At 62.6% G+C, this 110,707-nt stretch carries 116 protein-coding genes and 3 tRNA genes (1 of these 119 cut by a window edge); 52 read left to right on the forward strand and 67 right to left on the reverse strand.

The features are described from left to right. Positions 1-142 precede the first annotated feature (142 nt). From sufA to NKH43_RS06560, 7 genes are all read right to left on the reverse strand, one after another. Positions 143-523 (reverse strand): Fe-S cluster assembly scaffold SufA, encoded by a 381-nt coding sequence (gene sufA, locus NKH43_RS06530; RefSeq protein WP_006206001.1) that lies wholly within the window; start codon positions 521-523, stop codon positions 143-145. A gap of 110 nt (positions 524-633) precedes the next feature. Further along, a complete protein-coding gene (locus NKH43_RS06535; protein ID WP_023717362.1) occupies positions 634-1,026 on the reverse strand; it encodes an SUF system Fe-S cluster assembly protein in 393 nt (130 codons plus the stop codon). A gap of 5 nt (positions 1,027-1,031) precedes the next feature. Next, on the reverse strand, positions 1,032-2,273 hold the full coding sequence (locus tag NKH43_RS06540) for a cysteine desulfurase (protein ID WP_352495793.1): 1,242 nt from the start codon (positions 2,271-2,273) through the stop codon (positions 1,032-1,034). Between the two features lie 53 nt (positions 2,274-2,326). Continuing rightward, complete coding sequence (sufD, locus tag NKH43_RS06545; RefSeq protein ID WP_352857114.1) at positions 2,327-3,595, reverse strand: Fe-S cluster assembly protein SufD; 1,269 nt, start codon at positions 3,593-3,595, stop codon at positions 2,327-2,329. A gap of 43 nt (positions 3,596-3,638) precedes the next feature. Next, positions 3,639-4,394, reverse strand: coding sequence for a Fe-S cluster assembly ATPase SufC (gene sufC / locus NKH43_RS06550; protein ID WP_352481179.1), 756 nt, complete (start codon positions 4,392-4,394; stop codon positions 3,639-3,641). A gap of 30 nt (positions 4,395-4,424) precedes the next feature. After that, entirely contained in the window at positions 4,425-5,942 is a 1,518-nt protein-coding gene (sufB, locus tag NKH43_RS06555; RefSeq protein ID WP_352857116.1) for a Fe-S cluster assembly protein SufB, read from the reverse strand. A 186-nt stretch (positions 5,943-6,128) separates the two neighbouring features. Next, the gene (locus NKH43_RS06560; RefSeq protein ID WP_352857118.1) at positions 6,129-7,292 is read right to left on the reverse strand and encodes a cysteine desulfurase family protein; all 1,164 of its coding nucleotides are present in this window, start codon (positions 7,290-7,292) and stop codon (positions 6,129-6,131) included. Positions 7,293-7,581: 289 nt separating this feature from the next. Between NKH43_RS06560 and NKH43_RS06565 the strand changes: the two genes are divergently transcribed. Beyond that, positions 7,582-8,256, forward strand: a complete 675-nt coding sequence (locus NKH43_RS06565) for an alpha/beta hydrolase (RefSeq protein WP_023717356.1) — start codon at positions 7,582-7,584, stop codon at positions 8,254-8,256. Between the two features lie 13 nt (positions 8,257-8,269). Next, positions 8,270-8,938 (forward strand): FMN-binding negative transcriptional regulator, encoded by a 669-nt coding sequence (locus NKH43_RS06570; protein ID WP_352857120.1) that lies wholly within the window; start codon positions 8,270-8,272, stop codon positions 8,936-8,938. Between the two features lie 29 nt (positions 8,939-8,967). On the opposite strand, the gene NKH43_RS06575 is transcribed toward NKH43_RS06570, so the two are convergent. Together NKH43_RS06575 and NKH43_RS06580 are read right to left on the reverse strand one after the other, a co-directional pair. Further along, positions 8,968-9,300, reverse strand: coding sequence for a lipid-A-disaccharide synthase N-terminal domain-containing protein (locus NKH43_RS06575; RefSeq protein ID WP_023674681.1), 333 nt, complete (start codon positions 9,298-9,300; stop codon positions 8,968-8,970). Continuing rightward, positions 9,293-10,021 (reverse strand): glycosyltransferase family 2 protein, encoded by a 729-nt coding sequence (locus NKH43_RS06580; protein ID WP_352717322.1) that lies wholly within the window; start codon positions 10,019-10,021, stop codon positions 9,293-9,295. The genes NKH43_RS06575 and NKH43_RS06580 overlap by 8 nt, the downstream gene beginning before the upstream one ends. Positions 10,022-10,461: 440 nt before the next feature. On the opposite strand from NKH43_RS06580, the gene tyrS reads away from it, so the two are divergent. Beyond that, the gene (tyrS, locus tag NKH43_RS06585) at positions 10,462-11,715 is read left to right on the forward strand and encodes a tyrosine--tRNA ligase (RefSeq protein ID WP_352495789.1); all 1,254 of its coding nucleotides are present in this window, start codon (positions 10,462-10,464) and stop codon (positions 11,713-11,715) included. Positions 11,716-11,962: 247 nt separating this feature from the next. Here the strand turns inward: tyrS and NKH43_RS06590 are convergent, their stop codons facing one another. Further along, positions 11,963-15,340 (reverse strand): hypothetical protein, encoded by a 3,378-nt coding sequence (locus tag NKH43_RS06590; protein ID WP_352857122.1) that lies wholly within the window; start codon positions 15,338-15,340, stop codon positions 11,963-11,965. A 96-nt stretch (positions 15,341-15,436) separates the two neighbouring features. Here NKH43_RS06590 and NKH43_RS06595 point away from each other — a divergent pair, with 96 nt between their 5' ends. The 14 genes from NKH43_RS06595 (at position 15,437) to NKH43_RS06660 (ending at position 28,518) form a co-directional block, all read left to right on the forward strand. Beyond that, positions 15,437-15,904, forward strand: coding sequence for a peroxiredoxin (locus tag NKH43_RS06595; protein ID WP_023717351.1), 468 nt, complete (start codon positions 15,437-15,439; stop codon positions 15,902-15,904). Between the two features lie 138 nt (positions 15,905-16,042). After that, a complete protein-coding gene (locus NKH43_RS06600; RefSeq protein WP_352857125.1) occupies positions 16,043-17,323 on the forward strand; it encodes a M23 family metallopeptidase in 1,281 nt (426 codons plus the stop codon). A gap of 224 nt (positions 17,324-17,547) precedes the next feature. Continuing rightward, entirely contained in the window at positions 17,548-18,984 is a 1,437-nt protein-coding gene (locus NKH43_RS06605; protein WP_352640086.1) for an FAD-binding oxidoreductase, read from the forward strand. After that, a complete protein-coding gene (locus NKH43_RS06610) occupies positions 18,981-19,721 on the forward strand; it encodes a FadR/GntR family transcriptional regulator (protein WP_352481187.1) in 741 nt (246 codons plus the stop codon). The genes NKH43_RS06605 and NKH43_RS06610 overlap by 4 nt, the downstream gene beginning before the upstream one ends. Positions 19,722-19,723: 2 nt before the next feature. After that, on the forward strand, positions 19,724-20,161 hold the full coding sequence (locus NKH43_RS06615; protein ID WP_023717347.1) for a VOC family protein: 438 nt from the start codon (positions 19,724-19,726) through the stop codon (positions 20,159-20,161). Positions 20,162-20,251: 90 nt separating this feature from the next. Then, on the forward strand, positions 20,252-21,280 hold the full coding sequence (locus NKH43_RS06620; protein ID WP_352481311.1) for an ABC transporter substrate-binding protein: 1,029 nt from the start codon (positions 20,252-20,254) through the stop codon (positions 21,278-21,280). Continuing rightward, positions 21,280-22,053, forward strand: coding sequence for an ABC transporter ATP-binding protein (locus NKH43_RS06625; protein ID WP_352857127.1), 774 nt, complete (start codon positions 21,280-21,282; stop codon positions 22,051-22,053). Before NKH43_RS06620 ends, NKH43_RS06625 begins: the two co-directional genes overlap by 1 nt. After that, positions 22,050-22,805 (forward strand): ABC transporter permease, encoded by a 756-nt coding sequence (locus NKH43_RS06630; RefSeq protein ID WP_352857129.1) that lies wholly within the window; start codon positions 22,050-22,052, stop codon positions 22,803-22,805. The genes NKH43_RS06625 and NKH43_RS06630 overlap by 4 nt, the downstream gene beginning before the upstream one ends. A gap of 120 nt (positions 22,806-22,925) precedes the next feature. Beyond that, positions 22,926-24,092 carry an ROK family transcriptional regulator gene (locus NKH43_RS06635; protein WP_352857130.1) on the forward strand — a complete coding sequence of 389 codons (1,167 nt, stop codon included), beginning with the start codon at positions 22,926-22,928 and terminating at the stop codon, positions 24,090-24,092. Next, on the forward strand, positions 24,089-24,853 hold the full coding sequence (locus tag NKH43_RS06640) for an ATP-binding cassette domain-containing protein (protein ID WP_352857132.1): 765 nt from the start codon (positions 24,089-24,091) through the stop codon (positions 24,851-24,853). The genes NKH43_RS06635 and NKH43_RS06640 overlap by 4 nt, the downstream gene beginning before the upstream one ends. 39 nt (positions 24,854-24,892) lie before the next feature. Continuing rightward, positions 24,893-25,933 carry a sugar ABC transporter substrate-binding protein gene (locus NKH43_RS06645; protein ID WP_352857134.1) on the forward strand — a complete coding sequence of 347 codons (1,041 nt, stop codon included), beginning with the start codon at positions 24,893-24,895 and terminating at the stop codon, positions 25,931-25,933. A 163-nt stretch (positions 25,934-26,096) separates the two neighbouring features. Beyond that, positions 26,097-27,092 (forward strand): ABC transporter permease, encoded by a 996-nt coding sequence (locus NKH43_RS06650; protein WP_031193507.1) that lies wholly within the window; start codon positions 26,097-26,099, stop codon positions 27,090-27,092. Further along, positions 27,089-27,874: an SDR family oxidoreductase gene (locus NKH43_RS06655; protein WP_352857136.1), complete on the forward strand. Its 786-nt coding sequence runs from the start codon at positions 27,089-27,091 to the stop codon at positions 27,872-27,874. The genes NKH43_RS06650 and NKH43_RS06655 overlap by 4 nt, the downstream gene beginning before the upstream one ends. Next, the gene (locus NKH43_RS06660) at positions 27,871-28,518 is read left to right on the forward strand and encodes a GNAT family N-acetyltransferase (RefSeq protein ID WP_352857138.1); all 648 of its coding nucleotides are present in this window, start codon (positions 27,871-27,873) and stop codon (positions 28,516-28,518) included. Before NKH43_RS06655 ends, NKH43_RS06660 begins: the two co-directional genes overlap by 4 nt. Before the next feature lie 85 nt (positions 28,519-28,603). Here the strand turns inward: NKH43_RS06660 and NKH43_RS06665 are convergent, their stop codons facing one another. Together NKH43_RS06665 and NKH43_RS06670 are read right to left on the reverse strand one after the other, a co-directional pair. Next, on the reverse strand, positions 28,604-28,930 hold the full coding sequence (locus NKH43_RS06665; RefSeq protein WP_352481194.1) for a hypothetical protein: 327 nt from the start codon (positions 28,928-28,930) through the stop codon (positions 28,604-28,606). 300 nt (positions 28,931-29,230) lie between these two features. Beyond that, positions 29,231-29,306 (reverse strand) — tRNA-Val (locus tag NKH43_RS06670). Positions 29,307-29,523: 217 nt separating this feature from the next. Here NKH43_RS06670 and NKH43_RS06675 point away from each other — a divergent pair. Next, positions 29,524-29,600 (forward strand) — tRNA-Asp (locus NKH43_RS06675). 92 nt (positions 29,601-29,692) lie between these two features. On the opposite strand, the gene rbsK is transcribed toward NKH43_RS06675, so the two are convergent. The 3 genes from rbsK to NKH43_RS06690 are packed head-to-tail and all read right to left on the reverse strand — an operon-like array spanning position 29,693 to position 32,166. Further along, positions 29,693-30,619, reverse strand: coding sequence for a ribokinase (rbsK, locus tag NKH43_RS06680; RefSeq protein WP_352857140.1), 927 nt, complete (start codon positions 30,617-30,619; stop codon positions 29,693-29,695). Between the two features lie 4 nt (positions 30,620-30,623). Further along, positions 30,624-31,076 (reverse strand): RbsD/FucU family protein, encoded by a 453-nt coding sequence (locus NKH43_RS06685; protein ID WP_352640080.1) that lies wholly within the window; start codon positions 31,074-31,076, stop codon positions 30,624-30,626. A gap of 31 nt (positions 31,077-31,107) precedes the next feature. Continuing rightward, a complete protein-coding gene (locus tag NKH43_RS06690; RefSeq protein ID WP_352857303.1) occupies positions 31,108-32,166 on the reverse strand; it encodes an ABC transporter ATP-binding protein in 1,059 nt (352 codons plus the stop codon). 293 nt (positions 32,167-32,459) lie between these two features. On the opposite strand from NKH43_RS06690, the gene NKH43_RS06695 reads away from it, so the two are divergent. From NKH43_RS06695 to NKH43_RS06710, 4 genes are all read left to right on the forward strand, one after another. Beyond that, positions 32,460-34,124, forward strand: coding sequence for an ABC transporter substrate-binding protein (locus NKH43_RS06695; protein ID WP_023717335.1), 1,665 nt, complete (start codon positions 32,460-32,462; stop codon positions 34,122-34,124). 128 nt (positions 34,125-34,252) lie between these two features. Next, entirely contained in the window at positions 34,253-35,374 is a 1,122-nt protein-coding gene (locus tag NKH43_RS06700) for a carbohydrate ABC transporter permease (protein ID WP_031193505.1), read from the forward strand. A gap of 13 nt (positions 35,375-35,387) precedes the next feature. Next, a complete protein-coding gene (locus tag NKH43_RS06705) occupies positions 35,388-36,305 on the forward strand; it encodes a carbohydrate ABC transporter permease (protein ID WP_352456619.1) in 918 nt (305 codons plus the stop codon). Positions 36,306-36,308: 3 nt separating this feature from the next. Further along, a complete protein-coding gene (locus NKH43_RS06710) occupies positions 36,309-36,617 on the forward strand; it encodes a hypothetical protein (RefSeq protein ID WP_023717332.1) in 309 nt (102 codons plus the stop codon). Positions 36,618-36,624: 7 nt separating this feature from the next. Here the strand turns inward: NKH43_RS06710 and NKH43_RS06715 are convergent, their stop codons facing one another. After that, positions 36,625-37,368 carry a creatininase family protein gene (locus NKH43_RS06715; protein ID WP_352857142.1) on the reverse strand — a complete coding sequence of 248 codons (744 nt, stop codon included), beginning with the start codon at positions 37,366-37,368 and terminating at the stop codon, positions 36,625-36,627. 5 nt (positions 37,369-37,373) lie between these two features. Then, positions 37,374-37,940, reverse strand: coding sequence for an SIS domain-containing protein (locus NKH43_RS06720; protein WP_023717330.1), 567 nt, complete (start codon positions 37,938-37,940; stop codon positions 37,374-37,376). 184 nt (positions 37,941-38,124) lie between these two features. Here NKH43_RS06720 and NKH43_RS06725 point away from each other — a divergent pair, with 184 nt between their 5' ends. Then, the gene (locus tag NKH43_RS06725; RefSeq protein ID WP_352789589.1) at positions 38,125-39,147 is read left to right on the forward strand and encodes an aldo/keto reductase; all 1,023 of its coding nucleotides are present in this window, start codon (positions 38,125-38,127) and stop codon (positions 39,145-39,147) included. Positions 39,148-39,235: 88 nt separating this feature from the next. Here NKH43_RS06725 and NKH43_RS06730 read toward each other — a convergent pair whose 3' ends face one another. The 4 genes from NKH43_RS06730 to NKH43_RS06745 all read right to left on the reverse strand — a co-directional run bounded on the left by NKH43_RS06730 (position 39,236) and on the right by NKH43_RS06745 (position 44,595). Further along, a complete protein-coding gene (locus NKH43_RS06730; protein ID WP_006201846.1) occupies positions 39,236-39,508 on the reverse strand; it encodes an HU family DNA-binding protein in 273 nt (90 codons plus the stop codon). 196 nt (positions 39,509-39,704) lie between these two features. Beyond that, positions 39,705-42,116: an endopeptidase La gene (gene lon, locus NKH43_RS06735; RefSeq protein WP_023674656.1), complete on the reverse strand. Its 2,412-nt coding sequence runs from the start codon at positions 42,114-42,116 to the stop codon at positions 39,705-39,707. Positions 42,117-42,396: 280 nt separating this feature from the next. Next, entirely contained in the window at positions 42,397-43,671 is a 1,275-nt protein-coding gene (gene clpX / locus NKH43_RS06740) for an ATP-dependent Clp protease ATP-binding subunit ClpX (protein ID WP_006332719.1), read from the reverse strand. Positions 43,672-43,965: 294 nt separating this feature from the next. Then, entirely contained in the window at positions 43,966-44,595 is a 630-nt protein-coding gene (locus tag NKH43_RS06745) for an ATP-dependent Clp protease proteolytic subunit (RefSeq protein ID WP_023674655.1), read from the reverse strand. 347 nt (positions 44,596-44,942) lie between these two features. Here NKH43_RS06745 and NKH43_RS06750 point away from each other — a divergent pair, with 347 nt between their 5' ends. Continuing rightward, on the forward strand, positions 44,943-45,533 hold the full coding sequence (locus NKH43_RS06750) for a hypothetical protein (protein ID WP_352481202.1): 591 nt from the start codon (positions 44,943-44,945) through the stop codon (positions 45,531-45,533). Positions 45,534-45,537: 4 nt separating this feature from the next. On the opposite strand, the gene NKH43_RS06755 is transcribed toward NKH43_RS06750, so the two are convergent. Then, positions 45,538-46,641: an NAD(P)/FAD-dependent oxidoreductase gene (locus tag NKH43_RS06755; protein WP_352857145.1), complete on the reverse strand. Its 1,104-nt coding sequence runs from the start codon at positions 46,639-46,641 to the stop codon at positions 45,538-45,540. 195 nt (positions 46,642-46,836) lie between these two features. Between NKH43_RS06755 and NKH43_RS06760 the strand changes: the two genes are divergently transcribed. Then, positions 46,837-48,084 (forward strand): cytochrome P450, encoded by a 1,248-nt coding sequence (locus tag NKH43_RS06760; protein ID WP_352857147.1) that lies wholly within the window; start codon positions 46,837-46,839, stop codon positions 48,082-48,084. 33 nt (positions 48,085-48,117) lie between these two features. Here NKH43_RS06760 and NKH43_RS06765 read toward each other — a convergent pair whose 3' ends face one another. The 6 genes from NKH43_RS06765 to NKH43_RS06790 form a co-directional block, all read right to left on the reverse strand. Further along, positions 48,118-48,468 (reverse strand): cupin domain-containing protein, encoded by a 351-nt coding sequence (locus tag NKH43_RS06765; RefSeq protein ID WP_352857149.1) that lies wholly within the window; start codon positions 48,466-48,468, stop codon positions 48,118-48,120. A gap of 5 nt (positions 48,469-48,473) precedes the next feature. Then, positions 48,474-49,754, reverse strand: coding sequence for an O-acetylhomoserine aminocarboxypropyltransferase (locus NKH43_RS06770; protein WP_352857151.1), 1,281 nt, complete (start codon positions 49,752-49,754; stop codon positions 48,474-48,476). A gap of 129 nt (positions 49,755-49,883) precedes the next feature. After that, positions 49,884-50,405: a CoA-binding protein gene (locus NKH43_RS06775; RefSeq protein ID WP_352857153.1), complete on the reverse strand. Its 522-nt coding sequence runs from the start codon at positions 50,403-50,405 to the stop codon at positions 49,884-49,886. After that, positions 50,402-51,178, reverse strand: coding sequence for an AAA family ATPase (locus tag NKH43_RS06780; RefSeq protein ID WP_352857305.1), 777 nt, complete (start codon positions 51,176-51,178; stop codon positions 50,402-50,404). The genes NKH43_RS06775 and NKH43_RS06780 overlap by 4 nt, the downstream gene beginning before the upstream one ends. Before the next feature lie 12 nt (positions 51,179-51,190). Next, positions 51,191-51,613 (reverse strand): VOC family protein, encoded by a 423-nt coding sequence (locus NKH43_RS06785; protein WP_352857155.1) that lies wholly within the window; start codon positions 51,611-51,613, stop codon positions 51,191-51,193. Between the two features lie 9 nt (positions 51,614-51,622). After that, positions 51,623-52,444 (reverse strand): enoyl-CoA hydratase, encoded by an 822-nt coding sequence (locus tag NKH43_RS06790; protein WP_023717319.1) that lies wholly within the window; start codon positions 52,442-52,444, stop codon positions 51,623-51,625. A 149-nt stretch (positions 52,445-52,593) separates the two neighbouring features. Here NKH43_RS06790 and NKH43_RS06795 point away from each other — a divergent pair, with 149 nt between their 5' ends. From NKH43_RS06795 to rpsI, 3 genes are all read left to right on the forward strand, one after another. Then, positions 52,594-53,058, forward strand: coding sequence for a PaaI family thioesterase (locus tag NKH43_RS06795; protein WP_352857157.1), 465 nt, complete (start codon positions 52,594-52,596; stop codon positions 53,056-53,058). Positions 53,059-53,272: 214 nt separating this feature from the next. Beyond that, positions 53,273-53,737 (forward strand): 50S ribosomal protein L13, encoded by a 465-nt coding sequence (gene rplM, locus NKH43_RS06800; protein ID WP_023717317.1) that lies wholly within the window; start codon positions 53,273-53,275, stop codon positions 53,735-53,737. A 1-nt stretch (position 53,738) separates the two neighbouring features. Then, on the forward strand, positions 53,739-54,221 hold the full coding sequence (gene rpsI, locus NKH43_RS06805; RefSeq protein WP_023717316.1) for a 30S ribosomal protein S9: 483 nt from the start codon (positions 53,739-53,741) through the stop codon (positions 54,219-54,221). Positions 54,222-54,328: 107 nt separating this feature from the next. On the opposite strand, the gene NKH43_RS06810 is transcribed toward rpsI, so the two are convergent. Then, on the reverse strand, positions 54,329-55,222 hold the full coding sequence (locus tag NKH43_RS06810; RefSeq protein WP_352857159.1) for a LysR family transcriptional regulator: 894 nt from the start codon (positions 55,220-55,222) through the stop codon (positions 54,329-54,331). Between the two features lie 94 nt (positions 55,223-55,316). Between NKH43_RS06810 and NKH43_RS06815 the strand changes: the two genes are divergently transcribed. Next, positions 55,317-56,195 (forward strand): aldo/keto reductase family oxidoreductase, encoded by an 879-nt coding sequence (locus tag NKH43_RS06815; protein ID WP_352857161.1) that lies wholly within the window; start codon positions 55,317-55,319, stop codon positions 56,193-56,195. Between the two features lie 356 nt (positions 56,196-56,551). Here NKH43_RS06815 and NKH43_RS06820 read toward each other — a convergent pair whose 3' ends face one another. Beyond that, on the reverse strand, positions 56,552-57,610 hold the full coding sequence (locus NKH43_RS06820; protein ID WP_352857163.1) for a glycerophosphodiester phosphodiesterase family protein: 1,059 nt from the start codon (positions 57,608-57,610) through the stop codon (positions 56,552-56,554). Between the two features lie 305 nt (positions 57,611-57,915). On the opposite strand from NKH43_RS06820, the gene speB reads away from it, so the two are divergent. The 3 genes from speB to NKH43_RS06835 are packed head-to-tail and all read left to right on the forward strand — an operon-like array spanning position 57,916 to position 60,719. After that, positions 57,916-58,923, forward strand: a complete 1,008-nt coding sequence (gene speB, locus NKH43_RS06825; RefSeq protein ID WP_352449331.1) for an agmatinase — start codon at positions 57,916-57,918, stop codon at positions 58,921-58,923. Between the two features lie 29 nt (positions 58,924-58,952). Next, positions 58,953-59,879, forward strand: a complete 927-nt coding sequence (gene argC / locus NKH43_RS06830) for an N-acetyl-gamma-glutamyl-phosphate reductase (protein ID WP_352575931.1) — start codon at positions 58,953-58,955, stop codon at positions 59,877-59,879. Continuing rightward, entirely contained in the window at positions 59,880-60,719 is an 840-nt protein-coding gene (locus NKH43_RS06835) for an aminoglycoside phosphotransferase family protein (protein WP_352857165.1), read from the forward strand. It begins immediately after the preceding gene. On the opposite strand, the gene NKH43_RS06840 is transcribed toward NKH43_RS06835, so the two are convergent. Beyond that, the gene (locus NKH43_RS06840) at positions 60,709-61,803 is read right to left on the reverse strand and encodes a COX15/CtaA family protein (RefSeq protein ID WP_352857167.1); all 1,095 of its coding nucleotides are present in this window, start codon (positions 61,801-61,803) and stop codon (positions 60,709-60,711) included. The genes NKH43_RS06835 and NKH43_RS06840 overlap by 11 nt on opposite strands. 151 nt (positions 61,804-61,954) lie before the next feature. Between NKH43_RS06840 and NKH43_RS06845 the strand changes: the two genes are divergently transcribed. After that, complete coding sequence (locus NKH43_RS06845) at positions 61,955-62,182, forward strand: DUF2842 domain-containing protein (protein ID WP_023717309.1); 228 nt, start codon at positions 61,955-61,957, stop codon at positions 62,180-62,182. Here the strand turns inward: NKH43_RS06845 and NKH43_RS06850 are convergent. After that, entirely contained in the window at positions 62,179-63,237 is a 1,059-nt protein-coding gene (locus NKH43_RS06850; protein ID WP_352857169.1) for a polysaccharide deacetylase family protein, read from the reverse strand. The genes NKH43_RS06845 and NKH43_RS06850 overlap by 4 nt on opposite strands. A gap of 89 nt (positions 63,238-63,326) precedes the next feature. Between NKH43_RS06850 and NKH43_RS06855 the strand changes: the two genes are divergently transcribed. After that, entirely contained in the window at positions 63,327-64,556 is a 1,230-nt protein-coding gene (locus NKH43_RS06855) for a GNAT family N-acetyltransferase (protein WP_352857171.1), read from the forward strand. Positions 64,557-64,577: 21 nt separating this feature from the next. Here the strand turns inward: NKH43_RS06855 and NKH43_RS06860 are convergent, their stop codons facing one another. After that, the gene (locus NKH43_RS06860; RefSeq protein WP_352857173.1) at positions 64,578-66,833 is read right to left on the reverse strand and encodes a GumC family protein; all 2,256 of its coding nucleotides are present in this window, start codon (positions 66,831-66,833) and stop codon (positions 64,578-64,580) included. Between the two features lie 255 nt (positions 66,834-67,088). Here NKH43_RS06860 and NKH43_RS06865 point away from each other — a divergent pair, with 255 nt between their 5' ends. The 5 genes from NKH43_RS06865 to NKH43_RS06885 all read left to right on the forward strand — a co-directional run bounded on the left by NKH43_RS06865 (position 67,089) and on the right by NKH43_RS06885 (position 71,846). Continuing rightward, a complete protein-coding gene (locus tag NKH43_RS06865) occupies positions 67,089-67,652 on the forward strand; it encodes a polysaccharide biosynthesis/export family protein (RefSeq protein ID WP_352857175.1) in 564 nt (187 codons plus the stop codon). Between the two features lie 12 nt (positions 67,653-67,664). Beyond that, entirely contained in the window at positions 67,665-68,789 is a 1,125-nt protein-coding gene (locus NKH43_RS06870) for a glycosyltransferase family 4 protein (RefSeq protein ID WP_352857177.1), read from the forward strand. A 123-nt stretch (positions 68,790-68,912) separates the two neighbouring features. Next, entirely contained in the window at positions 68,913-70,448 is a 1,536-nt protein-coding gene (locus tag NKH43_RS06875) for an undecaprenyl-phosphate glucose phosphotransferase (RefSeq protein WP_352857179.1), read from the forward strand. Then, the gene (locus NKH43_RS06880) at positions 70,445-71,779 is read left to right on the forward strand and encodes an O-antigen ligase family protein (protein WP_352857181.1); all 1,335 of its coding nucleotides are present in this window, start codon (positions 70,445-70,447) and stop codon (positions 71,777-71,779) included. The genes NKH43_RS06875 and NKH43_RS06880 overlap by 4 nt, the downstream gene beginning before the upstream one ends. Continuing rightward, positions 71,770-71,846 (forward strand) — tRNA-Pro (locus NKH43_RS06885). Before NKH43_RS06880 ends, NKH43_RS06885 begins: the two co-directional genes overlap by 10 nt. Before the next feature lie 713 nt (positions 71,847-72,559). Here NKH43_RS06885 and NKH43_RS06890 read toward each other — a convergent pair. Then, positions 72,560-72,859 carry a DUF1236 domain-containing protein gene (locus NKH43_RS06890; RefSeq protein WP_023717301.1) on the reverse strand — a complete coding sequence of 100 codons (300 nt, stop codon included), beginning with the start codon at positions 72,857-72,859 and terminating at the stop codon, positions 72,560-72,562. Between the two features lie 499 nt (positions 72,860-73,358). Between NKH43_RS06890 and NKH43_RS06895 the strand changes: the two genes are divergently transcribed. Next, a complete protein-coding gene (locus tag NKH43_RS06895) occupies positions 73,359-73,592 on the forward strand; it encodes a hypothetical protein (RefSeq protein WP_031193496.1) in 234 nt (77 codons plus the stop codon). 153 nt (positions 73,593-73,745) lie between these two features. Next, complete coding sequence (locus NKH43_RS06900) at positions 73,746-73,940, forward strand: hypothetical protein (protein WP_023717300.1); 195 nt, start codon at positions 73,746-73,748, stop codon at positions 73,938-73,940. A gap of 38 nt (positions 73,941-73,978) precedes the next feature. Here the strand turns inward: NKH43_RS06900 and NKH43_RS06905 are convergent, their stop codons facing one another. Both NKH43_RS06905 and NKH43_RS06910 read right to left on the reverse strand, forming a co-directional pair. Continuing rightward, positions 73,979-74,437, reverse strand: coding sequence for a YbaK/EbsC family protein (locus tag NKH43_RS06905; protein ID WP_023717299.1), 459 nt, complete (start codon positions 74,435-74,437; stop codon positions 73,979-73,981). A 118-nt stretch (positions 74,438-74,555) separates the two neighbouring features. Then, the gene (locus tag NKH43_RS06910) at positions 74,556-74,834 is read right to left on the reverse strand and encodes a helix-turn-helix domain-containing protein (RefSeq protein ID WP_023674515.1); all 279 of its coding nucleotides are present in this window, start codon (positions 74,832-74,834) and stop codon (positions 74,556-74,558) included. A gap of 317 nt (positions 74,835-75,151) precedes the next feature. Between NKH43_RS06910 and NKH43_RS06915 the strand changes: the two genes are divergently transcribed. Next, a complete protein-coding gene (locus tag NKH43_RS06915; protein WP_023717295.1) occupies positions 75,152-75,343 on the forward strand; it encodes a hypothetical protein in 192 nt (63 codons plus the stop codon). Positions 75,344-75,464: 121 nt separating this feature from the next. Here NKH43_RS06915 and NKH43_RS06920 read toward each other — a convergent pair whose 3' ends face one another. The 7 genes from NKH43_RS06920 to NKH43_RS06950 form a co-directional block, all read right to left on the reverse strand. Further along, the gene (locus NKH43_RS06920; RefSeq protein WP_352857183.1) at positions 75,465-75,797 is read right to left on the reverse strand and encodes a hypothetical protein; all 333 of its coding nucleotides are present in this window, start codon (positions 75,795-75,797) and stop codon (positions 75,465-75,467) included. A gap of 75 nt (positions 75,798-75,872) precedes the next feature. Further along, entirely contained in the window at positions 75,873-76,415 is a 543-nt protein-coding gene (locus tag NKH43_RS06925; protein WP_023717293.1) for a MerR family transcriptional regulator, read from the reverse strand. 247 nt (positions 76,416-76,662) lie between these two features. Beyond that, positions 76,663-76,986: an integration host factor subunit alpha gene (locus NKH43_RS06930; RefSeq protein WP_023717292.1), complete on the reverse strand. Its 324-nt coding sequence runs from the start codon at positions 76,984-76,986 to the stop codon at positions 76,663-76,665. Between the two features lie 104 nt (positions 76,987-77,090). Then, positions 77,091-78,062: a beta-ketoacyl-ACP synthase III gene (locus tag NKH43_RS06935; RefSeq protein ID WP_023717291.1), complete on the reverse strand. Its 972-nt coding sequence runs from the start codon at positions 78,060-78,062 to the stop codon at positions 77,091-77,093. Between the two features lie 9 nt (positions 78,063-78,071). Continuing rightward, on the reverse strand, positions 78,072-79,142 hold the full coding sequence (plsX, locus tag NKH43_RS06940; RefSeq protein ID WP_352857185.1) for a phosphate acyltransferase PlsX: 1,071 nt from the start codon (positions 79,140-79,142) through the stop codon (positions 78,072-78,074). A 123-nt stretch (positions 79,143-79,265) separates the two neighbouring features. Beyond that, on the reverse strand, positions 79,266-79,814 hold the full coding sequence (locus tag NKH43_RS06945; protein WP_023717289.1) for a YceD family protein: 549 nt from the start codon (positions 79,812-79,814) through the stop codon (positions 79,266-79,268). A 22-nt stretch (positions 79,815-79,836) separates the two neighbouring features. Further along, on the reverse strand, positions 79,837-80,394 hold the full coding sequence (locus NKH43_RS06950) for a ubiquinol-cytochrome C chaperone family protein (RefSeq protein ID WP_023717288.1): 558 nt from the start codon (positions 80,392-80,394) through the stop codon (positions 79,837-79,839). A 114-nt stretch (positions 80,395-80,508) separates the two neighbouring features. Here NKH43_RS06950 and NKH43_RS06955 point away from each other — a divergent pair, with 114 nt between their 5' ends. Continuing rightward, entirely contained in the window at positions 80,509-81,042 is a 534-nt protein-coding gene (locus NKH43_RS06955) for an outer membrane protein assembly factor BamE (RefSeq protein WP_023717287.1), read from the forward strand. A 121-nt stretch (positions 81,043-81,163) separates the two neighbouring features. Here the strand turns inward: NKH43_RS06955 and NKH43_RS06960 are convergent, their stop codons facing one another. Then, positions 81,164-83,305 (reverse strand): sodium-translocating pyrophosphatase, encoded by a 2,142-nt coding sequence (locus NKH43_RS06960; RefSeq protein ID WP_023717286.1) that lies wholly within the window; start codon positions 83,303-83,305, stop codon positions 81,164-81,166. A gap of 255 nt (positions 83,306-83,560) precedes the next feature. Next, complete coding sequence (locus tag NKH43_RS06965) at positions 83,561-84,061, reverse strand: DUF2165 family protein (RefSeq protein ID WP_352587782.1); 501 nt, start codon at positions 84,059-84,061, stop codon at positions 83,561-83,563. 79 nt (positions 84,062-84,140) lie between these two features. Between NKH43_RS06965 and NKH43_RS06970 the strand changes: the two genes are divergently transcribed. Further along, positions 84,141-84,374 (forward strand): hypothetical protein, encoded by a 234-nt coding sequence (locus NKH43_RS06970; protein WP_352857187.1) that lies wholly within the window; start codon positions 84,141-84,143, stop codon positions 84,372-84,374. Positions 84,375-84,399: 25 nt separating this feature from the next. Here the strand turns inward: NKH43_RS06970 and NKH43_RS06975 are convergent, their stop codons facing one another. The 16 genes from NKH43_RS06975 to NKH43_RS07050 form a co-directional block, all read right to left on the reverse strand. After that, positions 84,400-85,149, reverse strand: a complete 750-nt coding sequence (locus tag NKH43_RS06975; RefSeq protein ID WP_352857188.1) for an ABC transporter permease — start codon at positions 85,147-85,149, stop codon at positions 84,400-84,402. Next, positions 85,146-86,084, reverse strand: coding sequence for an ABC transporter ATP-binding protein (locus tag NKH43_RS06980; RefSeq protein ID WP_352857190.1), 939 nt, complete (start codon positions 86,082-86,084; stop codon positions 85,146-85,148). The genes NKH43_RS06975 and NKH43_RS06980 overlap by 4 nt, the downstream gene beginning before the upstream one ends. A 5-nt stretch (positions 86,085-86,089) precedes the next feature. Then, positions 86,090-87,256 carry an ABC transporter permease gene (locus NKH43_RS06985; protein WP_352857192.1) on the reverse strand — a complete coding sequence of 389 codons (1,167 nt, stop codon included), beginning with the start codon at positions 87,254-87,256 and terminating at the stop codon, positions 86,090-86,092. Between the two features lie 42 nt (positions 87,257-87,298). Further along, on the reverse strand, positions 87,299-88,210 hold the full coding sequence (gene osmF / locus NKH43_RS06990; protein WP_352857194.1) for a glycine betaine ABC transporter substrate-binding protein OsmF: 912 nt from the start codon (positions 88,208-88,210) through the stop codon (positions 87,299-87,301). 159 nt (positions 88,211-88,369) lie between these two features. Further along, the gene (locus NKH43_RS06995; protein ID WP_352857196.1) at positions 88,370-89,587 is read right to left on the reverse strand and encodes an MFS transporter; all 1,218 of its coding nucleotides are present in this window, start codon (positions 89,585-89,587) and stop codon (positions 88,370-88,372) included. Further along, a complete protein-coding gene (gene nusB, locus NKH43_RS07000) occupies positions 89,584-90,084 on the reverse strand; it encodes a transcription antitermination factor NusB (RefSeq protein WP_023717279.1) in 501 nt (166 codons plus the stop codon). The genes NKH43_RS06995 and nusB overlap by 4 nt, the downstream gene beginning before the upstream one ends. Continuing rightward, complete coding sequence (gene ribH / locus NKH43_RS07005) at positions 90,081-90,575, reverse strand: 6,7-dimethyl-8-ribityllumazine synthase (protein ID WP_023717278.1); 495 nt, start codon at positions 90,573-90,575, stop codon at positions 90,081-90,083. The genes nusB and ribH overlap by 4 nt, the downstream gene beginning before the upstream one ends. A 130-nt stretch (positions 90,576-90,705) precedes the next feature. Next, positions 90,706-91,323, reverse strand: coding sequence for a riboflavin synthase (locus tag NKH43_RS07010; RefSeq protein ID WP_352857197.1), 618 nt, complete (start codon positions 91,321-91,323; stop codon positions 90,706-90,708). 30 nt (positions 91,324-91,353) lie between these two features. Continuing rightward, a complete protein-coding gene (ribD, locus tag NKH43_RS07015) occupies positions 91,354-92,484 on the reverse strand; it encodes a bifunctional diaminohydroxyphosphoribosylaminopyrimidine deaminase/5-amino-6-(5-phosphoribosylamino)uracil reductase RibD (protein ID WP_352857199.1) in 1,131 nt (376 codons plus the stop codon). Between the two features lie 2 nt (positions 92,485-92,486). Continuing rightward, positions 92,487-92,996 (reverse strand): transcriptional regulator NrdR, encoded by a 510-nt coding sequence (nrdR, locus tag NKH43_RS07020; RefSeq protein ID WP_352481231.1) that lies wholly within the window; start codon positions 92,994-92,996, stop codon positions 92,487-92,489. 153 nt (positions 92,997-93,149) lie between these two features. Beyond that, positions 93,150-93,731: an invasion associated locus B family protein gene (locus NKH43_RS07025; protein WP_502897822.1), complete on the reverse strand. Its 582-nt coding sequence runs from the start codon at positions 93,729-93,731 to the stop codon at positions 93,150-93,152. A 69-nt stretch (positions 93,732-93,800) separates the two neighbouring features. Continuing rightward, a complete protein-coding gene (gene glyA / locus NKH43_RS07030; protein ID WP_352857201.1) occupies positions 93,801-95,114 on the reverse strand; it encodes a serine hydroxymethyltransferase in 1,314 nt (437 codons plus the stop codon). Positions 95,115-95,416: 302 nt separating this feature from the next. Beyond that, complete coding sequence (locus tag NKH43_RS07035; protein ID WP_023717271.1) at positions 95,417-96,670, reverse strand: L,D-transpeptidase family protein; 1,254 nt, start codon at positions 96,668-96,670, stop codon at positions 95,417-95,419. Positions 96,671-97,008: 338 nt separating this feature from the next. After that, positions 97,009-97,524, reverse strand: a complete 516-nt coding sequence (gene ldtR / locus NKH43_RS07040; protein WP_023674486.1) for a transcriptional regulator LdtR — start codon at positions 97,522-97,524, stop codon at positions 97,009-97,011. A 203-nt stretch (positions 97,525-97,727) separates the two neighbouring features. Next, positions 97,728-98,150: a DUF6163 family protein gene (locus NKH43_RS07045; protein WP_352495304.1), complete on the reverse strand. Its 423-nt coding sequence runs from the start codon at positions 98,148-98,150 to the stop codon at positions 97,728-97,730. Next, the gene (locus NKH43_RS07050; RefSeq protein WP_352495303.1) at positions 98,147-99,190 is read right to left on the reverse strand and encodes an enoyl-CoA hydratase/isomerase family protein; all 1,044 of its coding nucleotides are present in this window, start codon (positions 99,188-99,190) and stop codon (positions 98,147-98,149) included. Before NKH43_RS07050 ends, NKH43_RS07045 begins: the two co-directional genes overlap by 4 nt. 194 nt (positions 99,191-99,384) lie before the next feature. On the opposite strand from NKH43_RS07050, the gene NKH43_RS07055 reads away from it, so the two are divergent. The 3 genes from NKH43_RS07055 (at position 99,385) to NKH43_RS07065 (ending at position 102,373) form a co-directional block, all read left to right on the forward strand. Then, positions 99,385-100,206: a DUF2066 domain-containing protein gene (locus NKH43_RS07055; RefSeq protein ID WP_352495302.1), complete on the forward strand. Its 822-nt coding sequence runs from the start codon at positions 99,385-99,387 to the stop codon at positions 100,204-100,206. An 87-nt stretch (positions 100,207-100,293) separates the two neighbouring features. Then, on the forward strand, positions 100,294-101,325 hold the full coding sequence (hemB, locus tag NKH43_RS07060; protein ID WP_023717267.1) for a porphobilinogen synthase: 1,032 nt from the start codon (positions 100,294-100,296) through the stop codon (positions 101,323-101,325). 400 nt (positions 101,326-101,725) lie between these two features. Beyond that, positions 101,726-102,373, forward strand: coding sequence for a dihydrofolate reductase family protein (locus NKH43_RS07065; RefSeq protein WP_352857204.1), 648 nt, complete (start codon positions 101,726-101,728; stop codon positions 102,371-102,373). A 51-nt stretch (positions 102,374-102,424) separates the two neighbouring features. Here NKH43_RS07065 and ppk2 read toward each other — a convergent pair whose 3' ends face one another. Beyond that, positions 102,425-103,345: a polyphosphate kinase 2 gene (gene ppk2, locus NKH43_RS07070; RefSeq protein WP_352491852.1), complete on the reverse strand. Its 921-nt coding sequence runs from the start codon at positions 103,343-103,345 to the stop codon at positions 102,425-102,427. Positions 103,346-103,625: 280 nt separating this feature from the next. On the opposite strand from ppk2, the gene NKH43_RS07075 reads away from it, so the two are divergent. Both NKH43_RS07075 and NKH43_RS07080 read left to right on the forward strand, forming a co-directional pair. After that, on the forward strand, positions 103,626-104,669 hold the full coding sequence (locus NKH43_RS07075) for an aldo/keto reductase (protein WP_352857207.1): 1,044 nt from the start codon (positions 103,626-103,628) through the stop codon (positions 104,667-104,669). A 123-nt stretch (positions 104,670-104,792) separates the two neighbouring features. Continuing rightward, positions 104,793-104,951: a hypothetical protein gene (locus NKH43_RS07080; RefSeq protein ID WP_292656176.1), complete on the forward strand. Its 159-nt coding sequence runs from the start codon at positions 104,793-104,795 to the stop codon at positions 104,949-104,951. A gap of 52 nt (positions 104,952-105,003) precedes the next feature. Here NKH43_RS07080 and NKH43_RS07085 read toward each other — a convergent pair whose 3' ends face one another. Together NKH43_RS07085 and NKH43_RS07090 are read right to left on the reverse strand one after the other, a co-directional pair. Next, a complete protein-coding gene (locus tag NKH43_RS07085; protein ID WP_023674477.1) occupies positions 105,004-105,261 on the reverse strand; it encodes a DUF982 domain-containing protein in 258 nt (85 codons plus the stop codon). Between the two features lie 96 nt (positions 105,262-105,357). Beyond that, entirely contained in the window at positions 105,358-106,020 is a 663-nt protein-coding gene (locus tag NKH43_RS07090) for a GntR family transcriptional regulator (protein ID WP_352856124.1), read from the reverse strand. Positions 106,021-106,189: 169 nt separating this feature from the next. Here NKH43_RS07090 and NKH43_RS07095 point away from each other — a divergent pair, with 169 nt between their 5' ends. Together NKH43_RS07095 and NKH43_RS07100 are read left to right on the forward strand one after the other, a co-directional pair. After that, a complete protein-coding gene (locus NKH43_RS07095; protein WP_023717261.1) occupies positions 106,190-107,449 on the forward strand; it encodes a multidrug efflux MFS transporter in 1,260 nt (419 codons plus the stop codon). Between the two features lie 53 nt (positions 107,450-107,502). After that, positions 107,503-107,874, forward strand: a complete 372-nt coding sequence (locus NKH43_RS07100; protein WP_352845125.1) for a DUF423 domain-containing protein — start codon at positions 107,503-107,505, stop codon at positions 107,872-107,874. Positions 107,875-107,924: 50 nt separating this feature from the next. Here NKH43_RS07100 and NKH43_RS07105 read toward each other — a convergent pair whose 3' ends face one another. Further along, positions 107,925-108,068 carry a hypothetical protein gene (locus NKH43_RS07105; protein WP_352481237.1) on the reverse strand — a complete coding sequence of 48 codons (144 nt, stop codon included), beginning with the start codon at positions 108,066-108,068 and terminating at the stop codon, positions 107,925-107,927. A 63-nt stretch (positions 108,069-108,131) separates the two neighbouring features. Continuing rightward, positions 108,132-108,275 carry a hypothetical protein gene (locus NKH43_RS07110; protein ID WP_023717258.1) on the reverse strand — a complete coding sequence of 48 codons (144 nt, stop codon included), beginning with the start codon at positions 108,273-108,275 and terminating at the stop codon, positions 108,132-108,134. Between the two features lie 164 nt (positions 108,276-108,439). On the opposite strand from NKH43_RS07110, the gene NKH43_RS07115 reads away from it, so the two are divergent. Further along, a complete protein-coding gene (locus NKH43_RS07115; protein ID WP_023717257.1) occupies positions 108,440-109,522 on the forward strand; it encodes a LacI family DNA-binding transcriptional regulator in 1,083 nt (360 codons plus the stop codon). Positions 109,523-109,544: 22 nt separating this feature from the next. On the opposite strand, the gene NKH43_RS07120 is transcribed toward NKH43_RS07115, so the two are convergent. Next, positions 109,545-110,707, reverse strand: partial view of an OpgC family protein gene (locus NKH43_RS07120; protein ID WP_352857210.1) — the 3' portion only. It continues 13 nt past the right edge of the window; the window shows 1,163 of its 1,176 coding nt (coding positions 14-1,176); its start codon lies beyond the right edge, outside the window; it ends in the stop codon at positions 109,545-109,547.

Genomic DNA, 110,707 nt, shown 5'->3' on the forward strand with positions numbered 1-110,707 from the left:
CACCACCGTGCCATGGCCGCTCGCCCTTCAGAGCAAGCGCCGTTCTCTCTCCAAAACTTTTTGCAGAACCTTCAGGACACTATCCCCCATCGGGGAGAAGGTGGCCCGAAGGGCCGGATGAGGGGGCGGCGAAGGAAAAGCCTTAGGCCGAAGCGCGCGCCTCGGCCAGTGCCTTCAGATCGGCAGGCTTCAATTCGACCGATTCGCCGCAGCCGCAGGCCGAGCTCTGGTTCGGGTTGCGGAAGGTGAAGCCGGTGCGCAGCGTCGTCTGCTCGAAATCCATCTCGGTGCCGAACAGGAAAAGCGCTGCCTCAGGCGCGACATAGACATGGGCGCCGTCACGCTCGATGTGGTCGTCTTTGGTGTTGGGCTCGGTCACCAGGTCGACCGTATATTCCATGCCGGCGCAGCCGCCCTTCTTGATGCCGAGGCGAATGCCATGCGCATTCTCACGGGTCGCGACGATCTCGCGCACCCGGTCGGCAGCCTTTTCGGTCATCGTGATGACGGCAAAGCGTCCCATTCTTTCCTTCTCCATTGCGCGCAGGTTCAAGGTCTGCCGAATGATTCCTCACCTAAAATGGTGAAGTTTTGTACCCGGCGCAAGTGCGCCAGCCTTTGGCTGGTCGGATGCTAGTACCACCCCACCGCTACCTGTGCCTCTTCCGACATGCGGTCGGGCGACCAAGGCGGGTCGAAGGTCATGTTGACCTCGACGCCGGAAACGCCTTCGACGGCGCCGACGGCGTTTTCGACCCAGCCCGGCATTTCACCGGCCACCGGGCAGCCCGGCGCGGTCAGCGTCATGTCGATCTTGACCGAGCGGTCGTCCTCGATGTCGATCTTGTAGACGAGGCCGAGCTCGTAGATGTCGGCCGGGATTTCGGGGTCATAGACCGTCTTCAGCGCCGAGACGATGTCGTCTGTCAGCCGCGCCAATTCGTCGGCGGGGATTGTCGATCCGGAAACCGCCGCATTGGTCGTCGTTTCCGAATTGGTCTCGGCGGTGTGGCTGGCATCATCCATGGTCGTCACCCGAAGAACTTTCGCGCCTTTTCCAGCGCATCGGCCAAAGCATCGACTTCGGCCCTGGTATTATACATGCCGAACGACGCCCTGCATGTGGATGTTACGCCGAAGCGTTTCAACAGCGGCTGGGCGCAATGCGTGCCGGCGCGCACCGCCACGCCCTGCCGGTCGATGACCATCGACACATCATGCGCGTGGATGCCCTGCAGCTCGAACGAGATGATGGCGCCCTTGCCAGGCGCATCGCCGAAGATGCGCAGCGAGTTGATGGCGCGCAGTTTTTCATGCGCATAGTCCTTCAGATCGGCCTCATGGGCGGCGATGCGCTCGCGTCCGATCTTTTCCATGTATTCCAGCGCCGCACCCAGCCCGATCGCCTGGACGATCGGCGGCGTGCCGGCCTCGAAACGGTGCGGCGGGTCGTTGTAGGTGACGATGTCTTGCGTCACCTCCTCGATCATTTCGCCGCCGCCCATGAACGGGCGCATCCGCTCCAGAATATCCTTCTTGCCGTAGAGCACGCCGATGCCCGACGGGCCATAGACCTTGTGGCCGGTGAAGACGAAGAAATCGCAGTCGAGATCCTGCACGTCGATCGGCATATGCACGGCGCTCTGGCTGCCGTCGACCAGCACCGGAATGCCGCGGGCGTGCGCAATGCGCACGATCTCCTTGATCGGCGTGACCGTGCCCAGCGCATTCGACATATGGGTGATAGCGACCAGCTTTGTGCGGTCGGTCAGCCGTTTTTCGAATTCCTCGATGTGGAAGACGCCGAGATCGTCGACCGGCACCCAGACCAGTTTTGCGCCCTGCCGCTCGCGGATGAAATGCCACGGCACGATGTTGGAGTGGTGCTCCATGATCGACAGCACGATCTCGTCGCCTTCGCCGATATTGGGCATGCCGAAGCCATAGGCGACGGTGTTGATCGCCGCCGTGGTGTTCGAGGTGAAGACGATGTTGTCGGTGCTCGGCGCGTTGAGAAATCTCTGTACTATCTTGCGCGCGTTCTCATAGGCGTCGGTCGCGGCGTTCGACAGGAAATGCAGGCCGCGATGGACGTTGGCGTATTCCTGGGAATAGGCGTGCTGGATGGCGTCGAGCACAGCCTGCGGCTTCTGCGCCGAGGCGCCATTGTCGAGATAGACCAGCGGTTTGCCGTAGACTTGCCGCGACAGGATCGGGAAGTCGCGGCGGATCGCCTCGACGTCGTAGGGAATGTTTTCGACTTTCTGGTCCATCACAAGCTCTCTCGAGGCATCGCCTCATTCCGTCCAGCACCCCTCGGCCAATTCTACCCGTGCGTCAAAAACCAATCGTCGAGCCGTCGTTCCAGCGCCTCGACGATGGCCTCATCGTCCAGTTCCTCGATCACTTCGGCGACGAAGGCCTTGACCAGCAGGCCGCGCGCGGTCTTCTCGTCGATGCCGCGCGCCATCAGGTAGAACAGATGGCTGTGGTCGATCTCGGTGACGGTCGCGCCATGGCCGCAAACGACGTCGTCGGCGAAGATTTCAAGCTCCGGCTTGGTCGAAAACTCACCGTCGTCCGACAACAGCAGCGTGTTGCAGGCCATCTTGGCGTTGGTCTTCTGCGCATATTGGTGGACGTTGATACGACCCTGGAAGACGCCGCGCGCCTTGCCGGTCACCACGTTGCGGATGACTTCGGTCGAGGCGGTGTGCGGCACGGCATGGTCGAGCACCATGGTGACGTCGGTATGGGTGTCGCCGGCCAAAAGATTGATGCCGCGCAGCGTGAAGTCGGCGCCCTCGCCGGTCGTCCTCACGACGACCTCCTGGCGCACCAGCTTGCCGCCGGCATTCATGACGAACAGCGTCAGTTTCGAATTCTTGCCGAGATGCGCCTTGAACTGGGCGAGATGTGTTGCCGTATCCGGCTGCTCCTGCACGATGAGCCATGTCACTTCGGCGCCCTCGCCAAGCACAAGCTGGCTGACCGAGCTGACCAGCGCCGCCCCCTCGCCCGCCTGGCGCTCGACGATGACAGCCTTGGCGCCGGCACCGACGCGGACGGCCAGGCGTACATGCGTCTGTCCACCGGCCTGCAAATTCTGCAGCTCAAGCGGCTTTTCCAGTTCGGCACCGTCGGCGATGTCGACGAAATAGCCGTCGGCGACAAAGGCGGTGTTCAGCGCGCCGATCGCGTCATCGGTGCCATAGGGATCCAACCCCGGCGCGATGCTGCCGTCGGTCAGCTTCTCCGACAGGCGCTGTACGGCGACGCCATCGATATCGGGCAGTTTCGCGCTCGAAACCCCGTTCAGGACCGGCAAAACCGAGGAGTCTTCGACGATCGGCGCAATGGCTTTCGCGACCGCTGCCGGATCGAAGTCCGGCACCGAGGTCAGCAGCCGGCGCAGGTCCGTATAATGCCAGGATTCGATGCGCCGCGTCGGCAGGCCGCCCTTGATCGCCTCGATGGCGTCGTCGCGCTTCAGCATCACCGCGCCGTCGCCGGGCAGCAGCGACAGCCGCTCGCCAAAGGCGTCGATCAGCGCCGTTTCGGCCAATGTTCGCTGGGGTGTCGTGTGCATGTTCATCAGTATCGCCTTGTTTGGCTTGCCTTCCGGGCCTGCTGGCATCTCACGCGGCTTGCCCGATCACGCCGGCATAGCCATTGGCCTCGAGGTCGAGCGCCAGCGACTTGTCGCCCGACTTGATCACCTGGCCTCTGTAGAGCACGTGCACCGTATCCGGCACGATGTATTGGAGCAGGCGCTGGTAGTGGGTGATGACAACGATGGCCCGGTCCGGCGAGCGCAGCGTGTTGACGCCGTCCGCGACGATCTTCAGCGCATCGATGTCGAGGCCGGAATCGGTCTCGTCGAGGACGCACAGTTTCGGCTCGAGCAGCTTCATCTGCAGGATCTCGGCGCGCTTCTTCTCGCCGCCGGAAAAACCGACATTGAGCGGCCGCTTCAGCATCGCCATATCCATGTTGAGCGAGGCGGCCGCTTCCTTCACGCGCTTGAGGAATTCCGGGATCTTCAGCGGTTCCTCGCCGCGCGCCTTGCGCTGCTCGTTCATCGCCACTTTCAGGAATTCCATGGTCGCCACGCCCGGTATCTCCATTGGATACTGGAAGGCGAGGAAGATGCCGGCGGTTGCGCGCTCGGCCGGATCCATTTCGAGGATCGACTGGCCGTTGTAGAGGATGTCGCCTTCGGTGACCTCATAGTCCTCGCGGCCGGCGAGGATGTAGGACAGCGTCGACTTTCCCGAGCCGTTGGGGCCCATGATGGCGGCAACCTCGCCGGCCCTGACCGTCAGGTTCAGGCCGCGGATGATCTCGGTGCCGTCATCGACGATGCGGGCGTGCAGGTTTTTTATCTCAAGCATTTTTTCTTTTTCCTGAAAATTCTTATCCGGTCAGCCGACCGAGCCCTCGAGGCTGATGCCGATCAGCTTCTGCGCCTCGACCGCGAACTCCATCGGCAGTTGCTGGATGACGTCCTTGACGAAGCCGTTAACGATCAGCGCGATCGCCTCTTCTTCCGGGATGCCGCGCTGCATGACGTAGAACTTCTGGTCCTCGGAAATCTTCGAGGTGGTGGCCTCGTGCTCGAACTGCGCCGTCGAATTCTTGGCTTCCATGTAGGGCACGGTGTGTGCGCCGCACTGGTCGCCGATCAGCAGGGAATCGCAATTGGTGAAGTTGCGGGCGTTGGTCGCCTTGCGGTGCGCCGAGACCTGGCCGCGATAGGTGTTCTGCGAAAAACCGGCGGCAATGCCCTTGGAGATGATGCGGCTCGACGTGTTCTTGCCGAGATGGATCATCTTGGTGCCGCTGTCGACCTGCTGGTAGCCGTTCGACACGGCGATCGAATAGAACTCGCCGCTGGAATCGTCGCCGCGCAGGATGCAACTCGGATATTTCCAGGTGATGGCCGAGCCGGTCTCGACTTGCGTCCACGAAATCTTCGAGCGATGGCCGCGGCAGTCGCCGCGCTTGGTGACGAAATTATAGATGCCGCCCTTGCCCTCGGCGTCGCCAGGATACCAGTTCTGCACCGTCGAATATTTGATCTCGGCATCGTCGAGCGCGATCAGTTCGACCACCGCGGCATGAAGCTGGTTCTCGTCGCGCTGCGGTGCCGTGCAGCCTTCGAGATAGGAGACGTAAGCACCCTCCTCGGCGATGATCAGCGTGCGCTCGAACTGGCCGGTGTTCTTCTCGTTCATGCGGAAATAGGTCGACAATTCCATCGGGCAGCGCACGCCCTTGGGGACGAAGACGAAGGAGCCGTCGGTGAACACCGCCGAATTCAACGTTGCGTAGAAATTGTCGGAGGTCGGCACGACCGAGCCGAGATATTTCTTCACCAGCTCCGGATGCTCGCGGATCGCTTCCGAGATCGAGCAGAAAATGACGCCGGCCTGCGCCAGCTCCTTCTTGAAGGTGGTGACGACGGAGACCGAATCGAACACCGCGTCGACAGCGACACGGCCCGACTTGTAGACATTGTCGCTGGCTTCCTCGAGCTCCGAGGCATCGGTCTTCTGCACGCCGGCGAGGATCTCCTGTTCCCTGAGCGGAATGCCGAGCTTCTCGTAGACCTTCAGCAGTTCGGGATCGACGTCGCTGAGCGAGGTCGGTCCGGGCGTGCTCTTGGGCGCCGCGTAATAGTAGAGGTCCTGAAAATCGATCTTGGGATAGTGGACGCGCGCCCATTTCGGCTCGTCCAGCGTCAGCCAGCGGCGATAGGCTTCCAGGCGCCATTCCAGCATCCAGGACGGCTCGTCCTTCTTCGCCGAAATGAAGCGGATAATGTCTTCGCTCAGGCCCTTGGGGGCCTTGTCCATCGCGATTTCGGTCTGGAATCCGTATTTATACTGGTCGACATCGATCTTTCGAACTCGATCGATCGTCTCCTGCACAGCAGGCATCAGCGTTCTCCATCCACGCCGGGGTCAAGGCCCGGCAGTTTTCAAACTATGGCACCGCAAGCGAGCACCCCTGGGCACCCGAAGTGGCGTAAGTTTCATATAGTGCGTTCATGCCGGAAATTCACCCGGCCAAATGCGAACGACGGCTCTACCAGGCCGTAAGGCCCAAATGTCACGTTGCCGCGCTCAGGCGGCCTTTTCCCTGTTTGCCCGCCGCGCGACGATCGTCGCCAGCGCCGAACGGAACAGCTCGATGTCTTCAGCGCCGGTCGCGTGACCGATCGACACGCGCAACGCGCCAAGGCTGTCGCCATAACCCATGGCCTTCAGCACGTGACTAGGCCCGACCTTGCCCGATGAACAGGCCGATCCGGCCGACAGCGCCACACCGGCCAGGTCGAAGGCGATCTGCGCCGTCTCGGCCTTGATGCCGGCAATAGCGAAGAATGTGGTGTTGGCAAGCCTTGGCGCGCCGGTCCCGAAGAATTCGGCATCCGGAACCAGCGTTTTCACGATCGCCTCGATTTCGTCGCGACGTTGCCGCACCGCATCGATCGTTTGCAAGCCGGCAAGCGCCTCACGCGCCGCCGCGCCAAACCCGGCAATCGCCGCCAGGTTTTCGGTGCCGCCGCGATGGCCCTTTTCCTGGCCGCCGCCGCTGACCAGCGGCTTCGGCATCATCAAGTCCGACGCCGCGACAATGGCGCCGACGCCCTTGGGGCCGCCGATCTTGTGCGAGGAGAGAATCAGATAATCGGCGTAACCCGTTGACATATCGAGCGGAATGCGGCCGGCCGCCTGCACGGCATCGACCACCAGGATGCCACCCGCCGCCTTGACGATTTCAGCAATGCGGCCAACCGGCTGGATCACGCCGGTCTCGTTGTTGGCGGCGTGGATGGCTACCAGCGGCAAGCCGTCGGCCTTGTCATGCGCACCGAGCGCTGCCGCCAAGGCGTCGAACCTGACGATGCCATCGGCGTCGACGCCGATCCGCGTCAGCTGCGCGGCCGGGAAGCGCCCGCCATTCAGCAGGCAAGGATGATCGGCCTCGGACACGTAAAGCCGGCTCATGCGGATGGCGCCGCGCCCCATCTGCCAGTCCGGCGTCAGCAGCGTCGAGGCCGCTTCCGTAGCGCCAGAGGTGAACACGACATGCTCGGCTTTGGCGCTGACCAGTCGCGCCACCTCGCGCCTGGCATCCTCGATCAGCCGCCGTGCAGCGCGGCCCTCGGCATGGACCGAGGACGGGTTGGCGGCGACGTCGAGCGCAGCGACCACGGCCGCGCGCGCCGAGGCAAGCAGCGGCGCGCTGGCGTTGTAGTCGAGATATGCGCGTGCTCCGGCCATTTCCGTCCAACTGGTCCCTTCAAAAGCCGTTTCGCGAAGATAGCGCGTTATTTCCTTGAAATTGCAAGGCAAGACGTCCTATTTACGCGGCTTGCGGCGCGGGTGGCCGAGCCACAATTTTTTGGCCGCCCAGTTTTGAACAATTCTAAACTAGCTTCTAGAAAGACGCCCGCCCTGCGTCAAGGCCTAGGGAAGACTGGGGCCTAGGGAAGACTGGGGCCTAGGGAAGACTGGGCCAGAGGAAGAGTTGTTCCGGGCGCCGCGCAGTTTATGCCAAGTGGAGTATTTCATGCCTGAGGTCATTTTTACCGGTCCGGCCGGCCGCCTGGAGGGTCGCTATCAGCCCTCGAAGGAAAAGAGCGCGCCGATTGCCATCGTCCTGCACCCGCACCCCCAGTTCGGCGGTACGATGAACAACAAGATCGTCTACGACCTCTTCTACATGTTCCAGAAGCGCAATTTCACCACGCTGCGCTTCAATTTCCGCGGCATCGGCCGCAGCCAGGGCGAATTCGACCACGGCACCGGCGAGTTGTCCGACGCCGCCGCGGCGCTCGACTGGGTGCAGTCGCTGCATCCGGACTCCAAGAGCTGCTGGGTCGCCGGCTATTCGTTCGGCTCGTGGATCGGCATGCAGCTTCTGATGCGCCGGCCCGAGATCGAAGGCTTCATCTCGATCGCGCCACAGCCCAATACCTATGATTTCTCGTTCCTGGCCCCCTGCCCGTCGTCCGGCCTGATCATCCATGGCGACGCCGACAAGGTCGCGCCGCCAAAGGACGTGCAGGGCCTGGTCGACAAGCTGCACACGCAAAAGGGCATTACCATCACCCAGAAGACCTTGCCCGGCGCCAACCATTTCTTTGCCAACCATGCGGAGCTTTTGATCGAGGAATGCGCGGACTATCTCGATCGCCGGCTGGCCGGGGAGCTGTCCGACCCACGGCCGAAGCGGCTGAGATAGTCGGGGAACGAAAATGTACCAGCCGCCTCACTTCCAGGAAACCCGGCAGGACGTCCTGCACGGGCTGATCCGGGCGCATCCGCTTGGCCTGCTGGTCTCGAATGGAGCCGAGGGGCCGGTCGCCAACGCAATTCCCTTCCTGCTCGATGCCCCCTCCCTGCTCAACGTGGATGTGCCGCCGAACGGCAGGCTGCGCGCGCATCTGGCCAGGGCCAATCCGCAATGGCGGCTTTTGGCCGACAATCCGCTGGCGCCTGTGCTGGTCATCTTCCAGGGCGCCGATGCCTATGTGACGCCGTCCTGGTACGAGACCAAGCGTGAAACCGGCAAGGTTGTGCCGACCTGGAACTATGCAATCGTCCAGGTGCGCGGCATCGTCAAGGTGATCGAAGACCAGGATTGGCTGGCCGAGCAGATTGCCGATCTGACGATGTCGCAGGAGGGCAATCGCGCGGCGCCGTGGGCGGTGACCGATGCGCCGGCTCCCTTCATCCAGTCGCAGATCAAGGGCATTGTCGGCCTGGAGATCGCGATCACCGAAATCAGTGGCAAATGGAAAGTCAGCCAGAACCGGCCGACCGCCGACCGCGTCGGCGTCGCCGAGGGGCTCGAAAGCGAGACTGCCAGTTCGGCCGACATGGTCCGGCTGGTACGATCCTATGGCGGGCTGGACGGCAAGTAATCTCGACCGGTCTCAGGCCGGTCGCGGGCTTAATCGACCTTGGTCATCGCCGCCTTGCGCTCGTTGGCGATCAGCCAGAGATTGCGGATATAGATCAACAGGCCCATGGCCTGGCCGGCGATGAACACCGGATCCTGACGCTGGATGGCGTAGATCAGCAGCAGGCCGCCGCCGAACAGCGAAAAAAACCAGAAGGCGATCGGCACGACACTGCGCTTGGCCTTTTCCGACGCCACCCACTGCACCAGAAAGCGCATGGTGAAGAAGAACTGGGCGACGAAGCCGAGCAGAACCCAGGCATCGAATTGCTTGACGAAAACATCGTGAAGCCAGGTCGCCAATTCCTGAAGCACGTTACCCATGCCTGATTTCCTCTACTTTGGGCATTCTGCGGCGCCTGCGGCGCAGCCACCAGACGCCGGCAAGATCGAGCACGCCCTGCAGGCCGCGATCGAAGATGCCGTAATTCGATTTGCCGTGGCGGCGGGAGCGGTCGACGACGTCGCAATGGACGACGCGGTAGCCCTCCTGGATGACCAGCGCCGGAACAAAGCGGTGGGTGCCGTCGAAGAACGGCAATTTCCTCAAAATATCGGTATGGATCGCCTTGAGGCCGCAGCCGGTATCCCGCGTCTCGTCGTGCAGGATGGCCTTTCTCAGCCCGTTGGCGAAACGCGACGCCAGCTGCTTGATCTTGCTGTCGCGGCGCTTCAGACGCTGTCCCTGCGCAGCCCCGACGTCGGGACCAGCCTGCCGGAGCGCGTCGATCAACACTGGGATATAGCCGGGATCGTTCTGGCCGTCGCCGTCGATGGTGGCGACGATATCGCCGCGCGCTGCCCAGGCGCCCGAGCGTACCGAGAGCGACTGGCCGGCGGATTTCGCATGCCTGAGGTGGCGCAGCGGAAACGCGCGAAGCGCTGCCTGAGCGGCAAGGACCGAAGGCGTGTCGTCGGTCGAGCCATCGTCGACGACGATGACCTCGAAGTCGCGCCCGGCCATGGCAGCGCCGATCTCGTCGAGCAGAAGCGGCAGGTTCGCCGCCTCGTTCCGGCAAGGAATGACGATGGATATCTCCGGCATCTCGACTCTGTCACAGGATATGGCATTCGATCGATGCCGCGCGGTCCAGCGGATGAGGCCCGCTGGTGCGGCGCCTCATTACGCCAGCCGAAACGAGGACGCAAGCAGGCGCGCCGGAAGTGAAGGATGATCGCTTCAGGTTTGGATGGCCCCCACGTTACCCGTTCCGGGGAGAGCCGCTTGTCTCGCGACGCGCGGCTCTCCCTTCTCCCTTGTGGGAGAAGGTGTGAGGGGTGCTCCAGCTTGGCACCAACCGCGCTCTGTCCAGCACCCCTCAACCGTCTTGGCGCTGCGCGCCAGTCCACCTTCTCCCACAGGGGAGAAGGGAAGAGGGCGCGCTAAAACCGGATTCCACTTTTGCTGATCGCGCTTGAGTGCTAAACGCCCGCCTTCATGCATAGCCGAGCCACGTTCGGCCGGAAGCCTTTCAGGAAAGAAAAATGTCCGCCTTCAAATCCGATTTCCTGCGCACGATGAGCGAGCGCGGTTTCATCCACCAGACCTCGGACGATGCCGCCCTCGACCAGCTTTTCGCCACGGAAACGGTGAGCGCCTATATCGGCTTCGACGCGACCGCCAGGAGCCTGCATGCCGGGTCGCTGATCCAGATCATGATGCTTTACTGGTTGCAGCAGACCGGCCACCGGCCGATCGCGCTGATGGGCGGCGGCACCTCGATGATCGGCGATCCGTCGTTCAAGGACGAGGCGCGCAAGCTTTTGACGCCGCAGGACATCGAAAACAATCTGGCCGGCATCCGCCGCAACTTCATTCCCTACCTCAAATTCGGCAGCGGCCCCAACGACGCCGTCATGATCAACAATGCCGACTGGCTGATGGATATCAACTACGTCAATTTCCTGCGCGATGTCGGCAGGCATTTTTCGGTCAACCGCATGCTGGCCTTCGATTCGGTCAAGCTCCGGCTGGACCGCGAGCAGTCGCTGTCGTTCCTCGAATTCAACTACATGATCTTGCAGGCCTACGACTTCGTGGAGCTCTACAAGCGCCTCGGCTGCCGGCTGCAGATGGGCGGCTCCGACCAGTGGGGCAACATCGTCAACGGCATCGATCTCGGCCACCGCATGGAAGGCGCGCAGCTTTATGCGCTGACGACGCCGCTGCTCACCACTTCGTCCGGCGCCAAGATGGGCAAGTCGGCCTCGGGCGCGGTCTGGCTCGATGCGGAGATGTTGAGCCCGTACGAGTTCTGGCAATATTGGCGCAATACCGAGGATGCCGATGTCGGCCGTTTCCTGAAGCTCTACACGACCTTGCCGCTCGCCGAGGTCGCGCGCCTCGAACGGCTCGGCGGCTCGGAGATCAACGAGGCCAAGAAGATCCTCGCCACCGAAATCACCGCCATGCTGCATGGCCGCGAGGCGGCGGAGGAGGCCAGCGAAACGGCGCGCAAGACATTTGAGGAAGGCGCGCTCGCCGAAACACTGCCGACCGTCGAGGTGGGCAGGGCCGAGCTCGAAGCCGGCGTCGGAATATTGTCGCTGTTCGTCACCGCCGGGCTGGCTGGGTCAAACGGCGAGGCGCGGCGGCATATCCAGGGCGGCGCCGTGCGCCTCAACGACCAGCTCGTTGCCGACGATCGCAGGATGGTGACGCTGCAAGATATGGGCCTGGAAAATGTCGCAAAGCTGTCGCTCGGCAAGAAGAAGCACGTTCTGGTGCGGCCGGTTTGACGCGCAACCGTTGGTGCCGGGGGGACAGCGCCCCCCTCTGTCCTGCCGGACATCTCCCCCACAAGGGGGGAGATCGGCTTTCGCGCCGGCTTTCGCCAATCTACAACGTTGCAGGAAGAGCGCAGCGTGGAAGCTGCCAATCTCCCCACTTGTGGGGGAAATGTCCGGCAGGACAGAGGGGGGCGCGAAGGATCACTACAGAGCGTCGGTGTTCACCCGCCTACCCTGCCCGCCTACCCTGGCCGCCTCAACGATACTCGAAGATCGACCGGAATATCCCGGGCGCGATCACGGATAGCGGATTTACCTCCAGGTTGGGCTTGTTGGCGTTGCCCTTGAGCCTGTAGGTGACGCCGATCAGGCCGCGGTCGCGACCGTTGCCGAGCAGCGCGCCGATCAGCGGCAGTTCGCCGAAGATGCGGTTTACGCCGTAGGCCGGCATGAACGTGCCGGTGATGTCCATATTGTTGTTCTGGTCGTAGAGCGTGCCCTGGAAGGTGGTGCCGATGCGCAAGCCGCGCAGCACGCCGTTGCGCAGCTTCAGATAGCCGCTGCCCTTCTCGATTTCGCTGAAACCGCGCTCGAACTTCACCCTCGACGTGTCGAGATTGCCTTTGACCGCCTCGTTGAGGCTACGGCTGTCGCCAGCCGGCGTCGTCGACACGATCGAGGCGAGCTTCGGCTCGTTGACGATAAAGAAGTTCTTGGCGTCGACCTGGCCTTTCATCGGCCCGTCGCCGGCCCCGGTGAGTGCCAGCGTGATCGAGCCGCCTTCCATGTGCTCGTAGATGTTGAGGAAGCGCAGTATGGCACCGGCATCGGCCGACTTCATGTTGAGCGCGCGCAGGCCGCCGCCGGTCGTATTGCTGATGGTGATAGCGGCTCCCGAATCTGCCGTGGCGCTCACCTTGAGCCCGTTCACCCTGGAGCCGGCGGCGCTGTAGTCGAGCTTCAGATTCGATAGCACCTCGTCATGGAAGCCGGTCAGGGAACTGACGTCGGCGCTGACCGAGATCGCATCGACGCCGGTGGTCTTGGTGGCGGTGTCGACGTCGGACGTGAATTGCTTGATCAGCGAGCGTGCGTCCAGCGCGCTGCCGCTAACCTCGACCGCATAGGCCTTGCCCGACCGCTTCACCGAGACGGCGACGTCGTCGCCCCTGTTCAACGTGACCTTGCTGAACCGGGCCGAGGACAAGGCGCCGTTGACCAGCACCGCGCTGCCGTCGATGGAGAAGGTCTTGCCGTCGAGTTCAAAATTGGACAGCGTCGTGGTGTCGCCGGTCTTCGCCATGGCGAAGGTGACCTTGGCGGGAATGCCGGGGCCCTTGCTCCAGCCGGCCCAGGGAATGTCCAGCCTGGCATTGGTCAGGTCGGCCGACACGTTCTGGTTGCCAGTGCCGCTCTTGTCGATCGCCACCTTGATGGTTCCGGAAAGCAGCGTCGACAGGCCGGGCATGGCGGTGGCGCGGGTCTTGTCGTCGAGCACCAGCGCTACTTTACGACTGCGCGGCGGGCCGCCATCCCTGAGCGGCTCGATCAGGTCGAGCTCGGCCGGAATGCCGTTGAGCAGCGCCTTGGCCGAGATCACCGCCCGGTCGGGCGCGACGGTGATCGAGCCGTCGGCATGGCTGACCGTCTGGCCCTCGAACGGCTTGGCCAGCGACAGATCCTTGTAGTCGAGCGCCACCAGCCAATCGAGTTTGGAGGAGTCGACGCCGGACTGCAGCGGAATATCCGCCTTGACGTGACCGGTCACCGTGCCGGACAGGTCATCCGGCAGCAGGCCGACATGGCGCATGGCGTTGATCGGGTCATAGGATGCCAGCTCGGCGATTGCCGGCGCCTCACCGGCGACATCGATGTCGAGCGCGCCGATCACCGGCGGATGGTTCGCCGCCTTGACAGTGAGCGTGCCGTTGCTTGCCGCCACGGTACGGCCGCTCGGCATATAGACGCTGCCCGAGGACAGCGCGACGTCGACGTCGTTGCCGTGGAAGCCGACAACGCCGACGGCATCGCGGATCGGCGGAATGCGGCCGGCCGTGTCGAAGCGCGATCCTTCGACCTGGAAACGGCCGAAGACTTCATCGGCGGAAAGCGGCACGCCGTTGCCAAGCCGCCCGGGTACGACCTGGAATTGCAGGCTGCCATCGACGACGCGGCCGCCGAACAGGTTCTTAAGCACCCACAGCCTGGCATTGCGCGCCGAAAACCACGGCCATAATTGCTTGACGTGCGAGACCGGCATGTCGTGGACGTTAAGCGCCACCGATATGCCCGGCGCCTGGTTGGCGACGAATGAAACCGAAGCCGTGCCCAGCACTTCGCTGCCCGGTCCGGACCGGACGCCGATCTGCTCGGCGACCAGCTTTTGGCTCGTCGGCTGGTAGACGCCGGCAATACGGGCAATGAAGCTGAGCGCCGGTTCCGGCGAATCCGACGGCGCCAAGGTCGAACCGTCGCTGGTCAGGTCGTAGCGATAGGATGGCTCCTCGCCCGCTGTGCCGGTCGCCGGCTTGGGCCCGATCGAACCGGCAAAATCGAAGGTCGAGCGGCCGGTCTTCACCAGCAATCCGTCGACCTGGATCTTGTTCGAGCCGGCGACGAGCGTTGCATCGAGATCGACGTCGGCCGGAAGCAGGCCGCGCGAACCGAGGTCGAGCACCGATCCGGTCAGCGACAGGGCGGCGGTCAGCCGCGAACCGTTGTCGCCGGCCGCTTCCGACCCCGCCAGCTTCAAGGCGATCGCGCCCAATTTGCCACCTGCCGCCGCAGTGTCGGCGTCCGCCGCCTGGATGCTGGCGTCCAGCGTGGCGATGCGTCGCGTCGCCGGATCGCGGGTGGCGGAAGCGGCGATGGTGAGCGCCCTGCCGTCGACATCCGCGTCGGATGAAAACTCCATGCTTCCCGGTCCCGACTGCGATACGGAGGCGTCGGCGATGGTGACCGACTTGACCGATCCGGTCTCGGGCAGTGCCAGCTCGACATTGCGCAGATCGATCTGGCGCACCGAATCCTCGCGCACCGCATCGAGCGCGCGGTTGACGTTGGCGAAGACGGCGGCGGAAAGTTTTTCCGGATCGATGAGGCCATCCTGGTTGCGCAGCCCGGCCGTCCAGTCGCCGCCGGACGGCATCGCCGCCATGACGATGTGCGCGTCGGAAATCCGGGCGCTGGTCAGCCGCACCTCGCCCGAAAGCAGCGGGATGAGCCGGATGCCGAAGCGGACCCGGCCGGCATCGGCCATCGGTTTGCCGTCGGCGGTCTTGAGGCTGACGTCGCTGACCTGCAGCGCAATGAAGCTCGACCCGTCAAGCGTCAGCCGGGCCGGCCCGACGGCAACGTCGACATCGAAGCCGGCCAATTTCTCGATTGCCGTCTCGGCTTCCGCGCGAAGCCGCTCCGAGCCGAAACCGGACACGCCGATCGCATAGACACCGGCCGCAGCCAGCAGCACAAGGGCGACGAGGCCGGCAAACAGCCGCGCCATCAAACGAACGCCGCGACCGATCGACGCCTGGCCGAGCGGCGGGACGCGGCACGCGGACGGAAAGGTCCCCAGGTCGGTGATCTCGTCACGCCTGAACCTGATCTTCTCGTGCTGCGGTAGCTCCTGATCCACGCAATCTTCCGTTGAAACGAATTCGATCGTGGACGAATCCCCGCTCGACATTATATCGATGCAGCCTGGCGCGTAACCTCAAACAAGGGCATCGGTATGGCTGACCTCGACGTGGGCGATGTTGCGCCGCAATTCGATCTTCCGCGCGACGGCGGCGGTTCACTCAGCCTCGCCGCACTGCTGGGAAAACCCATCGTACTCTATTTCTACCCACAGGACGACACCACAAGCTGCACCAGCGAGGCGATCGGCTTTTCGCAGTTGAAGCCGGAATTCGAAAAGGCCGGCGCTGTCGTCATCGGGCTGTCGCCGGACAGCGTCAAGAAGCACGACAAGTTCAAGGCGAAATACGATCTGAGCATCGACCTGGTCGCCGACGAAGAGCGCAAGGTGATCGAGGCCTACCATTTGTGGGTCGAAAAGAAGCTCTACGGCCGCATTTATATGGGCGTCGAGCGGGCGACGTTCCTGGTCGGCCGGGACGGACGCATCGCCAGGATCTGGCGTAACGTCCGCGTCAAAGGCCACGCCGAAGCGGTGCTGGAGGCGGTTCGCGCCCTTTGAGAGCTGCGGCACGCCGCTACAATTCGATGCCCGTTTTGCGCGAATACCTTTGCCCGTCGTTCGGTCCGGCAAAACTTTGTTAACCCTAATAATGTGTAATCAGGCTCGTCGTTGGTGTCGTAACGAAAGCTTGGTCCCGTGAACGTAGCCAGTCAGTCAGCGGTCTTCGGCAGACGCAGAGAGCCCCACACCGTCATCATCGCCCGGGGCGACCAGATAAGGCATTTCACCATACGTCCGTGGCTGGCCGCATTTTGCGGCTCGGCGCTGGCGGCGATCGTCATTGGCTACCTGCTGGCGACCTCTTATCTGGTGCTGCGCGACGACCTGATCGGCGCCACGACGGCCCGGCAGGCGCGCATGCAGCAGGCCTATGAAGACCGCATCTCGGCATTGCGCGGCCAGGTCGACCGCATCACCAGCCGCCAGCTTCTCGATCAGCAGTTGATGGAAACCAAGGTCAGCGAATTGCTGGAACGGCAGAGCCAGCTCAGCCTGCGTCACGGCCGCCTCGCCCCGATCCTCGAACGAGCAGAAAATGAGGTCGCAACGCCGCCCGTGCCGACGGCAAAGCCGGACGAACATGCCGACGCGACCGGCAGCATCCAGCCGATGGCCTATTCCGTCGCCAGCCTTGCTGCGCCCCTTGCCAGCAACGACACGAGGCCGTTCTCGCTGTGGTCAACCCGCGCCAATCCGCTGCCGAGTGAAAGCGCGGCCGACCGGGCAGACAAGCTCTTCGTTTCGATCAACAACTCGCTGAAGACCATCGAGAGCCAGCAGCTCACCCGCATCGCGGCACTTGCCGACAATGCCTACAAGAGCGCCGACGCGATCTCGCAGGCGCTCGAGGCCGCCGGCCTGCCGGTCGACAGCGAATTCGAAAAGAGCGATGTCGGCGGCCCGCTGATACCGCTCGACAGTTCGTTGGTCTTTGACAGCAAGGTCAAGGAGTTGGACGAGGCGCTTGACGCGCTGGATCATCTGAAAAAGGAGGCGCGCCGGCTGCCGCTCGCCAACCCCGCCCCCGGCCATAGCGTCACCAGCCCGTTCGGCGTGCGCACCGACCCCATCCTCGGCACGGCCGCCTTGCATTCCGGCATGGATTTCAGGGCGCCGGTCGGCATGCCGGCCAAGGTCACGGCAGCCGGCGTCGTCGTCAAGGCCGGCTGGAACGGCGGCTACGGCCGCATGGTCGAGGTCGACCACGGCAACGGTTTTGTGACGCGTTACGGACATCTCAGCAAAATCGACGTCGCCGTCGGCCAGAAGCTCTATGCCGGGGACATCATCGGCAAGACCGGCAACAGCGGCCGCTCGACCGGCCCGCATCTGCACTACGAGGTTCGCCACAATGGCGAGGCGATCGACCCGCTGCGGTTTTTGACCGTCGGCAAGAAGGTCGAGCGGTATCTCTAGGAGCCGGGCTGCTCCTCAGACGACCCAGCAATTGAGCGGCATCGGGCCGGCGCAGCCAGGCCAAGGCGGCCTCACCTAAGTATCCTCGGGCGATCGCCCTTCGCTCTATTCTCCCCAGCAAACATTCGGCTCCAGCCCTTGAGGGCCTCTGCCCCACAGCGTTGACTCCGACGCAGTTGTAGGATGATATGTATAAGCCTATGCCTCAGTCCAGCAGGCTTGTAATGACCGTTCATGGTATCCCGCCTGAAATTCTGAATGCTCTGGAGGGCGCTGTCGGACAAAGCGGCGTGACCGCCGACGCTGCCGGCATGGCGAAATACCTTTTGGACTGGTCCGGGGATCATCGCGGCGGAGCCCTTGCGGTGCTGAAGCCTGCTTCCGTCAGCGAAGTCCAGGCTGTGGCGCGGCTCTGCGGCACGCTCGGGCTCGGAATCATCCCACAGGGCGGGAACACGGGGCTGGTGGCGGGTGCAATCGACATCGACTCCCGTGGCGCGGTGGTCGTCAGTCTGGAGCGGTTGAACGGCATCCGTCTCGTCGACGCCGACAATTTCGTCCTGCAGGCCGATGCCGGCTGCATCCTGCAGCACATCAAGGATGCGGCAGAAGCAGAGGATTGCCTGTTTCCGCTGGCGCTCGGCGCGCAGGGAAGCTGCCAGATCGGCGGCAATGCGGCCAGCAATGCCGGCGGCACCAACGTGCTGCGCTATGGCATGGCGCGCGATATCATCCTCGGCCTCGAAGTCGTCCTGCCCGATGGCGAGTTGTGGAGCGGCTTTTCCGGTCTGCGCAAGGACAATCGAGGCTACGACCTGAAGCAGCTCTTCATCGGCAGCGAAGGAACGCTCGGCATCATCACCGGCGTCGAGCTCAAGCTGTTTCCGAAACCGGCCCGGGTCGAGACCGCTTATCTCGGTCTCGTTTCGTTCGAAGCGGCCATCACCCTGTTCCGGCAGGCTCGCCGGGCCTCATCCGATCTGATTTCGGCCTTCGAGATCATTGGATCGGAGTGCATCGCGCTCGCGCGCTTGATCGATGCCAACATCGTTTCGCCGGTCGAAGCTCCCGTCCACGTGCTGATCGAACTCTCCGCAAGTGCTACGGTCGATCTGCGCTCCATGCTGGTCGATTTCCTGGCCGGAGCCATTGAGAGCGGTCTGGTTGCCGAGGCCGTCCTTGCTGAAAGCGTCGCACAGGCTAGGGCCTTCTGGGCGATCCGCGAAGGGCTGGTCGAGGGCCAGGCAAGACGCGGCTACCATGTGCGCACCGACCTTGCGGTCAGGATATCGGACATCCCTGCCCTCATCGATCAGGCCCGCCAATTGGTGGCGCTGGAACATCCTGGTTGGCTGCCGCAGGCCTATGGTCATGCCGGCGACGGCAACATCCATTTCAACGTGCTGCCACCGCTTGGGCTCGCCGAGGGTGAAGCTCGTGCCCAGGGCGCGGAGATCACCGCCGGACTCTACCAGATCGTCGGCGCGCTTGGCGGCTCGATCAGCGCCGAGCACGGTATCGGCCGCACCCGTCATCGCACTTTCTGGGCCGGCCTGGCGCCTGCCCATCGCCGGCTCATCACGGCCCTCAAAACAACGATCGACCCTCAGGGGTCAATGAATCCCGGCTGCCTGCTGCCACCAATGGAGACCTTTCCATGAAGCAAAGACTGGCCGCTATCGGCACGGTGGAGGCGCTGCCGCATCGCGTCGCCGCATTCCTCAGCCGCGAGATCGAATCCGGCGACCTCAATCCGGGCACGCGGCTGCCGACCGAGCAGCAGCTCTCGGAAAAATTCGGCGTCAGTCGCAATGTGGTGCGCGAGGCGATCGCTCAACTCAGGGCCGATGGCATGATCGAAGCCCGGCAAGGCGTCGGCGCCTTCGTGCTGGCGCCGGAGCAGCGCGCCTCGATCCGGATCGATGGCGAGGCGCTGAAAGCGACCGGGAATATGGAGCGGCTGTTCGAGCTGCGTTGCATACTGGAAGCCGAGTCAGCTGCGCTCGCCGCCGAACGGCGCGGGCAGGAGCACCTCGACGCAATCAAGGCGGCGCTAGACCGGATGAGCGGCGAGGAGCGCTGGGAAGAAGGCAGCATCGACGCCGACCTTTTGTTCCATCGCGAGATCGCACGGGCGACCGGCAACAATTACATCCACACCTTTATCTCCTTCGTTTGCGAGCAGATCCGCCGCTCGATCCACTACGCGCGCCTCACCAATCCGCTGCACGACCTGGTCGAAGTCAATGTCGGGGAGCATGTGCGCATCTACGAGGCGCTGGTCGCGGGCGATCCCACGGCCGCCGAGGCGGCGATGCGCGCCCACATCGTCGGCGCCGCCGACCGCGTCGGCGTCAAACTGCCAGCATCGCGCGCCGCGCACAGCACAGGGAGGTAGCCATGCCGGTCGGAGGCGCATATGCGATTTCGGACGTCTGCCTGCTCGTCGAAAATATCGAGCGGACGGTTGAATTCTATGTCGAAAAACTCGGCTTCCGCCTGCGGCGTCGCGCCGAGGGCTTTGCCGACTTTCATGGCGAGGGCGTCACGCTGGCGGCGTGGGAGATCGATCACATCAACCGGCACACCGGCGTCTCGAAGTTGAGGTCGCCGCGCCAGGCGCACAAGGTCTGCGTGGCGGTCAGGCTAGACGCGCCCGGCGAGATCGACCGGCTCCATGGCGAACTGGCAGCCAAGGGCGTGCCCTTCTACGGCCCGCCGGAGGATTATGTCTGGAACGCGCGCTGCGCATATTTCACCGATCCCGACGACACGCTTTGGGAACTATACGCCTGGCTCGACGGCGGCCCCGGCGACTATCACGACGAACAGCCGTAGACGACGCCGCGCCACGGGAACGGCGCGCAATGAAGAGACGAGAACGTCTTGCAACAGGAGCAAAAAATGAGTGGGAACAGAGACTACGACATGAACCGCCGCAGCTTCGTGAAAGCCGGCTTCGCCGCTGTCGCGGCAGCTTCGGCCGGAATGCAGCTCGTGCTGACGCCGGGCGCCAAGGCTGCCGGAAAGGTCGTCATCCAGTATGATTGGCTGATGTCCAACGGACAGATTGGCGACATCGCCGCGGTCGCCAACGGCTATTTCAAGGAGGTGGGCCTCGAGGTGGAATTCAGCCCGGGCGGTCCCAATGCGGCGACGGTGCCGCCGGTGATTTCGGGCGCCGCCCAACTCGGCCAGTTTTCCGAAACGCCGCAGCTCTACGCGGCGCGTGCCAGCGGCGTGCCGGTGAAGATCATCGCCTGTGGCTTCCGCACCGGTCCCTATGCCTTCACCTCGAAGCCTGCCAAGCCGATCCGCGGCGTGGCCGACCTCAAGGGCAAAAAGATCGGCATCCAGCCGACGGCGCGCTTCGTCATCGATGAGATCCTGGCCAAGAACGGCATTGATCCGTCCGAGGTCACCGTCGTCAATGTCGGCTTCGACAAGGCGCCGCTGGTGCGCGGCGACGTCGACGCGATTGGCGGATGGATCACCAACACCCAGGCGCTGAGCGTCGTCGGCGACGACAGGATCGATCTTCTGGTGCGCGACCTCGGGCTGAACTCCTATGCCGACGTCTATTTCGCTACCGACACAGCGATCGAACAGGATGCGGAAATGCTGGCGAAATTCATCGGCGCCGTCGCCAAGGGCTGGGGCTGGGTGCACGCCAATCCGCAGGAAGCCGTCAAGAAGATGGTCGAAGCCTATCCGGAAATGGACCTTGGCTGGGAGCAGAAGACGATCAATCTGGTGCTGAAACTCTCCTTTGACGGTGCAACCGCCAAGGACGGATGGGGAACCTTCGATCCCGCCTCGATCGAGGAGCAGCTGGCGCTGCTGGACAAGGTCGGCCAATACCCGAACGGCCGGCCCGCGGCAGCCGATGTCTACACCACCAAGATACTCGAATTGTCGGCCGCCGACCGACCCAAGCTCGACGCGCCCGCCGCTTGATGGCGAAGGCGATCGAGGCCCGCAGGCTGGATGTCGGCTATAGCGGCCGGCAGCCGGTGGTGAAAGTGCTCTCCGGTCTCGACCTGTCGGTCGAGGCCGGCTCCTTCCTGTCGATCCTTGGACCTTCGGGATGCGGCAAGTCGACCCTGCTCCGCGTAGTCGCGGACCTGCTCGATCCGCTCGGCGGCTCGATCACCGTGCTTGGCGACACACCGCATGCTGTCCGTTCGCGGCGCGATGTCGGTTTCGTCTTCCAGGACTCGACCCTGCTGCCCTGGCGCACCGTGCGCGACAACGTCCGCCTGCCGCTCGATGTCGGACAAGGCCGGCTTACCCGGACAATAGACGATCGAACCGACGAGCTGCTTGATCTGATGGGGCTTGCCGGGTTCGGTGAGCGTCTGCCGCACCAATTGTCCGGCGGCCAGCGCCAGCGCGTGGCGATCGCCCGGTCACTGCTCGGGCAACCCAGGCTGCTTTTGATGGACGAGCCCTTCGGTGCGCTGGACGAGATCACCCGCGACCGCCTCAACGACGAGCTTTTGTCGTTGTGGCGGCGCACCGGCGCGACCATCCTTTTCGTTACTCATTCGATCGCCGAAGCCGCCTATCTCGGAGAACGGGTCATCGTTCTCGCCGCCAATCCGGGCCGCCTGGCGAGAGACCTCGACATGCGGCCGTTCAAGCAGGCAGGCAACCGCTGTTCGCGCGAGGATCCGGCGATCGTTGCCGCGATGGCCGAACTGCGCGGCGCGCTGGAACAGGCCTCATGAGGCAGGCGCCCTTGCCATCGGCGCTGGCCGTCGCCCTGCCCGTTTTTGGCGCGGCCTCGATCCTGCTCGCCTGGCAGTTCCTGCTGCCATGGCTCGGCGTGCCGGCCTATATCGTACCGACGCCGACGGCCATATCAGGCGTGTTCCGGAAGAGTCTTGCTTTGCTGCTCAGCAATCTCTGGCCGACGCTGATCGAGGCGCTGGCGGGATTTGTCATCGGCAATCTTGCCGGTGTGCTGCTGGCGGTGCTGTTCGTGCACAGCCGCATCCTGCAGGCGGCCTATTTTCCGGTCGTGCTGTTCTTCAACACCATTCCCATCCTGGCGCTGTCGCCGATTATCATCCTGATCTTCGGGCTCGGCATGACGCCGAAGATCGTGATCGCGGCGGTGATCTGCTTCTTCCCGACGCTGGTCAACATGATCCGCGGGCTGGACTCGGCTAGCGACAACGAGCACGAACTGTTCCGGGTGCTATCGGCTACGCGCTGGGAGATCTTCTGGAGCCTGCGCCTGCCAAGAGCATTGCCGATGCTGTTCTCCTCGCTGAGAATTGCTTCGGCCACGGCCGTGATCGGCACTATTGTCGGCGAGTGGATCGGGTCGGATAAGGGCCTCGGCGCGCTCATCATCCAGGCGACCTTTAACTATCAGTCGGACCGGCTCTATGCGGCAATCGTGCTGTCGTCGTCCTTGTCGATCGCGATGTTCTCAATCGTGGTTCTGCTGGAGCGCCGTGCCATCCGCTATTGACCATTCCGTCGAGCGGCCATCCGCCAGGTTCGCTGTGCGCGGGCTGTAAATTTATTTTTGAATTCCATTTGACTGAATAAATCTTCGGTGCCAGTCTGGCCTCTCTCGAGGGCGCAAGGCATGGCACTGCGGGGAACCAATCAGGAGTTCGGGCGGCCGTACAACCGGCGCATCGTGCTCGAATCCATTCGCCTTCACGGGCCGATCGCCCGCGGCGACATTGCCAGGCGGGTCGGGCTCACCGTGCAGACGGTGTCGACCATCGTTCGCGAGCTGGAAGAGCACGGTTACGTGTTGTCGCTGCGCGAAGAGCCCAAGGGGCGCGGACTGCCCCCGGCAACGCTGCGGATCAATCCGGAAGGCGGCTATGCCGTCGGCATTCACGTCACCCCGCTCGGCATCAATGCCGCGCTGATCAACCTCAGCGGCGATGTCATCGAGAGCAGCTACCGCGAGGCCCCAAATGCAACGCCCGGCCACGCCTTCGAGCTGATCGGCGCCATGGTGCTCGAATTGACAGCACTGCGGCCCGGTGGCCGCGTCCTCGGCATCGGCATGGCGTTGCCCGGGCCGTTTGGCGTGGAGTCCATGAGCTTTGTCGGTCCGACCACCATGACCGGCTGGAAGGATGTGGCGCTGCGCGAGCGGCTGGCCGCCTCGACCGGGCTGCCGGCCTTTTTCGAAACCGACATGGCGGCGGCTGCCATCGGCGAGCGCCTCTATGGCCTCGGCACGGCCTATTCCGAATATTACTATCTCTATTTCGGTGTCGGCCTCGGCGGCGTCATGGTGCATGACGGAGCCGCATTGCGCGGCGCCTGGGGCAATGCCGGCGAAATCGGCCACATTCCCGCGGTGCCGGGCGGCGAGCCCTGCCCGTGCGGCAATCGCGGCTGCCTCGAACGGTATCTTTCGCTCGAGGCGCTGCGGCGCCGCAACGTCGCCAACGCCGACTGGGTGAGCGAGATCGCGCCGATCTTCCGCAACGCCATCACCATCATCGAAAACCTGTTCGACCCCGAAACCATCATCCTTGGCGGGCTGGCCTCCACCGACCTGCTCGAAAGACTGGCCGGCGCGGCCGCGCACCTGCCCAACTCGGTCTCGGCGCGAAGCGACCGTACAACGCCCCGCGTCAGTGTCGCGCGCGGCGGCCAGCATGCGGTCTTGCGCGGCGCCGCCGCGCTTGCCGTCTCAGGGGTGCTTTCGCCACGCTTCGGCCAGATCTTCACCGCCGAACGCGAACGCGGGCGGGATCTCTTGCATAACAAGGGGATCGCGGCATGAGCGAACCGCTGCTGGTGCTCGATAACGTTGCCAAGAATTACGGTGCCATCGAAGCACTGAAAGGCATCAGCTTTTCGATCGGCAAGGGCGAAGTGGTGGCGCTGCTCGGCGACAACGGCGCCGGCAAATCGACGCTGGTCAAGATCATTGCCGGCGGGCTCGAGCCGACCTCCGGCCGCATGCTGTTCGAAGGCAAGGAATTCCTCGCCAAATCCCCTGCCGAGGCCAAGGCCGCGGGGATCGAGACCGTCTACCAGGACCTGTCGCTTTGCACCAATGTCGACGTGGTCGCCAATTTCTTCATGGGCCGCGAGATCACCAGGAAGGTTCTCGGCATTCCGGTGCTCGACGAGCGCGCCATGGAGCAGGTGGTGCAAAAGGCATTGGCCAGCGCCGGCACCCGCATTCCCTCGCTTCGCACCAATGTCGAGCACCTCTCCGGCGGTCAGCGGCAGGCCATCGAGCTCAACCGGTTCGTGCATTTTGGCGGCAAGCTGGTGCTTCTCGACGAGCCGTTCGCAGCGCTCGGCGTCGAGCAGACGCGGCGCGGCCTCGACATGATCCGCCAGGTGGCGAGCCAGGGTATCGGCGTCGTCATCATCACCCATATCATGCAACAGGCCTTCCAGGTCGCCGACCGGATCGTGGTGATCCGGCAAGGCGTCGTGGCTGGCGATGTCGCACGCAGCAAAACAAGTCCCGACGCGGTGATCAACATGATCACCGGAGAGACGCTCGCCGGTGCCGGACCGGCGAGCTGAGGGACAAATGAGGGGTCCGGCGCAAGAGGAGCGAACGACATGAAGAAAATACTTCTTTCCGTCTTCGGTATCCTGGCACTGGCCTTTGCCACGCTCACGCCGGCATTCGCTCAGTCCAAGGGCACCGTCTACTACATGGTGCCGACACTGCTCGATGAGTTCCAGACCGGCTCGGTGAGCGCGCTGGAATTGTTCCTGAAGCAGGTCGGCTACGAGATGAAGACGCTGAACGCCGACAACAAGACCGACGCTCAGCAATCGCAGATGAACGACGTCATCGCGCTGAAGCCGTCGGCGATCATCCTTGCCGCCGTCGATTTCAATGCGTTGAAACCGTCGATCGAGGCCGCCCGTGCCGCCGGCATCCCGGTCGTCGAGTTCGACCGCCAGATCACCTCGACGCCTTCCGACTTCACCTCGGTGGCCGGAACCGTCGAGATCGGCTACGTCGCCGCCGATCAGGCGCAAAAACTCCTGACCGCGAAGAACGGCTCGGTGAAAGGCAAGATCCTGCAGGTGCTCGGCGATCCGGGCGACCCCTACACGCTCGACATCCAGAAGGGTTTCGAGGAGAAGATGAAGGCGTTCCCGGACGTCAAGATCATCTCGCTGCCGGCCATGCAATGGGCGGCGGATGCAGCCGGGACCATCGTCAACGACCAGCTGCTCGCCAACCCCGACATCGACCTGATCTTCAGCCACGCCGCGCATCTTTCGGTCGCTGCCGTCGCCTCGCTCGAGGCCGCCGGCAAGAAACCGGGCGACGTCATGCTGATGAGTTCGAACGGTGCTCCGGTCGGCCTCGACCTGATCCGCAAGGGCTGGCTTAATGTCGAAGTCGAGCAGCCGCTCTACGCCCAGGCCGCGGCGGTCGCCATGTTCATGGACAAGGTGGTCAACAAGCAGGAGATCAAGCCCGGCGAATATGATGTGCTTGGCCTGAAATCGATCCTGACCAAGGAAGCGTGGGGGCCGAACATCAAGATCCCCGGCGCTGCGATCACCAAGGAAAATGTCGATAACCCGGCCTTCTGGGGCAACATGAAGCCGCCGACCGAAACCATAAAGCCGGTCGAATAGCGAACTCGCCAGAAGCTCCGGGCCACACAGGGCCCGGGGCCAACCCTGCAGCCCTGGTGCGTTCGAACGGACGCGCACGGGAACGTTGCAGCAATTTTCAACCGCGCCTGATCTTTCCGAAAACCGAGTGGTTTTTCGGGGTCGGCGCCAACCGGATCCGCAGATGAACCCCCGCACGCGCCAAACCCTCGAGTTCATCCTCGACAATCTTGTCTGGTTCATGCTGGTCTTCGTGCTGGTGGTCTTTTCCATCCTCATCCCGAACTATTTTCAGCTCGGCATCTTCGCCAACATCATCGAGGCCTCGAGCGTGCTCGGCGTCATGTCGATCGGCCTGGCGCTGGTTATCATCGCCGGCCATATGGACCTATCGGTCGAGTCGGTGGCGGCGCTCAGCGCCATGGCGGTCGGCATCCTGTTCTGCTCGTCGGGCATCGGCCTTGGCATCCAGTTGCAGCCGCAATGGCTGATGGTTCCGGTTTCGCTGCTCATCGCGCTTGCCGTCGGCGGCCTCATCGGCGCCTTCAACGGCTATCTGGTGGTCAGGGTGAAGATGAGCGCCTTCATCATCACGCTGGCCTCCTACATCTGGGTGCGCGGCCTGGTGCTGGTCATCTCCGGTGGCCGCTCGGCACAAGACCTTGCGCCGGCAATCCGCTGGTTCGGCATCCAGCGCCTGGGCGGCCTGCCGCTGACTGCCTGGATCGCCATTGCGTGCTTCGTGGTGTTCTCGCTGATCATGGCCAAGACGCCCTTCGGCAGGCACCTGGTCATGATCGGCGGCAACGAGACGGCGACGTTCCGCGCCGGCATCCGCGTCAACCGCAACCTGGTCATAGCCTTCGTTCTGGCCGGCGCCATCGCCGGCCTTGCCGGCTGGCTGCTGGCAATCCGCACCTCCGGCGCCACCGCCAATCTCGGCGTCGGCCTGTTGTTCAACGCCTTCGCCGCGGTCGTCATCGGCGGCGTCAGCCTGAAAGGCGGCGTCGGCACCTTGCCCGGCGTCTATGCCGGCGTGCTGCTGCTCTCGGCCATCAATACGGCGATCAATTTGATGGGCCTGCCGGCCAACTTCACCCAGGTGATCCACGGCCTGCTCGTCCTCGCCGCCGTGCTGCTCGACGCCTTCAAGCAAACCATCCGCCAGAGGCTCGCATGACCGGCCGACCGCAAACCGGTAGACTTTTCGGTAAGGTGGCGCTGATCATCGGTGCGGCCCGCGGCATCGGCAAGGCGATCGCACAACGCTTTGCCGAAGAGGGCGCGACGCTTGTCCTGGCCGATACCGAGGTTGAGGCCGGGCAAGCGACTGCGGACGAGCTCGGCGCCGCCTTCATTCGCACCGACATCTCGCAGATGGCCGATGCGCAAGCCGCCGTGGCGCTGGCGCTCGAGCGTCACGGCCGGCTCGACGTCATGGTCCAGAATGCCGGCATCTATCCCTGGCAATTGCTGGAAAACACCAGTCCCGATGACTGGGACCGGGTCATGGCGGTGAATTTGCGCGGCAGCTTTGTCGCCGCACGCGCGGCGCTGGTGCCGATGAAGGCACAGCGTTTTGGCCGCATGCTGTTCACCTCCTCGATCACCGGCCCGCATGTCACCAGTCCCGGCCACGGCCATTATTCGGCGACCAAGGCCGGCATCAACGGGCTGATCCGTTCGGCTGCGCTCGAATTCTCCGGCTACGGCATCACCGTCAACGGTGTCGAGCCCGGCAACATCCTCACCGAAGGCATAGAGCAGCATCGCGGTGCGGTCTTCATCAAGAACATGGAAGACGCCATCCCGCTCGGCCACCTCGGCAGCCCGCGCGACGTGGCCAACGCCTTCCTGTTCCTGGCCTCGGATGACGCCAGCTACATCACCGGCACGACCATCATCGTCGACGGCGGGCAGCTTTTGCCCGAGGGCAAGGATTTCCGGCTGCTGCCGCCATGATCGTCGATTTCGGCGGCGGTTTCTTCCTGCGCCGGGCGACCGCCGCCGATCGTGCAGCGCTTGCCGCAATCTGTCTCAAGACCGGCGACGCCGGCAAGGACGCCAGCGGCCGCGAGGACGACCCGGAACTGCTCGGTCTCCTCTACACCGTTCCTTACCAGGTGCTCGAACCCGAACTGGCCTTCATAGTCGACAGCCCCTCAGGCGCCGCCGGCTATCTGCTTGGCGCAGCCGACACAGCTGCTTTCAATGCCAGCCTGGCATCGAACTGGTATCCCGACCTGCAGCGGCGCGTGACCGACCCCGGACCCGACAGCTCACGCTGGCGCGGCAGCGACTGGGCGCGGCACCGGATCCATCATCCCGATTTCGCTGTTCCGTCTGCAGTGGCCGCCTATCCGTCGCACGGCCACATCGACCTGTTGCCGCAAGCGCGCAGGAAACGCATCGGCAGGCGCGCGATGGAATTTCTCGAGCAGCGCCTTGCCGCGAGCGGCTCAACCGGCATTCACCTCGAGGTCATGCCGCAGAATGATGATGCGCGAAGGTTCTACAAGGCGATCGGGTTTGAGGTGGTGCAGGTGCCGAAGCGTTGTGTTTATGTGGCGAAACGGCTTGCTCAGGCTCCGGCGATTGCAGGCTGAGCTGCGGCAAGCAATCGCTCAAGTTGCATAGAACCGGGAGGTTTCAACACAGTCCGGGCTAGTTCCAGTCTTGGCGGAGTGTCTACTAGTTCGGTGTGGGCGGCAGAGGAACATGCGCAACCGTTTCTCCCGCCACAATCGAGAACACATAGAGCAGATAGATAGCTAATACCAATAGCGCGAGGAATGAGCCATTGGCGAAAATTCCTGCAACCGTGGTGCTGCGATAAGGTTCAACTGTTGCCTTCTTAAGGATATCTTCTTCGCTGCGGGTTGTCTTCACAACCTGTTCGCCTGGAAGCCGGTTTTTTTCAGCCTCCTTCGATATCTTATCCGCGAGATCTCCTGCGATCACGGCATCATCCGGAAGATGACTCGTAAGCCATCCAGGAATATTTTCGCTCCCGCCCATGCCCATGTGCAAGTAAGATTCAGCTTTCTTTTGTGCTCCGTTAAGTTACTGCATGTTTTAGCTTTCGGCAATCGTTTGCCTTATGGCGAAACAGCAGATCAGACTTAAGCCCCTACGGAAAGGCGTTTTTGATCAGACCAAAGTCCTAGTGGCGTGGCGGTCACATGTGTCTCACCTGGGCCGCGAAGCATTTGCGGGCGGACATACGGCACAACAGCGAAGCCGTTGGTTGCGATCAGAGGTTGCGCCGGGCGGGTCAGCTTGGGCGGTGTAGCCCCTGATTGAACACATTGAGGAAAATGGTGGGCGATGACGGGCTCGAACCGCCGACATCTTCGGTGTAAACGAAGCGCTCTACCAACTGAGCTAATCGCCCGCTCCGGGCCGGACCTTTAAGCAGTTAGGACCGGCTTCGCAAGGCCAAATGAGCGGCCAGCGGCTTGGCCGGGAGCCGGTTTCGGCGACAAAGTTCCGCTTGTCAAAAAACCTTCTGCTGTTTGCTGTTATGCTGTCCGGGTCCGCTTGACACCCGGTGGCTTACCCCTTATCCACCGCCCCAACGACGAACACGGCTGACACGTGCTCGTCCATGCGCGGGTGTAGCTCAGTTGGTTAGAGTGCCGGCCTGTCACGCCGGAGGTCGCGGGTTCGAGCCCCGTCACTCGCGCCATTTCTCCTTCGGGCCACGGCCCTTGGTGTCGGAGAAATGTCGACGTTGATTTGTCAAAAACCGTCTTCGTTCATGATGTAATCCATACGGTCTCACCCCCTCGCCAGCAGCGCCTCGACTTCCTGCAGCGTCGGCATGGACGGCGCGGTGCCCGGGCGCGTCACCGAGATGCCGGCGACGGCGCAGGCGAAGCGCACCGCCTGCACGGGTTCGATCCCTCTCGACAGCGCCGCCGCCAGGCCGCCATTGAAGGCGTCGCCCGCGCCGGTGGTCTCGATGACCGGGCCGGCAGCGACCGCCGCGACATGCTCGGATCGATCGGCCGTGTGCAGCAGCGCACCCTTTTCACCAAGCGTCACGATGACCGCGCCAACGCCCTTCTCCAGCAGGCTGTCGGCGGCACGGCGGGCATCGTCGATCGAGGACACCTTGATGCCGGTCAGTTCCTCGGCCTCGGTTTCGTTCGGCGTGACATAGTCGCACAGCGTATAGATGCGATCCGGAAGCTTTGCCGCCGGCGCCGGGTTGAGGATGGTGGTCACCCCTGCCCCGCGCGCGATCTCCAGCGCCCATAGCGCCGCCTCGATCGGCTGCTCGAGCTGGGTGACGAAGACGCCGGCCGCGCGGATCAGGCCGGCATTGGCCTCGATATCGGCGGGCGAAATCAGCATGGCCGCACCGGGACTGACGATAATGGCGTTGTTGCCGCTCGTCTCCTCGATGAAGATATAGGCGGCGCCGGTGTAGCTTTCCGGCGTGTCGATGACGGCGCTCTTCACGCCGGCCTGCGACCAGGTCTGTCTCGCCATATCGGCAAAGGGATCGACGCCGAGGCGGGTCAGGAAGGTGACATCGGCGCCGAGCCGGCCGGCCGCTACCGCCTGATTCGAGCCCTTGCCGCCGGGGCCGAGCGCGAAGGACGTGCCCAGGATAGTCTCGCCCATGCGAGGCTGGCGGGCGGCGCGGTAGGCCGTGTCGGCGACGAAGACACCCAGTATGACGATCGGTCTGCCCGGCATGTCGCTACTCCGCATCCGGCGGCACGACGCCCTTGCGGAATGCGAAGCAGCCATAGAAGCGGCGCTCGCCAGTCTGGATGACGCAATAAGCCTTCTTGGCGCGCTCGTAGAAGGCGTAGCGCTCGACCGAGATCATCGGCCAGGCCTTGCCCTCGGCGGCATCGATCTCTTTTTGCACTTCCTGCTGCACGGCGGGAATCTCGTCCGGCTTGCCGACGATTTCCATGCGCGCGGCGGCATCGTCGACGAAGGTGTCCAGCGGATAAAGCGACAGCACCGCCTTGACGACCTCCGCTGCCGATGCGTCGATGCGCAGCAGCTTGCCAAGCACGGTCTGGCGCGCCACCGAATCGGATGGGAAATTGGTGTCGGCGATAATCAGATCGTCGCCGTGTCCCATCGCCCGCAGCGCCTGCAGCACATCGGCATTGAGCAGGGGATTGAGTCCTTTGAGCATGGTATTCCTCGCGAGGTTTGCTGGGGCGAAATCAGAGCCGCTTGCCGGTCTCTGCGTCGAAGAGATGCACCTGGTCGAGCCGCGGTTTCAGGTGCAGGGTGTCGCCCGGCTTGAAGTCGTGGCGCTCACGGAACAGCGCCACCATCTCGCCCTCGCCGAAGCGCAGGAACACGAGAGTCTCGGAACCGGTCGGCTCGACCACCGAAATCATCGCCGGAACACCATCTGGATGGATTTCGAGATGCTCGGGCCGCACGCCGTAGACGACATTGCGGCCATCTTCCACGGTATTGCTCGATGCGATCGGGAACGGCCTCCTGGCGATCTCGACGACCGGCCTGTCGCCCTTGCGCACGACGCCCTTGAGCAGGTTCATCGAGGGCGAGCCGATGAAGCCGGCGACAAACAGGTTGGCCGGCCGGTCGAACAATTCCAGCGGCGCGCCGACCTGTTCGATGCGACCATCGCGCATCACCACGATCTTGTCGGCCATGGTCATGGCCTCGATCTGGTCGTGGGTGACGTAGATGGTGGTGGTCTTCAGTCGTTGGTGCAGTTCCTTGATCTCGGTGCGCATCTGGACACGCAGCTTGGCATCGAGATTGGAGAGCGGCTCGTCGAACAGGAACACCTGCGGGTTGCGCACGATGGCGCGACCCATGGCGACGCGCTGGCGCTGGCCGCCCGAGAGCTGGCGCGGATAGCGCTTGAGGTAGGGGTTGAGGTCGAGGATGTCGGCGGCGCGCTTGACCCGCTCAGTGACCACCGCCGGATCAGTTTTGCGCAGCTTGAGAGCAAAGGCCATGTTCTGCTCGACCGTCTTGTGCGGATAGAGCGCGTAGTTCTGGAACACCATGGCGATGTCGCGCTTGGCCGGCGGCAAATGGTTGACGACGCGCTCGCCGATGGCGATGGTGCCGCCGGAAACCGTTTCCAGCCCGGCCACCATCCTCAGCAGCGTGGACTTGCCGCAGCCGGAAGGCCCGACCAGCACCACGAACTGTCCGTCGGCGATGTCGACGCTGACATCGTGCAGAACCTTGACGGTTCCGAACGCCTTGGCCACATTGCGGATCGCGACTTGAGCCATCATTCCCCCTTCAGTTGCCGTGAAGCTAAACAACGCAAACGGCGAGGGCAAGTCGGTCTCTTATAGATAAAAAACCCATTCACGTTGACACCGCACTTCGTTGTGCGAATAGTGACAGTGCCCGGCCTATGACCCTGTTCCGGGCGCACCGGTACGCTTGTCCGGCACTGAATGCCAAGCGTCGCGGGAGGGAGAATTCGGGCCGCTATTTACGGGAGTCGCTGTCGTTGGGGAACATAATCGGCGCTCCACCATCTGAACCAATTCACGATTGATCTTCTGGGAGGAACGAGATGAAAGTCAGCCTTTATAACCAACTTGTCCGCGCCGGGGCCACCCGCCGCGACGTGCTGAAGGGAGCGGCCAGCATGGCCGCCCTCGCCGCGGCCTCAAGCGCCGGACTTGGTGCCCTGACGCGCCCGGCTGCGGCCGCCGATGACCTGCGCGCGCAGATCCTGCAGATCCCGGGCGTCGGCAAGGGTCAGCCGACCGATGCCGATTTCCAGCAGGTCGGCGAGCTTTGCCTGGGCGCCACCAAGGCCAATGTCAAGGAAGGCGAATTCGCCGGTGTCGAACTCACCTTCATGGGCCTCAACAATCAGAACCTGCACAATGTGCTGTTTCGCGGCTTCCTGAAGCCGTGGGAGACCTATACCGGCGCCAAGATCAACTGGATCGACCTGGCGCAGGCTGACTACAACGCCCGCCTGCAGCAGTCGATTGCGACCGGCACCGTCGATTTCGACATCATCGAAATGGGAGCACCGTTCGAAGGCGACGTCTGCGGCAAGGGTCTCACCTCCGAGATGCCGGACTGGGTCAAGGACCAGATCGACATGAAGGACGTCGTGGCCTATCTGCAGCCGCCGGTCGGCACCTGGGACGGCAAGCAATATCGCGTCACCGTTGACGGCGACGCGCATAACTTCAACTACCGCACCGACGTGTTCGCCGATGCCGACCTCGCCAAAGCCTGGAAGGACGGCGGCGGAGAAGGCGAATGGGGCGTGCCGAAGACCTGGCAGCAGGTGCAGGCGGTGACGAAATTCCTCAAGGGCAAGCAGGTGAACGGCCAGGATGTCTTTGGCTACCTCGATGCGCCCAAGCCCTGGGGCGGTTTCGGCTTCTATTTCCTCGGCAGCCGCGCCAGCGCCTACGCCAAGCATCCCGATGACAAGGCATGGCTGTTCGATGCCGACACGATGAAGCCGCGCGTCAACAATCCGGCATGGGTGCGGGCGATCCAGGACGTCATCGATGCCCTGCCCTCCGAACCTGCCGACCAGATCAACGCCGACCCGAATACCACCGCCTTCCAGCAATTCCTGGCAGGCACCGGTTCGATGGTCACCTGGTGGGGCGACGTCGGTTCGAACGTCAAGACCAACGATTCCTCGGTCGTCGGCGACATCACCGGCTTCTCGATCCTGCCGGGCTCGGACGATGTCTACAACTCCAAGACCGGCCAGTGGGACAAGCTCGCCAGCGGGCCGAACCATGCGCCGAACTGCGCCTATCTCGGCTGGGGCGTCTATGTCATGGCCCGCGTCGACGGCGACGAAAAGAAGAAGAAGGCGGCCTGGTCTGCCGCCGCCCATCTCGGCGGCAAGGACCTGTCGCTCTGGTGCGCGGCCTATCCGTCGGGTTTCCAGCCCTATCGCAACTCGCATTTCAACATTCCGGAATGGGTGGCGGCGGGCTACGACGAGGCGTTCATCACCTCGTATCTGAAGTCGGAAGCCGACAGCTACAACCATCCGAACGCGGCGATCGAGCCGCGTATCCCCGGCATCTTCCAGTATTACAGCGCCGCCGAGGACATTTTGGCCAACACCTTTGCCGGCAAGATGAAGGCGCAGGAAGGCGCCGACGCCATCGCAGCCGCCTGGGAGAAGCTGACCGACCAGATCGGCCGCGACAACCAGATCAAGCTCTACAAGGCCTCACTCGGCATGTAGGTTGAGATAGTGAAACTTGGTCCGGCGGCGTACAGCCGCCGGACCTCCCCTTGACCGACTTGGCCTCGACCGGCTCGGCCGGTCATCGAGCCTCCTGTGAACGGGCAAGACGCGTGGCTGACCGGACCCTGGCTGACCAGACTCTGTCGACAAGTGAATGGCCGGCAGGCGCCGTGCCATCCGACCTGATACCGCGGAGCCGCAAACGGCTTGGCTGGGCGCTGATGGCTGCTGCAACGCTAGGCCTTCTGGCGGTGATTGCGCTGCAGATCCTTTACAAGAGCGATGTCGACACTATCGGCTTCGAGACGTGGCGGCCGGTGGTCTACGCCTATGTGCTGTGGGGTGTCGCGCTCGGCATCGGCCAGGTGCTGACGCGCGGCGAGGATGGCCAGCGCGCGTTGTTCCTGCTGCCGGCGCTGCTGTTCACCATTGCCATGGTGATCTTCCCGACATTGTTCGGCTTCTACATCGCGCTGACCGACTGGAACCTCAGTTCCTTCAGCGGCCGGCAGTTCAACGGGCTCGACAATTTCTGGCAGATGCTGAACGACGCCTATTATCGCAACGCCCTGTTCAACATGGTGCTCTACGTGCTGGCCGTGTTCGTCGAATATGTCATCGCCTTTGGCCTGGCGCTGCTGCTCAACGCGCAGATCCGGGCGCGAAAATTCTTCCGCGTCGTCTTTCTCATGCCCCTGATGCTGTCGCCGGTGGCTGTGTCGTGGATGATCGGCAAGTCGCTGATGGAATACCGCTTCGGGCCGGCCGCAACGCTGGCGCGGCATCTCGGCTGGGAAAACCCGGCCTTCTTCTCCAATCCGATCACCGCCCGCATCTCGATCATGGTGCTCGATGCCTGGACGTTCATCCCGTTCATGATGATCATGCTGCTTGCCGGCCTGCAGGCGATGTCGCGCGAGGTGCTCGAGGCAGCGCGTGTCGATGGCGCCACCGCCTGGCAGACCTTCTGGCAGGTCACCTTCCCGCTGATGCTGCCGGTCTCGGTGACGGCGGTCATCCTGCGCATCATCTTCAAGCTGAAGCTCGCCGATATCATCATCACCGTTACCTCCGGCGGCCCGGGCGGCGCGACTGATTCGGTGTCGAGCTTCATCTACCGCGAATATCGCGACCGTTCGAATGTCGGCTACGGCACGATGCTGGCGATGGCCTATTTGATCATCATCATCGTGTTTGTGACCTGGCTACTGAAATTCGCCAGCCGCTTCGTGCGCAACGTCAACTGATCGGGCCGGCAAGATGAGCGTTCAAACCACCGACTTTGCCGCCTCCGAAATCCGCTCGCCGGCGGCGTTCTTCGCCAACCGCGTCTTCATCTACGGTGCCCTCATCTTCTGGGCCTTTATCTGCCTGTTCCCAATCTATTGGACGATAACCACCTCGTTCAAGACCGCGGTCGACGTCACCCAGGGCCATCTGATCCCGTTCGTCGATTTCAAACCCGACTGGAAGGGCTGGCGTTCGCTTGGCCTGTCGCCGGACTCGATCTTTCGGACGTCGACGGTGCGCGACGAATTCATCAAGCGCTTCATGAATTCGGTCATCACTTCGGTCGGCGCGTCGACCCTCGCCATCGTCATCGGCAGCCTCGCCGCCTATGGGCTGACCCGCTATCGTTACAAGTTCGCCTGGTTCAGGAACGAGGACATTTCCTTCTTCTTCCTCTCGCAGTTGATCCTGCCGCCGGTGGTATTGGCCCTGCCCTTCCTCGTGCTCTACCGGGAAGTCGGCCTGCTCGACACGCGCGTCGGGCTGATCCTGCTCTACACGCTGATGGTACTGCCGATCGTCATCTGGATCATGCGCGACCAGTTCAATTCGATCCCTGTCGAGCTGGAGGAGGCAGCACTCGTCGATGGCCTGTCGATCTGGGGTGCCTTCTTGCGCATCGTCATGCCGATCGCGCTGCCGGGCATGGTCGCGGCCTTCATCCTGGCGATGGTGCTGTGCTGGAACGAGTATTTCTTCGCCGCGCTTTTGACCTCGACCGATGCCAAGACCATTCCTGTCATGGTGGCGAGCCAGACCGGCTCACAAGGCATCAACTGGTGGTCGATGGCAGCGCTTGCCACCGCGGCCATCACACCGCTCGCCGTCATCGGCATTGCGCTCGAGCGTTACCTGATCATGGGCATGACGGCGGGCGCGGTGAAATAGGCGATGGCCAACAAATACTGGTTCGCACGCAACAGGCGCGGCAGCGGCTACGCCAAAGGCGTGATGCCGATCAGTTGGGAAGGCCGGGCCGTAGTCGCCGGTTTTGTGATGGCGATGATTGCCGGCGGCTTGATCATGCTGCTTCTCGGCCTCTACGCGAACCTGATGGCACTCGGCATCGTGATTTACGTCCTGCTGGCTATCTGCGGCGCCGGCACGTTCATCTGGGCTGCGGCGACCAAGGTCGATCCCGAAAAGACCATGGCCGACTATCAGGCGGAAAGGCTAAGAGCCCGGTCGTCCGGGATCTAGACAGCACCTAACCCAAAAGTGTTGCCCGCAAATGATCGAGGATCATGGCAACCCCTTTTTGCCCCAGTTCCGCCGAGGCTTCGGGCGCACTTGCCGTGTACCAGCCGGTGTTGTCGGCGAAGCGGCCCGCATCCACCGCTTCCGGGCACAGCGCCAGCATCAGTGACGTCTCGCCGGTGCCGGCATGGTCGAACGGGTACTGGCTGTGCATTGAAGCCGGCATCAGCGGATGCACCTGTACCCAGTTGAAGAAATTGCTGCCCTCGGCGTGCTCGGCATAATAGTCAGCCATCGCCGCAGAGCCCCACCAGCCTTCGCCGCGTTCTTTCTCCAGGAAGCGGAAGATCGCTTGTCGGCCGGCGGCCTTGAAGGCGAGATCGGTTGGCATGCCGGCAGCAAAATTCTCGGTTTGGTGGTGAATGATGGCGTGGATGTTGCGGAAGCCAATGCGCAGCAAGCTGTAGAACAATTCTTCCGCAAATGGCGCCAGCACATTGCCGCCGACCTGCACCGAGCCGCTGCCTTCCGGCGCCGCAACGGCATAGCTTGCCGCGCCGTAATAGAAGGGCGGCAGAATGACGATTTCGGCCTCCGTTTCGAACAGTTCCAGGCTCTTGACCACGGCCAGCGTGTCCATGCCGACGGCCATGTGCTCGCCGTGATATTCGAGCACACCGAGCGGCAACACGACCGGCCGGTTCTCGGCGATCGCCTTGCGGATATGGTGCGGCAGCATCAGTTCGTAGCGCATGACACCTACTCCATATTGGTGTGGCGGGCGCGCATCGCTTCCGGCGAGACGCCGGTCAGATCCCTGAGCTTCAGCACCATCACTTCGAAGAGGACGAACAGCGCGCCTTCGAACACCGAGCCCATCGGCAGGACGGATGTCTTTTCCGGACCCTGGTCGTCGGCCATGGTCTGAGCCGGGATAAGCAGCGTGAAGTCGGCCAGCTTCGCGGCAGTGCTGTCGGCTTGCGCGGTGAGCAGCAGGACGACGGCACCGGCCTCGCGCGCGACCCGCATCAAGGTCAGCACCGTCGATGTCTCGCCCGGGCCGGAGCTGGCGAGGAAGACATCGCCCGCGCCCAGCGGCGGCGTGGTCATGTCGCCGACGACCGACACCGGCAGACCGAGATGGTAGAGCCGCATGGCAAAACCCTGGACCTGCAGCGCCTCGCGGCCGCAGCCATAGGTGACGATCTTTTTCGCGCCGGCCAAGATGGCGCAAGCCGCGTCAATGCGGCTTTCGTTGATACGCTCCAGCACGGTGCCAAGCTCGCTCAGCGCAATCCCAAACAGGTTTTCGCCGTCGTCCGTCATGACATTTGCACCAGCTTGCAGGTACCGGAGAACCACATGAACATCTCAGTCACATTTGCCCCGAACAGCTTGTTTTCATTCATGCTATCACCGCGAAAATTGGTGTCCAACGACACGCAGTGCTTTTGATGCGCTACAGCCGTGATAGTGTCACGGCAAATCGTAAATGAGGAAACGACAGCATATGAAGACACGGCATTTCGACCGCATCGGCAATGGCGGCATCAACTTCACCGAGCTCGGCTTCGGCACCGCGCCGCTCGGCAATCTCTATCGCGCCGTGTCCGATGAGGATGCCAATGCCACGCTGGAGGCGGCATGGCGGGTCGGCTGCCGCTACTACGACACAGCACCGCTCTATGGGCTCGGCCTCGCAGAAACGCGGCTTAATCCGTTCCTGCGTTCGAAGAGGCGCGACGACTACGTGCTGTCGAGCAAGGTCGGGCGCATCATGCGCGCCTGCCCGCCGGAACAGCGCACCGGCATCGGCAAGTTCTTCGACACGCCGTCGCGCCGCGAGGTCTACGACTACAGCTATGACGGCGTCATGCGCTCGTTCGAAGCCTCGCTGGAACGGCTCGGCGTCGACCGCATCGACATCCTCTTCGTGCACGATGTCGATATCTTCACTCATGGCAGCAAGGAAGCCTCGGACCAGCGCATCCAGGAATTCATGAGCTCCGGCTACTATGGATTGCTGGCACTGCGCGACCAGGGCGTAATCGAGGCGTTCGGCGGCGGCATCAATGAGTGGCCGGTTGCCCAGACGCTGGCCGAGCGCGGCGATTTCGACCTGTTTCTGCTTGCCGGGCGCTATACGCTGCTGGAGCAGGAGGCGCTGCAGTCTTTCCTGCCTCTATGCCAGCAACGCGGCATCGGCATCGTTCTCGGCGGGCCGTACAATTCCGGCATTCTGGCAACCGGGCCGAAGCCCGGCGCCTACTACAATTATTCGGAAGCGCCGCAGGATATCATGGACCGCGTCACCCGCATCGAGGCCGTCTGCAAGCGCCACGGCGTGCGCCTGATCGAGGCGGCGCTGCAGTTCCCGCTGTTGCATCCTTCGGTCGTGTCGGTAATCCCGGGTGGCCAGCGGCCGGGCGAAGTCGAAAGCAATCGCTCGCTGCTCGACGCGAAGCTGCCATCAGCGCTGTGGGCCGATCTCAAGACAGAAGGCTTGATGCGCACGGATGCGCCGACGGCATAGCGCCGCCTTTTCCAACGACACCGCGGGCACAGAAAAGAAAAACCGGATATGCCGGCTTTTCTTTTCTCTGAAAGACTTAAGGAGGCGCTTAGTTGACCGCGTCCTTGAGGCCCTTGCCGGCCGAGAACTTCGGCACGGTGCGCGCCGGGATCTTCACTTCCGCACCGGTCTGCGGATTGCGGCCGGTCGACGCGGCGCGTTTTGACACGGTGAAATTTCCGAAGCCGACAAGCCGGACATCGCCGCCCTTTTTCAGTTCGCCGGTGATGACGGAAAACACCGCATCAACCGCCGACTGCGCGTCACCCTTCGAAATACTCGCGGCATCGGCGACAGCGGACACCAGTTCGTTCTTGTTCATAAAAATTCCCTTCCATGAGAAAACCGGAACACTCGACTCATCCGGCAGGAAACGGACTTTAGAAAGAAGCGCTCCGGCAACCAAGTCGAAAAGCGCCAAGAAAGTCGAAAAAAGCCCGGAAATCCGGGGTTCTTCACATGAAAAAGCCGGGCTCAAGGCCCGGCTCTCTCTTTGTGCATTGCAACTTTAGCAAGAACTAATGCGCCAGCGATTTACCAGCCTCGTCTCCGACATCGACCACGGCCGGCGCATTGACGGGTTCGACCCACTGGATCGGTTCCGGCATGCGCACCAGCGCATGGCGCAACACTTCACCAACGCGTGAGACCGGAATGATTTCCATGCCGCTCTTCACGTTCTCCGGAATCTCCGCCAGATCCTTAGCGTTCTCTTCCGGGATCAGCACCTTCTTGATGCCGCCGCGCAGTGCGGCAAGCAGCTTTTCCTTAAGGCCGCCGATCGGCAGCACCCTGCCGCGCAGCGTGATCTCGCCGGTCATCGCCACATCGGCCTTGACCGGGATACCGGTCAACACCGAGACGATCGCCGTCGCCATCGCCACGCCAGCCGACGGTCCGTCCTTAGGCGTTGCGCCTTCTGGCACGTGCACGTGGATATCGCGCTTGTCGAACAGCGGCGGCTCGACGCCGAAATCGATGGCCCGCGAGCGGACGTAAGAGGCCGCCGCCGAGATCGATTCCTTCATCACGTCGCGCAGATTGCCGGTCACCGTCATGCGGCCCTTGCCGGGCATCATGACGCCTTCCACCGTCAACAGCTCGCCGCCGACTTCCGTCCAGGCGAGCCCGGTGACCACGCCGACCTGATCGTCGCTCTCGACCTGGCCGAAGCGGAAGCGCGGAACACCAAGGTAATCGGCAAGATTGTCCGCCGTGATGTTGATCGTCTTCTTCTTCGTCTTCAGGATCTCGGTCACCGCCTTGCGCCCGAGCTTCATCAGCTCGCGCTCCAGGCTCCTGACGCCCGCTTCACGGGTGTAGGTCTGGATGATGCCGCGGATCGCGTCCTCGCCGACGGAGAACTCCTTCGGCTGCAACGCGTGGTCGCGGATCACCTTGGGCATCAGGTGACGCTTGGCGATTTCGATCTTCTCGTCCTCGGTGTAACCGGCGATACGGATGATCTCCATGCGGTCCATCAAGGGCGCAGGGATGTTCAGCGTGTTCGCCGTCGTCACGAACATCACGCTCGACAGGTCGTATTCGACCTCGAGGTAATGGTCCATGAACGTCGAGTTCTGCTCGGGATCGAGCACCTCGAGCAAAGCCGATGACGGATCGCCGCGGAAATCCTGGCCCATCTTGTCGATCTCGTCGAGCAGGAAGAGCGGGTTGGATTTCTTCGCCTTCTTCATCGACTGGATGACCTTGCCGGGCATCGAGCCGATATAGGTGCGGCGGTGACCACGGATCTCGGCCTCGTCGCGCACGCCGCCCAGCGCCATGCGGATGAACTCACGACCGGTCGCCTTGGCGATCGACTTGCCGAGCGAGGTCTTGCCGACGCCGGGAGGTCCGACGAGGCACAGGATCGGCCCCTTCAGCTTCTTCTGGCGGCTCTGCACGGCGAGGTATTCGACGATGCGGTCCTTGACCTTGTCGAGGCCGAAATGATCCGTATCGAGCACGTTCTGGGCAAAGGCCAGATCCTGCTTGACCTTGGAGTTCCTGCCCCACGGGATCGACAGCAGCCAGTCGAGATAGTTGCGCACGACGGTCGATTCAGCCGACATCGGCGACATCGTCCGCAGCTTCTTCAGTTCGGCTTCTGCCTTTTCGCGGGCCTCCTTGGAGAGCTTGGTCTTCTTGATGCGCGCCTCGATCTCGGCGGCCTCGTCGCGGCCGTCCTCGCCTTCGCCGAGCTCCTTCTGGATCGCCTTCATCTGCTCGTTGAGGTAGTATTCGCGCTGCGTCTTCTCCATCTGGCGCTTGACGCGCGAGCGGATGCGCTTCTCGACCTGGAGCACCGAGATTTCGGCTTCCATGAAGCCCATCGCCTTCTCCAGCCGTTCCTTGACGGAAAGCGTGGCGAGCATCTCCTGCTTCTCGGGGATCTTGATGGCAAGATGCGAAGCGACCGTGTCGGCGAGCTTGGAATAGTCGTCGATCTGGCTGGCGGCACCCACCACTTCGGGCGAGATCTTCTTGTTCAGCTTGACGTAGTTCTCGAAGTCGGTGACGACGGAACGGGCCAGCGCCTCGACCTCGACCTCTTCCTCCTCCGGTTCGACCAGCGCCGCAGCACGGGCTTCATGGAAGTCGGGACGGTCGGTGAACGCGACGATTTTCGCGCGCGAGGCGCCTTCGACCAGCACCTTCACGGTGCCGTCCGGCAGTTTCAGCAATTGCAGCACATTGGCGAGCGTGCCGATGTCAAAGATGGCATCGGGCTCCGGATCGTCGTCGGCGGCATTCATCTGGGTCGCAAGCAGGATCTGCTTTTCCTGACCCATCACTTCTTCCAGCGCCTTGATCGACTTTTCACGCCCGACGAAGAGCGGAACGATCATGTGCGGGAACACCACGATGTCGCGCAGTGGGAGGACTGCGAAGACGCCGTCGCTGGGAGCCTTGGATAATTTGGCCATTGTCCAACCTTTCATGTCGCGGCCGCCAATCGGCCAACCGCGAATCTCATATTAACGACCGGGGATCGTTCCGCCTACCACCGTTTGTGACGGGAGTTTTACAGCACAGAATTCGGCACCACGGCCTTCTGCCATTAGTTGGAGGCACAGGGGGTAAAGATCAAGGGTCAACACGGTCCGTCCCTCCAATCCGCGGCCATTACGCGGCGCCGTACGCAGTGTGCGACAGCAAAACGGCGCCCTGCGGCGCCGTTTCACAAAAATCCATTGCCGGCTCACGTCAGGCGCTGACGTTGCCCTTCTTTTCCTTCTGCTCGGAATAGATGTAGAGCGGCCTGGCGTTGCCTGACACCACCTCTTCCGAAATAACGACTTCGCGCACGCCTTCCAGCGCCGGCAGCTCGAACATGGTGTCGAGGAGGATCGCTTCCATGATCGAACGCAGGCCGCGCGCGCCGGTCTTGCGCTCGATGGCGCGCTTGGCGATCGCCGACAGCGCGTTCTCGTGGAAGGTCAGGTCAACATTCTCCATCTCGAACAGCCGCTGATACTGCTTGACCAGCGCGTTCTTCGGCTCGGTCAGGATCTGGATCAGTGCCGGCTCGTCGAGGTCCTCCAGCGTCGCCAGGACAGGCAGACGGCCGACGAACTCGGGAATGAGGCCGAACTTCAACAGATCCTCAGGCTCGACCAGGCGGAAAACATCGCCGGTGCGCCGATCCTCGGGCGAAGCGACGATGGCGCCGAAACCGATCGAGGTCTTCCTGCCACGATCCGAGATGATCTTGTCCAGGCCGGCGAAAGCGCCGCCGCAGATGAACAGGATGTTGGCGGTGTCGACCTGCAGGAATTCCTGCTGCGGATGCTTCCGGCCGCCCTGCGGCGGCACGGAGGCGACAGTGCCTTCCATGATCTTCAGCAGTGCCTGCTGCACGCCCTCGCCCGACACATCGCGGGTGATCGAGGGATTGTCCGACTTGCGCGAGATCTTGTCGATCTCGTCGATGTAGACAATGCCGCGCTGGGCGCGCTCGACATTGTAGTCGGCCGACTGCAACAGCTTCAGGATGATGTTCTCGACGTCCTCGCCGACATAGCCGGCCTCGGTCAGCGTCGTCGCGTCGGCCATGGTGAAGGGGACGTCGATGATGCGGGCCAGCGTCTGCGCCAGCAGCGTCTTGCCGCAGCCGGTAGGGCCGATCAGCAGGATGTTCGACTTCGCCAGCTCGACGTCGTTGTTCTTGCCGGCATGGGCGAGGCGCTTGTAGTGGTTGTGGACGGCCACCGACAGCACACGCTTGGCGTAGGGCTGGCCGATGACATAGTCGTCGAGAACCTTTAGGATTTCCTGCGGGGTCGGCACGCCCTCGCGCGACTTCACCATCGAGGTCTTGTTCTCCTCGCGGATGATGTCCATGCACAGTTCGACGCATTCGTCGCAGATGAACACCGTCGGCCCGGCGATCAGCTTGCGCACTTCGTGCTGGCTTTTGCCGCAAAACGAGCAATAAAGCGTGTTCTTGGAATCACCGCTGTTGTTGCCGACCTTGCTCATTTTCATGTCCTTTCATGGCCGCCCGCCGATGGTCTGGTTGAAAGGGCGCATATTCAATCTATCGCGGGAATCCGCCGCCGCCAGTGCCCCGGCTCCCGCAACGCATTCCGTACGAAACACAAATCGGAAAACGGGGCAATGATTCGAACAACCCCACGCAAAGCTAAGCCGTCGAAAATCAACATAGCCTTAACGTAGGCAATTGCACCCGTCGAGGGAACAGCCAATTGTGGCCGAAATGCCGCAAGCTGCGCCAAAAGCGTGTGATCCCCGCCACTCACTGCCACCGCGTGCCTATAAGGCAATACCTTCGACCGGCTCACGTGACGAAATGACCTTGTCGATGAGGCCGAAATCCCTGGCCTCGTCGGCAGTCATGAAATGGTCACGGTCGAGCGTTTTTTCAATCTCATCGTAGCTCTTGCCGGTGTGCTTGACGTAAACCTCGTTGAGGCGGCGCTTCAGCTTGATGATGTCCTGGGCATGGCGCTCGATATCGGAGGCCTGGCCCTGGAAGCCGCCGGACGGCTGGTGGACCATGATGCGGGCGTTCGGCGTCGCAAAGCGCATGTCCTTGTGGCCCGCCGTCAAGAGCAGCGATCCCATCGATGCGGCCTGGCCGATGCACAGCGTCGACACGGCAGGCTTGATGAACTGCATGGTGTCGTAGATCGCCATGCCGGAGGTGACGACGCCGCCGGGCGAGTTGATATAAAGGTTGATTTCCTTCTTCGGATTCTCCGCCTCGAGGAACAGCAGCTGCGCGCAGACCAGCGTCGCCATGCCGTCCTCGACCGGGCCGGTGATGAAAATGATGCGCTCCTTGAGGAGCCGCGAGAAAATGTCATAGGCCCGCTCGCCGCGATTGGTCTGTTCGACCACCATCGGAACGAGGTTCATGTAGGTTTCGACGGGGTTCTTCATGGACTATCCCTTTTTGAGGATGGGATTCCGGCGCCGGAGATTTGCAATCGGGCAGAATCGGTTCTGGATCGTTATTGTGTAAATAGGATGCCGGCTCACCCTAGCGCAAGGCCGCCTCTCCTAGCCATCCGGTTAAGTCGAATCAAGGTTTCCAAACCAAGTTTCGCCCGTCGCCGTGCCGGCAGCCCTCTCCTGCCGCCGGAAGGGACGCTCATGCTTGGCCGTTGTTTAGCAGTTTCTTAACCGCATCGCTTAACGAAAAGCGGTGAAACCGCTTTTTCCAGCCGCGGCTTGCCCTACAATCCAACGTTGAACCCGCTTCACGCAGTTCAAACAGGGGGAGTGCGATGATCAGGAAAACTGCTTCCTTGGCTCTTACCGGCATCGCCGTACTCGGCATGGCATCCGAAACGGCTGCCAGCGGACGCGCGGTTGAATGCTACGAGAAGGTCAACCGGCCGGCCGTCTACGACACGGTCTATGAGGACGTGCTCGTCAGTCCGGCCGGCCAGCAGGTGGAATACGAGGCGCCAATCTACGGGACGCGCGAGCGCGTAGTGCAGATCGCGCCGGCGCGCGTCAGCTACGAGATCGCGCCCGCCATCACCCGCACCATCTACCGGTCCGTGAGGGTCGACGACGGCGGCTATTCCTGGGAATGGCGCATCATCAATGGTCGCAAGGTCCTGTGCAAGGTCAGGCACAAGGCGCGCTATGAACGTGTGGCCGAGATCGTCGTGGTTGAGCCGGAACGCCGGCGGCGCGTTGTCCTCCCCGCCGAATACGAGAGCGTCGCCGAAGAGGTGCAGGTGCGGCCGGAGCAACGGCGCATCATCGACATTCCAGCGTCTTATCAGACAGTGGCGCGCCGCGTGGTGGTCAGGGAGGGCTCATCCAGCTGGCGGCGCGTGCATATTCCGAGGCATTGCCGATACTAGGCGCTCAGGCCGCCTCGGCCCTGAGCCATTTCTTCAGGCCGTCGACATCGCCATTGCCGACGCAGGCCGCAACCCTTCTGCCAACTGCCGCGCCGAACTTGTAGCCGTGGCCGGAGCAGGCCGAGACGACCAGGCATCTGCCCTTTTGGTGGGCCAGAAATTTCTGGTCGGCGGTGAAGGTGTAGGCGCAGGTGACCACCTCGGTGACCTTGTACTCCGCGATACGGGCAATCGGCGGCGAAAACAGATTGCGGATCGCCTCACCCTCGCCCGGTACCGGTTGACGGTTCCAGTCGGCATCGCTGGTCGGTACTCGGTGCAGGCCTGACCCGAACTTCATACCGGCGCCGCCGGAGGGCGGGATCACGTAGCCGTCGACGGAGCCACCGACGTCGAGGACGACCGGTGCTGCCTGCCAGACCGCTTTCAGGTCCACTGGCGGTTCGACATAGGCGAGCGCGGTGCGCCAGGTTTTCAGCTCGCCATCCAGCTCCGGGAACAGTTTTAGCACCCAGGCGCCGGCGGCGACGACGATCCGGTCGGCCTGCATCGTCTCGCCGCTCGCAAGCACGACATGTCCGGCGTCGGCGTCGATCTCGACCACCTTGCTGTTTTCGAAGACATTGGCGCCGTTCGCGCGCAGCCATCTGGCGAGGCCCGAGGCGATCTTGCGGCAGTGCAAGGCGCCACCGTCCGGTGAAAAATACGCATAGCGAAATGAACCTGGTTCCAGGAACGGCCAGCGTTCGACCGCGGCATCCGGCTCGAACAATTCGAACGGGTAGTTCCCGGCTTCCATGCCTTCGCGGTATTCCTCGGCCTCATCTCCCGGCTCGCGCGAAATACAGATGAAGCCGCGCGGATCGAGATGGCTTTCGCCGAGATCGGCCCACATTTCGTCCCAGGCTTCATAGGCGTTGGTGATCAGCCGGCCGTAGCCCGTCCTGGCCCGATAGGCGCGGCGAATGATGCGATGGTGGTCGCCGGAGGCGGCGAGCGGATTGGGGATCGGTCCCTGCTCGACGATCGAGACGAGGTGACCGGCCTTGACCAGCGACCACGCCGTGGAAAGCCCGGCAATGCCTGCACCGACCACGATCACATTCATGAAAACCGTCCTTCCACAACCGCTTTGATGGCTCACCTCACGGGAGGGCCAACATACGGTCTGGCACCAGACTGGCAAGCCTTGGAGCGCCGCGCGTCCTTCGACGCGCAAAGGACGCTCCAACACTTTGAATCTGCGCATGATCCTTTCCGAAAACCGATTCCGGTTTTCGGGGTCATGCGCTAATGGTCTGGCATGACCGAATTGAAGCCGCCCTATCTTGCCTTTGATCCAGCCACCCGCCGACTGTGGCTCGATCCGCACGAGCCGGCTTTTTTCCAGGACCCTTACGAAGCCTACGCCTTCCTGCACGGTGCATCGAACGCCTTCTTCTGGGAAGAATTTGGTTTCTGGTGCTTTGGCGGCTTCGACGACGTCAACCGTCTGCTGCGCGATCGCCGCTTCGGCCGGCAGAACCCGGCCGGCATTCCGGACAGCCGGGGCATCGGCCAGGATCGCACGCATCTCAGCGCCTTCGACGGCATCGAGGCCAATTCGATGCTGGAGCTGGAACCGCCCGTCCACACACGGCTCAGAACGCTGGTCAACCGCGCCTTGGTCTCGCGCCAGGTCGAGCGGCTCAGGCCGCGCGTCGAGGCGCTGGCCAACGAACTGATCGACCGTTTCGAACCAGGGGAAGTCGACCTGCTGCCGGCGTTCGCAGCTCCCTTGCCGATCACCATCATTGCCGAGATGCTCGGCGTACGGGTCGACATGGGTCCGCAGCTGCTCGACTGGTCGCATCGGATGGTCGCCATGTACATGCATGGCCGCACCCGCGAGACGGAGGACACGGCCAATCGCGCCGCGCGCGACTTTTCGAATTTTTTGCGCGGCTACGTCGCCGAGCGGCGAAAGAGGCCGGGCGAGGATCTTCTGTCGCTGCTGATTGCGGCACAGGAGGATGGCCAGAAACTGTCGGAGGACGAGCTGGTATCGTCGGCGATCCTGTTGCTCAATGCCGGCCATGAAGCAACCGTCCACCAGACCGGCAATGCGGTGCGCTCGATCCTTGCGCAAGGCGGCGACCCGCGCCGCTTCTTCGCCTCACCGGAAGCAACAGCCGCGACGGTCGAAGAGTGCCTGCGCTTCGACGCGCCGCTGCACATGTTCACGCGTTATGCCTATCAGGAGGTCGAGGCTGGGCCTGGGATCATCGTAGGCCCTGGCGAGAGGATCGGTCTGCTGCTCGGCATGGCCAATCGCGATCCCGTCGCCTTTACCGAGCCCCTCGCCTTCAGGCCGGACCGCGCCGACCAGAAAAACCTGTCGTTCGGCGCCGGCATTCATTTCTGCATCGGCGCGCCGCTCGCCCGGCTCGAATTGCAGGTGTCGCTGAAAACCTTGTTCGAACGCCTGCCGCAGCTGCATCTTGCCGAACAACCACGCTTTCGCGACAGCTATCATTTCCATGGGCTGGAAACGCTCGCCGTGGGCTTTTGAGGATTCGATCCGATAGGCTCAGCCGACAGGCGATCAAAGCTTGATCACATACTCCTTGCGAGTCGTTTCAAGCACTTCCCAGCTCCCCTTGAAGCCCGGCCTCAGCGCGAAACTATCGCCGGCTTTGACGGTGCGCGCCTTGCCGCCGTCTTCGGCGATCACCGAAACCCCTGACAGGATGTGGCAGAACTCCCACTCGTCATACTCGATGCGCCATTTGCCGGGCGTTGCTTCCCAGATGCCGGCATAGAGGCCGCCGTCCTGTTCCTCGACATTCCAGGTGCGGAATTTCGGATCGCCCGAAATCAGGCGATCCGGCGCCGGTGCGCCAAGTTCCGGTTCGACGGTGTCGACGCCGACGAAAAGAAATTTCGGTGCGGTCATGGCAATCAAACCTTGCCGAGCGCCTGTTCCAGATCGGCGACGATGTCGTTGACGTCCTCGATACCGACCGAAAGCCTGACCGTGTCCGGCCCTGCCCCGGCATTGATCTTCTGCTCGTCGGAAAGCTGGCGATGCGTGGTCGATGCCGGGTGGATGACCAGCGACTTGGTGTCGCCGACATTGGCCAGGTGCGAGAACAGCTCGAGCGCCTCGACGAACTTGATGCCCGCCGCGTAGCCGCCCTTCAGCCCGAAAGTGAACACCGCGCCGGCGCCCAGCGGCGAGTACTTCTTCTGCAACGCATTGTTCTTGTCGCTGGGCAGGCCGGGATAGGACACCCAGGCGACCTTGGGATGGTTGGAAAGCCATCCGGCGACCGCCGCCGCATTGTCGCAGTGGCGCTGCATCCTGAGCGGTAAGGTTTCCAGGCCGGTCAGGATCAGGAAAGCGTTGAACGGCGAAATCGCCGCGCCGATATCGCGCAGGCCGAGCACGCGCGCGGCGATGGCGAAGGCGAAATTGCCGAAGGTCTCATGCAGGACGAGGCCGCCATATTCGGGGCGCGGCTCCGACAGCATCGGATATTTGCCCGACTTCGACCAGTCGAACGTGCCGCCGTCGACAATGGCGCCGCCGATCGAATTGCCGTGACCGCCGATGAACTTGGTCAGCGAATGCACGACGATGTCGGCGCCATGCTCGATTGGCCGCAGCAGGTAGGGCGAGGCCAGCGTGTTGTCGACAATCAGCGGCAGGCCGTGCTTGCGGGCAATGTCGCCGATCTTCTCGATATCGACGAAGACGCCGCCCGGATTGGCCAGGCTTTCGATGAAGATCGCCTTGGTCCTGTCGTCGATCTGGCTCTCGAAGGTCGAGATGTCATTGGTGTCGGCCCAGCGCACCTGCCAACCGAAATTCTTGAAGGCGTGGCCGAACTGGTTGATCGAGCCGCCGTAAAGCTTTGTCGCTGAAACGAAATTGTCGCCGGGCTGCATCAGATTGTGGAAGACCAGCACCTGCGCGGCATGGCCGGAGGCGACCGCAAGGCCTGCCGTGCCGCCTTCGAGTGCCGCGATGCGCTCTTCCAGCACCGCCTGTGTCGGGTTCATGATGCGGGTGTAGATGTTGCCGAACGCCTTCAGCCCGAACAGCGAGGCGGCGTGGTCGGCATCGTCGAAGACAAAGGAGGTCGTCTGATAGATCGGCGTCGCTCGCGCCCCAGTCGCCGGATCCGGCTTGGCGCCGGCATGGACGGCGAGCGTGTTGAAACCGGGCGTGCGGGCCATCGAAAACCTCCCTCAATGGTGAATGGTGAATGGCAAAGTCGGCCAGCGCCGCCCTGATTGCAAGCGGCTCATATGCCGCCTTGCCGCCTTCCAGAAAAATCCTTCTATTCACCATTCACTATTCACGACCTACTTCTGGCGAACGCCGAAACTCTGGAAACCCGGCCGCATCAGCGGCTTCTTCGACGACAGCACGCCGGAATTGACGCCGGTCCAGCCGATCTCGCCCGACAGCTTGCCATATTCGATCTTGGGGCAACGGTTCATCACCACCTTGATGCCGGCGGCTTCGGCGCGTGTGGCCGCCTCGTCATGGCGTATGCCAAGCTGCATCCAGATGACCTTCGGCAGCGGATCGAGCCGCAGCACCTCGTCGACAATGCCCGGCACGGCAGCGGACGCGCGAAACACGTCGACCATGTCGACAGGTCCCGGAACGTCGGCGAGCCTGGCAAAGGTCATCCGGCCTAGGATCTCCTTGCCGGCCTGGCCGGGATTGATCGGGAACACCGAAAAGCCCTTGCCGAGCAGATATTTCAGCACGAAATAGCTCGGCCGCACGTCATTAGCCGACGCGCCGACCATGGCGATGGTCTTCACCGAATTGAGGATGCCGGCGATATAGGCGTTGTCGTAAGCGTCGTGGTTCATGCCTCGTCCTCATACAGCGCTTCGGCGAGAAAACCATCTGGATCGTTGCAAAAATTGCGCATCATGCGGAAATGATCGGTGTCGTGAAAATCGGTCGGGTCGAGCCCGGACCGGCTGATGCGGAACAGCCGCGCGCCGGGACAGGCCATTAGCAGCGGCGAATGCGTCGCCATGATCACTTGCGCCGTGCCGGACTGGTCCATCCGCCGCAGCATCTTGAGAAGTTCGATCTGGCGCGTCGGCGACAAGGCGCTTTCGGGCTCGTCGAGGATGTAAATGCCTTGCCGGCGGCAGCGCTCCTCGAACAATCTGATGAAACCCTCGCCATGCGACCAGGACAGGAAGTCGGGCGGCGCCTCATGTGCGTCGATGGCAGCCTGATCTAGATAGCGGGCAACCGAATAGAAGGATTCGGCGCGAAAGAACCAGCCGGCGGTGACCTTCGGCAGCCAGTGGCCGCGCAACGTCGCCGCCAGCGCTGCGCCGCTCTTGTCGACGGCGCGGGAGTGATCGACCGGCATGTAGCCCTTGCCGCCGCCGGCTTCATCGTAGCCTGCCAGCGCGCCGATCGCTTCGAGCAGCGTCGATTTACCGGTGCCGTTCTCGCCGACGATGATGGTGATCGGCGTGGTGAATTCGAGCTCGAATTCATGGCGGTGAAAGATCGGCAGGTTCCAGGGATATTTTTCCCAATCGACGACCCGGCTGGGCTCGATCAGGATACGCTTCAGATAGGGCGCCTTCAGCCGCGTCAGTTGCTTGCGATGAGCCAGAGGGGAACCTCGTCAGGCCGGCAGCGAAATCGATCCGTCTTCCGCGATCGGAAAAGCCGGATTGTGCGCCACTTCCCAGACATGCCCGTCCGCATCGGCGAAATAGCCGTACCAGCCACCCCAGAAGGCCCGTTGCGCCGGCTTGACGATACGGCCGCCGGCCTTCTTGGCCAGCGCCAACACTGCATCGACCTCGGCGTCGGAGCGGGTGTTGTAGGCGAGGTAGATGGCCGACGGCGCGTTGCCGAAGGTCACGCCTGAATCCTCCTCGGCGCTTGGGCGCGGAAACAGGGCAAGGATGGCGCCACCCATCTGGAAGAAAGCAACGCCCTCGGTGATCCCGGCATGGCGGATCAGGCCCATCGCCTCATAAAAGCGCGTGGCGCGGTCGAGATCGTCGGTGGCGATGGTGATGATGGAGATGCGCGGTTCCATATCCGCCTCCTATTCCTCCGGCCATTCCGGCTTGCGTTTGCCAATGAAGGCGCCAATGCCCTCTTCCGCATCGCGCGCCAGCATGTTCTCGACCATGACGCGCCCGGTGTAATCATAGGCCTCGGCCAGCCCCATTTCCGCTTGCTCATAAAAGGCTTCCTTGCCGATCTTGACGACCAAGGACGATTTGGACGCAATGGTTTGCGCGTATTTGGTGACAATCTGATTCAGATATTCGCGCGGCACGACGCGGTTGACCAAGCCGAATTCCTTAGCGGTTGCCGCTTCGATCGTTTCGCCGGTCAAAAGCATCTCCATGGCATGCTTGCGCGAGACATTGCGCGACAGCGCCACCATCGGCGTCGAGCAGAACAGTCCAATATTGACGCCCGGCGTGCAGAAGGTCGCCTCGTGCGAAGCGATGGCAAGATCGCAGCTGGCGACCAGCTGCAATCCGGCCGCCGTCGCCAGGCCGTCGACTTCGGCGATCACCGGCTTGGGATGGCGAACGATCGCCTGCATCAGTGAAGCGCAGGCGGAAAACGTCTTTTCGAAGAAGGCCCTGCCGTGATCGGCATCGGCGCGGTGCGTGCTTAACTCCTTGAGGTCGTGCCCGGCGCAGAACACTTTGCCGGCCGCCCCAAGGACGATGACGCGGACGGACTTGTCGGCCTTGGCGCGGTCGAGTTCCGCCATCAGCGCCGCCATCACTGAAAGCGAAAGAGCATTGGCCGGCGGATTGGCGAGCGTCAGGCGCAGCACGCCCTTATCCAGCCGGGCGGCGACCGGCCCTTCAGCAACGGCAGGCTTGATGGCGACGATTTCGGCCATGGGTCATTCCTCCGCGATTCCGGATCGGTGATGGTCTAATCTAGTATGCGGGTCTCGCTTCGTCCAACACCCGCTTCTGCCATAATGAATGGCTGTTGCCAGAAACGGCACGCTACGCTCATACAGGCAGGCGCAAACGAGAGACCGACATGCCTGCTCAAAGCAATCTCAAGCCGGTGCTGACGGCTGTTGACGTCAACGCGCTTGTGGCGACTGTTTTCCCGCAGCTCAACGACCAGTTCACCTTCTACGAGGCGTTGGAGGTGTTTCCAGGCGGCTGTGTCGTGCGGCTCAATGCCGACGAGCGCCATTTGCGTCCCGGCGGCACCGTGTCGGGTTCGGCGCTGTTCACGCTGGCCGACATAGGCGGTTATGTCTGCGTGCTCTCGCATGCCGGACCGGATGCACTTTCGGTCACCACCAGTCTCAACATCAATTTTGTCCGCAAGGCCGAGGCCGGGCCGATCGACGGCCATTGCCGCATCCTCAAGCTCGGCAAGAGCCTGATGGTGTTCGATATCGACATCGTCGCCGGCCCGGAGGGACACACGGTAGCGCACGCAACGGGCACCTATTCGATCCCGCCAAAGCGGATTGGAGATGTGGTAAAATAATACCTTGTGCTCAAATCATTGTTTTTGCTTGATTTTACCCCAGAGATGGCTTTTCACGCGCCTTGACGTAGTCGCCGCTCTCTCCTATAAGCCCTCACGGAACAGCGGCCCGCAAAGGCCGCCGTTTTGTTATTGGCGGCGGGCAAGTGCCTTTCGCCAATCCAAGCAACAAGAAACGCCTTCTTTTGAAGGTCCGAACCGAAAGCAACAATCCATGACAACCTTTTCGCAGAAGCCTGCGGATGTGGTGAAGAAGTGGGTGCTGATCGACGCCGAGGGTCTCGTCGTCGGCCGTCTCGCCACTGTCATCGCCAATCATCTTCGCGGCAAGCACAAGCCCACTTTCACCCCGCATGTCGACGACGGCGACAACGTCATCGTCATCAATGCCGACAAGGTGGTGTTCACCGGCAAGAAGTTCACCGACAAGGTCTATTACTGGCACACCGGTCACCCCGGTGGCGTCAAGGAACGCACCGCGCGCCAGCTGCTCGAGGGCCGCTTTCCCGAGCGTGTCGTTGAGAAGGCCGTCGAACGCATGATCCCGCGCGGCCCGCTCGGCCGTCGCCAGATGAAGAACCTCCGCGTCTATGCAGGCACGGAACATCCGCATGTCGCCCAGCAGCCCGTCGTCCTCGACGTGGCCAAGCTGAACGCCAAGAACAAGAAGGTTTCGTAAGATGGCTGAGCTTTCCTCGCTCGCAGAACTCGGAACTGCCACCGGCAACACCAACACCCAGCCGGCTGCACCCGTCCATGTCCAGAAGCTCGACAAATCGGGCCGCGCCTATGCCACCGGCAAGCGCAAGAACGCCATCGCGCGCGTCTGGGTGAAGCCCGGCTCCGGCAAGATCGTCGTCAACGACAAGGTGTTCGCCGAATATTTCGCGCGCCCGGTGCTGCAGATGATCCTCAACCAGCCGATCATCGCCGCCAACCGTGCCGGCCAGTACGACATCGTTGCCACCGTCATCGGCGGCGGCCTTTCCGGCCAGGCCGGTGCGGTGCGCCACGGCATCTCCAAGGCGCTGACCTATTACGAGCCGGCGCTGCGCGCCGTGCTCAAGAAGGGCGGCTTCCTGACCCGTGACAGCCGCGTCGTCGAGCGCAAGAAGTACGGCAAGGCGAAGGCCCGCCGGAGCTTCCAGTTCTCCAAGCGCTAAGCGCTGCGCAATTGCACGCTATCGAAAGGCCGCCTCCGGGCGGCCTTTTTCACAAAAAGGGCACCAATCACCCCATCGGGCGCGGCTCGCACGCATGATGGCAGACTTCAGGCCTTGATGAAGTCAATGAACGCCCGCAGCGGCGCCGGCACGAGGCGCCGGCCGGGATAGTAAAGGAACGGGCCGGAGAAGCTCTGCCACCAGGGTTCAAGCAGCGGTTCGAGCGCCCCGCTCTCGAAGTGAGGGCGTAGCCAATCCTCGAACAGGCTGATGATGCCGGTGCCGGCGATGGCTGCATCGACTTTGAGGTCAGTCGCCCCACCCAGGGTCACGACAAGCGGCCCCGTCGGGTCGACCCGCACCACCTCGCCGTCGCGCTCGAATTCCCACGGCGGCACCGCACGGCTGGCAAAGCGGCCGCGCAGGCAGGCGTGGCCGAGCAGGTCGCTCGGGTGTTGCGGCCGGCCATGACGATCCAGGTAGGCCGGGCTGGCGGCGGTGGCGAAGCGCTGCACGCGCGGTCCGATCGGCACAGCGATCATGTCCTGCTCCAGCCGCTCCTCATAGCGAATGCCGGCGTCGCACCCCGCCGCCAGCACATCGACGAAGCTCTCCTCCGAGATCACCTCCAACCGGATGCCTGGATAGGCGGCGAGAAAAGGCGGAACGATGCTGGGCAGTACCAGCCGCGCCGCGCTGACCGGCACATTGAGGCGCAACGTACCTGCCGGCCTGTCGCGAAAGCCGTTCACTACGTCGAGGGCCGACTCCACCTCGGTCAAGGCAGGACCGAGCCGCGCCAGCAGGCCTTCGCCGGCTTCCGTCAGGACAACGCTGCGGGTCGTCCGGTTGAGCAGCCTGACACCGAGCTGCATCTCCAGGCGCCGCACCGCCTCGCTCAAGCCGGACGCACTGCCGCCGCTGGCGCGTGCCGCATCCCGAAAACCTTTGGCGCGCGCTACGGCCACGAAGGCGTTCAGGTCCCCGAGATCAATCTGCATTGTTCGTCATTCCGCACAGCCCGTGCGAATTGTACCCAATTATCATGAGATCGGACAGCGTCTATCTGTGCACCGTTCCTGAAGGAGAAAGACCATGTCCAGCGTCGACCAGTCCGGCACATTCATCCTCGGCGACCGCCCAGTGAGACGGCTCGGCTACGGTGCCATGCAGCTCGCAGGGCCCGGCGTCTTCGGCCCACCAAAGGACCACGACGCGGCATTGGCCGTACTGCGCGAAGCCGTTGCACAAGGCGTCAACCACATCGACACCAGCGACTTCTATGGCCCGCACGTGACCAACCTGTTGATCCGCGAAGCGCTCGCACCCTATCCCGACGACCTCGTTATGGTCACCAAGATCGGTGCCCGACGCGGCACGGATGGCTCATGGCTGCCGGCCTTCTCGGCAGAAGAGCTGACACAGGCGGTGCACGACAATCTGCACAATCTCGGACTCGACGTGCTGGAGGTGGTCAACCTTCGGGTCATGTTCGACGCGCATGGCCCCGCCGAAGGGTCGATCGAGGCGCCGCTTGCGACGCTTGCCGAGCTCCAGCGACAGGGCCTCGTGCGCCACATCGGGCTGAGCAACATCACCGCTGCACAGATCGCCGAAGGCCGCAGGATGTGCAGGATCGTCTGCGTGCAGAACCAGTACAATTTGGCGCATCGGGGCGATGATGCCTTGATCGACGATCTGGCCCGCGACGGCACCGCCTATGTGCCGTTCTTCCCGCTTGGCGGCTTCAACCCGTTGCAGTCGTCGACCTTGTCCAAGGTCGCCGCACGCCTCGGCGCCACGCCCATGCAGGTCGCGCTCGCCTGGCTGCTTCGCCGCGCGCCCAACATTCTTCTGATTCCCGGCACGTCTTCCGTCGCGCATCTCAGGGAGAACCTCTCCGCTGCCGACCTCGAACTGTCGGACGATGTCATCAAGGAGCTGGATGGTGTGACAATGGCGGCCTGCGGGTAGATTACCGAAGGCTGTGATGAGCCAATCTCCCCCAAGTGGGTTCCCTTGCGGGGGAGATTGCCGGCAGGACAGCGAAGGCGCGCGACCTAGCAGGCGGGACAGCCGAGACGCTGAAGGATCGTCGCATTTTTCTGCCACTACGCCACATTTTGTTCTTGCTTTGTGCCGGCAGCTATGCTACTAATCTGGGTATGGTGCTAATTGGCTCCAACGACCCGCCCACAGAGGCGGGTTTTTCTGTTTCTGGGTTCCTTCGAAAGTTTGGCGCTGCCGGCCTGGGGTCGGCGGGACAGCGCCCTTCTGCCCTGCCGGGCATCGTCCCCACAAGAGGGAGATCCAATTCTCGCCGCGCCGGTCTAGTTGATGCTGGCCGTGTTGGCCGGCTCGGCCGGGCGCTTCTCACCGGCATAGGGCACGCGAAAACCGTTCGCCGCCAGCCAACTGATGGCGGCCTTCGGTTCGTCGGTCTGGATGATGGTGGCGCCGCGCTCGACCCAGAAGCCATAAGTCTCGCGCGGCAGGCTGGCCGCAACCGCCAGCTCGTCGCCGCGACCGCCGGCGAGGAAGCCGCCCGGCTTGTTGACGATGGCATAGGTGTCGGCCCAGATGTGCCAGTCGCCCCTTACCGCCAGCGCACGCATGCGCGGGCTGAACAGCGGGCCGCCGGTCTCGGTCAGTGTCTCTGATCCCGTGCGCCAGTTGATCATCTCGACCGCGCGCATCGGGAAGGCCCGGCTCACTTTCTCGGCAAACATGGCGTCGCGAACCGCGTCATCGGCGATAATCGGCATGAACTGGAAGCCGCTGCCGATCGCGTCCATGGCGGCCTTGACACTGGCAATCCGCTCCGCATTCCACAGGTTCTCCTTGACGATCACCTGGTCGGCCATGCCGAGGTCGCGCGCAACCGCGACCATGCCGACGAGGCTTACGGTATCGAGCTTGTTGTCGAGATTGATGAGGATCCTGTCCCTGGTCGTCATCAACATCTCGCGCAATGTCGAGACCGTCTCGCCCGTAACGGCGCCGGTGCCTTCGATCACCAACCGGCACGTCTTGAGTTCGGCCATCGTGTGGTTGACCACCTCACCCTTGCAATTCGTCGTGCGGTCGAGCCAACTGTCATGCATGACGACGAACTGTCCGTCCTTCGAGCGCCTGATATCGAGCTCGACGATTTCGGCGCCCATTGCGATCGACGCCTCGACGGCGGCGATCGAATTTTCGGGATAGAGCGTCTTGCCGGATTGCATGCCGCCGGCGCGGTGAGCGGCCACTATCACATGGTCGCGCCATTGGTTGGCGTGCTCGAAGCGGTCGAGAATCTGCCTGGCGCGCGTTTCGCCTGCCGATGCCTGGCCAAGGGAGAGCGCCAGCGCCGCGGAAAGCAGAAGGCTCAGCCAAATCGTTCGCATGAGACAAGTCGTTCGCACGAGAATCGCTCCGTACCGGGATCGCACCCCGGTTAAGCGATGCCCGTGACAGGCAGGTGAACGAAGCCGGCTTGCAAAATGCCGGAAAATCAGGTCAGCGCCGGCCGAAGCAGTCTTCGGCGGCTACTTTCGGTTGCTTGCCAGGCAATCTCCTGGCGAGCCATGCCGGGTTCGCCTGGCGAGCAAGGATTTGTGACCGGATCGAATGGCCATGATCCTCCGCAGGGGTCGCAATTCTGAGAATTATGTCCAATAAGGTTGCGCTTCGACGCACAGGAGACCGCTTCATGCCGCCAAGGACCATCGATCATGCCTTCACCACCCGCTCCAGGACGGGTGCGTCGTTCGAGCCGACCTATGCCGGCGCCCTGTCGTTCATGCGGCGCAAATATTCGAAGGACGTGAAGGACGCCGATGCGGTGGTGTGGGGCATTCCCTTCGACGCTGCGGTCACCAATCGGCCGGGCGCCCGTTTCGGACCGCAGGCAATCCGCCGCGCCTCGGCCATCCTCGACAACGATCCGCAATATCCGTTTTCGCGCGATCTGTTCGAACAGCTTGCCGTGGTCGATTATGGCGACTGCCTGCTCGACAGCGGCAATCACCAGAAGACGCCTGCCACGATCGAACGCGAAGCGGCGAAGATCCTGAAATCCGGCGCCTTTCTGCTGTCACTCGGTGGCGATCACTTCGTCACCTGGCCGCTGCTCAAGGCGCATGCCGCCATCCATGGCCCGCTGGCTCTGGTGCAGTTCGACGCACACCAGGACACCTGGCCCGACGACGGCAAGCGCATCGATCACGGCTCCTTCGTCGGCCGTGCAGTCAAGGAGGGCATCATCGACCCCGACCGGTCGATCCAGATCGGCATCCGCACCCATGCGCCCGACACGTTCGGTATCAAGATCCTGTATGGCCATGAAGTGGAGGAAATGCGTGCGTCCGACATCGCGTATGCCATCGTCGACCGTACGGGCGGCAAGAAGACCTACGTCACTTTCGACATCGATTGCCTGGACCCGGCTTTTGCGCCCGGCACCGGAACGCCGGTCGCGGGAGGCCCGTCTTCGGCAAAGATCCTGTCGGTGCTGCGCCAGATCAACCAGCTCGATATCGTCGGCGCCGACGTCGTCGAGGTTGCGCCAGCCTATGATCACGCCGATATAACGGCAATTGCCGGGTCGATGGTGGCCATGCACTATCTTGGACTGTTGGCGGAACGAAAGGCCCGACTCGAAGAAATGAACCAGGGCAATCACGGCGTTGCCGGATTGAATCAGGCAAGCGGCATATAGCTTTGAGATAACAGGAATTTTGGCAAGCAATGAAACCGAAAATCTTCATCGACGGCGAGCACGGCACCACCGGTCTGCAGATAAGGGCGCTGCTTGCCGAGCGTGGCGACCTGGAAATCATCTCCATCCCAACCGAGCGCCGCAAGGAAACAGCAGCGCGCGCCGAGTTCCTCAATGCCGCCGATGTCGCGATCCTCTGTCTGCCGGACGCAGCCGCCAAGGAAAGCGTTTCGCTGATCGCCAATGACACCACCAAGGTGATCGACGCCTCGACGGCACATCGCGTCGCCGATGGGTGGGAATATGGTTTCGCCGAAATGGACAAGGACCAGGCGAAAAAGATCGCTTCGGCGAAGCGCGTCGCCAATCCGGGCTGCTGGCCGCAAGGACCAATCGCGACGCTGCGGCCGCTGGTTGCGGCGGGGCTGCTGCCGGCCGATTTTCCGGTCACCGTCAACGGCATTTCCGGCTATTCCGGCGGCGGCCGGCCAATGATCGAGGATTATGTCGCCAAGGGCGAGGATGCGCCGGAATTCCTGCCCTACGGATTGACGCTGCAGCACAAGCACGTGCCGGAGCTCAGGACCTATGCCAGGCTTTCGCACGATCCGATCATGCAGCCGGCAGTCGGCAATTTCGCGCAAGGCATGATCACGGTAGTGCCGCTGCAACTCGGCGGTCTCGACCATGTACCGACCGGCGCTGAGCTTCACGCGGCGATCGCCGACCATTTCGCTTCCATCGATGGCGGCGTGGTCGAGGTGGCGCCGTATCTGCATCAGGAACGCATGCCTGACATCGATCCGGAGATCTACAACGGCACCAACCGGATGAAGCTCTATGTCTTTGCCAATGACGACAGGGCGCAGGCGCTGCTGCTTGCCGTCTACGACAATCTCGGCAAGGGTGCCTCGGGTGCAGCCGTGCAGAACATGGATCTGATGCTCGGCCTCTGAATGGATGCGCCGGCATTTCCGAAGCGCTGGAAGGTCGGCGCGCCCGAACTCATCGCCGAAACGTTCAGCAGCCGCATCTGGAAGGTTGCTCGCGAGGACGACTCACCGGCAATCGTCAAGGATCTAAAGCCTTTCGACGATGTCGAGGACGAGTTGCGTGGCGAGCATTTCCTCGCCTGGCGACGCGGCGAAGGCGCGGTGCGGCTGCTCGGCCGCGACGGCCACCGCATGCTGCTCGAATACGCCGGCGACAGGATGCTGTCACACCATCTTGCCGAACAAGGCGACAATGCCGCCACCGCGATCGCGGCCGAGGTAATGGCAAGACTGGTCTCGCCGTCGAAGCACCCTGCCCCGCCGGATCTCCAGCCGTTGCGGACCCGGTTCTCCAGCCTGTTCAAAAAGGCCAAGGCCGATCGCGCCGCCGGCGAAAAGAGCCGGTATGTCGAAGCAGCCGAAATCGCGGAACGGCTGCTGTCCAATCCGCATGACGTGCGGCCGCTGCATGGCGACCTGCACCACGACAACGTCATGCACGGTCCGCGCGGCTGGCTGGCGATCGACCCGAAGGGCGTTCTCGGCGACCCCGGCTTCGACGCGGCCAACATGTTCTACAACCCACTCGACCGAGACGATCTTTGCCTCGATACGCGGCGGATCCGCCATATGGCGCAAGTCTTTGCCGCAACGCTCGGCCAGTCGCCGCCCGCGATACTGGACCACGCCATCGCCTATGGCTGCCTGTCGGCTGCATGGCATCATGAAGATCGCAATGCGGTCGACGAGGACCGCGAGCTGGCGATCGCCATGGCGATCCGGACGGTGCGGCTCAGCCTCTGAGAGCAATCTCGTGGGGCAGCGGATAAGCGCCCTTGGTGCCGCGCCAGTGCGCGGCGGCAAAACCCAGCAGGAACAGCGCGAATGCCTGATGCGTCAGGGCCATGTGCAGCGGCACATGCATCAATAGGGTGCCGATGCCGATCGACGCCTGCACCACGACAATCAGGAACAGCAGCGTCGCGCGTCGGGCATGCGTCGTGCCCGGCAGACGCCGGCGTGTCGCAATCATGTGCCAGAGCGCGACCGCGAAGATCGTGTAGGCGCCGACCCGGTGGATGAACTGCACCGTCTTCGGGTTTTCGAAGAAATTGCGCCATGCCGGCTCGAGCAGCAGCAGGTCGCCGGGGACCAGTTTGCCGTCCATCAGCGGCCAGGTGTTGTAGCTCAAGCCGGCATCGAGCCCTGCGACCAGCCCGCCGAGATAGATCTGGACCAGCGCCAGCAGCACCAGAAAGGCGGCCAGACGTTGCGTCGATCGGTCGGCGGCCGGTTCGGAGTGTGGGGCCAGTCCGCGCGCGACCACCATGGTCGCCGTGAAGATCAGCGCCGCCAGCGTCAGATGCGTCGCCAGCCGGTATTGGCTGACCGAAACCCGGTCGGCCAACCCGGACGCCACCATCCACCAGCCTATCGCGCCCTGCAGGGCGCCGAGAAGGAGGATGCCCGACAATTTCGTGCCGAGGCCGCGCTCGATGCGGCGCGTCGCCCAGAAGAACAGCAACGGCAGGGCGAAGACCACGCCGACACTACGCGCCAGGATGCGGTGCACCCACTCCCACCAGAAGATCGACTTGAACGCCTCGATGCTCATGCCCTTGTTGAGTTCGGCATATTGCGGGATCTGCTGGTAGCGCAGGAACTCCTCCTGCCACTCGGCATCATTGAGTGGCGGGATGACGCCGTGAATCGGCTGCCATTGGGTGATCGACAGGCCCGAATCGGTGAGCCTCGTAGCGCCGCCGACCACCACCAGCGCAAACAGCACGAGGAGCACGACATAGAGCCAACCACGTACCAGCGCGCGGTTGCGAAGGTCGCGATCGCGGGCTGCGAAAGGCACGGCATCGGATATGGCAGCAGCCATGGCTTTGTCCCGGCAGTTGAAGTCGCGGATTGGTGAACCATCGCAACCCAGCTTGCAAGACCGGACAGCGCGGCACGCCGTCGCGCCGTTTCTGGCGGGTTGCGCGTATTGGCTGTTCGGCTTAAGCGATAGCGATCAACGAGATCGCGTTATGCCCATTCGCCTGAAAAAGCTGATCGGAAGCTTCCTGCTGGTACTGCTGGTCGTCGTCTATGCGATGGTCGCCTCGATCGTGGCAGTCGCCCAATTGTCACAGTCCGGGCCGCTGGCGCACTTCATCTTCTTCCTGCTGAGCGGGCTTTTGTGGGTGCTGCCGGCGATGGGCATCATCAAATGGCTGATCCTGGAGCCGCGGCCGAAGGGCCGAGGCAACAGTTAGATCGTCACCACCGTCTTGCCGGCATTGGCCAGCGGCGTCGTCACGCCCGACAACATTGTTCGGATGTGGGCGACGCTCTGATAGCGGCCATTGACCGAAATGCGCGGCAGGGCATGCAGGAACCCGGCATGCTCGGCGCGGAGTATGCCGTGGCGGGTCGTCACGGCCGAGGCATAGCCGGCATCGCGGACAAGGCCCACTTCGCGACGGCCGACGGCGCTGGCATAACCGTAGGGATAGGCGAAATGGCGCGGCTCCTCGCCGAGTTTGGCCTGCAATATGCGCTTGACGTCGCCGATCTCATGCCGCGCGTCGCTCTCGGAAAGCCGCTTCAGATTGCAATGATTGACGCTATGCGCTCCGATCGTCACCAGCGGGTGCGCGGCCATGGTGCGGAGCTCGTCCCAGTTCATCAGCGTGTTCGGGCGCGAACCGCCCAACTCGATGCCGTTCGAACGCGCCAGATCGCGCAACACCGCACGCTGGTCGTGCTCGCGCACCTTCAGCGTCAGATGAGCGTGCAGGCGCGCATTGGCCTGGACCTTTTTTCCCGGGTTCGAGCAATCGATCGTCACCGGGCCGTCCGGCGTCGTCAGCGTCAGGCGATCGCGCGCATTGACGATGTCCTCGACCACGTCCCACCACAAATCGGCAGCGCCGTCGATCAGTCCCGGCGCGACGTAGATGGTAATCGGCGCGCCGTGCTTCTCCAGCACCGGCAGCGCCTCGGTCATGTTGTCTCGATAGGCGTCGTCGGCGGTGATCGTCGCGAACTGGCCGTCCTTGTCGCCAGCCTTGATGCGCTCGATCGCCTCGTCCAGAGTAACGAACCTGTAGCCGTTCGCCCTCATGTCGGCGATCACGATGTCGAGGAACCCAGGCGCGATGTTCAAGTGACGGTTGACGCCGTTCGGCTTTTCCGGCGTCGCGGTGACCCGATGCAGCATCAGGATGGCGCCAAGGCCGCCGATGAACGGCTTGGCCAGCGGCGCAAGACCGGAATAGCGGGCGAGATTGAGCGCCAGTTTGCGGATTGCCTCGCCCCCGTCGATCATTCATTCACCTTTTGCGCCTAAGCTCATCAAGCATGGAATGCGCCTGCGCGGACCCCCAATCGCGACGAATACGCCCTAAGGATTGAGGTATGGTTGACGCCACCGCGTCATTTGACGGCAATCGGCTGGCAAGCAGCGAGGCGTCGCCGTGTGCCTTGCCGGCCGGCAAAGCCGGCCTGTCGACCTCGGTTGCCGATAGTGCGGCGCTGGCGGCGTACGCCGAATTCTGCCGTTCGGCGCTTTTTGCCCCGGCGCAGAGCGCAGGCTGGATCCTGAACTGGGCCGCACATACCGGCGCCGACGTTGTCGTTGCGACGCTGCGCGCCGACGACAGGCCGGTTTTCTCGTTGGCGCTGGAGGTCACCCACAGCGGGGCATTCCGCATCGCCCGCTTTATGGGCGGCCGCCATGCCAACGGCAATTTTGCCGCCTCCGACCCGCAATGGCTGGCGAATGCCGATATCGCGGCGATCCGCTCTATGCTGGCCGCGATTGCCAAGGCGCGGCGCGACATCGATCTTGTCGCGCTAGAGCGGTTGCTGCCTGATCTCGACGGCGTTGCCAACCCGCTCTCCGCCTTGCCGCATTTTTCGAGCCCCAATCTGTCGCTGGCCGCCGGTCTTGTCGGAGGGTTTGATGCACTGCTCACCCGGGTGAACGGCAAGCGCAGGCGCAAGAAGCATCGCTCGCAGGCGCGCAAGTTCGAGGCCGTCGGCAGCTATCGTCGCATCGAGGCGAGGACTGCGGACGAGGTGAACAGGCTGCTCGACGCCTTTTTCGAGATGAAGGAATTCCGCTTCCGCAAGATGGGCATCGTCAATGTTTTCGGTGAGGCGGAGGTACGCGCTTTTTTCCGCTCGCTGTTTGCCGAAGCGCTTCAAGAGGAAAACCCGTGCTTCGTGCTGCATGGGCTGGAAGTCGCCGGCAAGCTTCGTGCGGTCACCGGGTCGAGCCGCTCGGGCAAGCGGCTGATCTGCGAATTCGGGGCGATCGCCGAGGACGACCTCGCACACACCAGCCCCGGCGACTTCCTGTTCTTCGAGAACATCCAGGAAGCCTGCGAGACGGGTTTTGAAATCTATGATTTCTCAGTCGGCGACGAACCCTATAAGCGATTGTGGTGCGATGTCGAAACGCAGCATTTCGAGGTGCTGGTTCCGCTGACGCTGAAGGGCCGCGCGCTGGCGCTTGCGCTCAGGCACGGCGCAAGCCTGAAAGCATTCATCAAGCACAGCCCAATGGTCTGGAAGCTGACCAAGCTGCTGCGCCGCAAGGCCGTGGGGCAGACAGCACCGGCCGCAGGCGAAGACGACAGCTGATTTCGATTTGAGAAAACTGCCTCAGGCCGCCGAGCGCCGTCCCGGCATTGGCCCCGGCGCCACATGGCCGATTGGCGTGACCAGCGTCAGGTCGGGATAGCCGCTCTCGATGAGCGCGACTGCGGCTTGCGTCACCTCGTCGTCCGGCTCCAGCATGGAGAGCAGCACCTCGGTGCCCTCGCCCACCAGGCGACTGATGCCTTGGGCGTCCGCTGGCCCGCATTCGACAACGACCAGGTCATAGGCGGTGGTCAGCGACTGCATGATGATCGGCAGCCGGTCGGCGGCGCGCATGGCACGGACCGGATCGGCTGTGCCGACCGGAATCACGTGGCAGTCCGAATAGAGATCGGGGTGGATCACGTCGCTGAACTGCGCTTGCGAGGCGAGCAGATCGGTGATGCCTGGAAACAGCCCGCTGTCCAGCATCGGCCGCGAGGCAGCACCCGAAGCGGTGAGATCAAGCAGCAGCACGCGTAGCCCGGCGTCGGAGACTGCGCGCGCCACCAGCACCGCCGAGGCAGCCGCCTCGTCGCCTTCCGGCGACACGAATATGGCGCGGGCGGCACCGGTGGCGATGAGTTTTTCCGCGGCCTTGTCGATGTCGACCTCACCGAGGGTAGAACGTGCCGGTTCAATGTCTGCAGCAGCCATCTCAGAGTACTCCGGTTCGATTTTCTCGGCAGCCGCTTCCGCCACCGCGACGGGTTCCGGCTCCAGTTTGGTTTCAGTGACACTGTTGTCGGACTCACCGAACTGGTCGATCTCGGCGACTGCCGGTTCGGGCCGGGCAACCGGCGGGCCGGGCTCGGCCACTACGCGTTCGGCCTGGACAGCCGGCATCGCAACCTGCTCGATGCGTTCGAAATGGGCACCGGCGGCCGGACGCATGGCGCGGCCGGAAAACAGTTCCTGCAGCAACGTGACGATCGCCATGAGGAGCAACGAGCCGACAAAGGCCGCACCGACAATCGGACCAATCTTGGGGAAATAGGGTTCGGTCGGCGCCCGGGCCTCCGAAAATAGGCGAGCGTCGACAGGCAGGTAGTTACGATCCTTGCGTGCGGCCGCCTGGAGATAGCTGGACGAGTAGAGATCGAGTTGCTGGCGCTTGGTCGCGGCATCGCGCTGCAGGGCATCGAGTTCCACCTGCTCTTCGCCGGCGCGGGCGGACGCCGCCTTCAGGGTGTTGACGTCGGCCACGAGTTGAGCCTCTCGTGCCTTCGCCGTCTCGGCCTGCGCCATCAGACCCTTCATGATCTTTTCCGCTTCGTTGCGGATCTGGCGGTCGAGATCGGCGAGCTGCGACTTCAGCGCACGGATGCGCGGATGATTGTCGAGCAAGGTGGTGGAAAGGTCGGCGATGTTGTTCTTGAGTTCGACTTGCCGCTCGCGCAGGCGCTGGATCAGGTCGGAAGACAACACCTCTGGAACGGCATCCAGCGAGCCGCCATTGCGCAACGCCCTGCGCACACTGTCGGCGGTCGCTTCCGCCGAAGCGCGGTTGGCGCGCACCCGTGATAGTTCGCTCGACAATTCGGACAGCTGCTGGGTGGAAAGCACCGAATTGTTGCCGCCCATCAAAAGATCGGACTGGGCACGGAATGCGGCAACCTTGGCTTCCGCCTCCTTCACTCGATTCTGCAGATCCGCGATTTCCGGCGCCAGAAAGTCGGTGGCGGCGGAATTCGATTCGAGCCTGGCGTTGCCCTTGGAGGCGATATAGGCGTTTGCAATGGCGTTCGGGATTGCGGCGGCAAGCTGTGGATCCTCTGACGAGAACTCGATTGCGATCGCGCGGGTTTTTTCAACGCCATAGACGTTGAGCTTGTCATGCATTGCGTCCAGCACGCGCTCTTCCAGCGGAATCTCGAAGGGATCGCTTTTCAAGCCAACGAGGACAAGGGTGCGGCTCAGCGCCGACATCTTCAGCGCCTCGTCGAATTCGGGCAATTTCGCGAGGTTGAGCTTCGCCGCCACCTGTTTGAGGATGTCAGGGGACGAAATGATCTGGACCTCGGTGGCCACAGCCTCTTCGTCGGGAATCGACCGCTCGTTGCCGTTGCCACCGGCTGGCCGCGTGAACTCCGATTCTCGAGGCCCGATCTCCAGCTTGGCTGCCGCCTTGTATTCGGGCGTTGCAAGCCAGGCGAGCGCAAAGGCCAGGCCGGTTACAACCAGTGCAACGACAAGGATGCGCAGCCAGTTTCGCGCAAGGCTGGCGAAAAGCTGCCTGAGATCGACGTCGACATCTGCGGCCGCGGATTGAACGGACATGCATCCCTGCTCCGGTACTGAGTCAGCATGCACCGTAAACAACTATGGTAACTCAGCCGTTAATAACGCGGTAAGCACCTGTTAGGCTCTACTAACAAGCCGCAAACAAGAGGCTGAAAACCATCTGCATTTGTCGATCGGGCCCGCATCGGCCGCGCGCCTTTACCGGCCATTAACCCTAACAGGATGATAACCGAGCTCGATCGTTAAGGTTTGCCGCAGAGTCGCCGGCTATTCAAAGGTACGTGTCCGCTCATGAAAAGCACTGCTCCCCTTTTCCGCGCGCTGCTTGCCGTATCGATGCTTTCGGGCTGCTCAAGCTACCGGCCGACGCCGGCCGCCTTCCATGAAGTGCTCGACCAGCCCTATCGCCTCGGTGCCGGCGACCGCGTCCGCGTCACCGTGTTCGAGCAGGAAGGATTGACCAACAGCTACAGCGTCGACCAATCCGGCTATCTCTCGCTGCCGCTCGTCGGCAACGTGCCGGCGCGCGGCCACACCGCCCAGCAACTCGAGGGCGAGATCGCCGAGAAACTGCGCCAGGGCTATTTGCGCGATCCTGACGTTTCGGTCGAAATCGATCGCTACCGGCCGATCTTCGTCATGGGTGAAGTGGGCGCGGCGGGCCAATATTCCTACGTTCCGGGCCTGACCGTGCAGAAAGCCATCGCCATCGCCGGCGGCTTCACGCCACGCGCCAACCAGGAAAGCGTCGACATTACCCGCGACATCAACGGCAAGGTCATAACCGGACGCGTGGTAACCTCCGACCCGCTGTTGCCCGGCGATACAGTCTATGTTCGCGAACGCCTGTTTTGATGTGCTGACCAAGTGGCGGACACACTCAGGATCGTCCACTGCTTTCGCTCACCCGTCGGAGGCATCTTCCGGCATGTGCGCGACCTGACCGAGGCTCAGGTCGCCGCCGGCCATGCCGTCGGCATCGTCTGCGATTCGACCACTGGCGGCGATTTCGAGGAACGGCTGTTCGAACAGATGAAAGGCAGCCTGGCGCTCGGCATTCATCGCACACCGATGCAGCGGCATGTCGGGCCAGGCGATCTCGCTTCGGCCCGACGCACCTATAGGATCATAAAAGAATTGCGGCCGGACGTGCTGCACGGGCATGGCGCCAAAGGTGGCGCCTATGCCCGTCTGTTCGGCTCATTGTTGCGGGTATCCAGGTCTCGCGTAGCCCGCCTTTATTCGCCGCATGGCGGCTCACTCCACTATGACGAGACCACGGCGATGGGGAAGCTGTTCTTCGCGCTCGAGCGCTTCATGGCTCGCTTCACCGATTGCCTGCTGTTTGTTTCCGATTATGAGCGGCGGACTTATCGCAGGAAGGTCGGCGAGCCGCCCATTCCGAACGCTCTCGTCCACAACGGCCTGCGCGCCGCCGAGTTCGAGCCGGTGCAGACCGAGCACAATGCCGTCGACCTCCTCTATATCGGCATGATGCGCGACCTCAAGGGCCCGGACATCTTCATCGATGCACTGAGGCGAGCCGCAACACGGCTCGGTCGCCCATTGAAAGCGCTGATGGTCGGCGACGGCGACGACCTGCCGCGCTATCGCGCCCAGGTAGATCAGCTCGGCCTCGAGGTCAGCTTCCTGCCGCCGATGCCAGCCAGGCTCGCCTTCACGCTGGCCAAGCTGGTCGTCGTTCCCTCGCGCGCGGAAGCCATGCCTTATATCGTTCTGGAAACGCTTGCCGCCGGGAAGCCGCTAATCGCGACGTCGGTCGGGGGCATACCGGAAATCTTCGACACCGGCTCCCCTGCCCTGATCCGGCCCGACCCGCGCGAACTTGGCGACAAGATAAGTGCCGCTCTGGCCGATCTCGACGCCTACAAAGGCCTGATGCCCGGTGCCGCCGACCTCAAGGCACGGTTCGGCGCCGATGTAATGGCCGCCGAAATCGAAAAGGCCTATTTCGCCGCGCTCAAACAGTAGAGCAACTGATATCCACTCGGCTGCAAAAGGCCCCCGGTGAAAGCGTCTCCAAAGCCATCTGTTGTTTCAAGGGTTTCTTAGCTCTCTTTTGCTATTCACCTGAGGGAAACCTACGGACGCCCCATGAACGAAATCGACCCCGCGCGCCGTTTTTCGCTAGACGCGGTGCGCAAATTCGACGCCCCTGCCGAGAACAACACGGCCGGCGGCATGAACGACGTTGCCCGCCAGGTCGCCTCGCAATACCGGCGCGATACGATGTCGCCGATCATGGTCAGCGGCGTCCTGCGCATGGCGGAATTCGCGCTGCTGTTGGTGTCGGGTCTTGCCGTCTATTTCTACTATGTCGGCTTTTTCAACTATCTTGCCTGGCAATACTCGCTGACGATCGCCGCCACCTCGTTCCTCGCGGTCGTTCTGCTCGACGTCACGGACTGCTACCAGATCGTCGCGCTGATGCGGCCGATCGCCAATTTCGGCCGCCTCCTGCTGGTCTGGGCCGGAACCTTCGCCTTGATGGCGCTCACCGCCTTCACCATGAAAATGTCGGAAGACTATTCGCGCCTGCTCTTCGGCACGTGGTTCGTTATTGGCTTCGTGCTGATCCTGGGTCTCCGGCTGGTGATGTCGAAGCTGATCCGGCGCTGGGCGCGCGACGGGCGGATGGAGCGCCGCGCCGTCATCGTCGGCGGCGGCAAGGCGGCGGAGGTACTGATCCGCTCGGTCGAAAAGCAGCCCTACAACGACATCCGCATCTGCGGCATCTTCGACGATCGTGGTGACAAGCGTTCGCCGCCGGTTGTCGCCGGCTATCCCAAGCTCGGCACGATTTCCGAGCTCATCGAATTTGCCCGCATCGCGCGCATCGACATGCTGATCGTTTCGCTGCCGCTGACCGCCGAATCGCGCGTGCTGCAATTGTTGAAGAAGCTGTGGGTGCTGCCGGTCGACATCCGGCTGTCGGCGCATTCGAACGCGTTGCAGTTCAGGCCGCGCGCGTATTCGTACATCGGCTCGGTGCCGATGCTCGATATCTTCGACAAGCCTATCAACGACTGGGATTCGGTCGCGAAACGCGCCTTCGACATCGTCTTTTCGATCATCGGCATCATCGTGTTCTCGCCGGTGATGCTGGCGACCGCGATCGCGATCAAACTCGACAGCAAGGGGCCGGTGCTGTTCCACCAGAAGCGGCACGGCTTCAACAACGAGATCATCGACGTCTACAAGTTCCGGTCGATGTACACCGAAAAGGCGGACCCGACCGCGAAGCAGACCGTGACCAAGAACGATCCGCGCGTCACCCGCGTCGGCCGGTTCATCCGCAAGACCTCGATCGACGAATTGCCGCAGTTCTTCAATTCGCTGTTCGGTTCGCTGTCGCTGGTCGGGCCGCGCCCGCACGCCATTGCCGCGCAGTCTCACAACCTCCTCTACAATGAGGTGGTCGACGGCTATTTCGCCCGCCACAAGGTCAAACCCGGCGTGACCGGCTGGGCTCAGATCAATGGCTGGCGCGGCGAGATGGACACCAACGAGAAGATCCGCATGCGCACGGAATACGACCTCTATTACATCGAGAACTGGTCGCTGTTGTTCGACCTGAGAATCCTGTTCCTGACGCCGATCCGCCTGCTCAACACGGAAAATGCGTATTGAGCGCGACGGCCTACGAATTGCCGGCGGCGGTGGTCAACGCCAAGCTCATTGCAGTGATTGCGTCGGGGGCGGTTTTCCTCGGCGTCTTCCTGTCCGGTTTCGTCATTGCCGAACCGGCGCCGTACGATCTCTACATGATCGGGCTGATCGTGGTGTGGCCCTTGTTCGGCCTGCGCATCCAGCGCGCGGCGGTGCCACTTCTGGTGCTGCTGGTAATCATGAACATCGGCGGAATGATCTCGATGACGCAGATGTCGGACCTCGCCGGCACGCCGCTCTATCTCGCCGTCTCGCTGTTCCTGACCCTCACCGCGGTTTTCTTCGCTTCCGTAACGGCCGTCCAGCCCAGTCTCTACCGCGTGATCTTCGTCGCTTATGTCGTGTCGGCAGTGCTGACTTCGCTGGTCGGCATAGCCGGCTATTTCCATGCCTTTCCAGGAGCGGAGATCTTCACCAAATACGACCGTGCCGCCGGCGCCTTCCAGGACCCGAACGTGTTCGGGCCGTTCCTGGTGCTGCCGGGCATCTACCTGCTCTATCTGCTGCTTACCGGCTCGATCGCGCGCATGCCTCTATTGGCGGTGCCGCTGCTGATCATCACCGCCGGCATCTTCTTTTCCTTTTCGCGCGGCGCCTGGGGCATGTTCGCCGTTTCGGCGATCCTGCTGACCGGGGCCTTGTTCCTGCAGAGTGCCAGCGGCAAATTCCGGCTGCGCGTCGTCGTCATGACCATCGCCGCCGTCGGGCTGCTGGTCATTGCGATGATCGTCATCCTGCAACTGCCGGGCGTGGCGGAGATGTTCTCGAATCGCGCGCAACTCGAACAAAGCTACGACACCGCCCGCCTCGGCCGCTTCGCCCGCTACACGATCGGCTTTCAGATGGCGCTGGAGCATCCGTTCGGCATCGGCCCGCTCGTCTTCGGCAAGATGTTCGGCGAGGACACACACGACATCTGGTTGAAGATGCTGATGGATTACGGCTGGCTCGGCTTCGTGTCGTTCCTGACGCTGACGTGCTGGACGATCGCCGCCGGCTTCCGCATTCTGCTGCGCGACCGGCCCTGGCAGCCTTATCTACTATGCGCCTATGTCGCCTTCATCGGCAATATCGGGCTCGGCACCTTCATCGACATCGACCACTGGCGCCATGTCTACCTGCTGCTCGGCCTGATCTGGGGCGCCATCGCGCTCGAATACCGCCATCAGTGGCAGTTGCGGGCGGCGCGGCGCCCGCAACCTCCGTTGCTGTTGCTTCAGGCCGGACAGCAGCCGAATTCGGTTGACCGGACCCAGTCTATCACGATACATCGCGACCGGTCCGGAGTGTAGCGCAGCCCGGTAGCGCACTTGACTGGGGGTCAAGGGGTCGTCGGTTCGAATCCGGCCACTCCGACCATTAAATCCAAAGGCTTAGCCAGTTCCCCCAACTGGCCATACAGAATAGCCGCATTGCAGCCAGCGCAACACGATTTCGACCAAGGGCTTCGCTCGCCAGGTCAATGTGGAATAGCCCAAACCAGCATGCAAAAAGCTCGCGCCTTCTGGGAGAAGGACGCGGGCAGATCGGTGCAACCCGATCTGGCAGCAATTCTTATGAGGAGGGACTTGCTGCGTTGAGATGAACCGTCGCGCCGGCCGGGTTGTTCCATCGAGTAAATAAAAACCCGCCGCACATGAAGTACGGCGGGGCCGATCAAGCGCTGTTGCACCAGGCGGGGGACTCGGGTGGGCGGGGTTGCCAGGTGCGCGCGGATCAAGTTGACATTAGGCGCATGAGCGGTAGCGCGTCCACCAACCGGCGGTTGGAACGAACTGGTTCAACGCCGGCGGCCGGCTTGGCCTGAAACTTTTTCAGGGCGGCAGCGACGGGGTCAGGAAAGTCGAGCAAGCGCAACGTGCCCGGCCCTCGTTGCTTGCGGGAATGCCGGAAGGATCAATGGCAGCAAGCATGAAGAACCCAACCTGGATGCTGGCGGCCTGGGAACGAAACGTGGCAGCTCACCCCGCCGGTTTCCGTGAGGACGCGAGCGCATCGTCCGCTACCGCGATTGGCGGCTGAACGCAAACAAGCCCGCCGCTTTTTCGGCACGGCGGGCTTCAGGCAGAAAATCAATCGTAGATCTTAACAATTTTGCGGGTACCTGGATCAACCAGGACGGTTCGTCCCTCGACGACTACATAGCGGTACTGAACGTCCGGCACTTCGTAAAGCTCGACTGTGTCGGGCAGGGCGGTGCCAATGTTGAGCTCAACACCGGGAAGGCTCAGGGATGCTACCGGCTTCTTCTTTACATACTCCCGGATCACCGTGTCTTGCTCAGGCTGAATGATGACGTCCTGAGCAGCGGCGGTTCCGATACCTACGAAAAGAAAGATTCCTGTCGCAGCAGATAAAAGTTGCTTTCCCATATAGCAATCCTCCAGCGAGGCAACCTTCCGCTACGGTGCTTGATGCTTCCGTGCGGGGCTACTTACCTAAACGAGCCGAAAGACTTGTTGTTCCGCTGGCGGTGGGCGAACTCCGGTGCCATGGCCATGAGGCCGCCTACAAACAAGCACCTGCTCAAGGCTTAGTTTCTTCCCGGGGAGGAGCTTTTGGGTCAGGACAATCAGGATAGGGCAATTCTTCACACGGAGAGGGCCTGTCGCCAACGCTGCCATAATGTTCCACGAGTTTTGCGAAACCGTAGGCGAAGGCGAAAAGAAGCATTAGGACAACCGCTATACGGACGGCCATACCGTATTGTAGCAGGATCCTCCCATTGGAGCGCGGGCGGCGTTTTTAATACGTTCGAATGTTGAGTTCGAAAAAGGTTGGCTCTAGTTAAATTGCCGTCGTCCGCAGTTGTAAGGGCGAGCGGACGCTTCGAAGATGACACGCCCTTTCGGCCTTTTCGGGAGAGATGCAATGTCGCTTCAAGGAGCTACCTGTCCTGCCGAGCTGACCATGTTGGCCAAAGCACTTGATGCCCGATGCCGTGAACTAGGCCTCGCTGACGGCGATCCAGGCAGAGAAGTGCTCGGCCGCAGGGTGATGGATTTGTTCGAAAGTGGTCAGCTCAGCGCCGAAGATTTGAGACTGGCTCTGAGCGGCGAGATTTTTTACGCCAAAAATCCTCCGGCCGGAGGCAGTGGGTTTTGATACGGCAAGCGGCTATCCGCGCAACCATTTGAATTATTGGTCCAGCGTAGGCTTCCGTGCACGCAAGGGCGCGCGTGAACAAATGTGATTTTGCGGTCGGTGCCAGACGGGCTAATCTTCTCAACGAATATCCAATGAAAGAGGAGAATGATCATGAAGACATTCCTCGCAACAGCCGCCGCACTGACCCTGTCCATATCCGCTGCCTCTGCGGATTGCCCCGCGCATTCAAAGGTCCAGGCATCGGTCGACACGCAGACGAGGACAGCGAGCGTCGAGAAGGCCGATATGTCGACAGCCGCGGACGCTCAGACGATCAAGAAAGAAGAGCCACAGAAGACCGAATAGCGGTAACGCTCACCGGATCCCACGACCCGGATAAAGGGCTACTGGCAGACATCCACCCACTCGGCGTCGACGAGTTCGGCCATGCGTTGCGGGCTGAGCCGGACGGCGGCGTTCGTCGCGCCTGCGGCGGGGACGACCTCGTCAAAGGCGCGCAGCGAGACGTCGCAGTACACCGGGAGCGGTGCCGGTAGGCCGAACGGGCACACCCCACCGACGGGATGACCGGTCGCGGCGAGCACCTGCTCGGCATCCAGCATTCGCGCCTTGCCGCCGAACCGGTCCTTGAATTTGCGATTGTCCAGCCTGGAGATGCCGCTGGCCACGATCAGCATCGTCTGGTCGCCGGCGCGCAGGCAGATCGTCTTGGCAATCTGCGCCGGCGCTACGCCATGCGCTTCGGCAGCCAGAGGCACCGTCGCCGAGCTGGCTTGCGTAACGATGACGTCGATTTCGGGCGCGTGGGCGACGAAGAAAGCGCGAACGGATTCGAGGCTCATCTCCGGCGATTTCCGTCTCGCGTCGCCGTGGCGGCCGGCAAGTCCGCTACGTGGCCGGAAAACGAAGCTCGCCAGGGCAACCCATGGCGAGCTCGTCGAATAAACGCATGGCACGCCGCTACGACACGGACCGCCTTTTCGCAGGCAACACGGCTTCGTCGAACAGAGCGCTTTCCGGAAGCTGAAGCGCGGAGGCAATACGCCGACGTTTCGAAGGATCGGCATCCTTGCCGCTTTCGATGTCGGCAATCTCATAGGCTGCCAGCCCGCACGCCAGGGACAGCTCTTCGATGCTGTATCCACGGGCTTCCCGGGCGGTTCGGACGGCACTGCGTTCAGGCGTAACCGCGCTCGCCGCCAATTCGGAGTAAGGTTCGCGTTTTGCTATTTGGGGCATTGGCAACTCCGTGGGATGAAAGAGTTAGATCAAATCATGTTGTTGCCTGAGACGATCGGGAGAATGCCCGCTCGCCGGTGATTTGCCAAGCATCAAAGATAGCGTCACGGCATCGTGAACCGACGCCGGAATGAATGGCGGATGCCGGCGCGCTCATATCTGGCTTGATGGTCGGCAGACACAGTTCGGAAACAAAATTCTACAGGCCGGAAAAACTGCCGAAAAACTCCAAGGCGATAGTCCTGACCGCAGTGCTCGAGTCACCGACCTGAATCGGTGACGCTCAAATTCGCCCTGCGCAAAAAGGAAACGATGTCATGAAGAAGTCTCTTCTCTCCGCCCTTGGACTTGCAATCGCACTTGCCCTTTCGATGCCGATCATCGGCGCGAGCAGCGCGAGTGCAGCGACGATGCACACCACCGTCAAGAAGCATCACCGCCATCACTACCATCACCGCGTCCACCACTACCGCCATCATCACAAGAAGGTCGTGGCGAAGAAGTACTGAAAACGCCTTGGGATAGACAGCCAGCAAGCAGGCGTTCTTGGTCTTTGATCAAGGGCGGCCAGCTTGCCGGCTTTGCCGCGTCGACGAAATGGCGGCGGTCCCGCTGACCACCGCATTTCCTCTACCTTGAACGCGCTCGCGGCGCTTTTTGCTGCCGGCCACCGAGGAAGAGACTGGCGACCAGCCCGACCAGAACCAGCCCGACAGCGGCCGCCGTCGCCGGGTGATCACGGGCGGTCTTCTCGATCGCCCAACCTTGCCTTCTGATTGCCGGCAAGGTGTCGCCGAGACGCTCGGCGATATCCGAATAATAGTCCGACGCGGTATCGCGACCGTCTTCGTAATAGGCGCCGCCCCGCTTCAACCCGGCTTTCTTCAAAGTGGCCAGTTCCCTGGTCAGGGCCGCGACCTGCTTGTTCAGATCGGTGTCGGAGATGCTCGAAAGCGATGCCATGACGTGGTTCCTTCATCTGCAGAAGGAAGCCTAACGCATGACCCCGAAGACCGTTCCGGCCAGCCCCGGCGGGCTTTAGCGAACCTGATCGAGCAGGCGCTTGCATTCGAGCAGGTCGAACAGCGCCTCCTGCAGCAATGCGCGATTATCACGGGAAAGTTTTGACGTGTCCGGCGGAACCGGGCCTTCCTCGTCGGTCTTGCCGATGCCGAAAAAACGACGGCTGGGTTTCACCCTCGGTTGGCCGACCAGCATCTCGTCGTCCGGGCCGCGCGGCTGCGCCGCTTGCGTCAGCGGTACCGCGTCAGCCTGCCGGCGCTGCGAGATCGCCTCGACCGCCGCCATGTCGCCATTGCCGACGGCGATCAAAAACTGGTTGCCGTTCTCGCGCAACAGCTTCTGTACGCCCTTGATCGTATAGCCCTGATCGTAGAGCATGTGGCGAATGCCCTTGATCAGCTCGACGTCCTGCGGCCGGTAGTAGCGGCGGCCGCCGCCGCGCTTCATCGGCTTGATCTGGTTGAAACGCGTCTCCCAGAAGCGCAGCACGTGCTGCGGCAAATCCAGATCCTCCGCGACCTCGCTGATGGTGCGGAAAGCATCGGGGCTCTTGTCCATGGGCGAATCCTCACGCTAGAGCATGATCGCGAAAGGCGGGGACCGGTTTTTGGGCAACATCACGGTAAAACAAAGAGAGCAGCTTTTCCGTCCACCGGGGCGGATCACACCCAAATACCGATCCGGCCTGCCGAATCGCATCTTATTTCAGCGGTTTATGAAACAATATTCAAGCCCGGCGTAAAAGCAGGCTTCGTTTTTCAACCGAAGCCTGAAGCATGGATTCTCGGCAAGGGAGATCGGGAATCTACTTGCTGCCCTTGGCCTTGCTGTTTTGATGGGAGCGCAGGATGCGGTTCTTCAGCACGTTCGATGACTTGAAGGTCATCACCCGGCGCGGCAGGATCGGCACTTCCTCACCGGTCTTGGGATTGCGCCCGATGCGTTCGTTCTTGGAACGGACATGGAAGGTCGCGAAGGACGACAGTTTCACCGTCTCACCGCGAACGATCGCCTCGCAGATCTCATTCAGCACCGCCTCGACAAGCTCGGCCGATTCAGTACGCGACAGCCCAACCTTGCGGTAAACGGCTTCGGCGAGGTCGGCGCGCGTAAGTGTCTTTCCCCCCATACGAACCGTCCCATCAGCTCAAAAAATAAAATCGATACAAGCAACGGCAGAACCTAAGTAATTGATCCGTCAAGGTCAAGGACCCGAACCCGTTAGTTCGGCACTTACCAACGCAGCAGGACGGCGCCCCAGGTGAAGCCGCCGCCCATCGCCTCAAGCAGCACCAGGTCACCCTTTTTGATGCGGCCGTCGGCGACGGCCGCGGATAGTGCCAGCGGCACGGAAGCAGCCGATGTGTTACCGTGCAAATCGACGGTCACCACCACCTTCCGCTCCTCTATCCCGAGCTTTTTGGCCGAAGCATCAATAATTCGTTTATTGGCTTGATGCGGCACGAACCAGTCGAGATCAGCGGCGCTGATGCCGGCCTGTGCGAACGTCGCCTCGATGACGTCGGTGATCATGCCGACCGCATGCTTGAACACTTCGCGGCCTTCCATCCTGAGGTGCCCGACCGTTCCGGTAGTCGACGGCCCACCGTCGACAAAAAGCTTGTCCTTGTGGATGCCGTCGGAGCGCAGGCTGGCCGCCAGAACGCCTCGGTCGGCGATGCCGCCTGCCCCCGTGCCTGCTTCCAGCACTATCGCGCCGGCGCCGTCGCCGAACAAAACGCAGGTCGAGCGGTCGTTCCAGTCGAGAATGCGCGAAAACGTTTCCGAGCCGATCACCAGCACCCGTCTGGCCAAGCCGCCGCGGATATAGAGGTCGGCGGTCGTCACCGCATAGACAAAACCCGAGCAGACCGCCTGCAGGTCGAAGGCAAAACCGTGGTGCATGCCGAGCCGGTTCTGGATCTCGACTGCGGTCGCGGGAAAGGTGTTGTTGGGCGTCGAGGTCGCCAGCACGATCAGGTCGATGTCGTCAGCCGTCAGGCCGGCGCTGTCGAGGGCTGCGCGCGCTGCCGCCTCACCCAGAGAGGCCGTCGTCTCGTCGTCGGCCGCAATGTGGCGCTGGCGAATACCGGTACGCTGGACGATCCATTCGTCCGAGGTCTCGACCATGCCTTCAAAATCGGCATTCTTCATAATGCGGCGGGGCAGCGCGGCGCCCGTGCCGCGCACGACTGATCTGATCAATGCTCTTTCCTATTCCTTTGCGTCGATGACGACGTCGGATTTCCGGATTGTCTGGGCATTCGGATTGCGGGCATGGAACAGGTCGAGATCGGCCTCGATGCGCTCAAGCAGATTGTTGCGCACCATGTCGTAGCCGAGCTCGATCGCCGCAGCGAAGCCATCCGAATCAGCCCCGCCATGGCTTTTCACCACGATGCCGTTCAATCCCAGGAAGACGCCGCCATTGGAGCGGCCGACATCCATCTTCTCGCGCAGGCGATCGAAGGCGGTCTTGGCGAAGATATAGCCGATCCTGGCCATCAGTGTCCGGTTCATCGCGGCGCGCAGGTAGCCGGCGATCTGCCTGACCGTGCCTTCCGCCGTCTTGAGCGCGATATTGCCGGCAAATCCTTCGGTAACGACGACGTCGACACTGCCCTTGCCGATGTCGTCACCCTCGACAAAGCCATGGTAGTTCATCGAGGCCATGTTGGCCTCGCGCAGCATACGGCCTGCTTCCTTGACCTCCTCCTGACCCTTGATCTCCTCGACGCCGACATTGAGCAGGCCGACGCTCGGCCGTTCGATGCCGAAAACCGAGCGCGCCATGCCGGTACCCAGAATGGCAAAATCAACCAGTTGATGCGCATCCGCACCGATGGTTGCGCCGACGTCCAGCACCACGCTTTCGCCGCGCAATGTCGGCCAGAGCGCCGCAATCGCCGGGCGGTCGATGGTCGCCATGGTGCGAAGGCAGAATCTGGACATCGCCATCAGTGCGCCGGTATTGCCAGCCGAGATGCAGGCGTCCGCCGTGCCTGCCTTGACCGCTTCGACGGCTTTCCACATCGATGACTTCCAGCGGCCATGGCGCAGTGCCTGGCTCGGCTTGTCGTCCATCCGGACTGCGATCTCGCAGTGGATGAACTCGCTCACCTCCGCTAGCTTGGGGAATTTGGCGAGTTCAGGCCTTACCGCTTCTTCGCGCCCATAGATGACGAAGCGTATGTCCGGACGGCGGGTGGCGACAGTCATGAGCGCCGGGATGACCACGCTTGGCCCGTGATCGCCGCCCATGGCATCGATGGAAATCCTGATCACGCGGTGTTCATCTCACGGTTGCTTGGCCAGCGGGCTTGCCAAGGTACGGGGCTCGCGAAGGTTCGGCGAAAATAACGGTTTTGGGCTGCCGCACAACCAACTTTTCTCAAATTGGGTCAGCCATCAGGATTTTCCCAGCAGTGATCTGAGCTTTTGCTGGAATTCATTCTCCACAGGCTCGGCATCGCCGGCGGCCTCCAGCGACACACCCGGCTTGCGCGGATAGGGATCGATCGCCAAGCCAAAGAACTGTTCGGCAAGCGCCCCGACGTCGATCGCGTCGCCGGAAAAGGTTTCCGGGCTGTCCGGCCCTTCGGCGTCGAGCAGGATCTCACCGCCACCGTCGAAACCTTGCCGCCCGAGCTTGGATTGTTCCGGCAGGAACAGCGCCTCGACCGGCTCGTCGATATGCGCCTCGACCGGGTCGAGAGTGACGATGCAGGCCTGCGTTATATCGGCCTCGACATGGCCGCTGACTTTCACCCCATTGCGCTTCCACGGCTCGATCAGAAGTTCGGCGCGATAGTTCTCGACCGAAAGCAGCTCATGCTCGACGGCCAGTATGGCGCGCTGCCCGGCGTCGGCATCGATCACCACCGGCAGCCCTTTTTGCGGCATCCGGGCGACATTTGCCAGGAATGACACTGGGCTGTGGGTATCAGGATGTTTCATCTTCGCCTCCACTTCGCCGCCTTCATTCGGCCTGCCTTCGCTCAGAGTTGGCCACTGGAAATGCCACCGTGCCGGAAACGATCGATTCGGTCGGCTGTTGCGTGAGTTGCCTTGATGCATCGGCGGCATAGAGTGCCAGTTGCGACGCTTGCGGCCAGGCGCCGGCATCCGGCCTGACATTGCGGGAAAGGGCGGCGGCAAGCGCATCATGGTCATTTCGTTTCAGCGCATCGTCATAGGCGGCGGTACGGCCATAGAACATCTTCGCCAGTTTCCGCATTCGCTTCGGCACGCCGACGTCGCCAATGCCCAATTCCCGCAACGAATGTTCGACATCCATGAAGAACTCGTCGATCAGCACCTGCGCAACCTCTGCCGCAGCACCGCCCTCGCCGCGCAACCGGTGCTGGAACAGGAACATGTGCAACGACAGCATCTCGAAGCGGCCGAGCGGCGTGTCCGGCACGTTCCAGGCGGAATAAAACACCGGTTGCCGCGCCGCCGCCACGATTTGTGCGTAAAGCGCCTCGGTGATGGCGCGGTTGGCGTGACGTTCGCGGCCAAAGAGGCGCTGGAACATTTGAGGGTGGTCTCCCGGGACCGTTTGTTGAAGTGGCCTTGTTGCATCGGCAAGCAAGCTGGTTTACCGGTTTTGCGGCCCAGCGCAAGTTGCGGCCAGCTTATGGAGTTGTAGTTGCGCGCGCTGAAATTCAAGTCGACTTTCCTGCCTAGGCCCGCCGGTGCGGTTTCGCTGCTGGTGATCGCTGCGGCGCTTTCCGCCTGCAATTCGTCCAAGATGATCGGCGATCTCAATCCGAGCGAGACGCTGACGCAGGGCTACGTCATCGACCAGCAGGCGATCGACCTGGTGCCGGTCGGCTCGAGCCGCGAACAGGTGCTGCTGGCGCTCGGCACTCCCTCGACGAAGGCGACCTTCGACAACGAGGCCTTTTATTACATTTCGCAGACGCGCAAGCGATATGTCGCCTTCGACAAGCCGCGGCTAGTCGACCAGCATGTGCTGGCGGTCTATTTTGGCGATGACGGGCGCGTCACCCAGATCGCCAATTACGGCCTGAAGGACGGCAAGGTGTTTGACTTCATCTCGCGCACCACGCCGACCGGCGGCAAGGACCAGAACTTCCTCAGCCAGATCATCAGTGGCGCCAGCAAGCTGACGCCTGGTGTTCCGGGCGCCAGCGGCGGCAGTACGCTCGGCGGCACCTGATCCACTCGACGGTGTCGGCTTCTTTTCTTTTCGCTTCCCTGTAAGCGGCGGCACATCTCAGGCAATGAAAACCCGCGGGAGCGATCCCGCGGGTTTTTGTCTTGAGCCGTGGCGACCGAGCTTAGCCGTGCGCGAGCACGGCCAATAGCAGCAGCGCGACGATGTTCGTGATCTTGATCGCCGGGTTGACCGCCGGCCCAGCAGTATCCTTATAGGGATCGCCGACCGTGTCGCCGGTCACAGAGGCCTTGTGTGCTTCGGAGCCCTTGAGGTGCTTGAGGCCGTCCTTGTCGACGAAACCATCTTCGAACGACTTCTTGGCGTTGTCCCAGGCACCGCCGCCGGAGGTCATCGAGATGGCAACGAAAAGGCCGTTGACGATGACGCCGAGCAGCGAGGCGCCGAGCGCGGCAAAGGCGGATGCCTTCGAACCGGAGATCAGGAGGACACCGAAATAGACCACCAGCGGCGCCAGCACCGGCAGCAGTGATGGAACGATCATCTCCCGGATCGCTGCCTTGGTCAGAAGGTCGACGGCGCGCGCATAGTTCGGCTTCGAGGTGCCGGCCATGATGCCCGGATCCTCGCGGAACTGCTTGCGCACCTCCTCGACGATAGCACCGGCGGCGCGGCCGACGGCGGTCATGGCGATGCCGCCGAACAGATACGGGATCAGGCCGCCGAAGATCAGGCCGGCGACGACATAAGGATTGGAGAGGTCGAAGGAGACGTCGCCCATGCCCTGGAAGTAGGGGTATTTGTCGCTATTGGCGGCAAAGAACTTCAGGTCGTTAGAGTAGGCCGCAAACAGCACCAGCGCGCCGAGGCCGGCCGACCCGATGGCATAGCCCTTGGTTACCGCTTTGGTGGTGTTGCCGACAGCGTCGAGCGCGTCGGTGGACTGGCGCACTTCCTTGGGCAGGCCGGCCATTTCGGCAATGCCGCCGGCATTGTCGGTGACTGGGCCGAAGGCATCGAGCGCGACGATCATGCCGGCGAGGCCAAGCATCGTCGTCACCGCGATCGCCGTGCCGTAGAGGCCGGCGAGCTGGTATGTCGAGATGATGCCGCCGACGATGACGATCGCCGGCAACGCCGTCGCTTCGAGCGAGACCGCCAGGCCCTGGATGACGTTGGTGCCGTGACCGGTGACCGAGGCCTGGGCGATGGAGTTCACCGGACGCTTGTTGGTGCCGGTATAATATTCGGTGATCACCACGATGAGGCCTGTCACCACAAGGCCGACCAGGCCGCAGATGAACAGGTTCGTGCCGGTGATGGCCATGCCGGCGACGGTGCCGATCTCACCCCAGCCGATGCATGCCGAAGTGGCGACGGCAAGGCCGACAATTGACAGCAGGCCGGTGACGATCAGGCCCTTGTAGAGAGCGCCCATGATCGAGCCGCTGGAACCGAGCTTGACGAAGAAGGTGCCGGCGATCGAGGTGAGAATGCAGGCGCCGCAGATGGCCAGCGGATAGAGCATGGTCGCGCCGAGAACGGCGGTGCCACCGAAAAAGATGGCGGCAAGGACCATGGTGGCGACCACGGTCACCGCATAGGTCTCGAACAGATCGGCGGCCATGCCGGCGCAATCGCCGACATTGTCGCCGACATTGTCGGCGATGGTGGCCGGATTGCGTGGATCGTCTTCGGGAATGCCGGCTTCAACCTTGCCGACGAGATCGCCGCCGACGTCGGCGCCCTTGGTGAAGATGCCGCCGCCGAGACGAGCGAAGATCGAAATCAGCGAGGCGCCGAAGCCAAGCGAAACCAACGAGTCGATGACGACACGGTCATCGGGCTGAAGGCCCATGAACTGGGTGAGGATCAGGTAATAGATCGATACGCCAAGCAGGGCCAGGCCAGCAACCAGCATGCCAGTGATGGCGCCCGACTTGAAGGCGATCTCGAGGCCGGCAGCGAGGCTGTTGGACGCCGCCTGCGCGGTGCGCACATTGGCGCGCACCGAGACGTGCATACCGATGAAGCCAGCGGCGCCCGATAGAACGGCGCCGATCAGGAAGCCGATGGCGGCGGTGATCGAAAGCAGCCACCAGGCGAGCAGCAGGACCACGACGCCGACGATGGCGATGGTGGTGTACTGGCGCGCCAGATAGGCTTGCGCGCCTTCGCGGATGGCCGCGGAAATTTCCTGCATGCGTGCATTGCCCTGATCGGCCGCGAGGACCGAACGTGTCGCCCAGATGGCGTAAAGGACTGAAAGCAGACCGCAGGCGATGACAGCTGAAAGTATGGTCATTGCCGAATTTTCCTCGATTGGTGGCCCAAAAGAACCCCTCCCCGGGCCGTTGAGACAGGGGACGAATTTTCCGCAACCGGAATCCGTCCCTTCGCAGCGGCTTATGCGAAACAGGGCTCGGAACGTCAAGATATTGTTCGGTTTTTTGTCCGGTTTTCGCTCAAAAGATCCCGGGTTTCATCCAAAAGGCTGGACGGCAGCGCGCCTGTCGACACTGCCATCCGATTAGATCTGATTGAAATCGGCGAACGGCCGTCAAACTTTGCGCGGGTCGCCGTCCGGCTGGACGACGAAGATCAGCACCACCAGCATTGTCATGTAGAATTTGAACGCCGCCTCCTGACCATTCCATGTCGAAGACTGCCACATGGCAAACCACTCGCCGCCAACGACCATGAAGCCGAAATACCAAACGAGGAAACCCATGGTGGCGGCTATGATGGCGAACTTCTTGGCATCGTTGAATGCCTGTCCGCTGGCGTTGCGCGCCTGCCAGAGTCGCCAGGCGGCGACTAGGTAGAGCAAGCAGGTCAGCGCCTCGCCAATGATGATCAGCCAGTAGCCCGCCGTCCACAGCGACGGGTTGGTGATCGAGCGGTACATCAGGGCGTTGCCGGGAAAGGTCGTGTCCATGCTCAGCACATGCTGGACAAAGGCGAAGTTTGAGCCGTAATCGGTGATGTTGCCGAAGGCGACAAGGAAGGCGAAAGCCGCCAGACACAAACACATGACGATCTTGGAGAAACGCGCGGTCATGGCAAGAACTCCTGCTGAAAGATCGGGGCATCGCACTCATCAATCGCCGAGTCCCGAAGATCGCGCAACGGGGGGACCAGTGATCATAGTGCTCACGACTGTCGCGAGACATTATGCCGGGAAGCAAGACATTGCCGCGATTCTCGAAACCCTCGATCTCGACAGCTATTGCGCGGTGGGCGACTTAGTCTCTGTGGTTAGAGCCGGCACACAGCACGATTTCGCCATCATCCGCCGCCGCTGGATCGCCAGCGAGACGGGCACCACGCTCGAACTGACGATCGATCATCCGGCGCGTTCGAGTGGCCGTTGAAAGAAGCGAACTTTGCCCCGAGGGGCTACTCCACCTCGCGCCCCATGCGCCGGCCCGTGTAGCGCTCGATCGCCGACAGCCCGTCATAGATCAGCACGGCAAGGGCGGCGACGATCAGGCCGCCCTGCAGGATGAAGGCGAGGTTGTTCGACAGCAGGCCGGCGATGATCACCTCGCCCAATGTCCTCGCCGCCACTGTCGAGCCGATGGTCGCGGTGGCGAGGCTGATCACCACCGACAGCCGGATACCGCCGAGGATGATCGGCGCGCTGAGCGGCAGTTCGACCTTGACCAGCCTTTGCCAGCCGGTCATGCCGGCGCCACGCGCCGCCTCGACGACATTGGCCGGCAGCGTCGTCAGGCCGGTCAGCGCGTTCTCGAAGATCGGCAGCAGGCCATAGAGAAACAACGCAATCAGCGTCGGCTTTTCGCCGAAGCCGACGGCCGGCACGGCAAGCGCCAGCACCGCCACCGGCGGAAAGGTCTGGCCGATATTGACCAGGCTGCGCGACAGCGGCAGGAATTCGGCGCCGGCTGGCCTGGTGACCAGAATGGCGAGCGCGACCGCAACGATCGTCGCGGCAACCGTTGCGATCAGGACGGTCTGCAGATGCAGCAGCGTCAACGTCAAAAGGCTGCCCTGATTGTAGATTACCGGCGCGTTGTTCTCTGTCAGCGGCTTCAGCAGCGGTTCGAACCAGCCGGGATTGGTGACGAAGGCAATAAGCAGCACCACCAGGGCAAGCCTGAGCAGTGATGGAAGCCAGGGTTTCATGCCGGCCTCGCCGCGCGTTTAACCAGTCCATCCACAGTGACGCGGCCAAGCGATTTGCCATCAGTATCTTTCACCGGCAGTGCCGGGCGGCCCGACCACAGGAGTTCGGCCAACGCGTCGCGTTGGCTGGCATCACCGGGGATCGCCTCGCCTTCGGCCGTGCCTTTTTCCACCGCGTCGCGCACCCGGCCAAGCGATAACAGCCGGAACGGTTTTTCGCTGGCGCCAACCAGGGTCTCGACAAACGCGCTGGCCGGTTTCGCCAGTATCTCGGCCGGCGCGGCATATTGCACTACTTTGCCGCCGTCCATCACCGCGATCTTGTCGCCCATGTGAACGGCCTCTTCCATGTCATGGGTGACTAGGATGATGGTGGTGCCGAAGCGCTTCTGGATCGCCAGCAGATCCTCCTGCGCCTTGTTGCGGATGATTGGATCGAGCGCGCCGAACGGCTCATCCATCAACAGCACGTTGGGTTCCGCGGCAAGCGCCCGGGCGACGCCGACGCGCTGCTGCTGGCCGCCGGAAAGCTCATGCGGATAGCGTGGCCCGTAGGCTTGCGGGTCGAGCTGATATAGCGTCATCAGCTCGTCGACGCGGGCTTTGATGCGGTTGGCGTCCCAGCCGAGCAATACCGGCACAGTGGCGATGTTCTGTGCCACCGTGCGATGCGGAAACAGACCGTGGCCCTGGATGGCATAGCCGATGCTGCGACGCAGCTCATAATCAGGCACCGAGCGGCTGTCGACGCCGTCGAGCTTGATCACGCCCGATGTCGGCTCGACCAGCCGGTTGATCATGCGAAGCAGCGTCGTCTTGCCGGAGCCGGAGGTGCCGACGATGACGGCGATGCTGCGCGGCTCGATTACTATCGACACGTCGTCGACCACTGTCGTCTCGCCGTAGCGCTTGGTGATGCCTTCGATCTCGATCATGCCGTTTAAACCCTGCGCTTGCTGGCGCTCATTTCGATCACTGCATCGAGGATGATGGCGGCGGCGAAGGCCAGCGCCACCGTCGGCACGGCACCGAGCAGCACCAGGTCCATCGCCGTCTGGCCGACTCCCTGGAATACGAATACGCCAAAGCCGCCGCCGCCGATCAGCGCGGCAATGGTGGCGAGGCCGATATTCTGCACCAGCACGATGCGAATGCCGGTGAGGATCACCGGGAAAGCCAGCGGAAACTCGACGCCGAACAGCCGCTGGCGGTCGGTCATGCCCATGCCGCGCGCTGCGTCGTTGGCGGCACGCGGCACACCGGCAAGGCCGACCACGGTGTTGGCCACCACCGGCAGCAGTGAATAGAGGAACAGGGCGACGAAAGCCGGCGCCGTGCCGATGCCGCGAATGCCGAGCGCGGCAGCACCCGGCACATGCGAAGCGACCCAGCCGAGCGGTGCTATCAAGAGGCCGAACAGCGCGATCGAAGGAATGGTCTGAATGATGTTCAGCACGTTGAGCACGCCGGCCCGCAATTTCTCGACGCGGTGGCAGAGGATGCCGAGCGGCAGGCCGATAATCACTGCTGCCGCCAGCGAACCCAGCGCCAGCGTCACGTGCTTGGAGCCTTCCGCCCAAAAACTATCGGCGCGATTGAAATATTCCTTGAGGATCGACAGGCTGTTCCAGCTCCCCGAGACCAGCAGCAGGCCGATCGCCGCTGCGGCGACAACAAGCACGCCGACCCGTGCCTGCGGCGACAGGTTCAGCCTTGTAAGCACGTCGGCGAGCAGAAGCGTGAAGGCGAAGATAAACAGCCAGAAGCCCGAAGCCGGCGAGATACGGGCGAAGGTGTTGCCGGCGGGCGTCAGGAAGCTGCCGGCAACGCCGATCAGCAGCGCCAGCGCCGCAAGTGCAACCACACTGGCGGCGAGGCGCAGAGCAAGCGGCGTTTTCAGCAATGCAATGAGCGCCGCTGCGACAACAATCGCCATCAATAGCGGACCGACCGCCGCAGGCAAAGATTCGAGGATCGAGCTCGCCTCGCCGGGTACGATGCGATTGGCGCGGAACGTGGCGAACGGTGCCGCAAAAGCCGCATAGGCTGATATCGCCGCGATAACCACGCCGAGCTTGTCAAACCGGATGCGCACGCCCTCCCCCATCGGCCGATCCGCGCACCTCGAAAGCGGCGCGCCGGAATCGCCTTACTTGAGGAAGCCGTTCTTTTTCAAAAAGTCTTCGGCGACGCCCTTGGCCGGTTCGCCGCCAACCTGGACGCGGCCATTCAACTCCTGCAGCGTGACGAGATCGAGCTTGGCGAAGACCGGCTTCAGCAGCGTCTCGATTTCCGGGTGCTCCTTCAGCACAGCCTCGCGGATGATCGGCGCCGGCTGGTAGACCGGCTGCACACCCTTGTCGTCCTCAAGCACGACGAGGCCGGAGGGCGCGATGCCGCCGTCGGTGCCGTAGACCATGGCCGCGTTGGCGCCGTTGGTCTGGTTGGCCGCAGCGGCAATGGTCGCCGCCGTATCGCCGCCCGACAGCGTGATCAACTGGTCCGGCTTCAGCGTAAAGCCATAGGTCTTCTGGAACGCGGGCAGCGCGGCCGCCGAATTGACGAACTCGGCGGACGCCGCCAGCACCACCTTGCCGCCGCCCGAGACATATTTGCCGAAGTCGGAAAGGGTGACGAGCTTGTTGGTATCGGCGACCTCCTTACGCAGGGCGATCGCCCAGGTGTTGTTAGCCGGTGACGGGGACAGCCAGACGATCTTGTTGGCGTCGTAATCGAGCTTCTTGGCAGTCTCGTAGGCCTTAGCGGCATCCTTCCACACCGGATCGTCGGCCTTCTCGAAGAAGAATGCGGCGTTGCCGGTGTATTCCGGATAGATGTCGATCTCGCCGGCCGTAATTGCCTTGCGTACCACAGGCGTGCCGCCGAGTTGGATGCGGTCGGTGGTCTGGATATTATTGGCGTTCAGCACCAGCTGGATGATGTTGCCGAGCACGCCGCCCTCGGTGTCGATCTTCGACGACACCACCACCTGGGCACTCGCCGAGGCCACCGTGATGCCGAGCGCCAGCACGGTGCCGGCCAGAACCTTGATTGAAAACATATCACAAATCCCTTGCTGTGAACCGGAATATGGCTGCCGCATATGAGCATGGCTTCGATGCCCCGTCGGGGTACACGGTTTCATAAGAAGGGTGATGGACGCAATAATTTTGTTCGGATTTGGGTGAATCCGCTGTTGTCTCGTCCCGACAGCGTGGCGTCAGCTGGCCGTACGCAAGCCCGTCATCTTCAACACGCCCAGTGCCACGAAGCACAGCGCGACGACCGGAAAAATCATCCAGTTCAGCATCTCCCAGCCCCAGGCATTGTAGACCGCGCCCGACATCAGCGAGGCGAAGGCGACGGAGCCGAACAGGACGAAATCGTGGAACCCCTGGACCTTGCCTTTTTCGGATGGCTGGTAGCTGTCAGCCACCATGGCGGTGGCGCCGATGAAGCTGAAGTTCCAGCCGAGGCCGAGCAGGATCAGCGTTGTCCAGAACTGCCACAGTGCCAACCCCGACAGCGCGACTATACCGCAGCCAATGAGCAGCACCAGGCCGATGGCCACGATCCGCTCCGCGCCAAAACGATAAATCAGCGACCCCGTGAAGAAGCTCGGCGCGAACATCGCCATCACATGCCAGGAAATGCCGAGCGTGGCGTCGTCGGTCGAAAGGCCGCAGCCGACCATGGCCAGCGGCGCGCCGGTCATGACGAAGCTCATCAGCGCGTAGCTGCCGATGGCGCAAAACAGCGCCGCGACGAAGCGCGGCCTGGTGACGATTTCTAGGAGCGGCCGGGCGTCGCTGTCGGCGATTTCCACCTTCTCGGTTGCCTTGGCTGGGATGCGCAATAAAGAGAGGATGGCGGCGCCAACCGCCGCCAGCACCAGGATGGACGCAAACGAGCCGGCAAACTTCACCGGCGAGAACAGGTCGCCGGTGAAAATGACGATCTGCGGCCCAAGTATGGCGGTGACGATGCCGCCGGCCAGCACGAAGGAGATGGCGCGCGCCTTGAATTCAGGCGGAGCATTATCGGCAGCGGCAAAGCGGAATTGCTGGACAAAGGCACCGCCGATCCCGATCACGGCAAGGCCGAAAGCGAACAGCCAGAAGCTGGCATGAAACAGCGCCAACGTAGCGACCAGCCCGCCAAGCGCTGTGACCGCAGTGCCGGTCATGAAGCCGTCGCGCTGGCCGAGCCGGCGGATGATCGCCGCGGCCGGCAGGGAACCGAGCGCCACGCCGACATTGAAGCCGGTGATCGGCGCGGTTGCCAGCGACTTGTCGGCTTCGAGGAGGTACTGCCCGGCCAGTCCGCCCATGGAAATGGCGATGGGTGCCGCCGAACCGATGATCGCCTGCGAGGCTGCGAGGATGAAAGCGGTGCGACGCGCTTCCTTGCCGGCCTCAACGGCGACGATAGCAGTCATGAGGCGTCCTTGCCGCGGCCCTCGCCACGCACGCGGCGCGACACGCGATCAAGCACCGCATTGACCAGTTTCGGCTCGTCTTCTTCGTAAAATGCCTTGGCGATGTCGACATATTCGGAGACGATGACCGCCACCGGCACGTCCTCGCGTTTCATCAATTCGTAGACGCCGGCACGCAATATGGCGCGCAACGTCGAATCGAGCCTCGACAGCGGCCAGTCCTCGGTCAGCGCCTGGCGGATAATCGGATCGATGGTCTTCTGGTGCTCGACAACGCCGGCAAGAATGGCGCGAAACCATTGCGCATCGGCCTCGCGATAGAGCGCGCCGTCGACTTCCTTGCCGAGCCTGAACGCCTCGTATTCGGCGGTGATCTCAAACACGCCGCTGCCGGCGACATCCATCTGGTAGAGCGCCTGCACAGCCGCCAGGCGGGCAGCACCGCGCTTGTTGGCATGGCGAACCGCAGGCTGGCCGGGCGAAGCGGGTTCGCTCACGTTCGCTCTCCCAGTTGTTCCTTTAGGGCGATCATGGTCAGCGCCGCACGCGCCGCAAAGCCGCCCTTGTCGCCTTCGGAGCGCCTGGCCCGTGTCCAGGCCTGTTCGTCGTTTTCGGTGGTCAGGATGCCATTGCCGATGCAGACTGAATCCTGCACGGACAGGTCCATCAGGGCACGGCTGGATTCATTGGCGACGATATCGAAATGATAGGTGTCGCCGCGGACCACCGTGCCGAGGGCGACGAAACCGTCATAGCTCGTCCCGCCTTCGGAAGCACCGTCGAGCGCGAAGGAAATCACCGCCGGGATTTCGAGCGAGCCCGGAACGGTGACGACATCGTATGTCGCGCCCGCTTCGTCGAGCGCGCTGGTCGCGCCTTCGAGCAACGCGTCCGCAAGGTCGTCGTGAAAGCGCGCCTCGATGACAAGAAGGTGGGCCTTCTTCTTCGGACGGATGAACGCTTTGCCGTGTTGGGATGTGCCAGCCATAGATGTCTCCGGGGATCGCCGGTGACTTAGGCCGAAGCCGGTTTGATCGCAAGCGGAAGATTGCTGAAGGAACGTTCAAGGCCAACCCGGTGGCGACCGCATCAGGGAATGGACTTTATGCGCGATCGCCTCAAAGTCCCTCTTTGGCCGCCTCCACCAGTCGCGCCGCGTAGCGGGCCATGGTGTCGATCTCGAGGTTGACGCGGTCGCCGACCTGGCGTTCGCCCCAGGTGGTGACCGTCAGCGAGTGGTGGATCAATAGCACGTCGAAGCGGGTGCCTTCGACCTTGTTGACGGTGAGCGAAGTGCCGTCGAGCGCGACGGAACCCTTGGGGGCGAAGAATTTGGCAAGCTCGCGCCGTGCTTCCAGGGTAAAGCGAACGGCGTCACCCTCTTCCTTGCGGGCCACGATCTCGGCCATTCCGTCGACATGGCCTGACACGATATGGCCGCCAAGCTCGTCGCCGATCTTCAGCGCCCGCTCCAGGTTGATGCGCGTGCCGGATTTCCAGCCCATCGCGGTCGTCAGCCTGAGTGCTTCTTCCCAGGCCTCGACTTCGAACCAGCGTGCGTTCGCGCCGTCTTCCGGCAATCCCGTTACCGTCAGGCAGACGCCGCCGCACGAAATTGAAGCGCCAATGGCAATGGTCTGCGGATCGTAGGCGGTGTCGATGCGCAAACCGACGCCTTCCCTGAGCGGCTTCACGGCGGCGACGGTGCCGACATCGGTGACGATTCCAGTGAACATTACTTTGGCCCAGTGAACATCAGTTCGGTCCTAAATGTCTCTTGTCCATTCGGCATATGTGTCTTCGCCGAAACGCATGTCGCGCAATTTGCGAAATCCCGGCGGGATATGGTTGGCATCTATCGGCGATGCAATGCCGTCCTCGCCGATCGCATCCGGCCCCTGAAACAGCACGATGCGATCGACGAGTTGTTCGTCGAGGAACGCCTTGGCCACCTTGGCGCCGCCCTCGACCAGCACGCTCGCCATGCCCAGCGCCGCCAGATCCTCGAGCAGTTCCGGCAGCGCAATATCGCCTTCATACGTCTCAGTGCCGATGAAGCGCACTCCGGTGCGTTCGAGCGCGGCCCGCCGACGTGGATCGGCCTCGGCACACGCGGCGACATAGAGCGGGACCCGGTCGACGCCGGAAACCAGCTTCGAGGTCTCCGGCAGCCTGATCTGGCGGTCGAGCACGATGCGCGCGGGCGAACGGTTCTCAAGTCCCGGCAGCCGCACCGTCAGGGCCGGATCGTCCTCCAGCGCGGTGCCGATGCCGATCAATATGCCGTCCGCTTCGGCGCGCATCAGATAGACTTCGCGCCGCGCGATATCGCCGGTAATGGAGACCTGCCCCTCGCCTTTCACGCCGATCTTATTGTCGCTCGAAAGCGCAAGCTTCAGAATCACTTCCGGGCGTTTTTTCAGAGATCGAATCAAATAGCCGGCCATCTGCTCCGCGGCCTCGGCCGCCAGCACTTTTTCCATCACCTCGACGCCCGCGGCACGCAAGATGGCGTAGCCCTTGCCGGAAACACGCGGGTCCGGATCGCTGGCAGCGCCAATCACCCGCGCCACGCCGGCGCTGACCAGCGCATTGGCGCAAGGCGGCGTGCGGCCATGATGGGCGCAAGGCTCCAGCGTTACATAGGCGGTGGCGCCTTGCGCCAGCTCACCGGCCTCGGCCAGCGCCTCGGTTTCGGCATGCGGCCGGCCGCCGACGGCCGTGACGCCGCTGCCGACGATCATTGGCCCGTCGCCGTCATCGCGTACGATGAGCGTGCCGACGGAAGGATTGGTCGACGTCCGGCCGGCATTTTTGCGCGACAGCCTGAGGGCTGCCGCCATATAGCGGCGATCGAGGACCTCTTGCTTCGCCGTGCTGCGCTCGGACCCTGCCATGCTCAGCCGGCGTCCTCTTCGCTCTTCAGCTCTCCGCCCCTGGGCTCGTCACTTTTGAGCTCGTCGCCTTTGAGCTCGCCCAACACGTCGTGGAAATCCTTGGCCTCGCGGAAATTGCGGTAAACGGAGGCAAAGCGCACATAGGCGACATCGTCGAGCGACTTAAGCGCCTCCATGACCAGCCGGCCGACTTCGCCGGAGGCGACCTCGGTCTCGCCCGAGCTCTCCAGCTGGCGCACTATGCCGGTCACCGCGCGGTCGATGCGCTCCGGGTCGACGTTGCGCTTGCGTACCGCAATCTCGACCGAACGCAGCAGCTTGTCGCGGTCGAACGGCACCTTGCGTCCCGACTTCTTCACCACGACGAGGTCGCGCAGCTGTACCCGCTCGAAAGTGGTGAAGCGGCCGCCGCAATCCGGGCAGACGCGCCGCCTGCGGATCGCCGCGCCGTCTTCGGCAGGGCGCGAATCCTTCACCTGCGTATCTTCGGACTGGCAATAAGGGCAGCGCATGGAGAGCCTTCGGTTCGCGATTCTCGTGGAGCGAAAGGCTTAGAGGTTTTTGCCACGATGGCAAAGTATGGCCGATGACCGATCGCGCCTCAGAGATAGCGAGGCACGAGGAAAATTGCGAGAGCGGCAATCAGTTGGACGGCAATACGCCAATCAGGGAGCGACATCGCCGGTCGGGAAGCCGCAGGACGTGCCGAGATAGCGATAGGCCTTGGTGAAGCCGTCCATCGATATGGTCGCGACCGGCTTGTCGGCGAAGCTGACATCGAGGGCGCTGGTACGGCGCATGGCACGCAGTATGGCGAGCGTTGTCTCGGGCTTGTTGTTCACTATCCACTGGCCGTCGGCGATAAGATGAAAACCAGCCTTGATCTTGTCGTTGACGTCGCGGAACACCGCCGGGATGTTGTCGCCCTTAGGCAAGTCACCGTTTCTCACGGCGATGATGAGGCTCGGATAGCCCTCGGGCGGCAGTACGTCGCCATTCGAGATGGCTAGCGTAAGGGTGCCGCTGGTGCCGTTTGCGTCGAAAAAGACCGTCGAGGCGGCGCAGGTCTTGCGCACATCCTCACCGGTGTTGACCACGTCCACCGTGGTGGACCATCTGCCGAAGGTCTCTGTCTTGGGTGCTGCCGGGGTCAGCTCGGTCTGTGCCAAAGCGAGGCCGGACTGGTGCGAGATGGCTAAGGTGAGCAAGGCGCCAACGCTGGCGAAACGGAAAATTCGCATCATCATCAAGCCTCTCCGAGATGCCGCCGTGTCCAGTTGATCGGCGCCGTCACAGTTGGGGAACGACGCCCTGCGTCAACCAAGATACGGATAAAGCGGAAAACGATCCGTCAATACCGCTACCTTGGCCTTCACGGCTGCCTCGACGGCAGCATTGCCCTCGTCGGAATTGGCGACTTTCAGTCCATCCAGCACTTCGGCGATCAGCTTGCCGATCTCACGGAACTCGGCCTGGCCGAAGCCGCGCGTGGTGCCGGCCGGCGTGCCGAGCCGAACGCCCGAGGTCACGAAGGGCTTTTCCGGATCGAAGGGGATGCCGTTCTTGTTGCAGGTGATGTTAGCGCGGCCAAGGGCAGCTTCGGCGCGCTTGCCGGTGGCGTTCTTGGGACGCAGATCGACCAGCATCAGATGGTTGTCGGTACCGCCGGAGACGATGTCGAGACCGGTTTCCTGCAGGCTGGAGGCCAGCGCCTTGGCATTTGCGACGACGCTCTCCGCATATATCTTGAAGCTCGGGTTCAGCGCTTCGCCCAGAGCCACCGCCTTGGCGGCGATGACATGCATCAGCGGTCCGCCCTGCAGGCCGGGGAAGACGGCCGAATTCATCTTCTTGGCAATCTCCTCGTCATTGCAAAGGATCATGCCACCGCGCGGCCCACGCAGCGATTTGTGCGTCGTGGTGGTCACCACATGAGCATGCGGCAGCGGCGAAGGATGCACGCCGCCGGCGACCAGGCCGGCGATGTGGGCCATGTCGACCATCAGATAGGCACCGATCGAATCGGCAATCTCGCGAAAACGCTTCCAGTCCCAGACGCGTGAATAGGCGGTGCCGCCGGCCAGGATCAATTTCGGCTTGGTCTCATGGGCGGTCTTCTCGATCGCATCCATGTCGAGCAGATGATCTTCCCTGCGCACGCCATAGGAGACAACCTTGAACCATTTGCCGCTCATATTGACAGGCGAGCCATGCGTCAGGTGGCCGCCGGAATTGAGGTCGAGGCCCATGAAGGTGTCGCCGGGCTGCAGCAACGCCAGGAACACCGCCTGGTTCATCTGGCTGCCGGAATTCGGCTGGACGTTGGCGAAGTTGCAGCCGAACAGCTTTTTCGCGCGTTCGATGGCCAGTTCCTCGGCGACATCGACGAATTGGCAGCCGCCATAGTAGCGCTTGCCCGGATAGCCCTCGGCATATTTGTTGGTCATGATCGACCCTTGCGCCTCGAGCACGGCGCGCGAGACGATGTTTTCCGAGGCAATCAGCTCGATCTCATGGCGCTGGCGGCCGAGTTCGTTGCGGATGGCGCCGAAAATCTCGGGGTCGGCATCGGCAAGCGTGGTTTCGAAGAAGGATTCGAATTTGTTCGACACTGCCGCTGCTGTTGCCATGGGCTGAAATCCTCAAGGTTCGGGGTCTGTCGCGCCATTAACACAGTTGCTTTCGGCCCGCCACGTTTGCTGCGCGAAATTTGCTGGCCGGATTGCGCCAGAGAGACTGGCGGCCTCTATTTCCTTGCCTGCCGACCCTTCAGCAGGGCCTCGGTGAGCGTGATCTCGGTGAACAGCGCCGCGTGGTTTGCATATGGTCCGTGGCGAACCGATTTTCGGAATCATGCGCAAAGCTCAGAGCGCGACGGCGACAATAAAAAAGGCCGCCCTTCCGGCGGCCTTTTGCAAATGAACTCAGCTGTTTAGAGCGCCGATGTGATCTGCAGCTCGTTGGCCCCGTCGAGGCCGTAAATGTCGTCGCGGAACTGCACCACGCCCGGCCCCGTCGACCAGGCCGAGATGTAGAGAAAATAGACCGCCACCGGATTGGTGACCTGCACCGGGACGTTCTCGCCACTCTTGATCGCTGCCTCGAAGTGCTGACGGTTCCAACCCGGCGTATCGCGAAGAATCCAGGTGACGAGATCGCGCACATTCTGGACGCGCACGCAGCCCGATGAATCGAAGCGCATCATCTTGCCGAACAGGCTCTGCTGCGGCGTGTCGTGCATGTAGACGCCGTCCGGGCTGGGGAAATTGATCTTGACCGAGGCCATCGCGTTGCCAGCACCCGGATCCTGGCGGAAGCGGTACTTCTCGGCGTCGTCGGTCGACCAGTCAACGGTCAGCGGATCAACCTCGCTGCCATCCGGCGCGAACAGACGGATGTGGCTGTCCTTGAGATAGTTGGGGTCCTTCCGCATCAGCGGAATGATGTCCTTGCGCACGATCGAGACCGGCGCGTTCCAGTAGGGATTGACGATGATCTCGTTGATCTTGGAATTGACGATCGGCGTCTGCCGGTCGATCTTGCCGACGATTGCGGTATGGCGCAGCACGACGCGATCGTTCTCAACGGCTTCGATCTGGGCGCCTGGAATGTCGACCAGCACGTAACGGTTGCCCAGCGTGCCGGCGCGCTCGCGCAGCCGCTGCAGATTGGTCTGCAACTGGCCGAGCCGAATTGGCGCCGAAACATTCATCGCGGCATAAGAATATTGGCCCAGCGTCCCGTCGGCAGGCAGGCCATGGCGCGCCTGGAAGCGCTTGACCGCGGAGTCGACGTAGGAATCGAAGGCTGTCGAAATGCCGGCGCTCTGCGCCAGATCGCCCGCAATCATCAGACGCTTGCGCAGCGGGACCACGTCGGGATCGTCGACGCCGAGCTGCAATTTCTTGGTGTCGGGAACCGGCTCCCAGCCGCCCTGGGCGACAATGTTCTGGTATTGCGCGACCGCCTGCTCGGTAAACGAAACGGTCTGCAGGCTGAAGATCGGCAGCGTCGAGGCCACCTTGCCGCCCTGGCTGGGGCGGGCGTCGAACTGGTCGTCCCAATTGCCGCGGGCCGAGGATTTCAGGATATCTCCGATCACATCCTGCGCACTGGCACGGCCGGCGACCATAGCGGCTGCGAGCGCGGAGGCTCCTGAAAGGAAGAAACGGCGGCTGGTTCTCATGGACGGTCCAGACATTCTTGCTACAATTCAACCTACCGGGCGGTCTCGCCCGCACTCTAGAGTTGGCTTCTTAACAATTAGCCAACCATGGCCCGCATCACTTCGGTGTAAAAACACATGGGAAGTGATTTGAGCACAGGACAAATGCACGGCTTTGGCCCCAGCATCACCCGCATCTTCGGTTCCACTGGAATATGGCGGCAACGTGGCTGTTGCTCGAATTTGGATCGGCCGGCCTGACGAAACGGAAAGACCGGTGCTTTTCGGCACCGGCCTTTGGTCCGCTCCGCGGCAGCGCTCCCGTGGTCCAGCTTCGGATTTTTATGCGGCGGGTGCGACTACATCCGGTAAGCGATGGTATCGTTCCAGAACCGGTCCAGCCGCTGCAGGGCGCGATTCATCTGCTTGAACTCTTCGGTGTTGATGCCGCCGACCTGCTCGATCGAGCCGACATGGCGCTCATATAGGCCGGCGACGACCTCCGCCACCTCATTGCCCTTCGGCGTCAGCGAAACCCGCACCGAACGGCGGTCGATGCGCGAGCGCTGGTGGTTGATGAAGCCGAGATCGACCAGCTTCTTCAGATTGTAGGAGACATTCGAGCCGAGATAATAGCCGCGCGAGCGCAGCTCGCCGGCCGTCAACTCCGAATTGCCGATGTTGAACAGGAGCAGCGCCTGGATGGCGTTGATATCGGAGCGGCCGTTGCGGTCGAATTCGTCCTTGATCACGTCAAGCAGACGGCGGTGTAGCCGCTCGACCAGCTGCAGCGATTCCATGTACAGCGAACGGATCGCCTCGCGGCGGTCATCGGATACGTTGGCGGTCTTCGCCGCCGGACGCGAATTGATCATTGTCTTTGCCTCTCGTTTGTCGCCCGGTGATTTTTTGTTCTTCACCTTGATCGCGACACTATCGAATACTCATAAAATTCGACTTAAACGCCAAGGCTAACAAGAGCTTACCGGTAAGGGGTTTCGAAAGAGGCTTAACGGACGGTCACCCGAGCAAGGATAATTAACCTAAAGATTTAGCCACCGATCCTTGACCGGAATTGCTATCGCCGGGCCTGCCGCTTCTGGATCCAGATCACCACGCGGAATACGATGTAGAGCAGCGCCACCGCAAGATGCGAGGCGACGATCAGCAGCCGGTGGCCGAACAGCTCGGGGAAGCCGGCATACATGACCGTCTCGGTCACCGCGCAGATGAACCAGATCACCGGCCCCCAGGACGCCAGCATCCACAGGCCGGCGGCGGCGAATGGAAAAAACACCGCCAGCACCACCGCCGCCACCTGCCAGTGCACCGGCATCAGGTCGAAGCGCCACAACGGGCCGGGGTAAAAGCCGATCAGCCGGATCCAGTACAAGATGCCGAACAGCAGGCAGTAGCCGGCGATGACGCGCTGGAACCAGGCGAAGATGACCTCGACCGTCGAGGGCTGCAGCACCACGCGTCTCGAGGCGACGTCGCTCACAGCTTCAGTTCCCGTTCGCCGAGCGGTGCGAAATAGGCTTCGACGTCCACGGCGCTGACGTTATCGATGCCTGCCGGCCGCCATTGCGGCGTCGAGCCCTTGTCGATGATGGCAGCGCGGATGCCTTCATAGAAGTCGTGCCCGGCAAGCATGCGGTTGAGGATACGGAACTCCATTTTCATGCACTCGTCCATCGACAACGTCTGCCCGACGCTGATCTGGCGCCAGGCGACATGCAGGCTGGTCGGCGACCGGGTGCGGATGGTGGCCAGCGTCTTTGCCGCGAACTCGTCGGCAGTGGCTGCCCGCTCCAGGCTGGCGACGATATCGGCCAGCGACGGCTGCGCGAAATGCCTGGCGATGGCTTCGAGCGTCGGCATGTCGGTCTCGCGTTTGGCCGGGACGAAGCAGCCGCGCAGCACCGATTCCGGGTCGCCGCTTGCCGCCAGCCGGTCGAGAAAGCCAGCTTGATCCTCCGCTCTGATCGTATGCGTGGCCAGGCCCGACCACAAAGCATCGCCATGGCGGATGCGGTTGCCGGTCAGCGCCAGATACATGCCGAAGCTGCCGCCGAGATCCGGCAACAGATGGCTGGCGCCGACATCCGGGAAAAAGCCAATGCCGACCTCGGGCATGGCGAACTGGGCGTTCTCGGTCAGCACCCGCTGCGAGCCATGGAAGGAGATGCCGACGCCGCCGCCCATGACGATGCCGTCGATCAGCGCGACATAGGGTTTTTTGAAACGGGCGATACGGGCGTTCAGCCGGTATTCGTCGGCGAAGAAATCGACCGGAGGCTTTCCTGCCCGGCCGGCCTCATAGATATGAAGGATGTCGCCGCCTGCCGAAAACGCCCTGCCCTCGGCCTTGACGACAACGACATCAATGCCGTCGTCACGCTCCCAGCTGCGCAGCGCCTTGTCCAGCGCCTTGACCATGCGGTGGGTTACGGCATTGAGCGCCTGCGGCCGCGTCAGCGTGACGACGCCGGCCCTGCCCAATCTTTCGAAGCGAATCTCGTCGCCTCCGCCAAAATCCATCGCCAGAGAACCCTCCCCGCGCCCCGCCGGGAGTGAAGTGCTAAAGCGTGGCGCATGGCCGCGTCAATGGCGGGCACGCCAGCGCAGCCTCTGGCCCGGACCGGACGCCGGTGCTAACAATCGATGGCTAGAGGCAGCAATGACGAAAAAGTCATGGCAGGCGCGTTGCAACGCGCACCGACGGGACGTCGTCTATGATTCGATTTTCGCGCCCTGCGCTGATGGCAATCGGGTTGATCGGCACCTGCCTGGCTGGCCATCCAGCCTTGGCGACAAGCCTCGCCGAACTCTACCAGTCGCAAACCATCGTCAATGGTCAGGGAGAAGAACATCGTCAGGCCGGCTTCAAGGTCTGCCTCGACAAAGTGCTGGTGCGGGTATCCGGCGACCAGCGCCTGCCGGCGAAACCTCAGATGACAGCACTGCGCGACAAGGCCGGCAGCTTCGTCAGCAGCTTCCGCTACCGCGATCGCATGGAAGGTATTCCAAACCATGATGATCAAGGCACGTACGACCGGCCGCACGATCTCACTTGCCAGTACACGCCGCCGGTGATCGATAAAGTGCTTGCTGAGCTCGGCAGCAAGCCGTGGCTCGGCGAGCGGCCGATCATCTCGGTACTGCTGGCTGTGCAAGATGCACGCCAGCATTTTGTCTTGGCGAGCGACGGAGACGAAAGCCCCTATATGGCAGAGTCCTTTCAATCGGCAGCCGGACCGTTGGCGATGAAGATCGTCATTCCAAGCAAGGCCGCTCTGGTAAAAACCGGGGCGATTTTCGAACAGGTGCGTGCGCTCTCACCCGAATTGCTTGCGAGAACTGTCGGCAACCAAGAGCTCTTGGCCGGCAGCCTAGTCTGGAGCGACAAGGAGTTGGGCTGGATCGCCGATTGGCGGCTTGCCATGGCCGGCAAGACCTACAAGTGGCAAGTGCGCGGCGTCAACTTCGACGAGGCATTCCGCGTCGCCATGCGGGGTGCTGCGCAGATCCTGTCAGGCAATGGCCAACCAGAATAGCGCCCGACAGGACCGCTGGCACAATCGTGTCGCATTGGTCAGCAGCGGAGGCTCGTGGTAAAAGTCGCCCGATCCGGAGTTTTGGCGATGAACAAATTCACCCCTGCAAAGCCTGCCGGCGCGCGCAGCGTCGACGAGATCACCGGCAGCCGGCGGCTGCGGCGCATGCGCAAGGCCGATTGGTCGCGCCGCCTTGTCCAGGAGAACCGGCTCTCGGTCGACGATCTGATCTGGCCGATCTTTGTCGTCGACGGCAGACAAGTGCGCGAACCGATCGCCGCCATGCCCGGCGTCTTCCGCCTGTCGCTCGACCTCGCCGTCAAGGAGGCTGAGCGCGCGGCTAAGCTTGGCATTCCGGCGATCGCCACTTTCCCCAATGTCGAGCTCGGCCTGCGCGATCAGACCGGTTCGCACATCCTCGATCCGGAAAACATCATCAACCGCGCCACCCGCGCCATCAAGCGCGCGGTGCCGGAGATCGGCATCATCACCGACGCGGCGCTGGACCCGTTCACCTCGCATGGCCATGACGGCATCTTGCGCGACGGCATTATCGTCAATGATGAAACGGTGGAGCAGGTGACGGCAGCAGCCGTCATCCAGGCGGCGGCAGGGGCCGACATCATCGCCCCCTCGGACATGATGGACGGCCGGATCGGTGCCATCCGCGATGCGCTGGACGCCAATGGGTTTCAGGATGTAGCGATCATGTCCTATGCGACCAAGTTCGCATCCGCCTTTTACGGCCCCTACCGCGAGGCGGTCGGCACCGCCGGCCTGCTCAAGGGCGACAAGAAGACCTATTACATCGATCACGCCAATTCCGACGAAGCGGTGCGCGAGGCCGAGCAGGATCTCGCCGAGGGCGCCGACATGCTGATGGTCAAGCCCGGCCTGCCCTATCTCGACATCATCCGCCGGCTGAAGGACGAGTTGCAGATGCCGACCTTCGCCTATCAAGTGTCGGGCGAATATTCGATGATCAAGGCCGCCGCCGCCAATGGCTGGATCGACGGGGAAAAGGCGATGCTTGAATCGCTGCTGGCCTTCAAGCGCGCCGGCTGCGACGGCATCCTGACCTATTTCGCGCCGGAAGTGGCTGAGATGCTGAAGGGGTGATGCGCCTCCGTAGCGCCCACATCGAGTAACGTTCCTTCGTCCAAAGCGCGACATGGCCACCGCAGGGCAATCGCTTCAGGTTTGCGCTGCCCCTCATTGCCCTGCCGGGCATTTCTCCCCGTATAGTGACGGGGAGAAAGACGCGTTCGCAAAAGATTTCGCCAATCTCCAGCGTTGCAAAAACATCGCCGAGGTTGCGGCCAGCCCCTTCGCCCCGTCACTATACGGGGAGAAGGTGCCGGCAGGCGGATGAGGGGCGGCGCCAACATTGAGATTGGTCATTCCAACATGATTTGGAAGCGATTGGCCCCGGCGATTCAAAAAACCGCTTGCAAAATGCAATCAGTTAAGCTACCCGATAACTGCTTGCATCTCACAATTGGTTATCAAGGAGGCTCTCATGTCCAAACTTCGCGTCAGCGCTTTCACCTTGTCGATCGACGGCTTCGGCGCCGGTCCCGACCAAGACCTCAAGAACCCGCTGGGTGTTGGCGGCGAAGCCCTGCACGAATGGATGTTCGGCACCCGCACCTTCCGCAAGATGGTCCTCGGCAAGGATGGCGGGACCACGGACACTGACGAGACGTTCGCGGCGCGCAGCTTCGAGAATGTCGGCGCATGGATCCTCGGCCGCAACATGTTCGGGCCGATCCGCGGCGAGTGGGCTGACGAGAGCTGGAAAGGCTGGTGGGGAGACAATCCGCCATACCACGTGCCGGTCTTCGTGCTGACGCACCATCAGCGGGATCCCATTGTCATGGAGGGCGGCACGACCTTCTATTTCGTGACCGACGGCATCCACTCAGCGCTGGAGAAGGCGAAAGCAGCGGCTGACGGCAAGGATGTACGGCTGGGCGGTGGCGTTTCTACGATCCGGCAGTATCTCAAGGAAAAGCTCATCGACGAGATGCATCTGGCGATCTCACCTGTCCTGCTCGGCGCAGGCGAGAGCCTTTTTGCCGGCATCGACATGCCCAAGCTCGGCTACCGCTGCAGCGAGCAGGTCGCGACGCCGAAGGCCACGCATGTCATCATCGAGCGCGCCTAGCTTGTTGCAGGGCGCTGCCCACGGAGGCAGCGCCCCTCCTCGCTGCTTTAGTCAGTATTTCTCCGGCACGTACAGTTCGCGCGGCAGCACCTGGCGCTCGTATTCGGGATTGAAGACGCGCTCGGGCAGTGTGATCTCCTCGTGCGGCACCTCCTCATAGGGCATTTGCTTGAGGAGATGGTCGATGCAATTCAGCCGCGCCCGCTTCTTGTCGTTGCCCTCGACGATGAACCAGGGAGCTTCCGGGATGTTGGTGCGGGCGAAGGTTTCTTCCTTGGCCTTGGTGTACTGCTCCCAGCGCACGCGCGACTGGAGGTCCATCGGCGACAGTTTCCATTGCTTCATCGGGTCGTGGATGCGCATCAAAAAGCGCATCTGCTGCTCCTCATCGGTGATCGAAAACCAGTATTTGACAAGCGTAATGCCTGAGCGGACCAGCATGCGTTCGAAATCCGGCACGTCGCGGAAGAACTCCTCGACCTGATCCGGCTGGGCAAAGCCCATTACCCGCTCGACGCCGGAGCGGTTGTACCAGGAGCGGTCGAACAGCACGATCTCACCGCCGGCCGGCAAATGCGGAACGTAGCGCTGGAAATACCATTGCGACTTCTCGCGCTCGGTCGGTGCCGGAAGTGCTACGACGCGGCAGATGCGCGGATTAAGCCGCTGGGTGATGCGCTTGATGACGCCACCCTTGCCCGCCGAGTCGCGGCCTTCGAAGACCACGACGAGCTTTTTCTTGTGATAGGCGACCCAGGACTGCAGCTTGATCAATTCGGATTGCAGCGTGATCAGATCGCGAAAATATTGCAGGCGGTCGATCGATGGCGGATGCGCATTCTTATAGATCTTGGCGATCTCCATCGACAGCGCCGGCTCAGAGATTTCCAGCTCATAATCTTCGTCGAGCGTGTCGGCGAGTTCCGCTTCCAGCCAGTCCCTGGCCGGGGAATTCTGTTTTATCTCGGTCATTTGCGCTGCTCCGCTTACAGGCCGTGTCGGCCGCTGTCAGGCGCTCTGCCGCCCGGCCCGGCGGCCGGAAATCGAAGCGCTGAACCGATGTTAGTATAGGCCGGCAATGACGGTTTTATTGCAGCCGCTGTTGCGCTGGCTGCGCGCCCAATCCGTAAGATGTGATCGATGTTGCCCTGCAACACGGGCGACAAGCGGAACGAATTATCCTACAAATGCCCGGTTCATTCAGGGCTGTCGTTTGAAACGCCCTTTCCCGATAAAATCATGAGGATACGACATGGAATACCGCACTCTCGGCCGTTCCGGGCTGAAGGTTTCGACGCTGACCATGGGCACCATGACGTTCGGCGGCGGCGGCGCGTTTTCGGCGGTCGGCAAGACCGACCTCGACGAGGCGCGCCGGATGATCGACCTTTGCATCGATGCGGGCATCAACGTCATCGACACCGCCAACGTTTATTCGAACGGGGTGTCGGAGGAGATCATCGGCGAGGCGCTCTGCGGCAAGCGCAAGGGCGACGTGTTGATCGCCTCCAAGGCGCGCATGCGGATCGGCAAAGGCCCCAATGATGAAGGCCTGTCGCGCTATCATCTGATCCGCGAATGCGAGAGGAGCCTGAAGCGCCTCAGGACCGATGTCATCGACATCTATTTCCTGCATGAGTGGGATGGCCTGACACCGCTCGAGGAAACCATCGCCGCGCTCGACACGCTGGTCGCGCAGGGCAAGGTCCGCTATGTCGGCTGTTCCAATTATTCCGGCTGGCAGGTGATGAAGGGGCTCGGTATCAGTGACCGTCATCACCAGCCGCGCTTCGTCACCCAGCAGATCCACTACACGCTGGAAGCCCGCGAGGCCGAGTATGAATTGTTGCCGATCTCGGTCGACCAGGGGCTCGGCGTGCTGGTCTGGAGCCCGCTCGCCGGCGGATTGCTGTCCGGCAAATATCACCGTGACCAGCCGACCGCCCGCCAGCTCAGCGGCTGGTCGGAACCGCCGATCCGCGACGAGGACCGGCTGTGGCGGATCGTCGACGTGCTGATCGATATCGGCAAGAACCACGGCGTGTCGGCAGCGCAGGTGGCGCTTGCCTGGTTGCTTGGCCGGCCCGCCGTCAGTTCGCTGGTGATCGGCGGACGAACCGAAGCGCATTTCAAGGACAATATCGCTGCTGCAAGCCTGGTGCTCGGCGATGAGGAGCGCACACGCCTCGACGTGGTCAGCAGGCCGCCCGTGCTCTATCCCTACTGGCACCAGCAATTCACGGCAAAGGACCGGTTCGGGCCCGCCGATCTCGTCCTCGACCGGGACGGCGCCTGAAAAAACGCCCTGAAGCGGGGCTCCCCGGACTGCGACGAGATATGGAGCCGATCGTGCCTTGCGGTGTTGTGTTTGTGGCCCAATGCTCCTAGGCAAAGGCCAAGCACAATGAAAGGAAACGATATGGCACGAGCACCGAACTACGGTCAGGAACGCAAGGAACGCGACCGGCAGAAGGCTGCCAAGAAGGCGGAAAAGCAGGCTGCCAAGGTCGCGGCCAAGGAGCGCTCGAAGCCCGAGGGCGAAAGCGAGTCCCAAACCAACACCGAAACGGCCGAGTGATGATATCAGGCCTGTCAGGCGGCCCGGGTCTCGATCAAGTCCCCGCTATGCCTCAGGCCGGCGCCTTGTCGCTGACGAAGACGTTCACTTCGCGGGCGGCGGCAATGAAGGCCCGTCTTGCGTTCATGGCCGGCTTGTCGCCGGCCAGCGCATCATGACAGGCTTGCAGCGCTTCGCGGTGCTTGGGGCTGCGCTTGCCGGGCCAATTGTTGAGGAGGTAGTCGGAAGCCTCGCGGGCCGTACGCAAGAGCTGATTGCTTCCCGCCGCGCCCTTGACGGTCACGGGTGTGTCAAATCGGTTGTTTTCCATCGCCGCTCTTACGCCATCGGCATTTGCGAAGCGAGACCGAAAGTAGCTTTCTTCGCTCATCTGCCTTTTTCGTGATCAATGGCCGCCGATCCTCACTCAAGCGACGACGGCAAATCCCCTGGCGCGCAGGCCGCGCCGGTCGTTGCGCAACGACGTCACCAGCCGGTCGCGGCTACCGTCGATATGAGATGAAAGCAGGCAGGCGGCCCCATCGGCATCGCCGGCCCGCACCGCCGACAGAATGGCATGGTGTTCGGCCCAGGCACGGCCAAGCGCTGCCTCGTCGCGAACCTCGAGCCAGCGGGCGCGCGACAGGCGCGTCATCGCATCACGAACCGCTCTGAACAGGAACTCGTTGCCTGACAGGCGCGCCAGCTCGATATGAAAATCCATGCCGACACGATGCCATTCCTCGCGCGGCGTCTGGTCGTCGCAGGAATCGAGCATCGCCTCGATGATTTCGACGGCACCCCTGTCCTGCAAGGCACAAGTCAGCCTGACTGCCGCGACCTCGACCGCCTCGCGATAGACGGCGATCTGCTCCAGCTCGGCAAGATTGATGGGCGAGACCGTCCAGCCGCGGCCGTCGCGGCAGATCAGGCCTTCGGTCTCGAGCCGCAGTAACGCCGCCCTGACCGGCGTGCGCGAGGCGCCGAAGCGGCTTTCGACCCAGCGCTCCGTCAGCCGCTCGCCGGGACCGATCTCGAGCCCGAGGATCATCTCGCGAAGCTGCTTTTCGACGTTCTGCATCTGCGACATTGGCGTTCCGTTTGTTGGAGCCGGTTCATTGGCCCTCTGCTCACCGGCCATTACTGGCGATCACTTTGCAGGGACCGCATTGACAGCGACCAGCCTTGCGTCCATGACGGATACCAGTTTGGTATCCCAAAATGGTATCCGCAGCAACCCAACGACAGCAGTCTCTGACATGCCGCAAGACGCCACCCTCGCCGTGCAAGGCACGCATAACGTCCACTGGCGCCGCAATCTCGCCGTGTGTTTTGCTGGCTCGTTCAGCACGCTCGCAGCGATGACGCTGCTGTTGCCGTTCCTGCCGCTCTACGTCGAACAGCTGGGCGCCGAGGGCCATGCGGCGATCGTGCAGTGGTCGGGCATCGCCTACGGCGCCACTTTCCTTGCTGCCGCGCTGGTCGCACCCCTGTGGGGGCGGTTAGGCGACCGCTACGGCCGCAAACTGATGCTGGTGCGCGCCAGTTTCGGCATGGCGATGTGCATGTCGCTGACCGGCATGGTGCAGACTGTCTGGCAATTGGTGTTCTTGCGCCTGCTGATCGGCTTTGCCGGCGGCTATTCTTCGGGCTCGACCATCCTGGTTGCCATGCAGACGCCGAAGGATCGCTCCGGCTGGGCGCTGGGCGTGCTGTCGGCCGGAATCACGGCCGGTGCCCTGGTCGGCCCGCTGCTCGGCGGCGCGCTGCCGCCGCTGATTGGCATCCGCGCCACATTCCTGCTCGCCGGCGGCGTCATTTTCCTGGCCTTTCTGGCAACCACCTTGCTGATCAAGGAGGCCCCTCGCCCGGTTGCCGCCAAGGCCGCGTCAGAAGAAAAGGCGAAAGGCGGCTGGTCGCAAATTCCCGACAAGCGCCCCGTCGTCGCCATGCTGGCGACCGGGACGCTGTTGAGTTTCGCCACCATGTCGATCGAGCCGATCATCACCGTCTATGTCCAGCAGCTCATCGAAGATCCGAGCCAGGTCACGCTGGTCTCCGGCATCGTCATGTCGGCGGCAGCGCTCGGCGCCATCCTGTCGGCGTCGCGGCTCGGCAAGCTCGCCGACCGTATCGGCCACTGGAACGTCATCGTTGCCGCGCTCGCAGTCTCGGCGCTGCTCCTGATCCCGCAGGCCTTCGTCACGCAAGGCTGGCAGCTCGTCGGCCTGCGTTTCCTGATGGGCGTGGCGCTTGGCGGTCTTTTGCCCTGCATCACCAGCGTCATCCGCCACAATGTGCCCGACGGCGTCGGCGGTAATGTGCTGGGCTTGTCGATCTCGGCGCAATATGTCGGTCAGGTCGCCGGACCGCTGCTCGGCGGCTTCGTTGGTGGCCATTTCGGCATGCGCGCGGTGTTTCTCGGCACATCCGTGCTGATGGCAGGCGGAGCGGCCTATAACTGGCTGGTCCAGTCGCGCCGCGAACGCGACATGCTGGCGGAAGCCGGCAAATCCTGACACGGTTCGCAGCGCTATCTCAGGCGGTCGCCAGCAATTACGGAGGCGTGGAAATGAGCACGGATGAACACGCGGCAGGCGGCCGCATTCTGATATTTGCCGGCGGCCTATGCGGCGCAACCGGCGTGGTGCTTTCGGCGGCGTCGGCACATCTCGGCGGCGCTTTCGTCGGCACGGCCGCGTCCTTCCTGCTCATGCATGCGCCGGTCTTCCTTGTCGTCGGGCTGCTCGGAGGAAATATCATCCTGCGAAGCGGAAGCCTCATCCTCCTCGTCGGGCTTCTGCTGTTCTCGGGAGATCTCCTCGCTCGCGACTTCCTTGGCTCGCGGCTGTTCCCGATGTCGGCGCCGATCGGCGGCACCTTGCTGATCGGCGGCTGGCTGGTGATGGCCGCCTCGGCGCTGGTGCGTCCGCGCCGCCATTGATGCGGCAACCAATGGCGGCGCCCTCGATCCACGAGCTCTGTCTTGCCAGCTCAGTCTCGCGGACGTTCGGGCCGAACTTGGCCGTCGCGTTTGGTCGTCTTGACCACACGCCGTCGCTCCGGCCGTTCGGTGGCCGGCGAGATGCCCCAATAATTGCGATAGATGTCTTCGAACAGATGCTTGATCGGGTGCATGGCTTAATCTCCTCTAGCTTATTTGAATCGATCCAATCAGCAGGCGAAAAAATGCGCTGCCAATCAGCTCCACTCGCGTCGCTTCAGGAAACGCAGGTCGCGAATCCACGGACCGGTCCTGTCGCGCCGCTTCCGGGCCTCCGCGCTCGAGCGGATGCTCCAGTCGTTCCGGTAAATGTCCTCGAACAGATAATTGACGGGGTGCATGGCACTCTCCTCTTGTATCGATCCAACCTGCGGACGAAAGCGCGCTTGGATCGATTCAAAGTATACGCGCCGCACCATAAATGTCAAGCAAAAATTTGAATCGATCCAAGGAAGGTGTTAGGTAATCGGCGATACTGTTGGACCGGAGTCCCGGAGACAAACAAATGGCATCACTCACCGAAGGCAGCAGGAGGCCCATCCGGCTGGCCGACATCGCCAAAGCCGCGGGCGTATCACACGGCACTGCCTCCAATGTCTTCAGCCGTCCCGAAATCGTGCGCGAGGAAGTCCGCGAGCGGGTCAAGGCGGCGGCCGAGGCGCTGGGCTATGCCGGCCCCGATCCCAAGGGCCGCCTGCTGCGTGCCGGCAAGGTCAATGCGATCGGCGTCGCCACCACCGAGCCGCTGTCCTATTTCTTTGACGACCCCTTTGCCCGCGTGATGATGGCCGGCATTTCGGAGGCCTGCGACGCCACCGGCGCGGGAATTGCCCTGGTGTCAGCTGGCAACGAGGAAAAACTTGCCTGGAACATCCAGAGCGCCCTGGTCGACGGCTTCATCCTGTTCTGCATCGAGGGCGGTCCGCGCCTCGTCGAGCTGACACGCGAACGAAAGCTCCCCTTCGTCGCGCTCGAGTTCGGCTCGCAGGACGACACGGTCTCGGCGATCAGTATCGACAATGTTGCCGGCGGCCGGCTGGCGGCGCACCATCTGGCGGTACTTGGACATCGCCGCTTCGCCGTGTTGTCGCTGGCCTTCGCCGACGACAGCACCGGTCTTGTCTCGCCCGAGCAGGTCCGGACGGCGGCCTATACCGGGACCCGTGACCGCCTCCTCGGCTATTTCGAAGAGCTTTCCCAATTTGGTGTCGACACCGCCAAGGTGCCGGTCTACGAGACCGAAAACGACAAGGCGAGCACAAGGGCTGGTCTCGAAACCATCTTCGCCTCGGCGGAACCGCCGACCGCCATCCTGGCGATGTCGGACCGGATCGCAATGGTGGCATTGGAATGGCTCAACGCACGGGGTATCACGGTTCCCCGCGATGTTTCCGTCGTCGGCTTCGACGGCGTGCCTGAAGCCGCAATTTGCGAGCCTCCGCTCACCACCATCGCCCAGCCGATCGCCGAGATCGGCCGCCGGGCAGCGCGAAGAATCCTCGACTTCGATGGCACAGTGCGGCGAGAAACGCTCGACGTCGAACTTGTCGTCAGGGCATCGTCCGGACCGCCGCCAAGTACAGGCTGACTGGGCAGATCGGCTCCAAATCTTATCTATTGGCCGCCATGGGACCGATGCCAAAGGATGGACGGCCAGGCGGCGCCTCGTTGCGGACCGGCTTGCCCTTGCCGGACCAGCCGATGGCAGACAGCCACTCCAGATAGAAGGCGAGCGCGAACTGCATGGCGATGCCGGCGGCGAGCAGCAGACTGTCATAGGCAATGCCGCCCGGGTTGATCAGCTTCATCACTTGCGCCGCCATGGCAATCACCGTTCCGGCAATGAAAACCGGCAACGAGCGTTTGCCCAATATGGCGAGCGGATTGTCACGACCGGTGCGGAACAGGTTCGAGACGGAAGGCAAGGCGACGACCAGGTAGCTCATCGCCAGGATGTGCAGCAGTCGCGGCAACGACAGGAATGTCTTGTCGAAACCGGTCAGCACCACCGGCAGGTCGAGCCATGACACATGCCCCCACAGCGGGCTGTGCACCCAGACGAGCGCCGTGAGCACATAGGCGGCGGCGGCGCCGACCAGCCAGCGATTGACCGGGATGGTGCCGCCGCGCCGCACATGCAACACGCTGGCCATGCCGATATTGAACAGCAATTGCCATGACAGCGGATTGAGGAACCAGAACCCGGGCTCCGGGTAGTTCGGTGGCGCGATCTGGTAGATTCCGGCAAGCAGCCAAAGGGCTGCGGATACGGCAAGCGCCGCCAGTGGCCGATAGCTGATGAACAGCAGGAAGGCCGGCGCCATCAACAGCAGCGCTGCATAGACCGGCAGTATGTTGTTGTAACCGAGCTGATGGCCGAGCGTGACGATGCCGACCAGGACTTGTGGCGGGTTTCTGACGAGCGGCTCGATGTTGATCAGCGTCAGAAGGTCCGGCCGTTTCGCAAACACCGCCGCCGCGCAGAAGATAGCCATGACCACCATCGTCGTGACGATGTGGGTGACATAGAGCACGCCGGCGCGGCGCCACATTTTCAGCGTTGCAATCAGCCGGTTTCCCGGCTGGAATTTGGTGCCGTAGGCGAGAGCGACGGACATGCCGGAGATCAGCACGAAGGCCTCGGCCGCATCCGAAAACCCGAAATTCTTGTAGGTCAGGGTTTCGAAAACGGTGCCCGGCACATGGTCGATGAATATGGTCAGGAGGGCGAGAGCCCGGAACACGTCAATACGCGTATCGCGTTCCGGCGAAA

The sequence above is a fragment of the Mesorhizobium sp. M1163 genome, from assembly GCF_040318415.1.
GTDB lineage: Bacteria > Pseudomonadota > Alphaproteobacteria > Rhizobiales > Rhizobiaceae > Mesorhizobium.

Bases quoted from the DNA above. Each gene is read 5' to 3' on its own strand.
- sufA (WP_006206001.1), bottom strand. From the start codon at position 523: ATGGGACGCTTTGCCGTCATCACGATGACCGAAAAGGCTGCCGACCGG.
- NKH43_RS06535 (WP_023717362.1), bottom strand. From the start codon at position 1,026: ATGGATGATGCCAGCCACACCGCCGAGACCAATTCGGAAACGACGACC.
- NKH43_RS06540 (WP_352495793.1), bottom strand. From the start codon at position 2,273: ATGGACCAGAAAGTCGAAAACATTCCCTACGACGTCGAGGCGATCCGC.
- sufD (WP_352857114.1), bottom strand. From the start codon at position 3,595: ATGAACATGCACACGACACCCCAGCGAACATTGGCCGAAACGGCGCTG.
- sufC (WP_352481179.1), bottom strand. From the start codon at position 4,394: ATGCTTGAGATAAAAAACCTGCACGCCCGCATCGTCGATGACGGCACC.
- sufB (WP_352857116.1), bottom strand. From the start codon at position 5,942: ATGCCTGCTGTGCAGGAGACGATCGATCGAGTTCGAAAGATCGATGTC.
- NKH43_RS06560 (WP_352857118.1), bottom strand. From the start codon at position 7,292: ATGGCCGGAGCACGCGCATATCTCGACTACAACGCCAGCGCGCCGCTG.
- NKH43_RS06565 (WP_023717356.1), top strand. From the start codon at position 7,582: ATGCCTGAGGTCATTTTTACCGGTCCGGCCGGCCGCCTGGAGGGTCGC.
- NKH43_RS06570 (WP_352857120.1), top strand. From the start codon at position 8,270: ATGTACCAGCCGCCTCACTTCCAGGAAACCCGGCAGGACGTCCTGCAC.
- NKH43_RS06575 (WP_023674681.1), bottom strand. From the start codon at position 9,300: ATGGGTAACGTGCTTCAGGAATTGGCGACCTGGCTTCACGATGTTTTC.
- NKH43_RS06580 (WP_352717322.1), bottom strand. From the start codon at position 10,021: ATGCCGGAGATATCCATCGTCATTCCTTGCCGGAACGAGGCGGCGAAC.
- tyrS (WP_352495789.1), top strand. From the start codon at position 10,462: ATGTCCGCCTTCAAATCCGATTTCCTGCGCACGATGAGCGAGCGCGGT.
- NKH43_RS06595 (WP_023717351.1), top strand. From the start codon at position 15,437: ATGGCTGACCTCGACGTGGGCGATGTTGCGCCGCAATTCGATCTTCCG.
- NKH43_RS06605 (WP_352640086.1), top strand. From the start codon at position 17,548: ATGACCGTTCATGGTATCCCGCCTGAAATTCTGAATGCTCTGGAGGGC.
- NKH43_RS06610 (WP_352481187.1), top strand. From the start codon at position 18,981: ATGAAGCAAAGACTGGCCGCTATCGGCACGGTGGAGGCGCTGCCGCAT.
- NKH43_RS06615 (WP_023717347.1), top strand. From the start codon at position 19,724: ATGCCGGTCGGAGGCGCATATGCGATTTCGGACGTCTGCCTGCTCGTC.
- NKH43_RS06620 (WP_352481311.1), top strand. From the start codon at position 20,252: ATGAACCGCCGCAGCTTCGTGAAAGCCGGCTTCGCCGCTGTCGCGGCA.
- NKH43_RS06625 (WP_352857127.1), top strand. From the start codon at position 21,280: ATGGCGAAGGCGATCGAGGCCCGCAGGCTGGATGTCGGCTATAGCGGC.
- NKH43_RS06630 (WP_352857129.1), top strand. From the start codon at position 22,050: ATGAGGCAGGCGCCCTTGCCATCGGCGCTGGCCGTCGCCCTGCCCGTT.
- NKH43_RS06635 (WP_352857130.1), top strand. From the start codon at position 22,926: ATGGCACTGCGGGGAACCAATCAGGAGTTCGGGCGGCCGTACAACCGG.
- NKH43_RS06640 (WP_352857132.1), top strand. From the start codon at position 24,089: ATGAGCGAACCGCTGCTGGTGCTCGATAACGTTGCCAAGAATTACGGT.
- NKH43_RS06645 (WP_352857134.1), top strand. From the start codon at position 24,893: ATGAAGAAAATACTTCTTTCCGTCTTCGGTATCCTGGCACTGGCCTTT.
- NKH43_RS06650 (WP_031193507.1), top strand. From the start codon at position 26,097: ATGAACCCCCGCACGCGCCAAACCCTCGAGTTCATCCTCGACAATCTT.
- NKH43_RS06655 (WP_352857136.1), top strand. From the start codon at position 27,089: ATGACCGGCCGACCGCAAACCGGTAGACTTTTCGGTAAGGTGGCGCTG.
- NKH43_RS06660 (WP_352857138.1), top strand. From the start codon at position 27,871: ATGATCGTCGATTTCGGCGGCGGTTTCTTCCTGCGCCGGGCGACCGCC.
- NKH43_RS06665 (WP_352481194.1), bottom strand. From the start codon at position 28,930: ATGGGCGGGAGCGAAAATATTCCTGGATGGCTTACGAGTCATCTTCCG.
- rbsK (WP_352857140.1), bottom strand. From the start codon at position 30,619: ATGCCGGGCAGACCGATCGTCATACTGGGTGTCTTCGTCGCCGACACG.
- NKH43_RS06685 (WP_352640080.1), bottom strand. From the start codon at position 31,076: ATGCTCAAAGGACTCAATCCCCTGCTCAATGCCGATGTGCTGCAGGCG.
- NKH43_RS06690 (WP_352857303.1), bottom strand. From the start codon at position 32,166: ATGGCTCAAGTCGCGATCCGCAATGTGGCCAAGGCGTTCGGAACCGTC.
- NKH43_RS06695 (WP_023717335.1), top strand. From the start codon at position 32,460: ATGAAAGTCAGCCTTTATAACCAACTTGTCCGCGCCGGGGCCACCCGC.
- NKH43_RS06705 (WP_352456619.1), top strand. From the start codon at position 35,388: ATGAGCGTTCAAACCACCGACTTTGCCGCCTCCGAAATCCGCTCGCCG.
- NKH43_RS06710 (WP_023717332.1), top strand. From the start codon at position 36,309: ATGGCCAACAAATACTGGTTCGCACGCAACAGGCGCGGCAGCGGCTAC.
- NKH43_RS06715 (WP_352857142.1), bottom strand. From the start codon at position 37,368: ATGCGCTACGAACTGATGCTGCCGCACCATATCCGCAAGGCGATCGCC.
- NKH43_RS06720 (WP_023717330.1), bottom strand. From the start codon at position 37,940: ATGACGGACGACGGCGAAAACCTGTTTGGGATTGCGCTGAGCGAGCTT.
- NKH43_RS06725 (WP_352789589.1), top strand. From the start codon at position 38,125: ATGAAGACACGGCATTTCGACCGCATCGGCAATGGCGGCATCAACTTC.
- NKH43_RS06730 (WP_006201846.1), bottom strand. From the start codon at position 39,508: ATGAACAAGAACGAACTGGTGTCCGCTGTCGCCGATGCCGCGAGTATT.
- lon (WP_023674656.1), bottom strand. From the start codon at position 42,116: ATGGCCAAATTATCCAAGGCTCCCAGCGACGGCGTCTTCGCAGTCCTC.
- clpX (WP_006332719.1), bottom strand. From the start codon at position 43,671: ATGAGCAAGGTCGGCAACAACAGCGGTGATTCCAAGAACACGCTTTAT.
- NKH43_RS06745 (WP_023674655.1), bottom strand. From the start codon at position 44,595: ATGAAGAACCCCGTCGAAACCTACATGAACCTCGTTCCGATGGTGGTC.
- NKH43_RS06750 (WP_352481202.1), top strand. From the start codon at position 44,943: ATGATCAGGAAAACTGCTTCCTTGGCTCTTACCGGCATCGCCGTACTC.
- NKH43_RS06755 (WP_352857145.1), bottom strand. From the start codon at position 46,641: ATGAATGTGATCGTGGTCGGTGCAGGCATTGCCGGGCTTTCCACGGCG.
- NKH43_RS06760 (WP_352857147.1), top strand. From the start codon at position 46,837: ATGACCGAATTGAAGCCGCCCTATCTTGCCTTTGATCCAGCCACCCGC.
- NKH43_RS06765 (WP_352857149.1), bottom strand. From the start codon at position 48,468: ATGACCGCACCGAAATTTCTTTTCGTCGGCGTCGACACCGTCGAACCG.
- NKH43_RS06770 (WP_352857151.1), bottom strand. From the start codon at position 49,754: ATGGCCCGCACGCCCGGTTTCAACACGCTCGCCGTCCATGCCGGCGCC.
- NKH43_RS06775 (WP_352857153.1), bottom strand. From the start codon at position 50,405: ATGAACCACGACGCTTACGACAACGCCTATATCGCCGGCATCCTCAAT.
- NKH43_RS06785 (WP_352857155.1), bottom strand. From the start codon at position 51,613: ATGGAACCGCGCATCTCCATCATCACCATCGCCACCGACGATCTCGAC.
- NKH43_RS06790 (WP_023717319.1), bottom strand. From the start codon at position 52,444: ATGGCCGAAATCGTCGCCATCAAGCCTGCCGTTGCTGAAGGGCCGGTC.
- NKH43_RS06795 (WP_352857157.1), top strand. From the start codon at position 52,594: ATGCCTGCTCAAAGCAATCTCAAGCCGGTGCTGACGGCTGTTGACGTC.
- rplM (WP_023717317.1), top strand. From the start codon at position 53,273: ATGACAACCTTTTCGCAGAAGCCTGCGGATGTGGTGAAGAAGTGGGTG.
- rpsI (WP_023717316.1), top strand. From the start codon at position 53,739: ATGGCTGAGCTTTCCTCGCTCGCAGAACTCGGAACTGCCACCGGCAAC.
- NKH43_RS06810 (WP_352857159.1), bottom strand. From the start codon at position 55,222: ATGCAGATTGATCTCGGGGACCTGAACGCCTTCGTGGCCGTAGCGCGC.
- NKH43_RS06815 (WP_352857161.1), top strand. From the start codon at position 55,317: ATGTCCAGCGTCGACCAGTCCGGCACATTCATCCTCGGCGACCGCCCA.
- NKH43_RS06820 (WP_352857163.1), bottom strand. From the start codon at position 57,610: ATGCGAACGATTTGGCTGAGCCTTCTGCTTTCCGCGGCGCTGGCGCTC.
- speB (WP_352449331.1), top strand. From the start codon at position 57,916: ATGCCGCCAAGGACCATCGATCATGCCTTCACCACCCGCTCCAGGACG.
- argC (WP_352575931.1), top strand. From the start codon at position 58,953: ATGAAACCGAAAATCTTCATCGACGGCGAGCACGGCACCACCGGTCTG.
- NKH43_RS06835 (WP_352857165.1), top strand. From the start codon at position 59,880: ATGGATGCGCCGGCATTTCCGAAGCGCTGGAAGGTCGGCGCGCCCGAA.
- NKH43_RS06840 (WP_352857167.1), bottom strand. From the start codon at position 61,803: ATGGCTGCTGCCATATCCGATGCCGTGCCTTTCGCAGCCCGCGATCGC.
- NKH43_RS06845 (WP_023717309.1), top strand. From the start codon at position 61,955: ATGCCCATTCGCCTGAAAAAGCTGATCGGAAGCTTCCTGCTGGTACTG.
- NKH43_RS06850 (WP_352857169.1), bottom strand. From the start codon at position 63,237: ATGATCGACGGGGGCGAGGCAATCCGCAAACTGGCGCTCAATCTCGCC.
- NKH43_RS06855 (WP_352857171.1), top strand. From the start codon at position 63,327: ATGGTTGACGCCACCGCGTCATTTGACGGCAATCGGCTGGCAAGCAGC.
- NKH43_RS06860 (WP_352857173.1), bottom strand. From the start codon at position 66,833: ATGTCCGTTCAATCCGCGGCCGCAGATGTCGACGTCGATCTCAGGCAG.
- NKH43_RS06865 (WP_352857175.1), top strand. From the start codon at position 67,089: ATGAAAAGCACTGCTCCCCTTTTCCGCGCGCTGCTTGCCGTATCGATG.
- NKH43_RS06875 (WP_352857179.1), top strand. From the start codon at position 68,913: ATGAACGAAATCGACCCCGCGCGCCGTTTTTCGCTAGACGCGGTGCGC.
- NKH43_RS06890 (WP_023717301.1), bottom strand. From the start codon at position 72,859: ATGGGAAAGCAACTTTTATCTGCTGCGACAGGAATCTTTCTTTTCGTA.
- NKH43_RS06895 (WP_031193496.1), top strand. From the start codon at position 73,359: ATGTCGCTTCAAGGAGCTACCTGTCCTGCCGAGCTGACCATGTTGGCC.
- NKH43_RS06900 (WP_023717300.1), top strand. From the start codon at position 73,746: ATGAAGACATTCCTCGCAACAGCCGCCGCACTGACCCTGTCCATATCC.
- NKH43_RS06905 (WP_023717299.1), bottom strand. From the start codon at position 74,437: ATGAGCCTCGAATCCGTTCGCGCTTTCTTCGTCGCCCACGCGCCCGAA.
- NKH43_RS06910 (WP_023674515.1), bottom strand. From the start codon at position 74,834: ATGCCCCAAATAGCAAAACGCGAACCTTACTCCGAATTGGCGGCGAGC.
- NKH43_RS06915 (WP_023717295.1), top strand. From the start codon at position 75,152: ATGAAGAAGTCTCTTCTCTCCGCCCTTGGACTTGCAATCGCACTTGCC.
- NKH43_RS06920 (WP_352857183.1), bottom strand. From the start codon at position 75,797: ATGGCATCGCTTTCGAGCATCTCCGACACCGATCTGAACAAGCAGGTC.
- NKH43_RS06925 (WP_023717293.1), bottom strand. From the start codon at position 76,415: ATGGACAAGAGCCCCGATGCTTTCCGCACCATCAGCGAGGTCGCGGAG.
- NKH43_RS06930 (WP_023717292.1), bottom strand. From the start codon at position 76,986: ATGGGGGGAAAGACACTTACGCGCGCCGACCTCGCCGAAGCCGTTTAC.
- NKH43_RS06945 (WP_023717289.1), bottom strand. From the start codon at position 79,814: ATGAAACATCCTGATACCCACAGCCCAGTGTCATTCCTGGCAAATGTC.
- NKH43_RS06950 (WP_023717288.1), bottom strand. From the start codon at position 80,394: ATGTTCCAGCGCCTCTTTGGCCGCGAACGTCACGCCAACCGCGCCATC.
- NKH43_RS06960 (WP_023717286.1), bottom strand. From the start codon at position 83,305: ATGACCATACTTTCAGCTGTCATCGCCTGCGGTCTGCTTTCAGTCCTT.
- NKH43_RS06965 (WP_352587782.1), bottom strand. From the start codon at position 84,061: ATGACCGCGCGTTTCTCCAAGATCGTCATGTGTTTGTGTCTGGCGGCT.
- NKH43_RS06975 (WP_352857188.1), bottom strand. From the start codon at position 85,149: ATGAAACCCTGGCTTCCATCACTGCTCAGGCTTGCCCTGGTGGTGCTG.
- NKH43_RS06980 (WP_352857190.1), bottom strand. From the start codon at position 86,084: ATGATCGAGATCGAAGGCATCACCAAGCGCTACGGCGAGACGACAGTG.
- NKH43_RS06985 (WP_352857192.1), bottom strand. From the start codon at position 87,256: ATGGGGGAGGGCGTGCGCATCCGGTTTGACAAGCTCGGCGTGGTTATC.
- osmF (WP_352857194.1), bottom strand. From the start codon at position 88,210: ATGTTTTCAATCAAGGTTCTGGCCGGCACCGTGCTGGCGCTCGGCATC.
- NKH43_RS06995 (WP_352857196.1), bottom strand. From the start codon at position 89,587: ATGACTGCTATCGTCGCCGTTGAGGCCGGCAAGGAAGCGCGTCGCACC.
- ribH (WP_023717278.1), bottom strand. From the start codon at position 90,575: ATGGCTGGCACATCCCAACACGGCAAAGCGTTCATCCGTCCGAAGAAG.
- NKH43_RS07010 (WP_352857197.1), bottom strand. From the start codon at position 91,323: ATGTTCACTGGAATCGTCACCGATGTCGGCACCGTCGCCGCCGTGAAG.
- ribD (WP_352857199.1), bottom strand. From the start codon at position 92,484: ATGGCAGGGTCCGAGCGCAGCACGGCGAAGCAAGAGGTCCTCGATCGC.
- nrdR (WP_352481231.1), bottom strand. From the start codon at position 92,996: ATGCGCTGCCCTTATTGCCAGTCCGAAGATACGCAGGTGAAGGATTCG.
- NKH43_RS07025 (WP_502897822.1), bottom strand. From the start codon at position 93,731: ATGATGATGCGAATTTTCCGTTTCGCCAGCGTTGGCGCCTTGCTCACC.
- glyA (WP_352857201.1), bottom strand. From the start codon at position 95,114: ATGGCAACAGCAGCGGCAGTGTCGAACAAATTCGAATCCTTCTTCGAA.
- NKH43_RS07035 (WP_023717271.1), bottom strand. From the start codon at position 96,670: ATGAGAACCAGCCGCCGTTTCTTCCTTTCAGGAGCCTCCGCGCTCGCA.
- ldtR (WP_023674486.1), bottom strand. From the start codon at position 97,524: ATGATCAATTCGCGTCCGGCGGCGAAGACCGCCAACGTATCCGATGAC.
- NKH43_RS07050 (WP_352495303.1), bottom strand. From the start codon at position 99,190: ATGGATTTTGGCGGAGGCGACGAGATTCGCTTCGAAAGATTGGGCAGG.
- NKH43_RS07055 (WP_352495302.1), top strand. From the start codon at position 99,385: ATGATTCGATTTTCGCGCCCTGCGCTGATGGCAATCGGGTTGATCGGC.
- hemB (WP_023717267.1), top strand. From the start codon at position 100,294: ATGAACAAATTCACCCCTGCAAAGCCTGCCGGCGCGCGCAGCGTCGAC.
- NKH43_RS07065 (WP_352857204.1), top strand. From the start codon at position 101,726: ATGTCCAAACTTCGCGTCAGCGCTTTCACCTTGTCGATCGACGGCTTC.
- ppk2 (WP_352491852.1), bottom strand. From the start codon at position 103,345: ATGACCGAGATAAAACAGAATTCCCCGGCCAGGGACTGGCTGGAAGCG.
- NKH43_RS07075 (WP_352857207.1), top strand. From the start codon at position 103,626: ATGGAATACCGCACTCTCGGCCGTTCCGGGCTGAAGGTTTCGACGCTG.
- NKH43_RS07080 (WP_292656176.1), top strand. From the start codon at position 104,793: ATGGCACGAGCACCGAACTACGGTCAGGAACGCAAGGAACGCGACCGG.
- NKH43_RS07085 (WP_023674477.1), bottom strand. From the start codon at position 105,261: ATGGAAAACAACCGATTTGACACACCCGTGACCGTCAAGGGCGCGGCG.
- NKH43_RS07090 (WP_352856124.1), bottom strand. From the start codon at position 106,020: ATGTCGCAGATGCAGAACGTCGAAAAGCAGCTTCGCGAGATGATCCTC.
- NKH43_RS07095 (WP_023717261.1), top strand. From the start codon at position 106,190: ATGCCGCAAGACGCCACCCTCGCCGTGCAAGGCACGCATAACGTCCAC.
- NKH43_RS07100 (WP_352845125.1), top strand. From the start codon at position 107,503: ATGAGCACGGATGAACACGCGGCAGGCGGCCGCATTCTGATATTTGCC.
- NKH43_RS07105 (WP_352481237.1), bottom strand. From the start codon at position 108,068: ATGCACCCGATCAAGCATCTGTTCGAAGACATCTATCGCAATTATTGG.
- NKH43_RS07110 (WP_023717258.1), bottom strand. From the start codon at position 108,275: ATGCACCCCGTCAATTATCTGTTCGAGGACATTTACCGGAACGACTGG.
- NKH43_RS07115 (WP_023717257.1), top strand. From the start codon at position 108,440: ATGGCATCACTCACCGAAGGCAGCAGGAGGCCCATCCGGCTGGCCGAC.